General features: G+C 60.7%; 81 protein-coding genes. 38 read left to right on the forward strand and 43 right to left on the reverse strand.

Annotated elements, in window-relative coordinates; translation table 11 throughout:
* Positions 1-73 precede the first annotated feature (73 nt).
* Positions 74-1,117 carry a porin gene (locus AC1DVV_RS22120; RefSeq protein ID WP_477702697.1) on the reverse strand — a complete coding sequence of 348 codons (1,044 nt, stop codon included), beginning with the start codon at positions 1,115-1,117 and terminating at the stop codon, positions 74-76.
* 463 nt (positions 1,118-1,580) lie between these two features.
* Between AC1DVV_RS22120 and AC1DVV_RS22125 the strand changes: the two genes are divergently transcribed.
* The 6 genes from AC1DVV_RS22125 (at position 1,581) to AC1DVV_RS22150 (ending at position 7,226) form a co-directional block, all read left to right on the forward strand.
* Positions 1,581-2,552, forward strand: a complete 972-nt coding sequence (locus AC1DVV_RS22125; RefSeq protein WP_477667688.1) for an ABC transporter permease — start codon at positions 1,581-1,583, stop codon at positions 2,550-2,552.
* Between the two features lie 15 nt (positions 2,553-2,567).
* A complete protein-coding gene (locus tag AC1DVV_RS22130) occupies positions 2,568-3,509 on the forward strand; it encodes an ABC transporter permease (protein WP_477667689.1) in 942 nt (313 codons plus the stop codon).
* Positions 3,506-4,480 (forward strand): ABC transporter ATP-binding protein, encoded by a 975-nt coding sequence (locus tag AC1DVV_RS22135; RefSeq protein ID WP_477689763.1) that lies wholly within the window; start codon positions 3,506-3,508, stop codon positions 4,478-4,480. Before AC1DVV_RS22130 ends, AC1DVV_RS22135 begins: the two co-directional genes overlap by 4 nt.
* A complete protein-coding gene (locus AC1DVV_RS22140) occupies positions 4,477-5,481 on the forward strand; it encodes an ABC transporter ATP-binding protein (protein ID WP_477702699.1) in 1,005 nt (334 codons plus the stop codon). Before AC1DVV_RS22135 ends, AC1DVV_RS22140 begins: the two co-directional genes overlap by 4 nt.
* Positions 5,482-5,544: 63 nt before the next feature.
* Positions 5,545-6,447 (forward strand): AraC family ligand binding domain-containing protein, encoded by a 903-nt coding sequence (locus AC1DVV_RS22145; RefSeq protein WP_477702700.1) that lies wholly within the window; start codon positions 5,545-5,547, stop codon positions 6,445-6,447.
* Between the two features lie 71 nt (positions 6,448-6,518).
* The gene (locus AC1DVV_RS22150; RefSeq protein ID WP_477702701.1) at positions 6,519-7,226 is read left to right on the forward strand and encodes a B3/B4 domain-containing protein; all 708 of its coding nucleotides are present in this window, start codon (positions 6,519-6,521) and stop codon (positions 7,224-7,226) included.
* A 198-nt stretch (positions 7,227-7,424) separates the two neighbouring features.
* Here AC1DVV_RS22150 and AC1DVV_RS22155 read toward each other — a convergent pair whose 3' ends face one another.
* From AC1DVV_RS22155 to AC1DVV_RS22165, 3 genes are read right to left on the reverse strand one after another with little or no spacing between them, the layout of a single operon-like run.
* Complete coding sequence (locus tag AC1DVV_RS22155; RefSeq protein ID WP_477702702.1) at positions 7,425-8,693, reverse strand: sensor histidine kinase; 1,269 nt, start codon at positions 8,691-8,693, stop codon at positions 7,425-7,427.
* 7 nt (positions 8,694-8,700) lie between these two features.
* On the reverse strand, positions 8,701-9,408 hold the full coding sequence (locus tag AC1DVV_RS22160) for a response regulator transcription factor (RefSeq protein WP_477702703.1): 708 nt from the start codon (positions 9,406-9,408) through the stop codon (positions 8,701-8,703).
* 40 nt (positions 9,409-9,448) lie between these two features.
* The gene (locus AC1DVV_RS22165) at positions 9,449-10,261 is read right to left on the reverse strand and encodes a MipA/OmpV family protein (protein WP_477702704.1); all 813 of its coding nucleotides are present in this window, start codon (positions 10,259-10,261) and stop codon (positions 9,449-9,451) included.
* Between the two features lie 202 nt (positions 10,262-10,463).
* On the opposite strand from AC1DVV_RS22165, the gene AC1DVV_RS22170 reads away from it, so the two are divergent.
* Positions 10,464-10,652 carry a hypothetical protein gene (locus tag AC1DVV_RS22170; RefSeq protein WP_457282012.1) on the forward strand — a complete coding sequence of 63 codons (189 nt, stop codon included), beginning with the start codon at positions 10,464-10,466 and terminating at the stop codon, positions 10,650-10,652.
* Between the two features lie 164 nt (positions 10,653-10,816).
* Here AC1DVV_RS22170 and AC1DVV_RS22175 read toward each other — a convergent pair whose 3' ends face one another.
* The 10 genes from AC1DVV_RS22175 to AC1DVV_RS22220 all read right to left on the reverse strand — a co-directional run bounded on the left by AC1DVV_RS22175 (position 10,817) and on the right by AC1DVV_RS22220 (position 23,642).
* Positions 10,817-11,737 (reverse strand): hypothetical protein, encoded by a 921-nt coding sequence (locus AC1DVV_RS22175; protein WP_477702705.1) that lies wholly within the window; start codon positions 11,735-11,737, stop codon positions 10,817-10,819.
* Positions 11,738-11,965: 228 nt separating this feature from the next.
* Complete coding sequence (locus tag AC1DVV_RS22180) at positions 11,966-12,868, reverse strand: hypothetical protein (RefSeq protein WP_477702706.1); 903 nt, start codon at positions 12,866-12,868, stop codon at positions 11,966-11,968.
* 108 nt (positions 12,869-12,976) lie between these two features.
* Positions 12,977-13,345 (reverse strand): hypothetical protein, encoded by a 369-nt coding sequence (locus AC1DVV_RS22185; protein ID WP_477702707.1) that lies wholly within the window; start codon positions 13,343-13,345, stop codon positions 12,977-12,979.
* A gap of 138 nt (positions 13,346-13,483) precedes the next feature.
* Positions 13,484-14,239 (reverse strand): tRNA-uridine aminocarboxypropyltransferase, encoded by a 756-nt coding sequence (locus tag AC1DVV_RS22190; protein WP_477702708.1) that lies wholly within the window; start codon positions 14,237-14,239, stop codon positions 13,484-13,486.
* Between the two features lie 58 nt (positions 14,240-14,297).
* Positions 14,298-17,027, reverse strand: a complete 2,730-nt coding sequence (locus AC1DVV_RS22195) for a polysaccharide deacetylase family protein (protein ID WP_477707253.1) — start codon at positions 17,025-17,027, stop codon at positions 14,298-14,300.
* 228 nt (positions 17,028-17,255) lie between these two features.
* Complete coding sequence (locus AC1DVV_RS22200) at positions 17,256-20,066, reverse strand: DEAD/DEAH box helicase (RefSeq protein ID WP_477707254.1); 2,811 nt, start codon at positions 20,064-20,066, stop codon at positions 17,256-17,258.
* On the reverse strand, positions 20,063-20,791 hold the full coding sequence (locus AC1DVV_RS22205) for a hypothetical protein (RefSeq protein WP_477707255.1): 729 nt from the start codon (positions 20,789-20,791) through the stop codon (positions 20,063-20,065). Before AC1DVV_RS22205 ends, AC1DVV_RS22200 begins: the two co-directional genes overlap by 4 nt.
* 96 nt (positions 20,792-20,887) lie before the next feature.
* Positions 20,888-22,024, reverse strand: coding sequence for a uracil-DNA glycosylase (locus tag AC1DVV_RS22210; RefSeq protein ID WP_477707256.1), 1,137 nt, complete (start codon positions 22,022-22,024; stop codon positions 20,888-20,890).
* Between the two features lie 2 nt (positions 22,025-22,026).
* A complete protein-coding gene (locus tag AC1DVV_RS22215; RefSeq protein WP_477702888.1) occupies positions 22,027-22,734 on the reverse strand; it encodes a thymidylate synthase family protein in 708 nt (235 codons plus the stop codon).
* Positions 22,731-23,642 (reverse strand): MazG nucleotide pyrophosphohydrolase domain-containing protein, encoded by a 912-nt coding sequence (locus tag AC1DVV_RS22220; protein ID WP_477707257.1) that lies wholly within the window; start codon positions 23,640-23,642, stop codon positions 22,731-22,733. Before AC1DVV_RS22220 ends, AC1DVV_RS22215 begins: the two co-directional genes overlap by 4 nt.
* Positions 23,643-23,915: 273 nt before the next feature.
* Here AC1DVV_RS22220 and AC1DVV_RS22225 point away from each other — a divergent pair, with 273 nt between their 5' ends.
* Together AC1DVV_RS22225 and AC1DVV_RS22230 are read left to right on the forward strand one after the other, a co-directional pair.
* Complete coding sequence (locus tag AC1DVV_RS22225) at positions 23,916-24,341, forward strand: YybH family protein (protein WP_477702328.1); 426 nt, start codon at positions 23,916-23,918, stop codon at positions 24,339-24,341.
* A gap of 198 nt (positions 24,342-24,539) precedes the next feature.
* Positions 24,540-24,917, forward strand: a complete 378-nt coding sequence (locus tag AC1DVV_RS22230) for a nuclear transport factor 2 family protein (protein ID WP_457282023.1) — start codon at positions 24,540-24,542, stop codon at positions 24,915-24,917.
* 30 nt (positions 24,918-24,947) lie between these two features.
* On the opposite strand, the gene AC1DVV_RS22235 is transcribed toward AC1DVV_RS22230, so the two are convergent.
* The 4 genes from AC1DVV_RS22235 to AC1DVV_RS22250 all read right to left on the reverse strand — a co-directional run bounded on the left by AC1DVV_RS22235 (position 24,948) and on the right by AC1DVV_RS22250 (position 27,072).
* Positions 24,948-25,334, reverse strand: coding sequence for an Hsp20/alpha crystallin family protein (locus tag AC1DVV_RS22235; RefSeq protein WP_477702345.1), 387 nt, complete (start codon positions 25,332-25,334; stop codon positions 24,948-24,950).
* A gap of 112 nt (positions 25,335-25,446) precedes the next feature.
* A complete protein-coding gene (locus AC1DVV_RS22240; protein ID WP_477648754.1) occupies positions 25,447-25,884 on the reverse strand; it encodes an Hsp20/alpha crystallin family protein in 438 nt (145 codons plus the stop codon).
* Between the two features lie 285 nt (positions 25,885-26,169).
* The gene (locus tag AC1DVV_RS22245; protein ID WP_457282025.1) at positions 26,170-26,415 is read right to left on the reverse strand and encodes a GlsB/YeaQ/YmgE family stress response membrane protein; all 246 of its coding nucleotides are present in this window, start codon (positions 26,413-26,415) and stop codon (positions 26,170-26,172) included.
* Positions 26,416-26,487: 72 nt separating this feature from the next.
* Positions 26,488-27,072: a DUF4142 domain-containing protein gene (locus AC1DVV_RS22250; RefSeq protein ID WP_477702329.1), complete on the reverse strand. Its 585-nt coding sequence runs from the start codon at positions 27,070-27,072 to the stop codon at positions 26,488-26,490.
* Between the two features lie 306 nt (positions 27,073-27,378).
* Between AC1DVV_RS22250 and AC1DVV_RS22255 the strand changes: the two genes are divergently transcribed.
* From AC1DVV_RS22255 to AC1DVV_RS22280, 6 genes are all read left to right on the forward strand, one after another.
* Complete coding sequence (locus tag AC1DVV_RS22255; protein WP_477707258.1) at positions 27,379-28,011, forward strand: helix-turn-helix transcriptional regulator; 633 nt, start codon at positions 27,379-27,381, stop codon at positions 28,009-28,011.
* A 206-nt stretch (positions 28,012-28,217) separates the two neighbouring features.
* Complete coding sequence (locus tag AC1DVV_RS22260; RefSeq protein ID WP_477702331.1) at positions 28,218-28,916, forward strand: zinc ribbon domain-containing protein; 699 nt, start codon at positions 28,218-28,220, stop codon at positions 28,914-28,916.
* 48 nt (positions 28,917-28,964) lie between these two features.
* A complete protein-coding gene (locus tag AC1DVV_RS22265) occupies positions 28,965-30,011 on the forward strand; it encodes a hypothetical protein (RefSeq protein WP_477707259.1) in 1,047 nt (348 codons plus the stop codon).
* 48 nt (positions 30,012-30,059) lie between these two features.
* Entirely contained in the window at positions 30,060-31,205 is a 1,146-nt protein-coding gene (locus AC1DVV_RS22270; RefSeq protein ID WP_477702333.1) for a transporter substrate-binding and LysM peptidoglycan-binding domain-containing protein, read from the forward strand.
* 298 nt (positions 31,206-31,503) lie between these two features.
* Positions 31,504-33,603, forward strand: coding sequence for a D-(-)-3-hydroxybutyrate oligomer hydrolase (locus AC1DVV_RS22275; protein WP_477702334.1), 2,100 nt, complete (start codon positions 31,504-31,506; stop codon positions 33,601-33,603).
* A 198-nt stretch (positions 33,604-33,801) separates the two neighbouring features.
* Positions 33,802-33,996: a CsbD family protein gene (locus AC1DVV_RS22280; RefSeq protein ID WP_477648761.1), complete on the forward strand. Its 195-nt coding sequence runs from the start codon at positions 33,802-33,804 to the stop codon at positions 33,994-33,996.
* A gap of 119 nt (positions 33,997-34,115) precedes the next feature.
* Here AC1DVV_RS22280 and AC1DVV_RS22285 read toward each other — a convergent pair whose 3' ends face one another.
* From AC1DVV_RS22285 to AC1DVV_RS22310, 6 genes are all read right to left on the reverse strand, one after another.
* Positions 34,116-35,327, reverse strand: coding sequence for an NnrS family protein (locus tag AC1DVV_RS22285; RefSeq protein WP_477702335.1), 1,212 nt, complete (start codon positions 35,325-35,327; stop codon positions 34,116-34,118).
* Positions 35,328-35,400: 73 nt separating this feature from the next.
* Positions 35,401-35,868 (reverse strand): RrF2 family transcriptional regulator, encoded by a 468-nt coding sequence (locus AC1DVV_RS22290; protein ID WP_477702336.1) that lies wholly within the window; start codon positions 35,866-35,868, stop codon positions 35,401-35,403.
* A gap of 14 nt (positions 35,869-35,882) precedes the next feature.
* Positions 35,883-38,159 carry a nitric-oxide reductase large subunit gene (locus AC1DVV_RS22295; protein ID WP_477702337.1) on the reverse strand — a complete coding sequence of 759 codons (2,277 nt, stop codon included), beginning with the start codon at positions 38,157-38,159 and terminating at the stop codon, positions 35,883-35,885.
* 40 nt (positions 38,160-38,199) lie between these two features.
* Positions 38,200-38,487, reverse strand: coding sequence for a DUF2249 domain-containing protein (locus AC1DVV_RS22300; protein WP_457282036.1), 288 nt, complete (start codon positions 38,485-38,487; stop codon positions 38,200-38,202).
* Between the two features lie 300 nt (positions 38,488-38,787).
* On the reverse strand, positions 38,788-39,192 hold the full coding sequence (locus AC1DVV_RS22305) for a response regulator (RefSeq protein ID WP_477667711.1): 405 nt from the start codon (positions 39,190-39,192) through the stop codon (positions 38,788-38,790).
* A gap of 170 nt (positions 39,193-39,362) precedes the next feature.
* The gene (locus tag AC1DVV_RS22310) at positions 39,363-39,839 is read right to left on the reverse strand and encodes an FKBP-type peptidyl-prolyl cis-trans isomerase (RefSeq protein WP_457282038.1); all 477 of its coding nucleotides are present in this window, start codon (positions 39,837-39,839) and stop codon (positions 39,363-39,365) included.
* A gap of 201 nt (positions 39,840-40,040) precedes the next feature.
* Between AC1DVV_RS22310 and ypfH the strand changes: the two genes are divergently transcribed.
* Positions 40,041-40,688, forward strand: coding sequence for an esterase (gene ypfH, locus AC1DVV_RS22315; RefSeq protein WP_457282039.1), 648 nt, complete (start codon positions 40,041-40,043; stop codon positions 40,686-40,688).
* 458 nt (positions 40,689-41,146) lie between these two features.
* Here the strand turns inward: ypfH and AC1DVV_RS22320 are convergent, their stop codons facing one another.
* The 3 genes from AC1DVV_RS22320 to AC1DVV_RS22330 are packed head-to-tail and all read right to left on the reverse strand — an operon-like array spanning position 41,147 to position 43,463.
* On the reverse strand, positions 41,147-41,806 hold the full coding sequence (locus tag AC1DVV_RS22320) for an SPOR domain-containing protein (protein ID WP_457282040.1): 660 nt from the start codon (positions 41,804-41,806) through the stop codon (positions 41,147-41,149).
* The gene (locus AC1DVV_RS22325; protein WP_457282041.1) at positions 41,800-42,717 is read right to left on the reverse strand and encodes a biotin--[acetyl-CoA-carboxylase] ligase; all 918 of its coding nucleotides are present in this window, start codon (positions 42,715-42,717) and stop codon (positions 41,800-41,802) included. The genes AC1DVV_RS22320 and AC1DVV_RS22325 overlap by 7 nt, the downstream gene beginning before the upstream one ends.
* A gap of 59 nt (positions 42,718-42,776) precedes the next feature.
* Positions 42,777-43,463 (reverse strand): SET domain-containing protein, encoded by a 687-nt coding sequence (locus AC1DVV_RS22330; RefSeq protein ID WP_477667712.1) that lies wholly within the window; start codon positions 43,461-43,463, stop codon positions 42,777-42,779.
* Positions 43,464-43,547: 84 nt separating this feature from the next.
* Between AC1DVV_RS22330 and AC1DVV_RS22335 the strand changes: the two genes are divergently transcribed.
* Together AC1DVV_RS22335 and AC1DVV_RS22340 are read left to right on the forward strand one after the other, a co-directional pair.
* The gene (locus AC1DVV_RS22335; protein WP_457282043.1) at positions 43,548-44,081 is read left to right on the forward strand and encodes a TlpA family protein disulfide reductase; all 534 of its coding nucleotides are present in this window, start codon (positions 43,548-43,550) and stop codon (positions 44,079-44,081) included.
* Positions 44,078-47,032 carry a DNA topoisomerase III gene (locus tag AC1DVV_RS22340; protein WP_477689787.1) on the forward strand — a complete coding sequence of 985 codons (2,955 nt, stop codon included), beginning with the start codon at positions 44,078-44,080 and terminating at the stop codon, positions 47,030-47,032. The genes AC1DVV_RS22335 and AC1DVV_RS22340 overlap by 4 nt, the downstream gene beginning before the upstream one ends.
* Before the next feature lie 139 nt (positions 47,033-47,171).
* Here the strand turns inward: AC1DVV_RS22340 and AC1DVV_RS22345 are convergent, their stop codons facing one another.
* The 7 genes from AC1DVV_RS22345 to AC1DVV_RS22375 all read right to left on the reverse strand — a co-directional run bounded on the left by AC1DVV_RS22345 (position 47,172) and on the right by AC1DVV_RS22375 (position 54,771).
* A complete protein-coding gene (locus tag AC1DVV_RS22345) occupies positions 47,172-47,831 on the reverse strand; it encodes an HAD family hydrolase (RefSeq protein WP_457282045.1) in 660 nt (219 codons plus the stop codon).
* A 2-nt stretch (positions 47,832-47,833) separates the two neighbouring features.
* On the reverse strand, positions 47,834-49,207 hold the full coding sequence (locus tag AC1DVV_RS22350) for an aldehyde dehydrogenase family protein (protein WP_477667714.1): 1,374 nt from the start codon (positions 49,205-49,207) through the stop codon (positions 47,834-47,836).
* Entirely contained in the window at positions 49,185-50,003 is an 819-nt protein-coding gene (locus AC1DVV_RS22355; RefSeq protein WP_457282047.1) for a gamma-glutamyl-gamma-aminobutyrate hydrolase family protein, read from the reverse strand. The genes AC1DVV_RS22350 and AC1DVV_RS22355 overlap by 23 nt, the downstream gene beginning before the upstream one ends.
* Before the next feature lie 232 nt (positions 50,004-50,235).
* Positions 50,236-51,369 carry an iron-containing alcohol dehydrogenase gene (locus AC1DVV_RS22360; protein WP_477689788.1) on the reverse strand — a complete coding sequence of 378 codons (1,134 nt, stop codon included), beginning with the start codon at positions 51,367-51,369 and terminating at the stop codon, positions 50,236-50,238.
* A complete protein-coding gene (locus tag AC1DVV_RS22365) occupies positions 51,366-51,887 on the reverse strand; it encodes an N-acetyltransferase family protein (RefSeq protein ID WP_477689789.1) in 522 nt (173 codons plus the stop codon). The genes AC1DVV_RS22360 and AC1DVV_RS22365 overlap by 4 nt, the downstream gene beginning before the upstream one ends.
* Positions 51,874-53,271, reverse strand: a complete 1,398-nt coding sequence (locus tag AC1DVV_RS22370; RefSeq protein ID WP_477667717.1) for a glutamine synthetase family protein — start codon at positions 53,269-53,271, stop codon at positions 51,874-51,876. The genes AC1DVV_RS22365 and AC1DVV_RS22370 overlap by 14 nt, the downstream gene beginning before the upstream one ends.
* Positions 53,272-53,280: 9 nt before the next feature.
* On the reverse strand, positions 53,281-54,771 hold the full coding sequence (locus AC1DVV_RS22375) for an amino acid permease (protein WP_457282051.1): 1,491 nt from the start codon (positions 54,769-54,771) through the stop codon (positions 53,281-53,283).
* Between the two features lie 189 nt (positions 54,772-54,960).
* On the opposite strand from AC1DVV_RS22375, the gene AC1DVV_RS22380 reads away from it, so the two are divergent.
* Positions 54,961-55,917: a helix-turn-helix domain-containing protein gene (locus AC1DVV_RS22380; protein WP_457282052.1), complete on the forward strand. Its 957-nt coding sequence runs from the start codon at positions 54,961-54,963 to the stop codon at positions 55,915-55,917.
* A 113-nt stretch (positions 55,918-56,030) separates the two neighbouring features.
* Here AC1DVV_RS22380 and AC1DVV_RS22385 read toward each other — a convergent pair whose 3' ends face one another.
* The 5 genes from AC1DVV_RS22385 to AC1DVV_RS22405 form a co-directional block, all read right to left on the reverse strand.
* Positions 56,031-57,164 (reverse strand): 2-aminoethylphosphonate--pyruvate transaminase, encoded by a 1,134-nt coding sequence (locus AC1DVV_RS22385; RefSeq protein WP_477702339.1) that lies wholly within the window; start codon positions 57,162-57,164, stop codon positions 56,031-56,033.
* 32 nt (positions 57,165-57,196) lie between these two features.
* Positions 57,197-57,709, reverse strand: coding sequence for a DinB family protein (locus AC1DVV_RS22390; protein ID WP_457282054.1), 513 nt, complete (start codon positions 57,707-57,709; stop codon positions 57,197-57,199).
* 7 nt (positions 57,710-57,716) lie between these two features.
* Complete coding sequence (locus AC1DVV_RS22395) at positions 57,717-59,432, reverse strand: putative 2-aminoethylphosphonate ABC transporter permease subunit (RefSeq protein ID WP_457282055.1); 1,716 nt, start codon at positions 59,430-59,432, stop codon at positions 57,717-57,719.
* Positions 59,432-60,484, reverse strand: a complete 1,053-nt coding sequence (locus AC1DVV_RS22400) for a putative 2-aminoethylphosphonate ABC transporter ATP-binding protein (RefSeq protein WP_457282056.1) — start codon at positions 60,482-60,484, stop codon at positions 59,432-59,434. Before AC1DVV_RS22400 ends, AC1DVV_RS22395 begins: the two co-directional genes overlap by 1 nt.
* Before the next feature lie 135 nt (positions 60,485-60,619).
* Positions 60,620-61,678, reverse strand: a complete 1,059-nt coding sequence (locus tag AC1DVV_RS22405; protein WP_477702340.1) for a putative 2-aminoethylphosphonate ABC transporter substrate-binding protein — start codon at positions 61,676-61,678, stop codon at positions 60,620-60,622.
* Positions 61,679-61,867: 189 nt separating this feature from the next.
* Here AC1DVV_RS22405 and AC1DVV_RS22410 point away from each other — a divergent pair, with 189 nt between their 5' ends.
* From AC1DVV_RS22410 to AC1DVV_RS22435, 6 genes are all read left to right on the forward strand, one after another.
* The gene (locus tag AC1DVV_RS22410) at positions 61,868-62,674 is read left to right on the forward strand and encodes a phosphonate utilization associated transcriptional regulator (protein WP_457282058.1); all 807 of its coding nucleotides are present in this window, start codon (positions 61,868-61,870) and stop codon (positions 62,672-62,674) included.
* Entirely contained in the window at positions 62,661-63,899 is a 1,239-nt protein-coding gene (gene phnA, locus AC1DVV_RS22415) for a phosphonoacetate hydrolase (protein ID WP_477667723.1), read from the forward strand. Before AC1DVV_RS22410 ends, phnA begins: the two co-directional genes overlap by 14 nt.
* A 98-nt stretch (positions 63,900-63,997) precedes the next feature.
* Complete coding sequence (gene phnY, locus AC1DVV_RS22420; protein ID WP_457282092.1) at positions 63,998-65,419, forward strand: phosphonoacetaldehyde dehydrogenase; 1,422 nt, start codon at positions 63,998-64,000, stop codon at positions 65,417-65,419.
* Positions 65,420-65,620: 201 nt separating this feature from the next.
* Positions 65,621-66,190: a phosphonate degradation HD-domain oxygenase gene (locus AC1DVV_RS22425; protein ID WP_457282060.1), complete on the forward strand. Its 570-nt coding sequence runs from the start codon at positions 65,621-65,623 to the stop codon at positions 66,188-66,190.
* Complete coding sequence (locus AC1DVV_RS22430; RefSeq protein WP_477665449.1) at positions 66,180-67,037, forward strand: EamA family transporter; 858 nt, start codon at positions 66,180-66,182, stop codon at positions 67,035-67,037. Before AC1DVV_RS22425 ends, AC1DVV_RS22430 begins: the two co-directional genes overlap by 11 nt.
* A gap of 117 nt (positions 67,038-67,154) precedes the next feature.
* Entirely contained in the window at positions 67,155-69,569 is a 2,415-nt protein-coding gene (locus AC1DVV_RS22435) for a GcvT family protein (RefSeq protein ID WP_477702341.1), read from the forward strand.
* Positions 69,570-69,671: 102 nt separating this feature from the next.
* On the opposite strand, the gene AC1DVV_RS22440 is transcribed toward AC1DVV_RS22435, so the two are convergent.
* The 3 genes from AC1DVV_RS22440 to AC1DVV_RS22450 form a co-directional block, all read right to left on the reverse strand.
* Positions 69,672-71,129, reverse strand: a complete 1,458-nt coding sequence (locus AC1DVV_RS22440; protein WP_457282063.1) for a sensor histidine kinase — start codon at positions 71,127-71,129, stop codon at positions 69,672-69,674.
* A 188-nt stretch (positions 71,130-71,317) separates the two neighbouring features.
* Positions 71,318-71,992, reverse strand: coding sequence for a response regulator (locus tag AC1DVV_RS22445; RefSeq protein ID WP_007870259.1), 675 nt, complete (start codon positions 71,990-71,992; stop codon positions 71,318-71,320).
* A 127-nt stretch (positions 71,993-72,119) separates the two neighbouring features.
* Positions 72,120-72,626 carry a MarR family winged helix-turn-helix transcriptional regulator gene (locus AC1DVV_RS22450; protein WP_477702342.1) on the reverse strand — a complete coding sequence of 169 codons (507 nt, stop codon included), beginning with the start codon at positions 72,624-72,626 and terminating at the stop codon, positions 72,120-72,122.
* Positions 72,627-72,791: 165 nt separating this feature from the next.
* Between AC1DVV_RS22450 and recA the strand changes: the two genes are divergently transcribed.
* The 3 genes from recA to AC1DVV_RS22465 all read left to right on the forward strand — a co-directional run bounded on the left by recA (position 72,792) and on the right by AC1DVV_RS22465 (position 76,541).
* The gene (gene recA / locus AC1DVV_RS22455; RefSeq protein ID WP_457282065.1) at positions 72,792-73,928 is read left to right on the forward strand and encodes a recombinase RecA; all 1,137 of its coding nucleotides are present in this window, start codon (positions 72,792-72,794) and stop codon (positions 73,926-73,928) included.
* A gap of 74 nt (positions 73,929-74,002) precedes the next feature.
* On the forward strand, positions 74,003-74,530 hold the full coding sequence (recX, locus tag AC1DVV_RS22460) for a recombination regulator RecX (protein ID WP_457282066.1): 528 nt from the start codon (positions 74,003-74,005) through the stop codon (positions 74,528-74,530).
* Positions 74,439-76,541 (forward strand): tetratricopeptide repeat protein, encoded by a 2,103-nt coding sequence (locus AC1DVV_RS22465; protein WP_477707260.1) that lies wholly within the window; start codon positions 74,439-74,441, stop codon positions 76,539-76,541. The genes recX and AC1DVV_RS22465 overlap by 92 nt, the downstream gene beginning before the upstream one ends.
* Before the next feature lie 41 nt (positions 76,542-76,582).
* Here AC1DVV_RS22465 and argC read toward each other — a convergent pair whose 3' ends face one another.
* Positions 76,583-77,494, reverse strand: coding sequence for an N-acetyl-gamma-glutamyl-phosphate reductase (gene argC / locus AC1DVV_RS22470; RefSeq protein ID WP_457282068.1), 912 nt, complete (start codon positions 77,492-77,494; stop codon positions 76,583-76,585).
* A gap of 239 nt (positions 77,495-77,733) precedes the next feature.
* Here argC and sucC point away from each other — a divergent pair, with 239 nt between their 5' ends.
* The 10 genes from sucC to AC1DVV_RS22520 all read left to right on the forward strand — a co-directional run.
* Positions 77,734-78,894 carry an ADP-forming succinate--CoA ligase subunit beta gene (gene sucC / locus AC1DVV_RS22475; protein WP_457282069.1) on the forward strand — a complete coding sequence of 387 codons (1,161 nt, stop codon included), beginning with the start codon at positions 77,734-77,736 and terminating at the stop codon, positions 78,892-78,894.
* 16 nt (positions 78,895-78,910) lie between these two features.
* Positions 78,911-79,804, forward strand: a complete 894-nt coding sequence (gene sucD / locus AC1DVV_RS22480) for a succinate--CoA ligase subunit alpha (RefSeq protein ID WP_457282070.1) — start codon at positions 78,911-78,913, stop codon at positions 79,802-79,804.
* A 146-nt stretch (positions 79,805-79,950) separates the two neighbouring features.
* Positions 79,951-80,652, forward strand: coding sequence for a TerC family protein (locus AC1DVV_RS22485; RefSeq protein ID WP_457282071.1), 702 nt, complete (start codon positions 79,951-79,953; stop codon positions 80,650-80,652).
* A 387-nt stretch (positions 80,653-81,039) separates the two neighbouring features.
* Positions 81,040-83,703, forward strand: coding sequence for a CHASE2 domain-containing serine/threonine-protein kinase (locus AC1DVV_RS22490; RefSeq protein ID WP_477702346.1), 2,664 nt, complete (start codon positions 81,040-81,042; stop codon positions 83,701-83,703).
* Between the two features lie 13 nt (positions 83,704-83,716).
* On the forward strand, positions 83,717-84,502 hold the full coding sequence (locus tag AC1DVV_RS22495) for a Stp1/IreP family PP2C-type Ser/Thr phosphatase (protein WP_457282073.1): 786 nt from the start codon (positions 83,717-83,719) through the stop codon (positions 84,500-84,502).
* Positions 84,503-84,539: 37 nt separating this feature from the next.
* Positions 84,540-85,196 carry an FHA domain-containing protein gene (locus AC1DVV_RS22500; RefSeq protein ID WP_457282074.1) on the forward strand — a complete coding sequence of 219 codons (657 nt, stop codon included), beginning with the start codon at positions 84,540-84,542 and terminating at the stop codon, positions 85,194-85,196.
* 59 nt (positions 85,197-85,255) lie between these two features.
* Entirely contained in the window at positions 85,256-87,505 is a 2,250-nt protein-coding gene (locus AC1DVV_RS22505; protein WP_457282075.1) for a CHASE2 domain-containing protein, read from the forward strand.
* Between the two features lie 36 nt (positions 87,506-87,541).
* Entirely contained in the window at positions 87,542-88,333 is a 792-nt protein-coding gene (locus tag AC1DVV_RS22510) for a 3',5'-cyclic-nucleotide phosphodiesterase (RefSeq protein WP_457282076.1), read from the forward strand.
* Positions 88,330-90,735: a GspE/PulE family protein gene (locus AC1DVV_RS22515; protein WP_477689791.1), complete on the forward strand. Its 2,406-nt coding sequence runs from the start codon at positions 88,330-88,332 to the stop codon at positions 90,733-90,735. Before AC1DVV_RS22510 ends, AC1DVV_RS22515 begins: the two co-directional genes overlap by 4 nt.
* 185 nt (positions 90,736-90,920) lie before the next feature.
* Positions 90,921-91,152: pilin (locus tag AC1DVV_RS22520; protein WP_477707261.1), on the forward strand; the 232-nt coding region annotated here is incomplete at its 3' end.

Genomic DNA, 91,152 nt, shown 5'->3' on the forward strand with positions numbered 1-91,152 from the left:
ATGACAAAAGCCATGACAAAAGCCCGCCGGAGGCGGGCTTTGCGTATCAGCTAGTTACGCCAGCTCCTGGCGCTCAGAAGTTGTGCTGAATGCCCACGCCGTAAACGCGGATCACGTCATTGGCGACGCGGTTGTTCGGGTCCGAGCGGTCATAAAAGCCGTACAGCGACGTGCGGTTGCTCATCTTGTAGGAGTAACCCGCCTGGAAGCGCTTGAGCTTGCCCGCCGGATCGCTCTGGACATCCTTGCGGATGTAGTTGGCCATGACCTTGCTGCTCGGCGTGATGTCCCAGGAGGCGCCGATCATCTGCGCCGCCACCTTGCTGCGCGACAGCGCATTGCCCTGAAAGTTGTCACGGTTGTAGACCGCCCAGGCCCGGATATCCCCGAAGTCGTAGGAGCCCACCAGCATCCACTTGTTCCTGAAATCGTTGAGCAGGGCACCACCGCGTTTGCTGTCCCTTCCGTAGCCGACGCCCAGGCCCAGCGGGCCGCCGCCTTCGCCGTAGCTCAGCGAGACATCGGTCTGCTTGTAGTCGCTCTCAAAGCGGACCGGGCCGGCCGCGGTTTCCGGCAGGCCTTCACCGTTGAAGTAATGGCCGGCGCGGAAGACGAAGTTGCTGATCACCGGGCTGGCGTAGCCGATGGCATTGGACACTCGGGTGCGCGCGTTGAAGATGGAGGTGCCAATCGCGGTGGCGCCGGCATCGTGGATGACGTACTCCACGTTGCGGCCCAGGATCGCATAGATCGGCGTGCGGCTGGGCGCGGCCGAGTCGATGCGGCCGATATTGACCACACCGAAGTCGCCGCTGATGCCGACGTAAGAGTTGCGGTAGACGGGCGAACTTGACGCTCCGGTGTCCGAAGAGATTCCCATCTCCAGGCCAAAGAGCGCTTTCAGCCCTCCCCCCAGGTCCTCGGTTCCCTTGGCTCCGAACCGGGACGCGTTGCCCGTGATCAAAGTCTGAGTGACAGAGCCGGTCTTTGAGTTCTCAAAGCTCGTGTCCATCCTCCCGTAAATCGTCACCGTGCTTTGCGCCAGCGCGGCGACGGGGGCTATTGCGGTTATTGCGCCGGCGCCAATCGCAGCCAGGCAGGCTATCTTCAATTTCATTTCTCACTCCTGAAAGTTTTGTAAATGGCGGCGAACCATTCGCCGCCGCATGGGTGCTCACGGGCGCAGTTCGCCCAGGTCTTTCCTGCTTCCCTCCTCGCCGACCGTCATAAATCCTGAAAACTCGCTTGCTTTTTTGTATTGACTAGCGATACACTGTATCAAACAGCGTTACAACTAGATCATGAAGCGGTGATGACTGTCAAGAAATTTCGTGGCGCTGTTGCCGCGAATGCACAAGGTGAAAGCTGGCAAGGGCACTGGTTGGCCTCTAAATTGCGAGCAGTTGTGCGAACGTGACGTATCGGCGGGAGGCCTCCCGCTGACTGGAGTTTTTGATGAAAGTGACGTGCAATAGGGGGCCTGTTGCGGCTTCCCCGGGTGGAGGCCGCGGGCTCGAGCGAAGCGGCGCGCGATATGAGGGGTTGGCCCTTGTCGCGGCCAGTGATAAGGACGCAATCTGATGTTTGGCCCCATATTCCAGCGAATGCGCGACAGCCTGGTCGTTGTTGCGCTGATGTCTGCCATCGCGTTTACGGGCATTCACCTCATTGGCGACCCCATACACCTGCTCGTCAGCCCGAATGCTTCTACCGAAGAAGTAGAGGTGGCGGCGCGCAGCCTGGGGCTGGACCGGCCGATTTACGAGCAGTACGCGCTGTTTGTGAAACACGCGGTCGAGGGAGACCTTGGTAAATCATTTGTCTTCAACCGGCCGGCACTGGGAATTGTTCTGGAGCGCATGCCCGCAACCCTGGAGATGGCGTTTGTCGCGCTGATACTGGCGCTGGCCATCGGTATCCCTCTCGGACTCGTCGCGGGCTTGATGCCGGACTCCTGGGTTCACAAGCTCATTGCCGGATTTTCAATCGCGGGGGTGACCATTCCCACGTTCTGGAAGGGGCTCATCCTCATCCTCATCTTTTCGGTGAACCTCGGATGGCTTCCGTCAGGCGGGCGAGGCGACACCGAACAGCTCTTCGGCATCGCCTTCAGCTTCCTGACATGGGACGGCCTCAAGCACATGATCCTTCCGGCGACGACGCTTGCGATATTCCAGATTGCCATGGTGATCCGCCTGACGGAGACCGGAACCCGCGATGTGGTGCAACAGGAATACGTGCGGTTTGCGCGCGCCAAAGGCGTGTCCGGGTTAAGGCTCCTGGCGAGACACATCGCCCCGAATGTGATGATCCCCGTTGTCACCGCCGTCGGGCTCGAGTTCGGTCACCTCATTGCCTTCTCCGTGGTGACCGAATCGGTCTTTGCGTGGCCAGGCATGGGCAAACTCATCATTGACTCGATCCTTCATCTCGACAGGCCGGTTGTCGTGGCCTACCTGATGGTCACCGTTCTTCTGGTGGTCTCCATCAACCTTCTGGTGGATCTCCTGTATGTGATTCTTGATCCCCGGCTCAGAGCCCGCAGCAAATAAAAATGAGGTGACCCCATGATCCAGACCGAATCATTGAATCCGGAAGAAAAACTGGCGGACCTGCCAGTGGCGCAGCCGGCACAAACCCCGTGGAGCCGGATCCGGCGGCAATTCCTGCTCAGCAAAATTGCGTTGGTGGCGCTTGTCGTCTTTGGGCTGCTGCTCATCGTGGCACTGGGCGCACCGCTTTTCTCACCGCAAAATCCGTACGACCTGGCCGCCGTATCGATAGTGGACGCGGAACTCATCCCAGGTGCGCGCAGCGAAGCGACCGGAATGCTGCATGTCCTCGGCACCGATGGCGCCGGACGGGATCTGATCAGCGCAATCTTCTACGGGCTTCGCATCAGCATGGCTGTCGGCCTTCTCAGTGCATTGGCCGCACTTTGTATCGGAACAACAGTGGGCCTGACGGCCGCCTACTTTGGCGGACGTGTTGATTCGTTTTTCATGCGGATCGTTGACTTGCAACTGAGCCTGCCGGCCATCCTGATCGCGCTGGTACTTTTGGCATCGCTGGGCCAGGGCGTAGACAAGACCCTGCTGGCCCTGATCATTGTTCAATGGGCGTACTACGCCCGCAACGTGCGCGGGGCCGCGCTGGTGGAGCAACAAAAAGAGTATGTGGAGGCAGCGATGGGGCAAGGCCTGCCCCCCAGGCGAATCATGTTCAGGCACGTGCTGCCAAACTGCATGGGAACGCTCATCGTCACGGGCACCCTGCAGACGGCACACGCCATCAGCCTGGAGGCAACGATGAGCTTCCTGGGCATAGGGCTCCCCCAGACAGAACCTTCGCTGGGGTTGCTGATTGCCAATGGATTCGAGTACATGCTCACGAACAAATACTGGATCTCGGTCTATCCGGGGTTGGCATTGGTGCTCCTGGTGGGGTCGATCAACCTGATCGGTGATCGTCTGCGTGTTGTTTTCAATCCCAAGCTGGATCAGGTATGAGCACAAGTGCGTTAAAGGTCAATGGGCTCACCACCCATTTCGAGACCAAGGCCGGCGTCGCCAGGGCGGTGAACGACGTTTCCTTCTCGGTCGGGCAAGGGCAAATCGTTGCCTTGGTGGGCGAGTCGGGATCGGGAAAGTCCGTGACGGCCATGTCCCTGATGAACCTGGTGGATCCTCCCGGTCGAATCGTTGCCGGTGAAATTCTCCTTCGGGGAAATAACCTGCGTTCCGTCTCCGCCCGCGAATGGAACAGGATTCGGGGTAAAGAGATGGCGATGGTTTTCCAGGACCCCATGATGTCGCTCAACCCTGTCATCCGGGTGGGAGACCAGTTGACGGAAACCATCCGGATTCACGCCAAAGTATCCCGGTCAGATGCCACGGAGCGCGCATGCGCCGCGTTGGCCGCGGTGGGAATTCCGGCGCCGGCCGAAAGGATGCGCGCCTATCCGCATGAACTCTCGGGTGGCATGCGCCAGCGAATAGCCATCGCAAACGCCATCGTCAACGAGCCGGCCGTGATCATTGCCGACGAGCCGACGACCGCCCTCGACGTCACGATCCAGGCGCAGATCCTTTACCAGATCCGCAAGCTGACAAAAGAGCGTGGAACGGGACTGGTATGGATAACGCACGATCTGAGCGTGGTGAAAGACCTCGCCGACTACGTGTGCGTGATGTACGCCGGCCGGATCGTCGAGAAAGGCGCGGTCGCAGACGTGATCAGGTCGCCGAGACATCCTTACACACGCGGCTTGATCGACTCATTGCCCAAGTCACAGGATCGCGGTTCCCTGCTCAAGCCCATTCCAGGAAGTACGCCGCCCCTGCTCAATCTGCCGTCCGGTTGCGCGTTCGCACCCCGCTGCAGCCGGGCAACGCAAGCGTGCACAAAGATGCCCGGCCTGACCCGGACAGATGACCGGGAGTTTCTTTGCTTTCATCCCTATACCACCCACAACTCATGACCACGATACTTGAAGCGGCCAATGTCTCGAAACGGTTTGGCGCCGCGCAAACCTGGAGCGGGCAACTGGCGCACAAATTGAAGCTGGCTCGCAAGACGCCCAAACAGGTGTCCGCAGTGAGTGACGTCAGCCTGCAGATCGAGGCGGGAGAGGTGGTCGGCCTGGTGGGCGAGTCGGGCTGCGGCAAATCAACCTTCGGGCGGATTGTGGCGGGCATTCTGGAACCGTCCAGCGGTGACGTTGTGGTCCACCAGGTGCCGGGCAAGCCCTATCTTTCGGATGTTCATCGAAACGTCCAGATGGTCTTTCAAAACCCCTATGGCTCGCTCAATCCGCGGCTGCGTGTTGATCAGCTGCTCAGCGAGGCGGCCATCTATCACGGGTTGATTTCTGCCAAAGACAAAGCCCCCTTCGTGCGGGGTCTCCTGGAACAGGTGGGTCTTGACGCCAGTTACGGCGAACGCTATCCGCACCAGTTCTCGGGTGGGCAGCGGCAGCGAATTGCGATCGCAAGGGCGCTGGCCCTGAAGCCATCGCTGGTCGTCTGCGATGAGGCCGTTTCCGCGCTTGATGTGTCCATCCAGGCGCAGGTTCTCAATCTTTTCCAGAAGCTCAGGCGAGAGCAGAACCTTGCCTACCTGTTCATCAGCCATAACCTGGCCGTGGTGGAATACCTGGCCGACCGGGTCGCGATCATGTACCTCGGCCGCATCGTGGAGCTGGCCAAAACAGAGACGCTCTTCAGCCAACCCAACCACCCCTACACAAAGGCGCTCATTGCCGACGCGCCGCGCATGGACGCGAAACCGCTGACGTACAGGCCGATTGCGGGCGAGATGCCGAGCCCGATGAACGTGCCCAGTGGCTGCGCGTTTCACCCCCGGTGTCCGCATGTCATGCCCATTTGCCGGGAAGTCCGGCCGGCCCTGATTGAGGTCGCGCCGTCGCAAATATCGGCCTGCCATCTGAATACCACCACTTCAAAAGCTGCGGAGCCCTGACACCAGGGTGCCGCCTTGAGAGTGCGCCAGGAGGGCTGGCGCGCCGCGCATTCCCGATGCATCATGACGCCCATGCCCTCCGCATCCGCATCCGCATCATCCGCCCACCAGGGCCGTGTCTTCGGCTCGCCGTGGGCGGGCATCTACGCCACGCAGATGGAAAGCGCGCGCCACTTCGGCCGCCACTGGCACTCCGTCTATGGCGTAGGGCTGATGGAGCAGGGCGCGCAAAGCTCGGCCAGTGGCCGCGGCCCGGTTGATGCTTATGCAGGTGACGTCATCATGTGCAACCCCGGTGAAGTGCATGACGGCCGGCCGTTGGGCGGCCCTTCGCGGCGCTGGCGCATGCTGTACTTTGAGCCTGCGGTCATCGCGTCCCTTGTGGCTGATGCGGAAGACACCTCGCGGGCCACTGACATCGAACTCACGCGCCCCGTCGCGCGGGACGTGCGCCTGCGCACAGCATTGCAACACCTGCTCGGCCACCTGCAGCAGTGGGACGCCGGTGCGGGGCGCCGCGGTGCAGATCCCCTCGCGTGTGAAGAGGCGCTGGTCCGCGCCTGTGCCTTGCTGCTGCACCGTCATGCCGTTTCACCTGTCACGCGATCGCAAGTCTCATCGTCCACCTCACCTTCTTCGCCTGAGCTGCACCGCGCCCGCGACCACCTGGCTGCTGATCTGCTCGCCCCGCCCACATTGACGGAGCTGGCCCGCACGGCCGGCCTCAGCAAGTTTCAGCTGCTGCGCCGTTTTGAAAGGGCCTTCGGCCTCACGCCCCACGCCTGGTTGCTGCAGCAGCGTGCCGAGCGAGCGCGCGACCTCATCCGCAGCGGCGCCGGGCTGGCGCAGGCAGCTGCGGCCTGCGGCTTTGCCGACCAGAGCCATATGACGCGGCTGTTCGCCCGCCAGTTCGGCTTCACGCCCGGCGCCTGGCAGCAGGCCATGGCCAAAAGCTCGCTGCAATAACGTTCAAGACGGCTGGTGCGCGCGGCGGCATGCTGGCCGCTGTTTCACTTTTTAAAAAAAGGCCGTCGCGCATGTTCTTCCGCCATTCCCCGGCCATCTGGGCCGACTACCCTGAGCTGGTGCCCGGCGTGCTGGCCGCCACTGGCATCACGGCCGATGCAGACGTCTCAGCCCAGGTTGCCCGCTTCAACGCCATCGCTGCCACCCGTCTGGCCACCAACGCTGAAGGCGAGCTGCCCGAAGTGCAGGCCTGGCGTCGTACCTTTTCAAAAATGGGCCTCAAGCCCACGCAATACCGCTGCGCATCTGAATCACTGCTGCGCCGCTTCCGCAAGGAAGGGTCGCTGCCGCAGCTGCACCCGCTGGTTGACCTGTGCAACGCCGTGTCGATTGCGTTCGCCATTCCCGTCGCCGTGTTTGACGTGGCCCGGGTGGCGCAGCAGCTGGAGGTGCGCTACGCCACCGGCGCTGAAAGCTACCAGGCCTTCAGCGGCGAAACAGAAAGCCCCGAGCCGCACGAAGTCATCTTTGCCGACGCCGCCCAGCCGCCCGCAGCCCACGCCCGCCGCTGGACTAATCGGCAAAGCGGCCTCTCGGCGGTCAGCGCCGCCACGCACAGCGTGCTCATCGTGGCCGAGGCCCTGCACGCCGCGGCGGCAGATGACGTGCGCCGCCTCATCAGCACACTTGCCACCGAGCTGGCCGCCGCCTGGCCGGCCGCGCCCGTCACCGCGGTGCTCAGCAGCACCGCGCCGCAGTTTGATTTTCCGGGTGGATAAAGGTCGCAGGGTCTGATTGAGGTCTTTTCAAGGCATTTTCAGGCATAAAAAGTGGCTGCAACCCAATAAGAATGTGCGCAAGCAGCTATTAATTTGGTAGCAACATGGGGCCGTCCTCCCCGCCCGGCGTTGCTGCCGCCCTGCGTTACCCCGCGTCTTTTCCGGGCACGGTGAATGCCTGAAACCAGAAGCTGGAAACTAGAAGCGAATGTCCACCACCGAGCCTTTGCTCACCGCTGACGAAATGGCCAGCGACCATTTGAAGCGCTCGCAGATCCGCTTCGTCAAAAACAGCCCCAGCCCCCGGCCGCCGCCGGGCTTCATGGACGTCTGCAAGGCCGCGCTGTAGCTGCGCGCGGCCTCCACCGCGTCGAAGCCTTCGCCGGAGTCGCTCACCCGCAGCCTTTGCGGCGTGAGGCTGACCGTGACGTCCCCCTTCTGCGTGTTCTCGGCCGCATTCCTCAGGAGGTTGGCAATGACGATCCTGACCATCGCTTCCGGCGCATTGACAGAAAGGCTCACGCACTCCACCAGCACATAGCGCGCGGGCTTGAAGGCCAGCAGGTGCTCATGGTCCTGCATCAGCTCCTGCAAAATCAGGTCGACCCGGGTGGTCTCCACCCTTGCGTTGCCATCCGGCTCGCGCGACAGGTAAAGCAGGGCGCCCATGGTTTCGGTCAGGTTGTCGACCGTGCCGCGAATCCGGTCCAGCGGGCCTTTGGCCTGCGTGGGCAACGCCTGTTTGGCCAGCACGTCCACCGCGCCGCTGATCACCGCGACCGGGGTGCGGAACTCATGGCTGGCCTGGTCCAGCAGGCTGCGTTCCCGCTCGATGAAGCGCTCCACCCTTTCAAGGTGGCGGTTGACCTGTACCGCGATGTCGTGCAGCTCCGCCTGCGGGTAGTCAACCGACAGCCGCTGCGACGGCTGTTCCGGGTCCAGCGCTTCCATGTGCTGCGCCAGGGCCCTGGCCGGCTTGCGCAGGCTGCCGTGAAGCCACAGCAGCGTGGCGCCCACCAGCGCTAGGTTGACCAGCACAAAGATCAAGCCCCCGATGCCGACCTTGTTCTGCAGCTGCTCGATGTCGGTCATGTCAATGACCGTGACCACGCGGCCGTCCGCGACCGGCGTGACCAGGGCCGCGTAGTCGTGCTCGTCAAACCGGTCCAGGTCCTGTTCGCTGTAGAACCCGGCGGGCAGCGTGGCCAGGTAGGGCGGCATGTCGGCGGGCAAGGCCGTGCCGCTCTTGAGGTGCCATCCCTTGTAGGCGCCCTGTGTCGGCAAAGGCACGGGCTGCTTGCCCGTGCTGCCGGCAATGTAATGCTGGGTGGTCGAGCGCAGTATCTGCTCCCACACCGGGTGCGTGATCATCACCTGGCCGAAGCCGACCGAGACAGTGACGCCCAAAGCCAGCAACACCCCGAAAGCGACGAACAGGGCGCTGATGCGCCAATGCAGGTCGAACATGCGCCGTTTATTCGCCATCCTGCACCCGCAAGCTGTAGCCCTGCCCGAGCACGGTGTGCAGGATTTTCGGGGCGCCCTCGCCATCGACCTCTTTGCGCAGCAGGTGCATGTGCGACCTCAGGATGTCCTTGTCCAGTGTGCGCTCGCCCCAGATCTGCGACTCCAGGTGTTCGCGGCTCACGACGTGCGGCGAGCGTCGCATCAAGACCTCCAGTATCTGCCGCTTGATCGGCGACAGCGACAGCTCGCGGTCCCCCCGGGTCACGACCAGCGACTGCAGGTTGAAGCGCAGGTCGCCGACTTCCAGCACCTGCCCCGGGGCCTGCGCCGCATGGCTGCGCGTCACCAGCACCCGCAGCCGCATTTCAAGTTCCGGCAACGCGATGGGTTTGACGAGGTAGTCGTCGGCCCCGGCTTCAAAGCCCTGCAGCTTGTTGTCCAGCTGGTCTTTGGCCGTCAGCATGATCACCGGCGTCCTGGACTTGAGTTCGCCCCGAAGCTGCGTGAGCATCGTCAGGCCGTCCATGCGCGGCATCATCCAATCCAGCACGATCGCGTCGTAGTGATTCGCCTGCACCATGCCCAGCCCCGATTTGCCATCGGGCGCGGCGTCGGGCTTGTGGCCGCAGGCTTCCAGGTAGTCGTAGATATTCGCCGCCATGGGCGCGTTGTCCTCGACGATCAGGATGCTCAAGGGGCCTTCAATCATGTTCATCTCGGTCCTCTATCTCGGTCGCGTGGTGGCGCGGCGGGTGTCAGAATTTCCTCGAAACCCCGACAAAAACAGAAGTTACTCCATTAGCGTCCCTGTCCACCAAGGGGCTGTTGCGGATCTTGTTTGGCAGCGCGCTGTAAGACAGGCCGCCCGCCAGAATCCACTTGTCGGCAAAGGGCCGCATCACCTCAATACCGACACGCGGAATCACCGCGCTGCCCGGCTTGTAGTTCACCACACCGCGGGCGACTTCCGTGTCCAGTGTTCCGTAGTAATAGTTGGCCAGCTTGGCCGAGTAATGGCTGACCGCAATGTTGGGCGTGATCGTGGTTGACCCCCACTGCAGCGGATAGCCGTATTTGGCCGAGGCCTCGTAACCCTTGCTCGTGCCCGACACATCGGCCTTCAGCGCCAGCTCCACCACGCCCATCTGGCCCTTGAAGGACCCGGCAATCCCCAGGTCCAGGCCGCCGTCGCGGTCTTCCAGCAGGTTGCGGTTGATGCCCCGGGCCGCAAGCTCGGCTACGCCGAAATCATCTTTCTTGATGCCGCCCAGCCGGGCGCCCAGGGTGGCATCGAATGTGAAACCGTCGCGGCTGAGCAAGTGGTAGCCACCGCTGATGCCGCGCCAGAAGAACTTCTCGCCCTGGTAGCTGATCAGCGGCACCGCGCGCAGCTTCGTGCTTTCGCCCGCGTAAATGTCGGTTCGGGCCGCCACGCCCACACCCAGGCCCCAAGGTGAAGCCCCGGGCTCGGGCCTGGGCTGCGCATAGGCGCCCGTAATGCCCGTAGCGCCCGTGAGCGCCGACAGCAACACCACACCGGCGGGAACAACAACAGATTTGCGCTTCATAGGGAGATTTCCTCTTGGACGGTTTTTGGAAAAAGGCCGCCGGCGGATCGCCAGGCTGGACGCACTGTGCCGCCCCCCTGTCGCGGAGATGTCGCGGCCGGATGCGGTGTGGAAGCACGCATCGCGACATCCCGGCGACAGCCAGCGCCGACCATCACCGCCTTTGCTTTCCTTTTCCCTTTTTGAAACCGGACCTCTCAGGATGACAAAACGCCAAGCCCGCCCTTACGCCGCACCTTCCCCGGCCGCCAAGCCCGCAGCCCGCGCCGAAACAAACCCGCACCCGCTCAAGCGCGACCCTTCCGCCACGGCCGCGCTGCCGCTTTTTTCGATGTTTTTTTTGGGCGCATGGACTGGCAAGCCCGGCGCGTTGCGCGGGCGCAAGCGATGAGGAGGTGATGCCGGGAAAGGTGGTGCGCGGGCTGCGGGTCCGCCAACCTCAATGCGCAATCGCAATTTTAAGTGGCTACAGCCCAATAAGGCTGTGCGCGAGCAGCTATTAATTCAGGAGCAAATCGCGGCCGCCCACGGTAACCAGCCGTGGCCTGCTTTGAGTTACTTCTCCGTGCCGGGAAAGTACGGCGCGCCCTGCATCGCCGTCAGCGGCAGATAGAAAGTTTTCACCGGCGCCAGCGGCGCATTGCGCACCACCACCTTACCCAAGGCTGCGGCGGCTTTGTCCTGGGCCTCTTCTTCGCTGCCCTCTTCGGCCGGGCGTTTGGCGCCCGGCACCAGCGCCGGCCGTATGCAGGCCGCGCGTATGCCTTCAAGGATTTCGCCCGGCAGCTCGTCGCGTGTGCCAAAGCGGCTGCCGTCTACATGCAGCACGCTGCCTTTCAGCGTGGCAGACAGGTTCAGCGGCGGGTTGCCAAACGACTGGTCGTAGCCCACGGCCAGCGTGTTCGCATCGCCGCGCCGGTACTGCACCACGCGCAGCCGTTTGGGCTGGCGGTTGGCGTCCACCTCCACGTCGCCTATATAAAAGTAGCGCACCTGTGCCGCCGGCAGGGGCGGCAGCTTGTAGCTGTCAGACCAGTTGCTCTGGTCTTCCTTGAACAGCGGGCGCAGCGTGGTGGGCAGCGCGTCGTTGCCGGAAGTGGCAAACACGGCAGACGTTGCGTTCGAAAGCGAATAGCCGTGAAAGTCAAACGCCACAGTCTCCTTCTGCTCAGGCACCTGCTTGCCAAAGGCGGGGAAGATCGCGCCGTTCTGCCGAACCTCCTGCAGGCGCACGCCGTTGCCTTCGGCCTTCCAGCGCCCGCCGGCCAGCATGTCGAGCGAGCCGCCCATGAAGGTAAAGCAAAAAGTGTTGTCGTCCAGCAGCATCAGCTGCGCACGCGAATCGACCGAGCCCTGCGTGTAGCCGCCCACATAAGGCTTTTCAGCCGCAGTCAGCGCGTGCGCGCCGGCCATCGGCAGCAAGGTGAGGGCGAAGGCGGCAAGCGTGGTGCCAAGAGGCTGGGAGATGGAGCGCATGGGCAGTGAGTCCGGTGGGGGTTGAAGCCAATGAATGTATTACAGCGGGTGCCCTGGCTGCGCCGGTATCAATAACAGCGCTGCGGTGCGCGGCAGTGGCCCCGGGGCGAAGGAGGCAGCCCTGTTGGGCTTCTTCAAGCATAAAAAGTGCCTGTAGTCCAATAGGAGTCTGCGCGAACAGCTATTAATTTGGTAGCAAATTGCGCCCGCCGCAGCGACACATCCAGCCTACTTGTCTTCAGAAAAATACGCCGCGCCCTGCAGGGCCGTCAGCGGCAGATAGAAGGTTTTCACAGGCACCAGCGGTGGCTGTTTCACGGACGTCGCGCGTCCGGCCGCTATTTCTGCGGCTTCTTCTTCGCTGGGGCGCTTGGCCTCAGCCAGCGCGGGCCGTATGCAGGCCGAGCGTATTCTTTCCAGTGCTTTTTCCGGCAGCTCCTTGCGCGGGCCAAAGCGGCTGCCGTCTACATGCAGCACTTCACCATCTTTCAGCGTGGCAAGCTGGTTCAGCGGCGGGTTGCCAAACGCCGGGTTGTAGCCCACGCGCAGCGTGTTCGCGTCGCCGCGCCGGTACTGCACCACGCGCAACTGTTTGGGCTGGCCGTTGGCGTCCACTTCCGCGTCGGCGATATAAAAGTAGCGCACCTGCGCCACCGGCATGGGCGGCAGCTTGTAGCTGGAAGACCAGCCGTTGTGGCCGTCCTTGAAGAGCCGGCGCAGGCTGGTCGGCAAGGTCTCGTCGGTGCCCGTGGCAAACGCGACCGACACCGCGCGAGACAGCGAATGGCCGTGAAAGTCAAACTCCACGGTCTGTTTCTGCTCAAGCACCTGCTTGCCAAAGACGGGGAAGACGGAGCCGTTTTGCCGTACCTCTTGCAGGCGCACGCCGTTGCCCTCGGCCTTCCAGCGCCCGCCGGCCAGCATGTCGAGCGAGCCGCCCATGAAACTAAAACAAAACGTGTTGTCGTCCAGCAGCATCAGCTGCGCACGCGAATCGACCGAGCCCTGGGTGTAGCCACCGACATACGGCTGTTCAGCCGGGGTAACAGCCAGCGCGCCGGCCAGCGGCAGCACGGTGAGGGCGAAGGTGGCAAGTGTGGTGCCAAAAAGAGGCCGGGAGCTTGGGCGCATGGGTATCCAGGTGATGTGAAAGGGTGAGGAAGGCAGTGAATGTATTACAGCGGTTGCCCAGCGGCGCCGGGCTCAATGCAAGCAGATGTCAGCGCGCGGACTAAGGCACTAAGGCACTAAGCGCGAAGCCACAAACGCCAGCCCCGCCAGCCCGCTCCACAGCAGCGCCGTTACCAGGCGGTTGCGTTCGTTTTCATGGTGCGTCATGAAGAGATGGCCCAGCAGCCAGGTGATGCCGTTAAAGCCAAACAGCAAACCCACCAGCGCGGCCGTGCCGGCGTACACGCCATGCATCCACAAGGGGATGGCCATGAAAAGGTAGCTCAGGCTGCGCGGCGAAAGAATCAGGTACAGGCCCAGGTAAAGCGAGATCTCAAAAATCGGAATCGCCACCAGCGCAGCCACCAGCCGCCAAAGAAGGCCTTCGCTCTCGTCCGACGGGGAAGGCCGTTTGCGCAGGTAAGGGGGTCTAGCCATGGGGTGGGACTATAACTGCGTGGCGTGGCTTCACCAGCAGGGGCCGCGGTCCGGCTTCGCCGGCCGCAAGGCGCCCGTCCCCTGCAAGGGGAGAGGGGGCTACACGCAGTGAGCCCCAACAGGGGTGTGTCAGTCCCTTCAGGGGTGAGCCAATTTGCGGAGCTGAAGATGCGCCGCATCTTCCAGATCCAAAGGCTGCTGCTGCTTGGCTTTTAAATAGCGGTTGGTAAACACATCCAGGTAAGCCTCCAGCGTTTGCGCCGCATGCGTTTCACCGGCCAGCTCCAGGCACAGGGCGGCCACTTCAGATGTGCAAAAGTGCGTGTCGCGCTGCGAGCGGCGCAGCTTGTAGCGAGAGAGCTGCTCGCTCTGCAAACTCAGCACCGGCAAGTGGTTGAGGTAGGGGCTCTTGCGAAACATCTTTCGCGCCTCGGGCCAGGTCGCGTCGAGCAGCACAAACAGCGGGCGTTTGGCATTCTGGCTATCTGTTGAGTCGGCAGGCAACACATCCGCCACCACCCGCTCAGCCGCCACAAACTCGCCCGGAAACACCAGGTAGGGCTGCCACTGCGGATCCGCCAGCAGGGCCAGCAGCGCAGGGTCAACCTCGGTGCGCGCCCACTCAAACGCAAACGTGTCCGCCACCACGTCGGCAATCAGCCAGCCCGTGTTGCTGGGTTTCAGCGCCTCGATGTCGGCCATGACCAGGCACACACCCGCGCGCGTGGGCACGCTGGGGCGCAGGGCGCACATGCAGTGGCTGGGCATCAGGCGACAACCGGCGCAGCGCACATTGCGCGGGCCGCCGCGGGCCAGAAAAGGTTTGGAGGCGCGCGCCAGCCGCGCGGTGCGCAGGCGCGAAACTGCGTGAGCGGCTGGGGAGGTGGAAGTCATAGGCAGAGTATCGCCAAATCGCCCCAGGCCACTTCAACTCCAGCCTGCTTCAGCAGCATCAGGCCTTCTCAAGCTCCTGTTTCGCATGGGTTGCGCCCGGCCCGTTCGGTGCCAGCTCCAGGTAGTTGCGAAAGGCCTTCTTCGCCTTGTCGCCATCGCCTGCGCGGGCATGGGCGTCGCCCAGGTTCAGGTAGGCAATCGCACGTGATGGGTCCATCTTCACGGTGTTCTCAAACCAGCGCGCCGCTTCCTTGAACTTGTCTTGTTTGAAATACACAAACCCCAGGTTGTTGGCGGCCAGTGCAAAGTCGGGGCGCAGCTTCAGCGCCTCGGTGAACTGGGCTTCGGCTTCGGCATACAGCTTTTCTTTATAGAGCTGCAGGCCGCGGTCATTGGCGCGCTGGGCCAGTTGCCGAGCCGAGCTGGGCACCGCCAGCGGCGTGGTGATCTTTTGTTCACCACCCTGCAGGTCTTTCACCACCACGGTTGCCGTGGGCGGCGCCGTCACCGGCGCATCGCTGCCGGCTGTGGGCGCCGCAGCGGGCGGGCGTGTGGCGTCCAGCTTGCTGTTCAGCGCAATCGCATCGCCAGACAGCTGGCTTGTCTGCGCGCTTAAAAACTCGGCCTCTGCCGGCAGCGCAAACACAAAGTCGCCGCCTTCCGAGCCCGGCAGGCTGCCAAAGGCCGGCGTTTGCCGCGACACCGACGCTACGGCCGGCGCCACATACGCGGCCAGCTCGGTGGCCGTGATCAGGCCGTCGCCGTTCAGGTCGGCCTTGCCGCCCATCGCCTGCAGCAGCGTCCAGGTAAACACCGAATGCCCGTTCGGCCCGCCGTCGGCTACCAGCTGGTCGGCGCCGCCGGCCGTCAGCATCTGCCGGCCCAGGCGCTTCGCGTTGTCGCGCAGAAAGTTGCCAGAGCCCGCGCCGCGCGTCAGGCCCAGCCCGCTGTAGCAGGCGTCCATCACAAACAGCACATGCTTGGCCGTCAGGCTTTCCGCAATGTTCTGCAGCTCTGTCATCGGCACCGCGTCCGTCGCGATCTTGTTCGGGTCTGAATCTGCCGGAATGATGTAGCCCAGGTCGCGGCCAGAGCTCAGCTGCCGCGTGGCGCCGTGCCCGGCAAAGAACACGAACAACCGGTCGTTTTTCTTCATGCCGCTGTGCGCCAGCTTGTCGTGAAAGGCGGCCAATATGCCGGTGCGCGTGGCCTCGCGGTTTTCCAAAGAAATCACATGGTCGGCCGCAAAGCCAAAGCGCTGAATCAACGTTTCGCGAATGGCACGCGCATCACGCACCGCGTATTGCAGCTTGGGCCAGCTGGCGTAGTCGTCAATGCCAATCACAATGGCCCACGAGTCGCTGTAGCCCGGGTTGGCCGCCTGCGGGGCGGGCGCCACGCCCGAGCCCTTGGCCACGGTAAAGCCGCTGCCGTCCCAGCTGGCAAACTGGTAACCGTCGGCCACCAGGCGCTCCAGAATGGCCGGCAGCGCCTTCACCGTGCGCTCATGAATGTCATGAAACAGCACAATGCCGCGGCCTTCTTTTTCGACCGACTTCAGCACGCGCTCCACAATCGAGCTGGGCACCGGGTCGGCCCAGTCGAGCGAGTCAATGTTCCACATGACAGAGCGCAGGTGCGCGGCCGACAACACGTCCAGCCCTTCGTCGTTGCGTGCGCCATACGGAAAGCGAAAGAGCGGCGAGCGCCGCGCATCCACCGCTTTCAGCAATTCATCAGTGCCCAGCATTTCAGACTTGAGGCCCGCGCCATTGAGCCTGGAAAGCTGCGCATGCGTCATGCTGTGGTTGGCCAGCGTGTGGCCCGCTTCCAGCAGCTTGCGGCTGATGTCTGCGCGCGGCCCCAGCTTGGTTTTGCCGTCGGCGGCCACCGTGCCCAGGTTGCTGCCCACCTGAAAGAAGATGCCCGGCGCGCCGTACTGCTTCAGGATGGCCGCAATCTCATTGGTGTAAACACCGTGCGGGCCGTCGTCAAACGTCAGCACGATGGTCTTGGGCGGCAGGCTGTAGCCAAACACCTCGCCCTCTTCCTCGTCTTTGCTTTTGCGCGTGGTGGGCTTGGGCAGTGCGTAAGGCATCACCACGCCAAAGTCTTTCAAGATCTGCTCACGCGTGTAGCGCTTCTTCAGGCTGGCAACGTAGTCTTCCCAGCGCTCACGCTTCAGCTCAATCGCACGCGGCTCAAAGCGGCCGAATATCAGGCGAATTTCTTTTTCGTAGTTGCGCTCAATCTCCACCAGCGCATCCAGGTCTTCACCAATGCGCTTGTGCAGCTTGATGGCCGGCAATGACGAGTCTGCCGCCACACTGGCCTGCAGGCTGCGCAGCAGTTCCCGAAAAGCCAGCCGGTCTGCGTCAAAGAGGCCTTTGTCGCTTTCCACGTAATCCAGAATGCCGGCAATCGCATCAAAGCGTTGCGCACTGCCAGAAGCCACCAGCGCCGCCAGCTGCGCCTCAATCTCGGCCACCCGCGCACGGTTGTCATGAAACAGTCCCTGCCCCACCTGGTTGGCCATGGCCCGCTCACCCGCACCCAGTTTCTTCTCATCAGCAAACAGCACAATGATTTTTCGGTAGCTGGCCAGCAGGTCTTGCATGCCCGTCAGGATCTTGCTGGTGTCGAGTGGCGAGGCAGCCAGAGCGGTGGCAGGCGGTGGTGCGTCTTTCTTGCTACGGTCAGAGTCAAGGGTAATGACGATGGCGGTGGCCACGACCAGTAACAGGGTTCCTCCGGCTGCGGCGAGGGCGATCTTGGTTTTATTGTTCATGGGTTTGTTTTTATTGAGCCCGGGGCTGGGCTTTTTCCGAATCTACCATTCGGTGTGGCGCTACTAGCTCGTATTGCTGGGTGTCAGAGGCTCAATGTCGACCAAGACCAGACACACATCTGCACGCGTGGCCACAGTGGGGCGCAAGGCCAAATGCGGTTGCCGGGGATCAGTCGGCAATCGACGCAGAGTGCGCTGTGTGGCATCCGGAAAATTGGAAGCGCCGTTTTATTCAAAAAAATCAACGGAAGAGTTATCTTCTCGACTTTCCAGCTTTTCAGCCAAACCACGCCAATCGAAACTTTGAGCTTCTTCAGTTCCGAATGCTTTCAATGCATCCATTGATCGCATTAACCAGGGTGCGAATGATTGCATGACGGAATCGACAAAACCAACGAAATTCTCAAACTGAGCCTCTATAGATTCGGGTTTACTTTTTGTCTTAATAAAAGTCGGTAGCGACTCGAAAATTTCGCGTGTCGACCTACCAGAGAGCCAGAAGCTCACTACGCTCGCTAAGTCTGCGCATTTCAAGAATTGTCGATGACTGTCGCTTTCGCAAATCTTGATGAGATAGTGATTGCTCTGCTCTGGTACGCCGGCAAATTGCTTAAGCGCATTCGCCACCAGCTGGATTGGATTTGAAGACAACGTCTCTTCATTTAAGAATTCGACAAGCTTGCGTACGGTCCCGGGAGAAAAACCACTACGATTGGCGGCAACACCAAGTTCAGTTAGAGAAACTGGGCTATTTCGTACGGCGAATGCTCCTCCCACTGCTGACGAGTCCAGCATTTCGTTAAGCGCATTGGTAAATAGCAGTGCCAATTTATCCAGGCTACCGCTATTTGCAGCGTAAGAGGCACCAGCTAGCCTGGAAACAATATCCTCAGAATGAGGGTTCTCAGGAATTGCGGCCATCAGTTGTGAGGAGAACGCCGCCTTCACCGCCTGCGTTTCTCGTTCTTCCATGTTTTCGTCAACGTTGGCGATGGAAGAATTTAACGGTGAATTGTCAGTCAGAATTTTGCTAATCGCAGCTACGCGCTCGTTTGGATTACTTAATACAGCGCCGTTTGGCCCAAGCAAGCTCTCGAAAAGTACGGTATCCCCCTCTGAATATGATCCCGCGCGTCCACTTCGGCCCGCGATGTTTCGGAAGGTAAGAGGGTTGATTGGCGGCGCACCAGCGTAGACGCCGCGAAGCCAGTGGGACACGAGTGTCCATCGGAATGGCAAGTCGGCTCCTTCCGCTAGGGTGGTAGTGGAGGCGACGAAAGTTAGGTCACCATCTCGAACCGATTGCTCGACCCATCTGCGCACTTCAAATGGAAGAGTTGAGTTGTGATAGGCCACACCGGCCCGAATCATGCTTGCCAGTCCAGAGAGCCAAGGATGATTTAACTCCACTCGAGCCGCAATCTCTGTCAACCGGATCTTGCTGGTATCTGAAGCAACCACCGTCTCTGCTAATGCGGCAGCAATTCTTCGAGTATCGATTCGACGGGGACATACGATGAGACCTGGGCCATGCAATCGTGTGGCGAGGTCTTCTGCGATTGCGGCGATATTGCGACTTGCAGCAATAGAGTCTTTGTCAGGGACGTACTCGCCTCTAAACGGGACAACCATCTCAGGTAAATTAATTTTGATCGACCCGCTACTAGGAGTACCAAATTGAGCCCCCGCGGGCCGCAACGCGTCGGTGGCATACATCCAAGTCATAGTTCCATCGGAGCGACACAAAGCCAATCGACGCGCAGTTGGTCGCCACCCTTCTCTATGAAAATCGGAAACAGATACGGCTAGCCAATCTCGAAGCCCTCGTGCTTCCGCGAGAACAGCCGATAAACATACTAGCCGGAAGGCAGCCCCGGCATCCTGCAGAAGACGCAGCCTGGTAATGGTGCCCTCCATGCGCGCACCTCGAGATCCATTTTCTATGCAATGCAGTTCATCTAGAACTATGATCTTCAGTCGAGCTTTATCAGTTGTAGTTCGCAACCAACCGTCAAACCGTTCAGGCGTTGCGACGAGTATTTGTTTGGTATCCGGATCTGCGGAAGGAAACTCGCTCTTAAAGCCTCCAAACATTGCCACAACCTCAATATCCTCTGCCATGTGACTTTTGAGGGCTGTAAGTACTTGATCTCCAATGGCAATGTACGGAGCAACGTACACAGCAATGCCAGTGGATTCGGCCAACGCAGCGGCAAGGCACGCTTCCGCAAGCAAAGTTTTTCCTGTGCTGGTCGGTAGATTTAACAACGTATTTGTTTTTGACTGTGCCAAACCTTTGTCAGCAAGAAGCTTTCTCTGTGGTGGTAACAACGTCCAGCGCCCGGCATCGATTAATCTGGCAATGAATGAGCTTGGGAGTTGAGGTACCGTATTTTTCAGATTCGCTATCGCTAACCGAAATCCTTGACGAAACGCAACTGCTGTAGAAAACATTAGTGCCGCATCACTCGCATTTGGACTTACAGCGAAACTCCTTAGTAATTGCTCTGATGTGCCCTTAGCGTTTTCAACGACAGTTAGAAGTGCTCGCTTCCACGATCTGTAGAAAAGCACTTCATCTGTGTTGTTGTCTGCGAATTTGATGATGTCTTCGATAGCGGCGGGATCGCAGACCGCCCAAGCCAAGCGACGAGCTGCTGTTAATGTTCTGTAGACCTGATTCGCGGCCAGTACAGAGGTTCGGGCACTGGGAAAGTTCCCATGCATAGCGAAGGCAATACCTGCGTGCATAGCTAAGCCGTCTGCACTTTCAAGAAACGACGCATCGCTACTACGAAGTTCGTCCGACACCGCCAAGAGCGTTCTTGCGGCTGCGATTAGAGGAGCTGCTATTTCCTCCAGCTCAAGCGAGGCTAACTCATCTTCATTTGCATACCCATCGAATGAACCTACGCAATACAAGGCAACTGAGACGTCTCCTCCTGCAGTAGTTTCGCCAGTCGGTTTCGCTCCTCTAGCACGAGCCGCTGCAGCCGCGGCATTCATGCGGAAATTAATGTCTGAGGGAATCGTGCTCATGGCTCAAAAGACTTGTTCTGAGCTAGGTGTAAGAAGCCGTCGTTAAGTCTAGTTAGGCCGATGCTGATTGGAAATATGAGTGAAACACTCCATCCTTGGGCACCGATTTTTTTCTTAACAGTTGATAGCCTGAGTGCAGGGTCAGAGTTTTTCAGCTCGTGAACAAGGGTGGGTAAGAAATACACCTTGCTGCATTTCGATGGGTCCGGGTGAGCCAGAAGCTGTACGCGCTCAAGAATTAATCTATCGGTGATTCCGTACGTGTCGCGCATCCGCGCTTTTAACGCTCTCACCCTGGCTTGTAAGTTCAATGACGGATCTACAGATTTCAGTTTGTCGTAGTCGGTAACTAGTGCGTCAGCATAAGTAAGTGCAGATGAGCCAGTAGTTTTTATTTCCTGAATCATTAATTTGTCTGCTGCACCTGTGAGGTCGGTGCCGAGGAACAAGTAACAGATGTCTAGGCCGGCTCCAGAAATTCTAGAGAGAGGAGTATCGGTGTTGGAGTAAAAAATATACCAACCAGATCCAACATCTTTTTTTGTTACGTGAAAGGCTACGAACTCCCCAATGTTTCCCTTAATTCGATCATTGAAGTCTTCCGCTTTTGGCAACCAAGCCGCAGTTGTATCTCGCAGAAGATCCAATATCCACTCATACGCGGCTGCACAGCTTGGATCACCAACATAATTTCGCACTTCGCCAGTTTGGATGGATTTGAACATTGGTGCACTATGTCGATGTCGCGATATCAAGGAGCACTAGGACCTCGACGATGAGCGCGTAAGTAGGTGTGCTGGGACGATAGGTGAATAAGGTGGTCATTGTTTGGGGTCGGCTTTTGCCTGATATGGAAGTACTGCCGCATTGAAAAGATTCGCGCGGAGATTCTGCTCTTTACGGAGGAGTGCTCGCATGGGTTTGCTTAGATAGGTGACACGTTTGAGTTCGGCCTCGGTAAGGTCGCCGTAGCGGGCAACAACCCCATCTATGGACTGCAATTCGACGGCGGACAAGTGAGAGCCTGTACCGAATGTGTCCAAGTTACGTTGAGAATTAAGCCGTAACCACACAACTCCTTTAATCCGTTCTATTACTAGGCCGGGAATAAGGTTGGGCAACTTTGCTATGTGCAAGTCTACGCAATAAGGCCCGTCTTTCTGTCTGACAACATATGAATTGGTGATTCGTTCACTGGTGGCCTCCATGTGTGCGATTTCGGCCAGAAAGTACAACTTATGAAGCGCGAAGTAGCTCATTCCCTCTGGCTGTTTCTCTAATAGTCTGTTTGTTACCAGCGCCAGTTTCTCAGTGCCGCTTCGTGCTCCAGAGCGCGAGCTCTTCGCGGATCTTTTGGCACCGCCTACTCTTCGCATCGATTCGGCTATAAATTGGTAGTCGGCAAGTTGATTGGCAAAACTCCTATGCATCATGGCCCGTTGTCCAGGGTGATATATCGGCAGCAACCTCTTGCCAAACCAGTTGTTACTCGTTCGAACGTTCCCTCTTAATGTTAGCGAATGCTGCTCAATCATTGAGCAGGCTTTCAAAGCAGTGGCTCCAAGTGTTACGACGATCTCTGGTTCTAAGATTTCTAGTTGCTCCTTTAAGAAGCTGGCGCAATTTGAAATCTCCGTTTGTGTCGGGGTCGAATTATTTCCTTGCTCATCTTTGGGATTACAAAGTACCGCATTGGTAACGAACACCTGATATCGACTGATTCCTACTTGCTCTATAAGTGACTCAAAGTTATGTCCAGACTTATCGCCGTGAAACGGAAGATGAGAGCCGTCCGCACCGAGCCGTCCCGGAGCTTCTCCGATAAAAACAACCTTGGCATTGATAGGTCCACATCCCAAGCCAAGTACACGAGCGCTACCGTTCATGCGTGGACATCTTTGACAAGCCTGGACGCGTTCCACTAGGTTTAGGAATTCGGACTCTTTGATGTTTTTCATTTTTAAGCCGCCAGCGACCTAAGAGTCTGTTGCGTGCTGTCGTGATAGGCATGAACGGAATGGCAGATCAGCTTGCCGGGATGCTTCCCTGATTGATCGCAGATAAATTGAAGCAACCGACCAAGGCCGATGAAGTTCCCCAGTACCTTATTAAAGAAGTCGTGATTTCGATACACAACGACCAGGTCGATTACGTTGTCTGCGCCCCAAAGCAACTCTCCGTAGTGCCAGCATGGCCCTCCTCGGGTTCTTGGCGCATCTACAACCGGAGAAGAGAGATGAAACACTAGCCCAGTTGTACTGCGGGTGGGCCAAGTACGGAGCTTTTCAATGACGCGTTCTAGTTGGTTTACCTCTGTAGGGGGAAAGCGGATGAGCCGCTCGAAATAGGTTCCCCAGGCGTGTCTTCCTCCTACCCAGTGGTGACTCCGGTCGTGCCGCGTTAGATACATTGCGTAGAGGGCTGCTCTGTCCGCTGCGCGGATAGCTAGCTTGTCAGGGAAGATAGTATTCGCGACATTACGAATGTCATCTCCCAACTCTTTAAAGCGATGTGGCGAATGATTAACAAGCCACGATGAATCGATCACACACGGTTGTTCTATGGTCGTCAGGAGATTGTTGATCTCTCCTCCATTCGCTAGCAACGCTGCTGTTCCCGCACGCCAGGCCTCCAAAGCGGTAGCGCCGTCAATGGTCGGAGCACTCATGATGCGTTCCCCTTAGAGGTGGACGGTCGCACATGTATCGTTTGAAGATCGAGATCAACCACCACGTCGCCGCCATTGCTTTCTTTCAATGCCGAGAAAGCGGCATACCCCTGATTGATAGCCTTCTGCCACTGTTTGGCCGTACATGCTTTCACCTCAAGCCCATTAACCATGCGCCGGATAGTTTTCAACAGGGCAATGTCTATTGACGACGTGTCTGTGTAGAACCCTCGCTCCTGTGCTTGGTTGAATATCAGAATGGAGACGGCTTCTTCGATGATGGCTGCACGGGCGCCGTCCTCTACTTCATCAATTTTGGAGTTGGACTTGCGTTTGTGCTTTAGCAGTGACCGGGTAACTGGTGACCAACCTAAGATGGCGGCATACGCTAAATGGAAGACATCATGGTATCGGTAGCCGTCGTCTTCGTGCGCGTTGTCTGTTAGGGCATCTCCGATCACAACATCATTCACTGAAATTTTTACGTACACACCGCGATCAAGTGGTTTTTCATAAAAATTGACAACAAACTTCCTGGGAAGTCGTTCATCTGTTGGATAGCCTTCGTCGAAGACAATTACTCCACCAGCCGTATAGAGAGACTCTGCTTTCTCGGCATTTGCCTCAGCGATTTCTTGGAGTGGAATTTTGTACAGCGATGCCAGGCTCGTTAGATACCAGAGCACATCCCCAAATTCTTCTCGAAGTTCGGTTCGAAATGAAGGATTATCTTTTTGAAGCAGGAGCTTTTTCATCATGCTGTGCAGATCGCCGATTTCTCCCACAAGGCCCATCAATGCCACGGTGCGCTGCCTGCGCTCATCGGTTCGCTCCACCATTTTTTGATATGCGGAAAATGTCGCCATTTTTGCTGGCGTTGAACTTCCGTTCCCATTTGCTTTAGGCATATCGCGATTCCTATAAGAGTGCGGGGCAGCGTTAATCCAGGGAGTCACAAATTCGCTAACACTTTGTGACAACCATGATGAACGCGAATACGAGGCGAAGCTAGTGTGCTTCTACGGCAAGTCAGCCAGAACGTATGTGTTTAAGTGAATTTCATAGGTGAATATTGCCCAAAAACTCCGCTACGGTGCGATTTCTCCGCTTTCCCCCCAATCCCTTGTCCTACGCCGCAGGTCACACGTCGGGCTTAGCGTGTCCTTTTAAGGAGAGGCAAGATGAGCAAACAGCAGCAGGATTTCAAAACCTTGATGAAAGAGCGGCAGCACGTCGCAGCCGCGTATGTCAGTGGTGACGCGGCGCCTCTGGGGCGTGTTGTGGCGCAGGAATCACCGGCCACCTTTCTGAGCCCGGGCGGCGGGGTGGTGCGGGGCACGCAGGAAGTGTGGTCGCGCTATCAGCAGGATGCCGGCAGGTTTGAGCCAGGCAGCACGACCCAGCTGGAAATTCTGGACATGGCGGCGGGCGATACCGTTGCCTTCTGGACGGGCATTCAAAAAGCGCAGGCCCGCATGAAGGGTGAGCTAGAGCCCGTGGCGAACAAGCTGCGGGTGACGGAAGTGTTCAGGCGCGAAGGTGATGCCTGGAAGCTGGTGCACAGGCATGCGGACCCGCTGGTTGAAGCTGCCAAGCGCCCAAGTTAGCGCTGGGTTTTCTTTTTTCTTCCTCTGAAACTTGAATGATCCTGGTCCTGAGTCAGGATGGCCGTTGCTGTCTGCAGCAAATGGCGCGGCATGCAACACTTGCGCTTTGCCGTTGAACTGTGGCTGCGATGAAGCGGCCATGAGAGCAACGCGCATCAACAGCCATCAACCAAACAGACAAGCAAAGGAAATCGCCGCATGCCCACGCCTGAAACCGTTGAACGCTTTGTCGCCCGCGTTGAACAAAACGCGCACACCGAAGCAATTGAAGAGTTCTACACGCCTGACGCCACCATGCAAGAGAACCAGCAGCCGCCGCGCCGCGGGCGCGACAAGCTGGTGGAGGGTGAAGCCAAAGTCATGGCGCGGGTGAAGTCAGTTACATCGACCTGCGTGCGGCCGGTGTTTATCAGCGGTGACAAGGTCGTCATCCGCTGGGTGTTCAATTTTGTGTGGGCCGACGGCAGCGCCATGCGCATGGAAGAGCTGGCTTACCAGCGCTGGGAAGGCGAGCGCATTGCCGAAGAAACGTTTTTCTACGACCCGGCCCAGCGCACGCCGGTGCCGGCCAAGTAAGCAGGCCGGCGCGGCCGTGCGGGGGTGCGATCAAGCTGCCTTGATCTCGATGCGTCGGGGTTGTGCGTGTTGCGCCTTGGGTATGCGCAGCTTCAGCACACCGTTCGCCAGTTCGGCGCTGACTTTCTCGGTGTCTAGCTCCTTGCTGAGCGTGAACACGCGGTGAAAGCGGCCCAGCCCCACTTCGGTGTGGGTTGACTGCAAACCTTCGGGCGCAGACAGGGCCGACTCGGCGTCAATCGTCAGCGTGTCGGCCTCTACCTGCAGGTGCAGCTTGTCGCGCGGCACGCCGGGCAGGTCGGCGTACAGGGTGATGCCGGTGCTGTCTTCCACCACATCGACGGGCGGCGTCAGCGCGCCATTGGCGTAGCGCGATGTGTCTTTCTGCGCCACCTCGCCGGTCTGGCTGGTTTGCATGCTGCGGCCGGAGGTGCTGCCGTTGTTGGCGCTTCCATTACCGCTGCTGCGTGCGGCGCCACTGCTGCCGCCGGTTTGTTGGGTGTTTGCGTAGTTCATGGTTTGCCTCCTTTCACTGGATGGTGATGCGGCGCGGCTGGGCCGATGCGCGCCGCTGGATGGTGATGTGCACCAGGCCGTCCTTGAAGCTGGCGTTCACGGCGTCGGGGTCGGCGTCGTCGGGCAGCGTGAGCACGCGGCGGAAGCTGCCGGCAAAGCGCTCGTTGATGTGCAGGGTCGACTGCGCGCCCGCTTCGGGCAGCCCGGTTTTGCGCTCACCGGCAATGGTGAGCAGGCCGCGCTCCAGGCTGACGTCGAGCGACTTCGGGTCAATGCCGGGGGCGAAGGCATACACCTCTACGGTTTGCGGCGTGCCGCCAATGTTCAGGGCAGGAAAGCTGCTGCGGCCAAAGCCGCGAATGCTGGGAGACAGATCGAAGGCCTGCTGCACGTCGCGCTGCAGGCGATCGAGTTCGGCGAACATGTCGCGCGGAAATAACGATCGGTACATGGCGAAAACCTCCATTCGGGTTGAACATCAGTGCGCCGGAAAATCCTCTAAAAAGCGGCTTCCGGCGCCCGGGAAGAGGATGTAGGAATTGCTCAAAAAATTTCAAGGGGGGAATTTCGCAAGCCAACGGCAAGCGCTGCGGGCCCGCAAAAGACGGCCCCGGCGGCGGCGCTGCGGTCAGGTTTAAAACTTTTTTCGCAAGTCACCCAAGCGTGAGCCGCACAGCACAACGCCCCGGTGCACGTGAATGCACCGGGGCGTCTGGCTGGCGTTTTTACGGCCTGCTCAGCGCTTGGCGATCAGGCGGTAGCCCAGCAGCAGCACGATGGAGCCAAGCACGGCGGCGATGAAGCCGGCCGTTTCTCCTTGCTGGTACCAGCCCATGGCCGCGCCCAGGTAGGTGGCAAGGAAGGAGCCCGCAATACCGATGAGCACGGTAATGATGAAGCCGCCGGGGTCGCGGCCGGGCATCAGGAACTTGGCGACAAACCCAATGATGAAGCCAATGATGATGGTCCAGATAATTGACATAGCGTCTTCCTAAAAAAATGAGGGAACCCAGGGCGCGGGCAACAGCCCGCGATGACTGGCTTACTTGGCGGCTTACTTGGTCGGTACTACAGCCTTGGCCATTTCCAGGTGGCCTTCCACCTTGGGCAGCATCTTGCCGGCCAGCGCCTTCAGGTCGGCGTCTTTGGCGTCCTTCTGGATCTTGTTCAGCAGCTTGATGGTGGCTTCATGGTCGCCCACGCCGGCGCGCTTGGCATATTCCGTGTCAAACAGGTTGCCTGACAGGGCCTTGAGTGCGGTGGCCTTGGTTTTGGCCATCACGCCGGGGCCGTCGGGCAGGGTCGCGCCTTTGGCGCGGGCCAGTGCCTGCACTTCGGCCAGCGCGCTGTTGTGGTCTTCAATCATTTGCTGCGCAAATTTTTTGATCTCGGCGTTCTGCGATTTTTCCAGCGCCATCTTGCCGCTTTCGATCTCGGCGATGTTGGCCTGGGCCAAATCGTCCAGCATGCCCTTGTCGGCGCGGGCCAGCTTGCCGGCGTCGGCCGCTGTTGACGTGCCTGCGGTGGTGCTGGTCTGGGCCGCGACGGGCAAAGCCGCCAGTGCCAGGGCAGAAGCGGCCACGCCGGCCAGTGCCACGCTGCTGAGCTTGAATTTCGATCGGTTCAATCGGTTCAACATGAGGGCCTCCTTTGAAGGGGTAGTTGTTGATTGGTTGATTTGGTATGGGGGAACAGACGCCGCGAAGATAGGACTTAGCAAGCCAGCAAGCCGCGGCAGATAGCGTTGTACTTTCGCTGCTGTAGCGGCCGTGCGTTGCAGGAGGCTGGGCAGGCTCTGTGTAGGAATTTGCTTGCGCGTGGTGTCCGGCTGCCGCGCACCGGTGCGGGCCTTTTGTTCAACAAATGCCGCGTGGTGCGATACGATGGCCATCTGGACAATTTGTCTGAAATTTGAATCGCCCTGACTTGCCGGAGGCCGCGCACCATGAAAAAAACCAGCAACACGCCCAGCAACAAGCATTTGCTCGTCGAGCTGAAAAACATTGCCGAAGGCCTGGGCAAAACGTTTGCGCCGTTCTGTGAAGTGGTGGTGCATGACATGACGCACCCGAAGAACGCGATCCTGGCGATTGAAAACAACCTGAGCGGCCGACGCCTGGGCCAGCCCGCCACCGAGCTGGGCCTGGCGCGCATCCAGGACCCGGATTACCCGGCGGTGATTGCCAACTACGCCAACCAGTTTGCCGACGGCCGCAAGGTCAAGAGCACGTCGGTGGGCATTCGCAATGAAGAAGGTGAATACGTGGCGGCGATCTGCCTGAACGTAGACCTGACGCTGTTCAACGGTTTCCAGGCGGCGATGTCGCAGTTCACTGCGATTGAAAGCAGCGCCGTCACCGAAACGCTGGACGCCGCCAATGCCGACCGCATACAGCAGTGCATTGACGAATTTGCCGCGGCCCGCGCCACGACATCACGCTCGCTCAAGCCTGCCGACCGCAAGCAGCTGGTGCAAGACCTCAAGAAAGCCGGCTACCTGGAGATTCGCCGCGGCGCCGAGATTGCCGCAGCGCACATGGGCGTTTCGCGCGCCACGGTGTACAGCGACGCGAAGTAAGTAAAAAGTAAAGCAGGGAAGGTGGGCGGGGTGTCTGGGAAATCAGACATTGTGTCCGGCTGAAAGGGGCTCGTACCCTTGGTTTTTGGGGAAGAAACCGGGTGCTGCTATATAGTCATCAACGACTATATGGCCGCGAGATGCGCCTGCGCCTGGAAAACAGCCGCAGTGAGCCGGAAAAATTGTTACCGAGGAGTGAGGGAACCATGACAGACAACACAACGCCACCCGAGGGCGGATCCGGCTTTTTTGGAAAACTCCGGGACGTCTTGTTTGAGCCTGAACCCACGCCCGGCGCGCCTGCCTCTGCGGACAAATCGGCCATCACGGCACCAGCTCCCTTGCCATCGGCCGCTGCCAATGTGGCGGCTGCCAAAGCCAAAAATCCGATGGTGGACCGCATGATGGAAGTCGTGATGGAAAAAACCACGGCCTATACGGCGCTGGTAGAGGCCGTCACGCCGCTGGAGGCCTTCATTCCTGACGAGGCGTCGCGCTACAAGGCCGCATTCGGCATTGTGGGCAAGACGCGGACGGTGGACCAGATCGTCCAGTCCATCGACATGCAGCATCTTCCCGCGCTTGAAGCGGAATCCCAGCGCTTTCATGGCCAGGCCAAAAACCAGCAGGACCTGCAGATCAATGCGCGAATCCGGGAGATAGATTCCCTGCGTGCTTCGGTCGCCAAGGTAGACGAAGAGCGCGCTCGCCTGCAGGAAAGGCTGGGGCAGATCCAGCAGGAAGTGGAGACCGCCCACAAAAAAATTGCCGGGTTCGAAAGAGAAATCGCGGCCAAGCGCGCGGAGATCGTTGAAGTCAACATCCGGTTTGAAAGCGCTCTGGCCGTGGTCAAGGCCCAGCTGGTGGAAGCCAGGGCAAAAGTCGTGCGCTACCTCGGCACCTGAAGCGCTGAACATTCCCGATCCGTACACGCAGAATCAAAGGACAGAACTGTGAACCTCATTCCACAGAATTTCAAACCCAAATCGTTCTGGGAGCGCCCGGAAGGCGTGACCGGCCAGATCGTGGGCGTCAGCCTGATCGCCGGCGCCGGTTTCCTGCTTTACAAGGCGCTGCCCTACATCATCACGCTGCTGCAAAACACCATCTATGCCGCATTGCTGGGCGTTGTGGTGGTGGTGCTCGGCTTCATCATTACCGACAAGCGTTTCTGGCGCCTCGGCAAGTACATGTACATGAGCCTGATGCGCAAGATCACGCAAGTGTTCGTGGAAATCGATCCCATCGGCATCATGAAAAATTATGTGGAAGAGCTGCAGGACAAGCTCGCCAACATGAACACCCGCATCGCCAAGCTTTCCGGGATGATTCGCCAGTGCAAGGAAGAGATCGCCAACAACAACAAGTCGCGCGACGGATCCCTGCGGCTGATGAGCGAGGCGAAAAAACAGAACAAGACGATGGACGCAGCGCTGGCTTCGCGTGAAGTGGGCCGCATGAACGACGCCAACCTGACCTATCAGGACCTGCTGGCGAAACTGGAACTGCTGTACCGCGTGCTCGCCAAGTACCAGGAGGTGTCGAACTTCCTCATTAAAGACATGCAAAGCGAGATCAAGGTCAAGGAGCGCAAGAAGGAAATGATGGACAACGCCCATTCGGCCATCAAGTCTGCGCAAGCCATCATCAACGGCGACCCTGACACACGCGCCATGTTCGACATGGCCAACGAATACCTGGCGGCCGACTATGCGATGAAGATCGGCGAGATCGAGGATTTCGCCCGCATGTCCGATAGTTTCATGCGCTCCGTCGACCTGCAAAATGGTGTGTACGAAGGCGATGCGATGCAGATGCTGGCCGAGTGGGAAAAGAATGCCGAGTCGCTGGTGCTGGGTGACTCCAAGCGCCTCCTGATCGAGAACAACCCGTCGCCCGGCCTGCCGGTGAGTATCGTCAGCAGCCCGCAGGGCGTACCCGTGGAAGCGCGCGCCGACGGGGTGGACTGGTTCCAGAAAAACGCAGCAGACAAAAAATAAGCTTCAACAAGACTTCCGAAACCAGAAAACGCAAAGCGGACTAAAGCCATGGCCCTCAAACCTATTCCCCGATTGATCCTGATTGTTGCCGTCGTCGGCGGCGCCGTGTATGGCGGCATGAAATACCTCGATTCGCGCGCTCCTGCCAGCATGAGCGGCAACCCCGGCGCAGGGGCCAATCCGGCCCCGCCCGCCGACGCGCCCGCGCCCAAGGCGGCGGCTGTCGCTCCGGCCGCGGGCGGCGGGGCAACCTTCCAGAGCATCGTGGACAAGGGCACTGTGCGCGTCAGCGTGCAGTCGCCGGCCAAGCCCTTTTATTACGTTGAAAACGGCAAGCCGCAGGGGTTTAACTACGAATTCCTGAAGGTGCTTTTCGCCCAAAGCGAGTTCACGCCCAAGGGCGGGCAAATCAACATCGACACCGACCATATCGTGGACACCTACCCCGATGTGCCGGCTGCGCTGCTCAAGAACGACAACCGGGGCAATTCAACGGTGGACATTGCCATCGACGGCCTCACCTTTACCGACGAAGACCTGCCGGGCGTGGTGTATTCCATTCCGTATGTCGAGGACTTCGGCTACGCCCTCATTACACCGAAGGTGTCCTCTATCCGGAGCGTTGAAGACCTCAACGGCCTGACCGTCGGCATCCTCAAGGGTGACCCGGACGTCAAGGCGTATGTGTCGCGCCAGTTCCCGAAGGCGCGTCTGATCGAGCTGAGCGACGAATCTGTCAATGGCGAGCGCAACTGGATCAACAACTTCATCAAAAAGGGCCAGGTAGACGCGGTGATTTACGACTACCCCTTCGGAGTGGCCGAAATCCGCGGGACGGACCTGCAGTTCGCGGTGTCCAAGCTCCCGGGTTCCAACATCAAGTACAAGATAGGTGTGCGCAAGGCAGACAGCCAGCTGCTTGAAAACATCAACATCGCCATTCGCAAGGCCAAAGTGCTGCCCGAGTACGGCGAACTGGTGAAGAAATACTTCACGAGCACCAATCTGGCCAAGGTCAAGAACGCCGACAAGACCGAAACGGTCTACGTGGTGAAAGCGGGCGACACACTCTCGAAAATCGCCGCCGCCACGTTGGGAAGCAACATGCGCTTTGGCGAGATTGAGTCGCGCAACAACCTGCCCAACCCGAACCTGATTCACGTCGGCCAGAAGCTGGTGATTCCCAAGGGCTGAAGCACACGTTGAATCCCAATGCTGCAACCGGTTTGGCTTGTGGCTGGGTAACGCGGCTGTTCGTTCACCGGGCAGCCTGAATCGCGGCGCATGGCGCCGCTTTTTTTTGGCCGTACGCTTTTCGCTGCGTCTATACGCTGTGGCAGCAGAGGCGACCAGGCCTTTGAGGCGGTCCAGGGCCAACGCGAGGTTGAGGCAAAACCCTTACAAGAAAAACCTTACAAATCCGACAATCCAAAACGCCCATACAGACGGCATTGCGCTGATGATGTTGTACGAATAACCCGAGGAGGACGACATGAAATTCACCCTGATCAAAACAACCACGGCCCTGGCGGCAGTGGCCGCGCTGGGCGGCTGCGCAAGCGGTGTGGGCGTGCAGCCCAACATCAAACCGGTCTGGCTGGGCGGCATCACCACCGGCGTCTACGACGGCGGCAACGACGACTTGCTGACTGCCGGCCTGGGCAAGAGCGGCCTGGCCGCAACGGCGCCGCTGCCCGTCGACCCTTTGAACCCAAGCGCGGCCGAACTGCGCCGGATTGCGATTTACAACAACTACCGCGCCATCCTCGATATTTCCCCTGGCGGCGGCTATGGCACGCTGTACGGCCCCAATGTGGATGCCAAGGGCAACATCACGGCCAGTGAAGGCAAGATCGCCGGCACGGAATACATCGCCTATTCAGACGACGGCAGCGGCCGGCAGAACGTCACGATGATGGTGCAGGTGCCGGCCAGCTTCAACCCGGCAAGCCCGTGCATCGTCACCGGCACCTCGAGCGGTTCGCGTGGTATCTACGGCGCCATTGGGTCGTCGGGTGAATGGGGCCTGAAAAACGGCTGCGCCGTGGCCTATACCGACAAGGGCACCGGTAGCGGCATGCACGACTTGCAGAACAACACGGTGCACCTGCAAAACGGCCTGCGCGCCGATGCAGTGGCGGCAGGCATGGCCTCCAACTTCACCGCCAACCTGGCGCAGGCTGAACGCACAGCCTTCAACGCGGCCACGCCCAACCGCTTTGCCGTCAAGCATGCGCATTCGCAGCAGAACTCTGAAAAGGACTGGGGCCGCTACACGCTGCAGGCGGTGGAGTTTGCCTACTTCGTATTGAACGAGCGCTATGGCAAGCCTTCGCCGAACGGCGGCGGCCGCCTGAAGACGCTGAACCCGTCGAACACCATCGTGATCGCGTCCAGCGTGTCCAACGGTGCCGGTGCGGCACTTGCCGCGGCCGAGCAGGACACGCAGGGACTCATCAGCGGCGTGGCCGTGGGCGAGCCGCAGGTGCAACTGGTGCCCGATGCGCGGCTGAGCGTGCGGCGCGGCAGCAGCACGCTAGCCGGCACCGGCAAGCCGCTGTATGACTACACCACGCTGGCCAACCTGCTGCAGCCTTGTGCTGCGCTGGCTTCGCCAGGCACCAACGTCTTCAACACCATCAACCCGGTCATCGCCGCGAGCCGCTGCAGTGCGCTCAAGGCCAACGGCATGGTCGCCGGCAACACCACCGCCGAGCAGGCGGGCAGCGCCATGGCCACGCTGGTGCAGGCAGGCTGGCAGCCCGAGGGCAACGACCTGCAGGCGTCGCACTATTCGTTTGCCACCCTGCCGGTGGCGCTGACCTACGCCAATGCCTACGGCCGTGCCGGCGTGCAGGACAACCTCTGCGGCTACAGCTTTGCCGCCACGGCGCCTGCCGCTTCGCCCACACCCAACCTGCCGGTGCCTGCACCGGCGGGCCCGCTGGCCACGTCATTCGGCACCGGCAATGGCATACCGCCCACGGTAGGCGTGAACATCGTCAACAACGCCAGCCTGGGTGGCCCGATGCTGGACGCGGCTTCCATCTCTGCCGGCAACGTGCAGGACTACAACAGCGCCGGTGCCCTGTGCCTGCGCAACCTGGCCACGGGAAACACCCCCGACGCACTGCGCGTGCGCGAAGGCATCCAGCAGGTGCTGCGCACGGCCAACCTGCAGGGCAAGCCTGCGCTGATCGTGCATGGCCGCTCTGACACGCTGGTGCCGGTGGCGTTTACCTCGCGCCCCTACTTTGGACTGAACAAGATGGTGGAGGGTTCGCGCAGCAAGCTCTCGTACATCGAAGTCACCAACGCCCAGCACTTTGACGCCTTCCTGGGGTTCCCGGGTTACGGCCAGCGGCTGGTGCCGCTGCACCGCTATTTCATCCAGGCCATGGACTTGATGTATGCCCACCTCAAAACCGGCGCGCCGCTGCCGGGCAGCCAGGTGGTGCGCACCGTGCCGCGCGGCCTGAACGGCACCACGCCCAACCCGATCACGCCGGCCAACGTGCCGCCCATCAAGCTGCAGGCGGACGCGCCGGACCGGATCACGTTCTCCAGCAATGTGGTGACGGTGGCTGATTGAATGATGAAGGCGTACGGGCAAACAGGCACCGACATGCGTTTGGGTGCTTGGCCTACGCTGCGTTCCCGGCAGCCCGGTATCTTGGTAACTGGCTGACGTGACACGACGAACGTTGGCCCGGGATACCCCTCGCGATGGCCTCGCAAGGGTCTCGCCAGGGTTTCCTGGACCTTCCCGTCGAATTCATCAGGAGTCATCATGAACAAGGATCAAGTCAAAGGCGCAGCCAAAGACGCAGCTGGCAAGGCACAGGAAGCTGCCGGCAAGCTCGTGGGCAGCAAGGACCAGCAAGCCAAGGGCCTGGCCAAGCAGGTGGAAGGCTCTGTGCAGAAGAACTATGGCGATGCCAAGGAAGTCGTGAAAGACGCGACCAAGGGCAACAAAGGCTTCTGAAGCGTTTGAGCCAGCATGCCCGGCTTGCCGGGCAGCATGAAAAGCGGCGCATTGGCGCCGTTTTTTTATGGGCGTTTGTTTTTAGCCCTGCGGTGGCGCAGGCAGACCCGGCCAGTCACCTAGCCGGGATGCCCGTCCGCACGCGCACGGGTCAGGATGGGCCAGTAGCCCACGGCATACAGCGCGAAGCCGGCGGACCACAGTGCGGCCGAAACCAGCACGGCGTGCAGCGTTTCGGCCGGCGCGATGATCGGCACGAACACGCGCACCAGCGCCGAAGCGAGGACAAGCACATAGCAGGTGACTTCGGTGCGGCCCGCCTGGAGCGGCCGGCCGGTATGGCCGAGCGCGGTGCGGGTCATCATGCCGATGATGAGCCCGCCGATGGCGCCTACCGTCAGTGCGTGGGTTGCCGCTGAGGGCGTGACCCAGCCAGCTGCGGCCAGGACGCGCAGCACCAGGTACACCGGAATCCAGAAGTAGGCGGCATGCAGCACCCAGACCAGCGGTGTGTGCGTGGTCTTCCACGGTTGCCACAGTGCCCAGCGCGCAAGGTGTGCGGCCGCACAAACACCGGCCAGCGCCCCCAGCTGCGCGCCCTGCAGCTGCAGCGCATCGCCCAGCAGCAGCGCCAGCACCGAGCCCAGCGCGGTTTTCTCGAGCCAGGGGCGGCGGGTGGCGTTGGCGCCCGGCACACCGTTGTTGGTGAACATGGGGATCACGCGGCCACCCATCACGACCATGATGAAGAGCATGACGTCAAGGGCGGCCTGAATGCCGACCCAGCCGGGCAACCGCATGAGCCCGAGCTGTGCAAGGTGCACCGCGAGCACGGCCACCGCCATCAGCAACAGCAAGCCGATGAAAAAGTAGTTGCGGCGATTGCGCGCGGCGATGAAGGGTATGGCCAGCGCGACGGCAGCGGCCAGCGGAAACGCGACATTGGCCGCCGCCGCAGCCCAGCCGAAGGGCGTGAGCACAAGCACCCGCCCGGCCACCCAGAGCGCTGCCAGCGCGGCCAGGGGCAGGCCGGTGGGCGTGGGGCGGTTGGACCAGTTGCGCCCGGCCGTGAACAGGAAGCCCACCACCACAGCCAGCGTGAAGCCGAACAGCATTTCGTGCGCATGCCACATCGGCCCCTGCAGGTAGGGCTGGCCCAGCCAGCCGGCGAACTGCAGCGCCCACAGGCTAATCGACAGCGCAGCGAACACGCTCGCCAGCAGGTAGAAGGGCCGAAAGCCGGTTTGCCAGAGCGCGATGCCCTGCGTTTCCGCCGATGGAACAGGAGCGCTTTTGGGCGGGCTTTTGAACTGGATGGGCTGTGTTGTCATGCAGGAATATCCGTAGGTAGCGTGGTGTGCGGCGAACTGTTGCTGATGCACTCTGCGACAACAGGGGTTGCGCTCATGAGGCGCGCCCGGCTGGCGAGGCCGATGCCGTCTGGCCGGTGAAGAAGCTGGCGAGCGACTGCCGGTTGCGGACGAGGTCTGCCAGCGTGTAGCGGTCGAGCACGCCGTAAAAGGCATCGACCGCCTCGCCAAGCACGCCGCGCAGGCGGCAGATGCGGGTGATGGCGCAATGGCCGCCCGCCGCTTCAAAGCATTCGGCGGGCACGTCCGTTCCTTCGGTTGCGCGCACCACCTCGCCCACAACGATCAGCTCCGGCGCTTTCGCCAGTGCCAGCCCGCCGCCCTTGCCGCGCACGTTGGCCAGCCAGCCGCTCTTGCCGAGGAAGTGCACAACCTTGGTCAGATGGTGTTCGGACACGTCAAATGCATCTGCAATCCCGGCGATGGTGGCGCGCCGCTCTGGCTGCGCCGCCAGGTAGATCAGCACACGCAGGCTGTAGTCGGTGAAAGCCGTGAGTTTCATGGCGGCTTGCCGGGTCAGGGCCCCGCCGTTGCGGGCACCGCGGTCATGCCGGCCGGCTGTACGGCCGGGCGGCGCAGCAGGCGCGCGGCATACCAGGCCAGGAAGCACGCGCCGATGGCGAACAGGATGTCGCCGGGCACGCGCATCCAGACCAGGGTTTCCATCACCCCCGAGTGGATGATCTCGGGCGAGCGGGCGTACCACAGGCCCTTGGTGACGCTGGCCCAGGCCTGGTAGATGCCGGCAGGCAGCAGCGACAGGAAGACCATCATCGCCAGGCCGATGTTCAGGCTCCAGAAGGCGGGCTTGAGCAGGTTGTCGGCATGCAGATGGCGCGCATACAGGCCGCGCAGGCAAAACAGCATCAGGCCGATGCCCAGCATGCCGTAGACACCGAACAGCGCGGCATGGCCGTGGGCCGCCGTCATGTTCAGCCCTTGCACGTAGTACAGCGAGGCCGGCGGATTGATGGCAAAGCCCAGCAGGCCCGCGCCCACGGTGTTCCAGAAACCGACGGCCACAAAACACATCACGGGCCATTGGTAGGTGGCAAGCCACGGCATGGCTTTGGAGCGCCGGTAAGTCTGCAGGGCTTCCAGGCCGATCAGGGTCAGCGGCACCACTTCGAGCGCGGAGAACACCGCGCCGACGGCGATAACCGAGATCGGCGTGCCGGTGAAATACAGGTGGTGCAGGGTGCCCAGGATGCCGCCGAACAGGAAGATGATGGTCTCGGCGATGATGGCGCGGTTGGCGCTTTCGGCGCGCACCAGGCCCAGCTTGGTGAAGATCAGCGCGACGACGGCAGTGGCAAACACTTCAAAGAAGCCTTCGACCCAGAGGTGGACCAGCCACCAGCGCCAGTACTCGATCATCGAATAGTGGGTGTGCTGGCCCCAGGTGAGCGACGAGGCATAGAAGCCGCCTATGCACATGGCCGACAGGAACACCATGGCGATCATGCCGCGCGTCTCCGAAGGTTTGACCAGTGCCGGCCACAGCGCGCGGCCCAGCAGGAATACCCAGAACAGCAGGCCCACGAACAGCAGCAGCTGCCAGACACGGCCCATGCTGGTGAACTCCAGGCCCTGGTTGCCGATCCAGAAACTGAAGTCGACACCGCGATGCTGCAGCGTGCCCAGCCAGCCGGTGGCGGTAGAGCCGACCACGATGGCGATCAACGCCCAGAACAGCACGTCGACACCGAGCTTTTGCAGTTTGGGCTCGCGGCCCGACAGCAGCGGCGCGATGTAAAGGCCCGTGGCCAGCCAGGCGGTGGCGATCCAGAAGATGCCGACTTGCGTGTGCACCGTGCGGCTGACCACATAGGGCAGCACCTGCGCAAGCGGCAGGCCGAAGAAGGATGACCCCTCAACTGCGTAATGCGCGGTGACCACGCCCATGCCGATCTGCAGCAGCATCAGGCCGATCACGGCAAAGAAGTACTTGCGCGTGGCCTTCATCGAAGGCGTGGCAACGGCGCCCAGCAAAGGGTCGGCCTGGGGCGGCTGCGCCTCGGGCCCATGCCGCTGGCTTCCGTGCAGCCACAGCATGGCGGCTATGCAGGCCAGCAGCAGGACGATGCTGACCATCGACCAGATGGCGGCCGAGTTGGTCATGGTGTTGCCTACCAGCGGCTCGTGCGGCCAGTTGCTGGTGTAGGAAAGGTTTTCTTCTCCCGGGCGGTCGGTGACGGCGGCCCAGGAAGTCCAGAAGAAGAATGCCGCGAGCGCCTGGCGGTCGGCCGCGTCGGGCAGCGCGCCTTCGCTCATGGCGTATTGCTCGCGCAAGGCATCCAGGCTGGCGTCGTGGCCGAACAGGCCTTCGTAGTGGCGCGCCACCTCACGGATGGCTTGCGCCCGCGCGGGCGTGACGGTGACGGCGCCGCTGGCCGCGTCGTAGGTGTTGCGGCGCATTTCTTCTTTGAGCGCCGCTGCGATTGCGCCGTGGTCTGAGGCAGTGAGCGCGGCGGGTGCCTTGCGGAGCTCCTGCGTGCGCAGGGCCTGCAGGGCCAGCGCTTCCCGATGCAGCCAGTCGGCAGACCAGTCCGGCGCCACATAAGCGCCGTGTCCCCAGACACTGCCTTGCTGCTGGCCACCGCTGGCCAGCCAGGCGCGCTGCCCTCTTTGCACCTGCTCGCCCGTGAAAAGCACGTCGCCTGTGGTGCTGACGACGGCTGTGGGGATGGGTGGTGCGGTCAGGTAGATCTGCCAGCCGAGGTAGCCGAGCGCCCCGAAGGACAGGACGAATACGAAGCCGAGCCAGCGCCACAGCATGTTGTTGTTTTTCATCGGGTTTCCTTGGGAAGTCGTGAGTGGGGATGCGTGGAAGTCAGCCGCCACCGCAGGCGCCGCAGCACTGCTTGCTGCCCTGCGCAGGCGCAAGCCGGGTGATGGCGACGCGCCAGGTGTCGGGCCCCTGCTCCAGGTAGTCCCAGGAGAATCGGCCGGGCAGGTCCATCATGAACCGGGCATGCAAGGGCTTCGGGTTGTGGTCGTTGATCAACTCCATGGCCTGGCCGGTGCCGAGTTGGTCGAATGTCGAGAAGACCAGCGGATGGCGTTCGCTGGGCGCGAGCTCGCGGAGATCGACCCTGGTGTGGGAAACGGTGTGTGTCATGGGGACTCTTTCAAAGGAATCGCGAATGGTCTTCATAAGATGCATTCGAGATACACCTATGGTTAGCCATCGGTCCCTGGGCGCTGTTGATCCAGATCAAACGGAGCCGCTGCAGGCAGCACTTTTCTGGTTTTGGCGCGGAAGCCGGCGCGGAGTGCGGGCGCGGCGATGCAGCGCGCCCAGGCGGGCGTTCACATCAGGGCCTGCCGGGCAGCGAGAGTCGCGGCATGGCGCCGCTTTTGTGTGTGGGCTTGTTTTAGCGGGCGCCTGAGCAGAACGCCTGCCGCTTGAACGTGGGGATTACTGGGGCAGCAGCGGGGCCGTGCCGCCCAGGCTGGCTGCATGGGCCTGGCAATAGAGCACCAGCTTTTCCACGTCTTCCGACTTGTTGAACACCTCGTCGGCGCCGAGCTCGCGGCAGTAGTGCAGGATGTTTTCCTGGTTGTGGCTGGTCAGCACCACGACCTTCTGGCGGGAGCTGCGGTGCTGGCAGTCTTTCAGCACGCCAAAGCCGGAGCCTTCGGCGAGAAAGAGGTCGACGATTGCAAGGTCCCAGTCATCATGGTGGGAACCCAGCCACTGGCGGGCGCTGGACTCGGAATCGGCGTGGCCAACGAAACGCAGGGGTGCGATTTCTTCCATGGCCTCAACCAGTGTTTTGCGTATGTCCGGCTTGTCTTCGACAAGAAACGCGTTGATGACCATGGGTACCTCTGAAGTTAATCCATGAAGTTAGCGATCATCCTGCGCCGGGGCTGTGGTCGTGCATCACCGGGGGATGTAGGCTCAATCCCACTGTAATTCAGCGGGTCCCCCGGAGCGGTAACGGTACGTAACGCTAACGGCTTAATCGCCGAACGGTCACGCAGCGCAGATTAATGGTGATGGCCGTGTTCGCCGTGCACATGGCGGTGGGCAATTTCTTCCTCCGAAGCGGCGCGCACGTCGGTCACTTTCAGGGTGAAACGCAGGGCCTTGCCGGCCAGCGGGTGGTTGCCGTCCAGCAGGACGGTGTCGCCCTTGATCTTGGTGACGTTGAAGACATGCTCGCGGCCGTCGTCGCCCCGGCCTTCGAGCTGGCCGCCCACTTTGACCCCGGGCGGAAACTGTGTGCGGGGGATGGTGCGCACCAGGCTTTCGTCGCGCAGGCCGAAGGCGTCCGCCGGCTCCAGCGCCAGCACGGTCTGGAAGCCCTTTTCCTGGCCGTCCAGCGCTTCTTCGATCTTGGGCAGGGTGTTGCCGTAGCCGCCGTGCAGGTAAACCATGGGGGCGCTGCTTTGCTCGACCAGCTTGCCCTGGGCGTCTGCCACCTTGTAGCTAAGGGTAACGGCGGTGTTTTTTCCGATTTTCATGGTGTTTTTCCAGATCTCTGGTGCGTGAAAAACGCTGATTCTCGCCGACTCGGGCCAAAATTGTCCGGACGGCCGGAACAGGGAGGCTGTTGTCGCGGGGCCGGCCGGCTGATGTTGAAAGCGGGCGTGGAGGCCCCAGATGCGGTTTTCTCCGTCCTTTCCGCCAGCTTTTGCCTGTTTTTTTGATCACGACGCTCAGCCATGAACCCCATCGACACCGAAACCATTGAACTGCTTCCAGCCACCGCTGTACCGCGGCAGCTGTTTGTGCTGCTGCACGACGCGGGCGGCACGGCCGCCGACATGCTGGAGCTGGGCAACCTGCTGGGCGGCGCGTTTCCCGAGGCGGCGGTGCTGATCCCGGAAGGCCTTTCGGGCCCGCATGCCGATGCGGCAGGCGCTACCGCGGCGGGCAAAGACGACGCCGCTGCGCTGGCGGCGCGCGTGGAGGTTCTGGCGGCCTTTGTGCGTGCGCAGCAGCAGCGCTTTGAGATCCTGCAGTCGGACACCGCGCTGGCCGGCTTTGGCGCCGGTGCGAGCCTGGCGCTGGCCCTGAGTGATGCGCACGACGGCCTGGCCGGCCGCCTGCTGGCTTTCGGCGGCGGCTACCAGATCTGGCCGGCGAAAGCACCCGCGCTGACCACCCTGCACCTGCTGCACGGGCAAAACGACGATGTGGTGCCGCTGGCACGCACGCGTGGCGACTTCGACCACCTGATGGAACTGGGCGCCGACGCCACCCTGGACGTGGCCGCCAGGCTGGGCCACGAACTGCACCCCGCGCTGATGGACCAGGCCGTGACGCGCCTGCAGACCTGTGTGCCGCTGCGGCACTGGAAAGCAGTTTAGCGAATCACCCCTGTCCAAGCTCACAGCGTGTAGCTTGTTCCCCCCTCGAGGGGGCGGCGCCTGCGGCCCGGCAAAGCCGGTTCCGCGGCCCCTGCTGGCTTGGTAGTGGGTGCGACGGCTCAGGCGGAATTTGTCAAGAAAATAGTGTTGAGAGCCAAGCGGAACGAGCGCAAGCAGCTCCTAAATCAATAGCAACTGGGTGCGCACCGGATACGGAACCTTCGACAGGCTCGGGATGATCGGATATGAAGCGTGTAACCGCGGCGAGCTCTTAAGCCAGCATGAGCCGCGGAACCGGCTTTGCCGGGCCGCAGGCGGGCGGCCCCCGAGGGGCTGGAGCCCGCGGCTCCAAGCCTGCCTGCGCAGGCTTGGACGGGCGACAGAGGCGAAGCGTCTCGCGAGCCGCGGCCTGTAAGGCCTCGGGAGCTACACGAAGTGAGCGACCGTGGGGGTCTTATCTAGCAAGCCCGTAAGGGCTTGCCCGCCAACTGCGGCTTGAGCAACTCCAGTTTGGCCATGAGCGGCGCATCGACGGCCGGGAGTCTGAGCAGCTGGCCGCGTATTTCAGGCTGCTCCTGCACCACCTTGGCGGTGCGTACGCCGCGCGTGGCGACCTTGGCCAGTTCACGCTCGGCATCGGCCTGGGAGCTGAAGTGGCCGAGCGAGAGGCCCGGTCCCAGCGAGGAGTTGACGAGGGGCTCAAACGACACGCCCATGCCGCGCAGCTCGCTGCGCTTTTTGGCCAGCGCGTCCTCGTTGGTGTATTTGCCCATGTAGACGATCCAGCGGCCCGGCTCCGAGCTGTTCTCGAGCGACCAGCTGCCGATGGGCAGGCCGGCCTCCAGTCCGAAGCGCAGGGCGATGGTCTGCTCGGGGGTGAAAAGGCCGGCCTGCAGGCATTCAGGGGCGGGCGGCGGCGCTGCAGCGGTGGTGCTTTCCAGCTGGCCGGCATCGGTGGCGCTCAGAAGGCGCATCGCCTTGGGCCGGATCTGCTGCGCCAGGCGCTGGGGTTCGGCCTGCACGACGGGTGCAAAACCGTAGTCGGCCAACAGGCCTTGCGTCCAGGCGAAGTAGCCTGCGTTGGCCAGGACCAGCGCCAGCACCAGCAGCCTCAGCATGGGCGCGCATCCTTGGGAGGTTGCGCCGCCACAGGCCGTACGCTGACTTCGGAGCTGGTGATTTGTTTCATGCCAGCCGCAGTATGCACCAGCAGCGCGCCGTTTTCGCCCACGCCGTGGGCTGTGCCTTCCAGGCCGTTCTGGCCGTCGGACAGCTGCACGGCCCGGCCTGCCAGAACGTCGCGTGCCGCAAAACGCGCCTGGAAAGGCGCAAAGCCAAAGCGCTCAAATGCCTGCATCGCCTGCACCAGCGGCGGCACGATGCGCAGCAAGGTGGCGGGTGCGTCCAGCGCCGGCAGCAGCGTCTGCAAGCCGCCCGGCGGAATGCCGGGCATGGCGGGTGCGTTAGCCGCAACGGGGACTTCCACCGCGCGGATGTTGATGCCGATGCCGACCACCACGTAACGGATGCCTTCCCAGCTGGCGGTTTCCACCAGGATGCCGGCCAGCTTGCGGTCGCCTTCGGGGGTGGACAGCCAGAGGTCGTTGGGCCATTTCAGGCCGATGCGGGGTTTGGCGGCTTGGCCGGAGGCGCTGCCGGCGAGCGGCTCGAGACTTTCGGCCACGCTGATGCCGGCCACCAGGGAGAGGCCGGACCAGTCGACGGGCGCAAGCGGCAGGCCCAGCGAAAACGTGAGGCTGTCGCCGCGGCGGCTTTGCCACTGGCGGCCCAGCCGGCCGCGCCCGGCGGTTTGCTGTTCGGCCACCAGCAGCAGGGGCTCGGGCCGGGGGGCGATGCCGGGGCTGCCGCCGTTACCGGAGGGGCTGCCGCGAAAACGCCGCATCAGCTCGGTGTTGCTCGAATCAATCTCGGGCAGGACTTCCACCGTGAACCCCGGCAAGGACGGCGCCAGGGCCTCCCAGAGAGCTTCGGCGGGCCAGCGGATGGGGGATGTAAGGGGAGTGCTCATGAGAAGGTTGCAGCCGATTGCGCCGGCGGCATGGCCTGTGAAGCGGGTTGAGCGCCTGCTCAGTCCTTCTTCTTCTTTTTGGGTTTCTTGCCGGCCTTTTTATCGCCTGCCTTTTTGTCAGCCTTGGCTTCAGCCTTTTTGTCGGCTTTTTTGGCGGACTTCTTTTTGTCCTTGTTCTTATTCTTGTTCTTTTTCTTGCCTTCGTCGTCCTTGGGCGCCAGCAGGGTGCCTCGGCAGTTTTTGGCGCCGCACCAGCAGGGGTATTCGGCCAGCAGCTTCTTGGTGTAAGGCGCGTCGATGATCAGGCCGTAGTCATAGAACAGCTCTTCGCCGGCCTTGATGTTGCGTAGCGCCTTGATGAAGACGCGGCCGCCTTCTTCGTCGGCTTCGCAGTTGGGCTTGCAGCTGTGGTTGATCCAGCGTGAGGAATTGCCGCCGTGCTTGGCGTCGATCACATGCTCTTCGTCGATGTGGAAGTAGAACGTGTGGTTGGGGTCTTTGGGGTCGTGCGGGTGACGGCGCAGCGCCTCTTTCCAGTTGATGATTTCGCCGACGTATTCGATCAGCGTTTCACCTTCGGCCAGGTCCTGCACGGCGAACACACCCTTGCCGTGGACGCCGGAACGCCGCGTCTGGATGCGGCGTCCGTCGGCAGCCGGAGCCGCGGGTTTGGAAGGAGATGCGGGGACCGCGGAAGCCTGGGTTTTTGACACGACGTATTTTTTTGGTATGGTTAATTCATGCATGTGCGCGTGCGTGCGCATGCGTGCGCACCCGCGCGCGTACATGCGCGAGAGCCGCTATTGTAGTGATGCGCCCAAGGAGTCCCCGTGTTCAACCGCAGAAACCTGATGCAGACCGCCGCTGCCCTTGCCTTGCCGACCGCGGCGGGGCTGGGCCTGCCGGCGTGGGCCAAAGGCGGGGAAAGCCCCTTGCCGAAGGCCGGCAGCACCCTGCCTTTGCCGGCCGTCACGCTGCTGGACGGCAGCGCCTGGAAGCCTGCCGAGGTGGGTGGAAAGACGCTTGTGGTGTACTGGTGGGCCAGCTGGTGCCCTTTTTGTGCGGTGCAGTCGCCCCATATAGAAGCTTTGTGGCGGGCCCAGAAGGCCAGCGGGCTGGAGGTGCTGGCCCTGTCGATTGACAAGCAGCCGGCGGCCGCAGCTGCCTATATGAAGACCAAGGGCTACAGCTTTCCCGCCGGGATGCTGACCCCCGAGGTTGCCAAATTCCTGCCCAAGCCGGTGGGCCTGCCCGTGGTGGTGGTGCTCAAGGTGGCGGCGAACGGACGTGAAGGCAAAGTCGTATTTGCCGAAAGCGGGGAAATGTTCCCCGAAGATGTAGAAGGTTTGAAGAAGTACTTATGAAAACTCTGGTGATTGCAGAAAAACCCTCGGTCGCACAAGACATTGTGCGGGCGATCACGCCTACGGCCGGCAAGTTCGAAAAGCACGACGAGTACTTTGAAAGCGACGAGTGGCTGGTCACCTCGGCCGTGGGCCACCTGGTCGAGATCCAGGCGCCGGAAGAGTTTGACGTCAAGCGCGGCAAGTGGAGCTTTGCCAACCTGCCCGTCATTCCGCCCTACTTTGACCTCAAGCCCATGGACAAGACGAAGACGCGGCTCAACGCGATCGTCAAGCTGACCAAACGCAAGGATGTGAACGCCCTCGTCAATGCCTGTGACGCGGGCCGCGAAGGCGAGCTGATCTTCCGGCTGATCCAGCAATACGCCAACAGCAAGCACCCGGTGAAGCGGCTGTGGCTGCAGTCCATGACACCGGCAGCCATCCGCGACGGCTTTGAGAGCCTGCGCACTGAAAAGCAGATGCAGGGCCTGGCCGATGCGGCGCGCTCACGTTCGGAAGCCGACTGGATGGTCGGCATCAACGGCACGCGCGCCATGACGGCCTTCAACTCGCGTGACGGAGGTTTCTTTTTGACCACCGTGGGCCGCGTGCAGACGCCGACGCTGTCGGTGGTGGTGGAGCGCGAGGAAAAAATCCGCAAGTTCGTGAGCCGCGACTACTGGGAAATCCACGCGACTTTTCTGGCCGAGGCCGGCGAATACCCCGCCAAGTGGTTTGACCCGAAGTGGAAAAAAGCCGCGGCCAATGCCGACAACACGGAGCCCGACGCCGAACTGAAAGCTGACCGGGTCTGGTCCGAGCGCGAAGCCATGGCGATTGCAGAAGCCGTGCGCGGCAAGTCCGCCACGGTGACGGAAGAAAGCAAGCCCACCACGCAGGCCGCCGGCCTGCTGTTTGATTTGACCTCCTTGCAGCGCGAGGCCAACGGCAAGTTCGGCTTTTCAGCCAAGACGACGCTGTCGATTGCGCAAAGCCTTTATGAACGCCACAAGGCCCTGACCTATCCGCGTACCGACTCGCGCGCGCTGCCGGAAGACTATTTGCCGGTGGTCAAAAAGACCTTTGAAATGCTGGAAAGCAGCGGCATGAAGCACTTGGCGCCGCATGCGGCCACGGCCATCAAGGGCAATTACATCAAGCCCAGCAAGCGCATTTTCGACAATGCCAAGGTGAGCGACCACTTCGCCATTATCCCAACACTGCAGGCGCCCAGTGGCCTGAGCGAAGCCGAGCAAAAGCTGTATGACCTGGTGGTGCGCCGCTTCATGGCGGTGTTTTTCCCGAGCGCCGAATACCTGGTCACCACGCGTATTTCCCAGTCGGTCGGCCACAGCTTCAAGACCGAGGGCAAGGTACTGGTCAAGCCGGGCTGGCTGGCGATTTACGGCAAGGAAGCCGCCGATGAAGTGGCCGACGCCAAGGACGGCGACAAGGGCCAGAGCCTGGTGCCGGTCAAGCCGGGTGAAATGGTGCGCGCCGAAGTGGTCGAAGCCAAGGGCCTGAAGACCCGCCCGCCCGCCCGCTATTCAGAAGCCACCCTGCTGGGCGCGATGGAAGGCGCCGGCAAGACGATTGACGACGACGAGTTGCGCGAAGCCATGCAGGAAAAAGGCCTGGGCACGCCGGCGACGCGCGCCGCCACGATTGAAGGGCTGATTGCCGAAAAATACATGCTGCGCGAAGGCCGCGAGCTGATCCCCACGGCCAAGGCCTTCCAGCTCATGACGCTGCTGCGCGGACTGGACGTGCAGGAGCTTTCAAAGGCCGAGCTCACCGGCGAGTGGGAGTTCAAGCTGGCGCAGATGGAGCACGGCAAGTTGAGCCGCGAAACCTTCATGGCCGAGATCGCCACCATGACCGAGCGCATGGTGGCCAAGGCCAAGGGCTACGACAAGGACACGATTCCCGGCGACTACGCCACGCTCTCGGCGCCCTGCCCCAACTGCGGCGGTGTCATGAAGGAAAACTACCGGCGCTACACCTGCACCGGCAAGAACGGCGACGACGGCTGTGGTTTCAGCTTCGGCAAAACGCCGGCGGGCCGCACCTTTGAAGTGGCAGAGGTTGAACAGTTCCTGCGCGACAAGAAGATCGGCCCGCTGGACGGCTTCCGTTCCAAGGCCGGATGGCCTTTCACCGCCGAGATGGTGATCAAGTTCGACGAGGAAACCAAGAACTACAAGCTGGAGTTTGATTTCGGCGACGACAAGAATGCCGAGACCGGCGAGATCGTCGACTTTGGCGACCAGCAGTCGCTGGGCCCCTGCCCGCGCTGCGCCGCGCGGGTGTTCGAACTCGGTAAAAACTACGTTTGCGAAAAGTCGGTGCCCACGCTGGCCCAGCCCACGCCCAGCTGCACCTTCAAGACCGGCCAGGTGATCCTGCAGCAGCCGATTGAGCGCGAGCAGATGCACAAGCTGCTGGAAACCGGCAAGACCGATCTGCTCGACAAGTTCGTTTCGATGCGCACGCGCCGCCCCTTCAAGGCCATGCTGGCCTGGGACAAGGAGGCCGACAAGGTGAACTTCGAGTTTGCCCCGTCCAAGTTTCCGCCGCGCAAACCGGCGGCCGCCAAGACCGGGACGGTGAAGACGCCTTTCGGAAAAACCGTCGCCGCGAAAACGGCAAAAGCACCGGCGGCCAAAAAAGTCGCCGCCAAGAAAACGCCCGCCGCCAAAACCGCCAAGCCCAAGACGCCCCGCGTCGCCAAGCCGGGTGCAGGCCTCAAGCCCAGCGACGCACTGGCTGCGGTGATTGGCGCCGAACCGGTGGCACGCACCCAGGTCATCAAAAAGCTCTGGGACTACATCAAGGCCGAAGGCCTGCAGGACGCGGCCAACAAGCGCGCCATCAACGCCGACGCGAAGCTGCTGCCCGTGTTCGGCAAGCCGCAGGTGACGATGTTTGAGCTGGCCGGGATTGTCGGCAAGCACCTGAGCGCGGAATAAGCAGGCAGGTGCGGGCGTAACCGCTATTGTTTTAATAGCTGCCAGCGCTCGTCCTGATTGCCTTGCAGGCCATTTTTATACTCAAATGAGGCGGATGCAGCCCTCTCCGGGGCTGTTTCAGCTGCGCAGGTCGGGTTGCTCAGTGCAACTGCAGCGCGGGCCAGCCGCGCTCAGTCCCAATCGCTGCCAGCGTCGCATCGGCATTCACAGTCACCGGGTGTTTCACGGCTTCCAGCAGCGGCAGGTCGTTGATGGAATCGCTGTAGGCGGTGGTTTTGCAATCCTTGAAGCGCAGGCCGCGTGCGGTGAGCCAGGCATGCAGGCGCTCGACCTTGCCTTCGCGCATGTTCAGCACGCCGGTGGTGCTGCCGGTGAAACGGCTGCCCTGCATCTCGGGCTCGGTGGCAATCAGGTGCTCGATGTCGAAGTAGATGGCCGTGAGCTCGGTGATGAAGCGGTTGGTGGCCGTCGTCATGACCACCAGGTCGCCGGCTTCCAGGTGCTTGTCGACCAGCGCGATCGCGGCTGGCGTGATGCGCGGCACGACCCATTTGGCCAAAAACTCCTGCCGCATGGGCTCCCACTCCTGGGCGGTGCGACCTGCCAGGGTGCCCACATAAAAATCGGCAAACTCCTTCAGGCCCACGGTGCCCGCCTTGTAGCGCGCTGCCATGTCGGCGTTGCGTGCGGTGAATTCCGTCCTGCCCAGGTAACCCTTCTCGATCAGGAAATCGCACCACAGCACATCGCTGTCACCGTTGAGCACGGTGTGGTCCAGGTCGAAGAGGGTGAGCTTCATGCTCAGGATTGACGGAGATGCCAAGCCTTTGGCCGGGTGAATGTCTGGATGCCGTAGGTGGACAAGGTCAGGCCGACACCGGAATCACCGTAGCCGCTCCAGGGGAGGCGCGGGCTGACGCGGTCGCAGCAGTTCCAGTAAACACTGCCGGCGTTGACCTGGGACAGCAGCGTCCTGGCGCGCTTTTCGTCGGGCGTGAAGACGCCGGCGGTCAGGCCGTAGCGTGTGTCGTTCATGAGTTTGACGGCCTCTGCGTCGCCCGATACCTTCTGGATGCCGATAACCGGCCCAAAGCTTTCCTCGCGCATCAGCTCCATGCTGTGGTTGACGTTGCTGAACACCGTGGGTTCATACCAGGTGCCAGGTCCAGCGCCGCGCTTGCCACCTGCCAGCAGGGTCGCCCCTTTGGCTTTGGCATCGGCGACCTGGGCATCCAGAACCTCCAGCTGCGGCGCGCGGGTGATGGCGCCGATGTAGGTGTCTTCGCTCATCGGGTCGCCGGTCTTGAAAGTCTTCACGGTGTCCACAAAGGCGGTAACGAACGCGTCGTAAATTTTTTCATGCACGTAGATGCGCTCAACCGAGCAGCAGCTCTGGCCGGTGTTGTACATCGCGCCATCGGCCAGTGATTCGGCGGCGTTCTTCACGTTGGCGTCTTCGGTCACGTAAGTAGGGTCCTTGCCGCCCAGCTCCAGCTGCAGCTTGACCATGCGCGGGCCGATGGCTTTTGCGATCTTTGCACCGGTGGCGTAGGAGCCGGTGAAAAAGAGGCCGTCCACCGGCTGCTCCATCAACGCCGCACCGACTGCGCCGCCACCGATCAGCAGCACAAACACGTCTTGCGGAACACCGGCCGCATGCAGCAGGCGCGCGATGGCCTGGCCCGTCATGGCCGCATATTCGGAAGGCTTGTAAAGCACGGCATTGCCTGTCAGGAGCGCGGGAATGAACACATTGCCGCCGACAAACCAGGGGTAGTTCCAGGCCGAAATATTGGCGACCACGCCCAGCGGTGTGTGCTCGATCTGCTCGGTCATGCCGCCATCGGAAAACACGGTCTGCGTGGCCGTGGAGGCATCAAGCTCTGCCAGGAAAAAATCAATACGGCCAAGCAGGCCGTTGAGTTCATTGCGTGACATCTTGATCGGCTTGCCGGTTTCTCGCGTCATGACGGCCGCCAGGGTGTCGAGCTCTGCAACGATGCCGGCACGAAAGCGCGTGATGCAGGCCTTGCGCTCGGCCACAGGCACGGTGGCCCACGTAGCCTGCGCGGTGCGCGCCTGCTTTGCCTTGGCAGCAACGGAAGCCGCGTCGTCCGCAGGCAGTTCGGTGATCATCTCACCTGTGGCGGGGTTATGAATGGCGAGTTTGGTCATGTTTATTGGCTTTGCTTTTGGCCGTCGCTACGGCGGTGAGGAAATCATCGAGTACGGCGGCGTCGTCAATCGTGTCGGAGCCGGGTTTATGGAATTCGGGATGCCACTGGGTGGCGGCGATGTAGCTCTTGGTTTTGTCTTTGCGGCGTATCGCCTCCACGATGCCGTCGTCCACGCTGAAAGCCTCGGCTTCAAACTCGGGCGACAAGTCCTTGATGCCCTGGTGGTGGATGCTGTTGACGCGCACGCGCTCCACGCCGGGGTACATGGCGGAAAGCCTGGAGCCCTGCACGATGTTCACGCTGTGAAAGTTCTGGTCGTAAGTGACGGCGTCGCGGTGAACGAAGGAGTCAGGCACCTGCGTATTGATGTCCTGGTAGAGCGTGCCGCCGAATGCAACATTAAGCAATTGCAGGCCGCGGCAAACGCCAAACACCGGTTTGCCGGCTCTTTCAAACGCGGCTACCAGTGCCTTGTCGTATTCGTCACGCACACGGTCGCCCGACCATTTTTCTTCCAGCGGCTCCTCGCCGTAACTGCCCGGCCAGACATCGGCGCCGCCGTGCAGCACCAGGCCGTCCAGCCACTGCGCGTAATGTTCATAGGTCACGTCGCCGCGCTGCGTGCTGCCCGTCGGGCAAGGCACCATGACGACCATGGCGCCGGAAGACATCACCCAGTGGGCAATCGACTGTTCGACATACTGCAGCGTCTTGCCGGTGAAGAAAGAGCGGGTTGGGTCGGCATGCGAGAAACACGCTGACAACCCAATCTTGAGACGACTAGCGGCGATCATGCGAGTACCCTTCTCAAAAGTGATCGTTCTGTTCTGCCCAAGCCGGGGCCGCGGAACCGGCTTTGCCGGGCCGCAGGCGCAGCGGCCCCCGAGGGGCTGGAGTCCGCGGCTCCGAGCCTGCCTGCGCAGGCTTGGACGGGCGACAGAGGCGAAGCGTCCCGCGAGCCGCGGCCTGCAAGGCCTCGCGCATTACACGAAGTCGAAGACGCAGTGAAAAGCGTGGGGGCCACATTCATAAGGCGGCCTCGAACAATCGCTGGAAGTCCTCAGCCTTGCAGGGCCGTGGATTCGTCTGGTGGCAGATGTCGGCGGTGGCGATCTCGACCAGGCGCGGCAGGTGTTCACGCTTGACACCGTGGGCCGACAGCGGGCCGGTGATGCCGACGCTCTCCTTGAGCTGCTTGAGCCAGGCTACAAAAGCTTTGCCACCGCCGGCCACGCCACATACGTGGGCCAGCTCGTCAAATTTGGCGGGCGCCGATTCGTAGTTCCATGCCAGCACCGTGTCGATCATCAGCGCATTGGCCAGGCCGTGGTGCAAGTCGCAGACAGCGCCCAGCGCGTGGGCACATGAATGCACGGCGCCCAGGTCTTTCTGGAAGGCGATGGCGCCCATCATGGAGGCCATCATCATGTCGCTGCGAGCCTGCAGGTTGGAAGGTTCCTTCACGGCCTTGAGCAGCGCATGCGCCGCGATGCGCGTGCCTTCGAGTGCAATGCCGTCGCACAGCGGGTGATAGGCCGGCGAGAGGTAACTTTCGATGTTATGGGTGAGGGCGTCCATGCCGGTGGCGGCCGTGACGGCGGGCGGCAGGCCCAACGTGAGTTCGGGATCGGCAAACACCACTTTCGCCAGAATTTTTGGGCTGAACACCACGCGCTTCAGGTGCGTGTCGTTTTCGCTGACCACACTGGAACGGCCGACTTCGGAGCCGGTGCCCGAGGTGGTGGGCAGGGCCACGAAGTAAGGCAACTCATTGACGATGGGCCGTACCTGCGGATGGTCCCAGACATATTCAAGGATGTCGCCTTCATGGGTGGCGGCGATACCGACCACCTTGGCGACGTCAAGTGCTGCGCCGCCGCCAAATCCAATCACGCAGTCGGCCTTGTGCGCCTTGTAGGCTGCGGCACCGTCCATGACCTGGCTGCAGGTCGGGTTGCCAAACACGCCCGAGAACACCGCCACGTCCAGGCCGGCCATGTGGGTCCTGAATTCGGCCAGAACGGGCAAGGCGCCCAGCGCTTTGTCGGTCACGATGAGCGGGCGTTTACAGCCCGCTTCTTTCAGGGTGTCGGCGACGAGCTTGCGCGCGCCTGCGCCGAACTTGATGGTGGTGGGGAAGGAAAAACCGGTGATGCTCATAGTGGTGCGACCTGGAAGTACATGTGTTGTTTGCCGTAAGAGACATTGTTGACCCGAATCGCGTCGGGCTCTATGCCGAAGGATTTAAACCCGCATTTCTCGTAGAGTGCCGTCGCCTCGCGGTTGCCGGCGGTGACCGTCAGCACCACGAGCTCCACGCCGCCGGCGCGTGCCTCCTCCAGCACCTTGCCGACCAGCGCCCGGCCTATGCCATGCCCCTGGTATTCGGGCGCGACGTACATCGCAACCAGCGTGGCCTTGTGACGGTTCTTCAGCCGCGTCTCCCGGTTCAGCCCTGCCACGCCGGCCATCGCGCCGTCCAAAAAGGCGGCCCACATGACGGTGTCGCCGGCGGGTGAAAGGCGCTTTTCGGTGTCGGCCAGCACGCGCAGGTTTTCTTCCTCAAAGCTGGAGGTGAACGCGTCCGCGTGCTCGCGCAGGCCGCGCAGGCGGAATTCGCGGTAAGCGGCGGCGTCGGGCACGGTCAGCCTGCGGATCAGGAGGTCAGATGATTTCAAAATAGCGTTTCATTTCCCAGTCGGTGACGGCGTCCAGCCATTGGCGCCATTCCCACTCGCGCGTTGCCGCGAAGTGATCCACGAAAGTATCGCCCAGCCAGTCGCGCGCGATGTCCGATTTCTGGAAAATACGTGTGGTTTCGATCAGGGTGCGCGGTGCGCGGGCAATGTGTTCGGCTCCCTGGTTGGTGCCGGTGATCGGCGCGCCCAGCTTGAGGCCTTTTTCGACGCCGTCCAGTCCCGCAGCGATGACGGCAGCCATCGCCAGGTAAGGGTTCACGTCGGCGCCAGGGCAACGGGTTTCCAGCCGGGTGGCTTTGGCGCTGCCCGCGATCACGCGGAAACTTGCAGTGCGGTTGTCCATGCCCCAGGTCGGCTTCACAGGCGCCCAGAAGCCGTCGACCAGGCGCTTGTAGCTGTTGATGGTGGGCCAGATCATGGGGCCGAACTCCATCATGCAGGCGACCTGGCCGGCGACGTAGCTCTCGAACAGCTTGCTCATCTTGCGCGGGTGCTTTGCGTCGAAGAACAGATTGGTCTTGCCGTCCGACAAACTCTGGTGGATGTGGCCGCTGCAGCCCGGCAGCTGCTGGTGGGGCTTGGCCATGAAGCTGGGCATGATGCCAAAACGCGAGCCGATCTCTTTGGCGCCGGTCTTGAACAGGATGGCGCGGTCGGCCTGCTCCAGTGCCTCGCTGAAGCCAATGGCTACTTCATACACGCCCGGCCCGGTTTCGGTGTGCAGGCCTTCGATCGGGATGCCGAAGGCCAGCATCTCGTCCATGATGGCGTTGAAGAAATCCTGGTTCTCGTTCATGCGCAGCAGCGAATAGCCGAACATGCCGGGCGTGAGTTTTTCGGCCCCCACGCCGTTTTTCGCGGCCCAGCTGTGCGGCGTTTCCAGGAAGTTGAACCATTCGAACTCCATGCCCGTCATGGGCATGAAGCCCATTTTTTCGGCGCGCTTGAGCACGCGCTTGAGCGTCTGGCGTGGGCAGACGGCGTGTGGCGTGCCGTCGGCATTCACGAATTCACCCAGCACAAAGGGCACGTTGTTGTCCCAGGGAACATGGCGTGTGGTGGCCAGGTCCAGCCGTGCCAGCGCATCCGGAAAGCCGTGCTGCCACCCTGTCACCGAGGTATTGTCGTAGCAGTTGTCCATCATGTCCCAGCCCAGCACCACGTCGCAAAACCCAAAGCCCCCGGCGGGGTAGGGTTCGGCCGCACCGAAGAATTTGTCTTTGTGCAGGTACTTGCCGCGCAGCACGCCGTCGATGTCGCTGACGGCAACCTTCATCTTGTTGGCGCCCGACTTGCGCAGCATCTCCAGGGCTGGATGGGGTGCGGAGGATTTGGTGGCTTTTTTGGGCATGGTCGTGGGCACCTTGTGGTTTTAGGGGTGGGCGCTTGCCCGGCCTTTTTCGGCCAGGCCAATCGCAAATTCTTCTTCCGGCGAGAGGATGAGCCGGTGCCGGCCCATTACTGCGAAGTAGCTGATGCCGATGGCAAACCACAGCGCCACCCACAGCACGCCCACGCGGTAGATCGGGTCGCTGAGCTGGAAGTAAATCGTGACCAGCGCGATGACCAAAGTCAGCACCGCACCCGCAACGCCCAGCGGGCTGCGGTAGGGGCGCTCCATATTCGGCAGCTTGCTGCGCAGCCGAATGAACGACAGCGCCTGCATCACATAGGAGAACATGGCGCCGAACACCGCCATGTTGAGCAAGGTGCCGCCGATGACGGCCGAGCCTTTGTCAACGCCCAGCGAAAACCACAGCACAAACATGACCACCAGCGCCACCACCGAGCCGACGATCATGGCGATGTGCGGAGTCTTGCGGCTGCCGTGCGTGACGGACAGTGCCGAAGGAAAGTACCCGGCGCGGCTTAGCGAATAGATCTGCCGGCCCTTGGCAAAGATGATGGTGTGAAAACTCGCCACCAGGCCCAGCACGGCCACCAGCGCCAGTATCTTGGCGATGCCGTTGCCGTAAATTGCCTTGAAGCCGTCGAGCAGCGGCTCACCCGAGGTGCTCAGCGCGTGCGAGCCTATGCCTGCGACCGAGGGGTTGAGCCAGAGGATCATGAAGGCCGAGAGGATGAGCGTGAAGATGCCGGCAATGATGCCGCGTGGCATGTCACGGCGCGGGTCCACCGACTCTTCAGCCGCCAGCGGTAGCTGCTCGATTGCCAGGAACAGCCACACCGCAAATGGCAGCGACGCCAGCACGCCGGCGAAGCCCAGCGGCAGGAAGGGGCCGCGGCCCTCGGGCAGCACGGCGCCGCCGGCGCCGACATTCATGGCCCAGCGTGCGAAGTCGATCTTGGGAAAGGCGCTGATCCAGAACGCCACCAGGCAGGCAAGCGCCAGCAGCGTGACGGCCAGTGTGATCTTGAACGACAGCTCGACGCCGATGATGTTCAGCCCGATGAAGACGATGTAAAAACCTATCCACCACAAAGGCTGCCAGGCCGGTGGTGTGCCGAAAATGCTGCCCATGTAACTGCCGATGAAGAACACGATGACGGCCGGCGTCAGCACGTATTCCACGTTTTCGGCCAGCCCCGTCAGGAAGCCGCCCCAGGGCCCCATGGCGGTGCGTGCAAAAGAGTACGCGCCACCAGTGTGGGGCAATGCGGGTGACATCTCGGCCAGCGAAAAGGTCAGGCCAAGATACATCACGGAGATGATGATGGTGGCCAGCAACATGCTGCCCCAGCCGTTGGCCAGCCCGAGGTTCCAGCCGGCAAAGTGGCCGGAGATCACGGCGCCAACGCCGAGTGCCCAGAGCGACCAGACGCCGGCATAGCGGCGCAGCCCCCTCTTTTCAAAATAGCTGCCGTCGACTTTCGCGTATTGCACGCTGGAACGTTCTGACATGGTGGCTCCCTATAGGTTGCAAGGTTGAGGGCCCGGTGGGGCTGTCTTGCATCGTAGGGCGAGCGTAGGTGCGCTGAAATCCCATTTCGGCAAGTAACGCAGCGAGATTGAGCTTAAAGAGATGGCGAGTAAGTCGAAGTGTTTCAAAGCGTTGCTTGCACACGGCACGAATCCTGCAAGAATGCGGCCATGGTCCACACGCCTGACACTCTCCAGCCAGCCCTGCTGTCCCACGCGTCGTTCGCCGACGCAGACGAGCAGGCGGCGGCACTTACGGGCTGGAACCAGAGCTACCTCCAGCTGTCTCGCGGCGCCTTTGGCGGCGAGGTGCGCCAGCTGGAATTCGCGGGCCTTCGCCTCTTTGTGGAAAGCCTGCGGGAGTCGGTGTACCAGACCGGACGGATACGCGATGGTGCCCTGGCCTTGGGGCTGCCGCTCCAGGTCGAAGGCCCCAGCGTTTTTTGCGGCGCGCCCAGCGACGCAGGTGCATTGCATGTGTTTTCGGGGGCGTCGGGTTTTGAGTTCCGCTCTTCCCGGCGTCATGTGATGCTGGGGCTGGAGCTTGACGAAGCGGCCTGGCGCCGCTGCGGCGAGCATGACCCGGCGCTGCAGGCCCGGCTCGGTGCGCAGGCAGGGTTGCGCCGGCTGGATGGCGCGGCGCAGGCGGGGCTCAGGCAGTGCCTCACCGGTGTGCTGGATACGGTGGAGGCGGCCCCTGCGCTGCTGCAGTCGCCCGCCGTGCAGGCTGCGATGCTCGACAGCGTGGTGGAGCAGCTCGGCCGCGTTCTTGCGCCCGCGGGTAGCGCGGACGCTGTCGGCACTCATGGGCATTGGACGCTGACGCGACGTGCCCGCGAACTGGTGCACGCGCAGCTCGATCAGCCGCCCACGGTGCTGGCGCTGTGCGAGCAGCTCGGCGTGAGCCGGCGGACCTTGCAAAACGGCTTCCAGACAGCGCTGGGCATCAGCCCATTGGCTTATCTGCGCGCCGTGCGCTTGAACGCGGCCAGGCAGGCATTGAAGACCGCTACGTCCGTGACGGCGGCTGCAACGCACCTGGGGTTTTGGCATTTTGGTCATTTCGCGCACGACTACCAGCAAATGTTTGGCGAACTTCCTTCTGAGGCGTTTCGCCGAAGTCACTAGGCCCCCACGGTCGCTCACTTCGTGTAGCTCCCTGCCCCCCGAGGGGGCCGCCCGCCTGTGGCCCGGCAAAGCCGGTTCCACGGCTCATGCTTGTAAAGAGACGTTCTCAGGGCCTACGCTCCGTGCGCGTGGGTTGCCGGTGCGGCGGATGTGATGCCCATGTCCTGCAAGGCGCCCGCCACAGCCAGCACGGCCTGTTCGATCTCATTCGGGCCGATCGCACCGATGCAGCCCACCCGGAAAGTTTCCACCTGCGTGAGCTTGCCGGGATATAGGACAAAACCGCGATCTCGTGCAGCGGCATAGAACTTCTTGAACTCGTAGCGGGTGTCGGCTGGCGCGTGGAAGGTCACGATGATGGGTGCCTGGATGGCCGGGTCCAGGAAGGGCTTGAAACCGAGTTTCGCCATGCCCGCAATCAGCGTGCGGTAGTTGCTTTCGTAGCGCGCCAGGCGCGCGGGCTGGCCGCCTTCTTCCTCGAATTGCGCAATCGCCTCGGCCAGCGCCACCACCACATGGGTGGGCGGCGTGAAGCGCCACTGCGTGGTTTTTTCCATGTAGGCGTACTGGTCGTGCAGGTCCATGGCCAGCGACTGGCTGCGGCCGGTACAGCCGTCCAGTACGGCCTTGCGGATGAAGACAAAACCCATGCCGGGCACACCTTCAAGGCATTTTCCGCTGGCCGCCACCAGTGCGTCGAAATGCACCTTGCGCGCATCGATTTCTATCGCGGCGAAGGAGCTCATGGCGTCCACCAACAGGCCCTTGCCATGGGTTTTGCAGACGTCGGCCACTTCCTTCAGCGGGTTGAGCACGCCCGCGCCTGTCTCGCAGTGGATCAGCATGACGTGGGTGATGCTGGTGTCGGCTTCCAGCATGGCGTCCAGTGCGGCGGGAGAGACCTGTGCCGCTTCGTCGAAGGGCATGATGGTGCAGCGCCGTCCCATCAGCGTGGTGAGCCTTGCCGCGCGTTTGCAGTAGGCGCCGTTGTCCATCACCAGCACGTGACCGTCCCGCGGCACCACGGTGGCCACTGCCGCTTCCACGCTGAAAGTACCGCTTCCCTGAAGCGGAACGACGACATGCGAATCCTGCCCGTGGATGACGGCCAGCAGGCTTTTGCGCACACTCGCCGTGACGGCGTTGAAATCGCTGTCCCAGGAGCCCCAGTCTTTCAGCATCGCGAGCTTGGTGCGCAGGGTGGTGGTCAGCGGCCCGGGGGTGAGGAGGATTTTGTCTCTGTCCATTTGTTATGCCTGTGGTCTTCGTTGCGGGCGATTCAATTCAGTCGGGCCGGGTATCCCTGCAGGAATATGGGCAAATCCATGCCTGGGGGGCGCGCCGGAACCTGGTAAATCATGTCGGCCACGTAGCCCCGGTGGTAGGTTTTGTGGTTGACGACATGCAGCAGCATGTCTCCCCGTGTCATGGCACTCGCGTCGCCATCGATGAACGTGAAATGCACGATTTCGTCGAGTGCCTCGACGCTCAGGGTGTCCGCGTATTCGATGTACCAGGTGTCGATTTGCCCCTGAGCTGCCCACAGCGCTTCCAGTGTGGGAGTAGCCTCTGTGTTGCGGGAGCTGAAGCCATGCGGCCGCCCCTGCAGGTGCGCCTGCCAGATGAGATCCACCACATAGGCGTGGTTCAGCGTACGAAGCATGTTGCCAAAGCCTGTCGCGCGCGGTGCCAGGAGTTCAGCTGCAGGAAGTTGCTTTAATGCGCCGAACAGGCGGTCGTTGGCCCACGCGTTGTAACGTGTGAGCATGCGGATGTTGCGCTGGGCTGTCATGAAGCTCCTAGCGCGAGCTGGTTCGCCATGCCTGCGTACGGCGGTTTACCCACCAGGCCAGCGCCATGAAAAGCAGGGTTGCAATCGTTGATGCCATACCGATCAGGACGGCCATGGCTGCGGCGGCGCCCATTTCGCCGGCTTCATCCAGGTTCAGGATGGCGATCGACGCAACTTTGGTTTCGGGCGAATAGAGAAACACCACGGCAGAGATGGTGGTCATGGCGTTGATGAAGAAGTAGCGCGCGATGTCGACCAGCGCCGGCGTGCAGATGGGCAGGGTGACGCGCCAGAAGGTCTTGAAGAAGGGTACCTTGAGCGAGGCGCTCACGGCTTCAAATTCGCCATCAAGGCTCTTGAGTGCGGTTACGGCCGTCAGGTGGCCGGTGGTGTAGAAGTGCACGATGGTGCACAGCGTAAGCAGGGTCAGCGTGTGGTACAGGCCGTTCAGCGGATTGCCGGGCGCATTGAAAAAGAAGATGTAGCCCAGTCCCAGCACCAGGCCGGGCACGGCCATGGGCAACATGGCCAGCATGCGCACAAAGCCGCGCAGGCCGTCCATGCCTTTGGTTTTTTCGAGCAGGTAGGCGCTGCAAAACACCAGAGCGGTGCCGAAGAAGGCCGTGCCCGCCGCCATCTTCAGGCTGTTGAGAAAACCGACGCCGACTTCCGCGTCGATCAGGCCCATGGTGTAGTGGCGCAGGCTGGGCGTGAGGTTGTAGGGCCAGAAGCTGGCGAAGGATGCGAACACCGCCATGCCCAGCATGGCCAGCACCAGGAAGGCGATGGCGCAGCAATACAGCGTCATGACCCGGTCGTAGCCGCGCGAAGGCGTGGGCCGGTAGGGCACGGCACGCGCCGTCAGCATCGCGGTCTGGCGCTTGCTGACGTAGCTGTCTACCGCGAATGTCAGGACGGCGGGCGCCAGCAGCAAGATAGCGACCACTGCGCCCTTGGCGAAATCCTGCTGGCCGATCACCAGCTTGAAGACGTCGGTGGCCAGCACATTGAAGTTGCCGCCTATCACCTTGGGAATGCCGAAGTCCGTCATGACCAGCGTGAAGGTGACGAGCGCCGCGGAAATAAGGCCGTACTTGGCACCGGGCAGCGTGATGGTGAAGAACTTGCGCCTGGCGCTGGTGCCCATGGCATTAGCCGCCTCGTACAGCCGAGCGTCGGACAGGCTGAGCGCGGTGACCAGAATCATCAGCGCATGCGGAAACACCGCAAAACATTCGGCCACCACAATGCCGGGCGCACCATAAATCTGGTCGATGCCGATACCCTGCATCCAGCCTTTGAGCACCCCCTGGTTGCCAAACCAGTAAATCAGCGAAATGGCCGACAGGAGGGAGGGGGCCAGCAGGGGAACCAGCGTGATGCCGCGAAACAGCGCCTTGTATTGCATGCACGAACGGGTCAGCGCATAGGCAAAACCAAACGCCAGGGGTACCGCAATCAGGGTGACGGCGCCTGAAATCCAGAGGCTGTTCCACAGGCTTTCGAGCAGTGCCGGCGTTTTGGCGTACTCGATGAAATTGTCAAGCCAGATGAAATCCCCGGCCTTGTCCTGCACGGCCTGCTGCAGGATGGCCAGCAACGGGGCTGCCAGAAACGCTATCAAAATAATAGCTGCCAGCGCAAGGGCAGCATAGGCCAGGTGGTCAATCCAGTGCACACGCTGCCGCACCAGGGGCAAAGCAGGAGGTGTATAGACGGGCATCAGAACACCTTGATGCGCTCTGGCAGCAATTTGAGGGGAAGGGTCGAGCCGACCTGCAAGGATTGCTCCGACAGGAAATTGAGCGAGAGGTAAACCGTGAGCTTGTGGGTGCCCAGTGCAGGAGAGGCCACGTGAACGTGGCAGAAGGAGCCGAGGAATTCGATCTTTTCGATGGTGGCGTCGAACACATGGGCGTCATCCGCTGCAATGGGCCGGGCCAGCACATCTTCAGGGCGCAGGTAAACCTTGACCTCGCGGTCGGCTCCGTCGCAAGGCAGGCACATGGTGCCGAACCTCATCTGGCTGCCGCTGACATTCGCCGGCATGACATTGACCTTGCCGACAAAATCCGCCACGAACGGCGAAGCCGGCTCGCGGTAAATTTCCATCGGTGTTCCCACCTGTTCGATCAGGCCGTGGTTCATCACCACAATGCGATCGGCGACGCTTAAAGCTTCTTCCTGGTCGTGCGTCACCATGATGGTGGTCACGCCCAGTTTTTGCTGCAACGCGCGGATTTCCTGGCGCAGGCGCACGCGCTCCAGCGCATCGAGCGCCGACAGGGGTTCGTCCAGCAGCAGCAAGCCTGGCGAGGTGGCCAGCGCGCGTGCCAGCGCAATGCGCTGCTGCTGACCGCCTGAGAGCTGGCTGGGATATTTCGCCTCGCTGCCCGGCAGGCCCACCAGCTTGACCAGCTCGCTCACGCGTTGGGCCGCTTCAGCCTTGGGTGTCTTGCGGTTGACCAGCCCATACGCCACGTTGTCGGCCACACTGAGGTTGGGAAACAGCGCATAACTCTGGAAAACGATGCCGTAGTCGCGCAGCGCCGGCGGCAGCCGCGAGATGTCGCGCCCGCCCTGATGCACTTCACCCGAGGTCTGCACTTCCAGCCCGGCAATGATGCGCAACAACGTCGTCTTGCCGCAACCCGAAGGCCCCAGAAAGCAAACGAACTCGCCCTTGCGGATGTCCAGGTTGATGTCTTGCAGCGCGGTGAAGGCGCCGAATTCCTTGCGGATATGGCGCAGGTTCAGAAAGGTGTCGTTGTTCATTCGTGGGTCATACGTGTATTACCTGAACGGTCGCGCCAGCGCAAAGGGCAAGCGGCGGCGTGGAACCGGCTCCGCCGGGCCACAGCGGCCGTCCCCCTGAGGGGGAGACGGCGGCCAAAGGCCGCCGACAGGGGGCTACTTCTTCTCTGTTTTGGAGTTATAGCGCTTCGTCCACTCATTCAAAATGCGCTCGCGGTTGTCTGCTGCCCAGCTGAAATCCATCTTGACGAGGCGGGCCTCATAGTCTTTTGGCACATTGGCCAGCGGCGGCGCCAGTCCGGGCTGCGCGGTGATCGCGAAGTTCTTGCCGTACAGCATCATGGCGTCCTTGCTCGAAGCCCAGTCAGCCAGTTTCTTGGCGGCGTCCAGTTTCTTGGTGCCTTTGTGAATGGCAAAGGCTTCCAGGTCCCAGCCCAGCCCCTCCTTGGGGAACACCAGATCGATCGGCGCACCCTTGGCCTTGTTGGTGTTGCCGCGGTATTCAAACGAAATGCCCGCCAGAAATTCTCCGGAGGCGGCCATGTTGCAGGGCTTGGAACCCGAATGGGTGTACTGCGCGATGTTTTCGTGCAGCGCGTCCATGTACTTCCAGCCGCCGCCCTTGCCGTCCTTGTCGCCAAAGAGCGTGAGCCAGGCGGTCACGTCGAAGTAGCCGGTGCCGCTGGAGGCGGGGTTGGGCATGACGATCTGACCCTTGTAGATGGGTTTGGTCAGGTCCTGCCAGGTCTCGGGTGTAGGGATGTTTTTCTTCTTGGCTTCGACGGTGTTGAAGCACACGGTGGCACCCCACACGTCCATGCCGAACCAGGCGGGAACTTTCTTCTTGTCACGGTACTGGCTCATGATGCCGTCAAGGTTGATCGGTGCGTAGGGTTCGAGCATGCCCTGCTTGTCGAGCAGGGCCAGGCTGGAGGCAGCCACACCCATGATGGTGTCGGCCTGGGGATTGGATTTTTCGGCGAGCAGCTTGGCGGTGATCACACCGGTCGAGTCGCGGACCCACTTGATTTCGATATCGGGGTAGACCTTGTTGAAGCCCTCTTGATAGGCCTTGATCTGGTCTGTTTCCAGCGCGGTGTAGACCAGCAACTGGGTCTTCTGGGCGAATGCGCCGGTGGAGGCGGTGAGCAGGCCAAAAAAGCCGATAAGAGCGATCGCCTTTGACAGGGATTTGAGATGGGTAGCCAGCTGCATAAAAAGTCCTTTGTGGAAAACCTGCAATGTTGTGACCTGTTCGTGTCGGGGCAGTGACACTGCGATGACCAACCTGTGTTCAGGTCATATCAACCCAGCTCAATATTTATTTAACGCTGCCCCTTTTATCTTGTCAATTGTTTTTTGCAGATTGTTGACAATCCTGTGTTTTGTGCTTCAATGCAGGGCATGAATGCCGTGTTTCATCCCACTATCGCGCTGTTGCAGACCAGTTCCCTCACCACGGTGGTGCAGCAGGAAATCGAGCGCGCCATTCTTGTTGGCGAATACGAACCGGGCAGCAAACTCATTGAGGCAGCGCTGGCTGAAAAGATGGGCGTCTCCCGCGGGCCGGTGCGTGAAGCCTTCCGAATGCTGGAGGAAGCTGGCCTGGTGCGCAACGAAAAAAATCGCGGCGTCTTCGTGCGTGACATTCCCATCGAGGAAGCCGTCGAGATTTTCGACCTGCGCGCCGCGATGGACGAACTCGTCGGCCGCCAGCTCGCCAGGAACATCACGCCGGCCCAACTCAAGGAAATCCGGGGCCTCGTCGACTCGATGGAAAAGGCCGTCAAGGCAGAAGACGCCTACAACTACCACCTGCTTAACCTGAAATTCCACGACCGGCTGGTGGAAATGGCAGGCAACAGCAAGCTCACGGCCATCTATCGCAAGCTCATCAAGGAGCTGTCGCTGTTCCGGCGCCTGAACCTGGCCGACGGCTGGCTCATGCCGATTTCGGCCAATGAGCACAGGCAGATCGTCAAGGCCATCGCCTCCGGTGACGCGGACGTCGCAGGCCGGGCCATGTACGACCACGTGATCGAAAGCAAGGAACGCACGATTGAAAACGACCTGCGGCGTCAGGCGCGCCTGCAGGCCAGCCCGGCTGCCCGTGCGGCACAGGCCAGGGCGTCGCACCTGGTCGATGACGACATCGCAAAAGGCCCAGAGAAAAACATGGACAAGGGAAGGCTCCAACGTGGCAGTCGCTGATAAAAAGACCGAAGTGAAAGTCAATGGCCGGGCATACAGGCTGCCGACCCAGCCCGTCGTGGTGGTGTGCGTTGACGGCTGCGAGCCCGATTACCTGGCGCAAGCCGTGGCCGCCGGCCACATGCCGTGGCTCAAGCGCACCCTGGCGCTGGGTTCTGGCCTGACGGGTGATTGCGTGGTGCCCAGCTTTACCAACCCCAACAACCTGTCCATCGTGACGGGCGCACCGCCCAGCGTGCACGGCATCTGCGGCAACTACCTGTTCGATACCGCCACCGACACCGAGGTCATGATGAATGACCCCAAGTGGCTGCGCGCGCCCACCCTGCTGGCGGCCCTTGCGGACGCGGGCAAGTCCCTGGCGGTGGTCACAGCCAAAGACAAGTTGCGCAAGTTGCTGGGCCACAAGATGAGAGGAATCTGCTTTTCGTCCGAGAAGGCCGACCAGGTCACGCTGGAAGAAAACGGCATTGAAGATGTGCTGGGCCTGGTGGGTCAGCCGCTACCCAGTGTCTACAGCGCAGACTTGTCGGAGTTCGTGTTTGCGGCCGGCGTGAAGATCATGCAGAAATACAAACCCGATGTGATGTACTTGTCGACCACCGACTACGTGCAGCACAAGCACGCGCCCGGCACCGACGGCGCCAATTCCTTCTACCGCATGATGGACGGCTATATGCAGCAGCTCGACGATCTGGGCTGCGTGATCGTGCTCACGGCCGACCATGGCATGAACGCCAAGGTCGCCATGGACGGCACGCCCGACGTGATCTACCTGCAGGACTGGTTTGACAGCTGGCTGGGCGCGGGCGTTGCGCGTGTGATTCTTCCGATCACCGACCCCTATGTGGTGCATCACGGCGCGCTGGGATCCTTCGCCACGATCTACCTGCCCGAGGGCACGAACATCGAGGCCGCCCGCAAACGGCTGGCGGCGCTCAAGGGCATGGAGCTGGTGCTTTCACGTGAGCAGGCCGCCGAGCGCTTTGAACTCCCTGCCGACAGGATCGGCGACATTGTGGCGGTGTCTGAACGCTTCACCGTGATCGGCACCTCAGCCTCGCGCCACGATCTCTCTGCGCTCGAAGTTCCGCTGCGCTCGCACGGCGGCATGAGCGAGCAGCGTGTCCCGCTGATCGTGAACCGGGACTTGCCGGGCCTGAACCGTAACCGGCGTTTTCGTAACTTCGATGCCTTCGACCTGGCGCTCAATTACGCCCAATAGATATCCGGCAACAAACGCCAGAAACATGTCCGCACATAACCTGTCCTGAAAGCCGCAGAGTGATTGACCAGTACATCCGCGACCACCAGCTCAACGCCATGCGACTGGCCGGCCGCAAGGTTGGTGCCGGCCGGACCGGTGACCGCGCGATCGAGGTGTTCGATCCGTACACGGCGAAGCTGCTGGGCAGCGTGCCCAAGGCTACGCTTGAGGAAGTCCGTGAGACTTTCGCCAAGGCGCACGCCTGCAAGCCCCAGCTGAGCCGTTATGAACGCGCAGCCATCCTCAACCGCGCGGCGGCCATCGTCCAGTCGCGGTTGATGGAGGTCGCGAATCTCATCACGGCGGAGGCAGGGCTGTGCCTGAAGGATTCCATCTACGAAGCAGGCCGTGTCAGTGACGTGCTGCTCTTCGGCGCAACCGAAGTGCTCAAGGACGACGGCCAGATCTTCAGCTGCGACCTCACGCCGCACGGCAAGAAGCGTCGCGTCTACACGCACCGCTCCCCGCTCCTGGGCGTGATCACCGCCATCACGCCTTTCAACCACCCGATGAACCAGGTGGCGCACAAGGTGGTGCCCAGCATTGCAACCAATAACCGCATGGTGCTCAAGCCGTCCGAGAAAGTGCCTTTCTCTGCCCTCCTGTTCGCCGACATCCTTTATGAGGCGGGTTTGCCGCCCGAAATGCTCAGCGTGATAACGGGCGACCCGCGCGAGATTGCGGACGAATTGATCACCAACCCATTGGTGGACCTGGTGACATTTACGGGTGGCGTGGCCATCGGAAAGTACATTGCCGGCAAGGCCGGCTACCGGCGCGTGGTGCTGGAGCTGGGCGGCAACGACCCCATCATCGTGATGGAGGATGCCGATCTCAACGAGGCCTCCACGCTGGCCGTGCAGGGTTCCTATAAGAATTCGGGCCAGCGTTGCACGGCCATCAAGCGGCTCATGGTGCATGAGGCGGTGGCGGGCGAATTTGTGGAGCAGGTGCTGGCCAAGACCCTGGCCTGGAAATACGGCGACCCGGCCGACAAGGCCAATGACATGGGCACGGTGATTGATGAGCCGGCAGCCATGCTGTTTGAGTCGCGTGTGAATGAGGCGGTGGCGCAGGGCGCGAAATTGCTGGCGGGCAACCATAGGCGCGGCGCGCTTTATTCGCCTACGCTGCTGGACCATGTGTTACCGCAGATGACGGTGGCGCGCGAGGAAACCTTCGGGCCCGTCTCTCCGGTCATACGTTTCAAAAACATCGACGAAGCTATCCAGATTTCGAACGGCACGGCCTACGGCCTTTCAAGCGCCGTCTGCACCAACCGCCTGGACTATATCAACCGGTTTGTCAGCGAGCTGCATGTCGGTACCGTCAATGTGCGGGAGGTGCCGGGCTATCGCCTGGAGCTCACGCCTTTCGGTGGTATCAAGGATTCGGGCCTGGGCTATAAAGAGGGTGTGCAGGAAGCGATTAAAAGCTTTACCAACCTGAAAACTTATTCGCTCCCCTGGAATGGCTAAAGTTCTCCCCGAAGCGCCTTCGGCGCCCCGTGCAACGGCCAGAGGCCGAAGCTCTTCGAGGCCGTCCAAGCCTGCGAAGGCAGGCTTGGAGCCGCGGCTCTCAGCCCCAGGGGCGGCCACCAGCGGCCCGGCAAAGCCGGTTCCGCGGCGGCCACTGGCGAAAGCGTTCTTCTTTTCGAGTTCACTTTTCTAGGAATTCACGTGCTGAACTTTGACGACATCGAACACCTTTTCAAAGAGCGCGGCGGCGAACAATACAGCGGCGAGCCCGTAACGCAGCTGCAGCACGCGCTGCAGACTGCGGCACTCGGCGAAGCCGAAGGCGCGAGCGATGCCCTGGTGACCGCGGCGCTGTTGCATGACCTTGGGCATCTTCTGCACGACCTGGGCGAAACACCGTCGCTGCGTGGTGTGGATGATGTGCATCAGTACCGAGCACTGCCTTTTTTGCGGGGTCTTTTCCCCGACGAGGTGTTGGACGCCATCAAGCTGCATGTGGACGCCAAGCGCTATCTGTGCGCGGCGCGGCGTGGTTACCATTCCAGCCTTTCAGCGGATTCCAAACGCAGCTTGCAGTTGCAAGGCGGCATTTTTTCCGCTGAAGAAGCGGCGCGCTTCATCGCGCAGCCCGGTGCCGGGGATGCGGTGAAGCTGCGCCTCTGGGACGATCTTGCGAAAGATGCGCACAAGGCCACGCCGCCACTGGCGCACTACCTGGCACGGGCCAGGCGCTGCACCCTTCCCGCCGCAGAGCCCTCGCTTGCCGCCTGAAATTCTGGCACTGACGTGGCCGGTGCTGGGCGCTGTGCTGTTTGGCGCGCTGCTGCACGCAGGCTGGAATGCCCTGGTGAAGTCCAGTGCCGACAAGGCGCTGGACATGGCGGTCATTCACCTGATCGGCTCTGTGCTGGCGTTGCCGCTGGTGCTGGTGGTGGGCCTGCCGCGTATCGAGGCCTGGCCGTTTATCGGCGCTTCGGTGCTGATCCACATCGGCTATTTCATCGCGACCACACAGGCCTACAAGCACGGCGACCTGGGGTTGACCTATCCACTGATGCGCGGTGTGGCGCCGCTGCTGGTGGCGCTGTCGGCAACCTTCACGTTGGGCGAAACTTTGAGCCCGCTGGCGTGGGCCGGCATCCTGGGCATCTCCGGCGGCGTGCTGGTGCTGGGCTTGAGCCGCCATGCCCTGCATGCCCCCAAGGCGGTTGGCTTTGCGCTGGCCAACGCGCTCATCATTGCCATATATACGGTGGTGGATGGACTGGGCGTTCGCGCCTCCGGCAATGCCCTGCAATACGTCGCCACGCTGTTCCTGCTCGACGGCTGGCCCTTCGGCCTCTTGATGATGGCGCGGCGCGGGCGTGCCATGGCCGACTACGCCCGCCATCGCTGGCCTGTGGCTACCGGCGGCGCGCTGGCGTCGCTGGGCTCCTACGGAATCGCGCTGTGGGCCATGACACGCGCGCCGGTGGCTACGGTGGCGGCGCTGCGCGAAACCTCGGTGCTGTTCGCCGTTTTGCTGGGCACCTGGATGTTGAAAGAAACATTTACCGTGCGCCGTTTTGTGGGCACCTGCGCGATTGTGGGCGGCGTGATGGCGATACGGTTGGCCTAGATATGAGTTCCCCCCCGAAGCGCCTTCGGCGCCTCCCCCTCAAGGGGGCGCGGCCTGCGGCCCGGCAAAGCCGGTTCCGCGGCAGCCGCTGATTTCATACCGTAGAGGACTGCACGCATGAATATCCCGACTCAAGCGCAGATCGTCATTGTGGGTGGCGGCATCGCCGGGTGCTCCGTGGCCTATCACCTGGCCAAAATGGGCAAGACAGACGTACTGCTGCTCGAGCAGGGCAAGCTCACCAGCGGAACCACCTGGCATGCGGCCGGCCTGGTCGGCCAGATGCGGCCCAACCGCAACATGACGCAGATGAGCAAGTACGGCATCGAGTTGTATGCCTCGCTTGAGGCTGAAACGGGCCTGGCCACCGGGTGGAAACAATGCGGCAGCGTCAACGTGGCGCGCACGCCGGAGCGCATGAAGGTGCTCAAAAAGCAGGTCGCCATGGCCAACAGCTTTGGCGTGGAATGCCATGAGATCTCGCCGCAGGAAGCCGGCGACAAATATCCCATCATGCGCACCGACGACCTGCAGGGCGCGATCTGGCTGCCGGGCGACGGCAAGGCCAATCCGGCGGACCTTTGCATGTCGCTGGCCAAGGGCGCGCGCAACCGCGGCGTGAAGATGGTTGAAGGCATCGAGGTGACCGGTGTCATCATTGAAAACGGCAGGGCTGTGGGCGTGAAGACCGCGCAGGGTGACGTGCGCTGCGAAGTCGTCGTCAATTGCGCCGGCCAATGGGCGCGGCAGTTCGGCAAGCTCGCGGGCGTGAATGTGCCGCTGTATTCGGCCGAGCATTTCTACATCGTCACCGGCAAGATTCCGGGTGTGCACCCCATGCTGCCGGTCATGCGCGACCCGGACGGCTACATCTACTACAAGGAAGAAGTCGGCGGCCTGGTGATGGGCGGCTTTGAACCCCAGGCCAAACCCTGGAAGATGGACCCGATTCCGGCTACCTTCCAGTTCGAATTGCTGGACGAAGACTGGGACCAGTTCGAACCGCTGATGACCGCCGCGCTGCACCGCACGCCGTGCCTGGAGACGGCCGAAATCAAGATGCTGCTCAACGGGCCGGAGAGTTTTACGCCCGACGGCAACTTCATCCTGGGTGAGGCGCCTGAACTGCGCAACTACTTTGTCTGCGCGGGTTTCAACTCCGCCGGCATTGCCAACAGCGGCGGCGCGGGCCGGCTCATGGCCGAATGGATTGTGGGTGGCGAGCCCAGCACCGATTTGTGGGACGTGGACATACGCCGTTTCGGCAGCTTCACCGGCAACCGCAGGGCCCTGGCCGAGCGCACCGGTGAGACACTGGGCCTGCACTATGCGATGCGCTGGCCGAGGCAGGAACTGGAAACGGCGCGGCCGTTGCGTACCTCACCGCTGTACGACATCCTGGCCGCCAGAGGCGCGGAGTTCGGCAGCAAGAATGGCTGGGAGCGTGCAAGCTATTTCAGGCCGGAGGGGCAGGCGCGCCCGGAATACTCCCTCGATAAACCGGTCTGGCTACCCTGGATGATTGAAGAGCAAAAGGCCACGCGCGAAACCGTTGCCCTTTACGACCAGACCTCGTTCTCCAAATACCTGTTGCAGGGCCGCGATGCACTGGCCGTGTTGCAGCGCCTGTGCGCCAACGAGATGGGCGTGCATGTCGGCAAGATGGTCTACACCGCCATGCTCAATGAGCGCGGCGGTTTTGAAAGTGACTTGACCGTGATGAGGCAAGCCGTGAACCAATTCCTCATCATCACCGGCTCCGCGCAAACGGTAAGGGACTTCGACTGGATCGCTCGGCATATCGGCGAGGCGGAGCATGCGGTGCTCACCGATGTGTCTGCGATGTACTCGGTGCTGTCGGTGATGGGGCCGAAGGCGCGTGAGCTGCTGGCGCTCGTTAGCCCGGACGACCTGTCGCCCGAGGCGCTGAAGTTCTCATGGACGAAGGACATCGATGTCGGCTTTGCCCGCGTGCGCGCCGCCCGCATGAGTTATGTGGGCGGGCCGGGCTTTGAGCTCTACACGCCGATCGAAATGGCGCGCCATGTGTACCTGGCACTGATGGAGGCCGGTAAGGCACTGGGCATTCGCGATGCGGGCTACTACGCGCTGGATGCGCTTCGCATCGAACAGGGCCGGCGCGCCTGGGGCGCAGAGCTTGGCCCGGACGAAACGCCGTGGGAGGCCGGGCTGGCCTTCAGTGTGAGGCTCGACAAGCCCGCTGACTTCATCGGCAAGGCCGCGTTGCTCAATTCACAGGGACTGGCCCTGCGCAAAAAGCTGGTCACGCTGGTGTTTGACACGCCGGACGCCTTTGCCTGGGGCGGGGAAGCGATTGTGATGGGCGGGCAAACGGTGGGCGAAATCTCATCGGTCGGCTGGAGCCCGCTGGCCGGCGCCTGCGTGGCCCTGGGTTATGTGCGCGGCGGCAGCGCCAATCAGCCGCACGCCGGCACGCCCGCGCAAATCGAGCTGTGGGGCGAGCGCATCGGCGTGAAGCTTTACGACAAGTGGCCGCTTGCCAAATCCTGATTCGCTATCATTTCAGGAGCTGCTCGCGCAAGTACTGCATGGCCTTCAAGCGATTTTCTTAAAAACTTCCGGGCCCCAAGGGCATGGGTGCAGGTGCGGCCGCTACTGACCGTCAGGTAAATCCATGCCGACAAAACGCACGGTGACGCGCGTGCCCGGCGTTTGCGGGTGGCCCGGCAGGGCCGCATCTTCAATCGTGATGGTGGCGCCGTGTTGCTTGGCGATTTCCAGGACGATGGCCAGGCCCAGGCCGGAGCCGTCGACGTTGGTGCCCAGCGTGCGGTAAAACGGCTGGAACACCAGCTCGCGCTCGGACTCAAGGATGCCCGGCCCGGAGTCTTCTACCAGCAGCACCAGCACGCCGCTGAAGCGGTCGGTCATGAGCCGCAGCGTGACCTGTCCTTTTTCGGGCGTGTAGTTGATGGCGTTGTCCAGCAGGTTGCGCACCAGCTCCTTGAGCAGGGTCGGGTTGCCTTCCAGCTGAGTCGCCTGCTCGCCGGCGGCGGGCCCGTCGTAGCCGAGGTCGATCTGTTTTTCAAGGGCGCGAGGCACCGAGTCGGCCATCACTTCCGACACGATATGCACCAGGTCGATGTGCAGCTTGGCGAGGCTGCGGCCCGTGGTCTCGGCGCGCGCCAGCGCCAGCAGCTGGTTGACGGTGTGGGTGGCGCGTATGCTGGCACGGCCGATGTGCTTGAGCGATTTTTTGAGTTCATCGGCATCGGTTTCGCGCTGCGCCAGGTCGGCCTGCATGCGCAGGCCCGCCAGCGGTGTCTTCAACTGATGCGCGGCATCGGCGAGAAAGCGTTTCTGCGTGGTCAGCGACACCTTGAGCCGGCTCAGCAAATCGTTGATGGAGGACACCAGCGGTGCTACCTCTTCCGGCACCGCGGTTTCATCGAGCGGGCTCATGTCGTCGGACTTGCGTGCGCGGATGCGCTTTTCAAGCTGGGCCAGCGGCTTGATGCCGCGCACCAGTGCCAGCCACACCAGCAGTACGGCCAGCGGTAGCGTTACGAACTGCGGCACCATGGTGCCCTTGACGATTTCAGTGGCCAGGGTCTTGCGCTTTTCCAGTGTCTCGGCCACTTGCACCAGCACCATCTGGGCGGACACGGCTTCGGGTGCGCCAGCGCCCTTGTCGCTGCGCGGTGCAGCCGCCTTGCCTGTCGGCGCCGGGGCTTTGACCTCGACCTTGAGCCAGGTATAGGCCACGCGGACATCTTCGCCCTGGATCAGGTCTTCGCGCAGCCGCACCTCGCCGTTGGTAGGCTTGTCTTCATCGGGCGGCAGGGGCAGGTCGTGCTCGCCGCTGAGCAGTTCGCCTTGCGTGCCCACGACCTGGTAATAGACCAGGTCGGTGTCATCGGCACGCAGGATCTCGCGCGCAGGCGCCGTCAGGTTGAACTGGACCTGGTTGTTTTTGACCGCCACCAGCTTGGCCAGTGCCTGCACGTTGTATTCAAGCGCACGGTCAAACGGCTTGCCGGCAATGTTCTGCGCCACCAGCCAGGTCAGCGCCAGGCTGATCGGCCAGAGCAACAACAGTGGCGTGAGCATCCAGTCGAGGATTTCGCCGAAAAGGCTTCGGCGCTCACGCTGGAAGAGCCTTAATGCCACAGCCTAGAGCGCGGTGGCGTTATCTTCAAGCCAGCATGAGCCGCGGAACTGGCTTTGCCAGGCCGCAGGCGGGCGGCCCCCTCGGGGGGCAGGAAGCTACACGGAGTGAGCGACCGTGGGGGCATTGTTCAACCTGGTATTTTTTCGAGGCAGTAACCCAGGCCTCGAACTGTTGCAATCCGCACCGGGCCTTTTTCAATTTTCTTGCGCAGCCGGTGGATGTACACCTCGATCGCGTTGTTGCTGACCTCTTCGCCCCATTCGCAGAGGCGTTCCACCAGCTGGTCCTTGCTGACGAGGCGGCCGGCGCGTTGCAGCAGCACTTCGAGCAAGCCGAGTTCGCGCGCCGACAGCTCCAGCATCTGGCCATCAATGGTGGCCACGCGTCCGGCCTGGTCGTACACCAGCGGGCCGTGCTTGATGGTGCTGCTGGCGCCGCCCATGCCTCGGCGGATCAGCGCACGCACGCGGGCTTCCAGCTCCTGCAGCGAAAACGGTTTGGCCATGTAGTCGTCGGCGCCGTAGTCCAGGCCCTTGACGCGTTCTTCCACGCTGTCGGCGGCGGTCAGGATCAGCACCGGCATGGCCGAGCCGCGTGCACGCAGGCGCTTGAGCACTTCCAGCCCGTGCATGCGCGGCAAGCCCAGATCCAGGATCAGCAGATCGAATTCTGTGTTGGTGAGCAGCGCGGCATCGGCTTCGGTGCCGCTGGCCACGTGGTCGGCTGCCGCACCGGAGGCGCGCAAAGTGCGCAGCAGGCCGTCTGCCAGGACCTGGTCATCTTCGGCAATCAGGATACGCATGGTTGTCTCCGGGTGGGGCGGCAGCGCCTGCTGCGCCGCAAGTTAGTGTGTTTGCCTGAATTTTAGGCGCTTGCGTCTGTCCCAGGTGCAGGGAGTTACGCGCGGTGAGCGACCGTGGGTGCCACATTCAGCCTGCATATGCTTCCAGTCCCAGCGCCACCACTGTGGCCACATCATGCCCCACTGCCTGGCGAAACTCATCTTCGGCTTGGCGCACTGCGCTGTGGAAAGCTTCCAGCCAGAGCAGGCCTGATTCGGTGAACACCACCTGGCGGGCGCGTTTGTCGTGCGGGTCGGGCTGGCGCGTCACCAAACCCCAGGCTTCGCATTGGTCGACGAGGTCGCCCATGGCCTGCTTGCTCATGCCGGCGCTTTGCGCGAGGTCCGTCAGGCGCGAGCCGCCCACGGCCAGGTGGCGTGTGATGTGGATATGCGCAGCGCCGACCTGGTCGCGCGCCGCGAGGTTGGACAGCGCCAGCGGTACCTCAATGCTGCTGGCCATCAGTGACAGCACGCGCTCGTCAAAGCGGCGCAGCGCGTGGCCCATCAGCCGGCCCAGGTGGGTCTGCCGCCAGCCGGCTTCGGTGGCGCCAAAGGGGCTGGAAATGTGAGGTGGATTGACTGCTTCGGGCATGAAATCATGGTATCTCAATTGATCAGGCAAACTGACTAAAAATAGGGTTTACTTATTTCAATGACGCCCATAAAGTACTGATCATGCATCCAGCGCTGTGATTAAAAGCAGAGACTGGAAATTAGAGCAAAAAGTTTTACATCATTGATTTTCAAGGAGTTTTTCATGGAACTGACCAGCAAACTGAACCCCGCTCAAAACCCTGTGCAAAGCGCCGCCCTGAACACCGAGAAGGCCAAGGCCCTGCAGGCCGCGCTGGCCCAGATCGAAAAGCAGTTCGGCAAAGGCACCATCATGAAGCTGGGCGACGGCGAGGTGATCGAGGACATCCAGGTCGTTTCCACCGGCTCCCTGGGCCTGGACATCGCCTTGGGCGTCGGCGGCCTGCCGCGCGGCCGTGTGGTTGAAATCTACGGCCCTGAATCGTCGGGCAAAACCACGCTGACCCTGCAGGTCATCGCCGAAATGCAAAAACTGGGCGGCACCTGCGCCTTTGTGGATGCCGAGCACGCGCTGGACATCCAGTACGCGCAAAAGCTGGGCGTGAACCTGCAAGACCTCCTGATCAGCCAGCCCGACACCGGCGAGCAGGCGCTTGAAATCGTTGATTCGCTGACCCGCTCCGGCGCGGTCGATTTGATCGTGGTGGACTCGGTGGCGGCACTCACGCCCAAGGCCGAGCTTGAAGGCGAAATGGGCGACTCGCTGCCCGGCCTGCAGGCCCGCCTGATGAGCCAGGCGCTGCGCAAGCTCACCGCCACCATCAAGAAGGCCAATTGCATGGTCATCTTCATCAACCAGATCCGCATGAAGATCGGCGTGATGTTCGGCTCGCCCGAAACCACCACCGGTGGCAATGCACTGAAGTTCTACGCCTCGGTGCGCCTGGACATCCGCCGCATCGGCTCCATCAAGAAGGGCGAAGAGGTGATCGGCAACGAAACCCGGGTCAAGGTGGTCAAGAACAAGGTGGCCTCGCCGTTCAAGACGGCAGAGTTCGACATCCTCTACGGCGAGGGCATCAGCCGCCTGGGCGAGGTGCTGGATCTGGGCGTCGCCGGCCACATCGTTGAAAAAGCCGGTGCGTGGTACGCCTTCAACGGCGAAAAAATCGGCCAGGGGCGCGACAACTCGCGTGAGTTCCTGAAAGAAAACCCCGAACTCGCCATCGAGATCGAAAACAAGGTGCGCGAATCGCTGGGTATTCCGCTGGTGCAAGCCGCGGCCGGCACCGAGCCAGCACCGGCTGAAAAGGCGCCCAAGGCCGAGAAAGCCGAAAAACCCGCCAAAGTAGCCGCCTGAGCCTGTCTTTTGAATGCCAAATAAGGCGACAGACCAATCAGAATGGGCGCAAGCAGCTATCAAAAGAGTAGCGCTTGCATTTCAATCTGGCTGGGTCCTTTGACATGGAAAACCCGGCAGACAGCTCCCCCGCCAAACCCGCCCGCCGCGCGGGTTTTGGCCTTTCCCTCAAGGGCCGTGCATTGCGTTACCTGGCCGCGCGCGAACATTCACGCGCCGAACTTGAACGCAAGCTGGCTCCGCATGAAGAAACGCCGGGCCAGCTGAAGGCGGTGCTCGACGACCTTGAGCTCAAGGATTTCATCAGCGAAGAGCGTGTCATCGATTCGGTCATCAACCGGCGTTCCCGCAAGCTGGGCGCCTCGCGTATCCAGCAGGAGCTGCAGGCCAAAGGACTGGACGTGACGGCCATACGGGAAGCGGTTGGGCAGCTTAAGGCCACCGAGCGCGAACGGGCGCGAGACATCTGGCAGCGAAAGTTTGGCACAGCCCCGGCCAACCCCGCAGAACATGCCCGGCAAATCCGATTTCTGGCGGGAAGAGGTTTTACACTGGAGGTTGCATCGTGGGTGCTCAAAAATCCTGATAACGAAGGAGCTTGAGATCCAGGCTGCAGTGGCCCTTCCTCCCAAAGTCTGGCCTGGGAATGTGAAAAGCTTTCAGGAGTCAGCCATTTTCCAGAGTATCCGCACCCTTCTGGCACGCAATAAAAGCGCTGTATCTGCCGGACCGATTGTCCCGGACGAAGATGCCCAGTCATTGCGCTCACGTGGCAACGAATTGTTGGCACAAGGCAGGATTTCCGAGGCCACCGACTGCTATCGCCGGGTGGTTGCCATGACACCGAACGATGGCTTGGCCCATGTCAACCTGGGTTATGGCCTGATGGAACTGGGCCAGTTGCGGGAAGCTGTTGATAGTTTTCACCATGCGATCCGACTGGACGCAACACTGCTTGATGCGCATTTTCTGCTGGGCCAGGTGCAGATGCAGTTGCACTTGACGGAGGAGGGCATCCACAGCTTCAGGGCGGCGCTGGCGCTCAAGCCGGACTTTGATTTCGCCTGGTTCGAGCTGGGCCGCGCCTTCGAGGACCTGGGCCAGCCGGTGCCGGCACTGGATGCGTATGCCCAGGCGCTACGCATCAACCCGGGTTTTACCGACGCAGGCTATCGTCGCATCAGCCTTTTGCTTGCGCATGAGCGCTGGCAGGAGGCCATTGATTTTGCTGACCAGCAATCCGTTGCTGCGGCCCATCCGGTTTTCCCCATGGAGAAAGCTTGCGCACTGAACGGCCTGGAGCGCCACGAAGAGGCCTTGACCATCATCGACAGATCCTTGGCAGCAGATCCGGACGACGTGCCTGCCCTGAGTGGAAAAGCCGCGGTCCTGGCAGCAATGGTCCGGCATGAGGAAGCCCTGGAGATTTATGAAAAGATCATTGCCCTCCAGCCTGGAAATGTGGATGCCCTGTCCAACGCTGGCGCGGCCTGCGACCGGCTCAGGCGGTTCGAGCAGGCGATGGATTTTCACCGTCGCGCGCAACACCTCCAGCCAAAGAACCCTGATGTTCTCTATAACCTGGGTTGCACCCTGCTGAGCTTGAGGCAATGCGATGAAGTGGTGGCCATTTGCGAAATCGGGCTGGCTGTGGATGCCCGGCATGCCAACCTGCACTGGAACAAGGCATTTGCACAACTGCTGCTCGGCCAATGGGAAGAGGGGTGGAAGGAGTATGAGTGGCGCTGGTATGCCCATGCGCTGGGGCCGCGCACGCTCAAGCCCGTGTTGTCCCAGCCGATGTGGTCAGGGGAGCCCCTGAAGGGAAAGACCATCTTTCTGTATGCGGAACAGGGCTTGGGCGACTCTATCCAGCTGCTGCGCTATATCCCGGTGATTCTGGCCATGGGTGCACGGATTTTCCTGCATCTGCCAGCGCCATTGCGGCCCCTTTGTGCGGATTGGAAGAGTGGCTGTACTCTGGTGGAAAGCAGGGACGGCAGAGATATTGCGGCATCTTTCGACTTTCAATGCCCGATGTTCAGTCTGCCACTGGCCTTTGGCACGCGCGTCACCAATGTTCCCGGTGCGCCCTATTTGCGAAGCGACCCGGTTCTCAAGCAGGCGTGGGAGGCCAGATTGCCCGCGCGTGACGGCCCGCGCGTAGGTTTGGTCTGGTCCGGCAATGTGGCACTCAAGACTGCGCTGAACCGCTCGATGTCGATGGCCATGCTGCATGAAGCGATGCCACCCGGCTATCAGTTCATCAGCCTGCAGAAGGATGTGAACGAGCCGGATCTGGCCGCGCTGGAGGCATCGGGTATCTTCCACGCCGGGCAGGAATTGCGGACCTTTGCCGATACCCTGGCTCTCGCCGATTGCGTTGATATGGTGATCAGCATTGATACCAGCGTCGCCCATCTGGTAGGAGCCCTGGGCAAGCCGTTGTGGGTCATGCTGCCCTTTCGTCCGGACTGGCGTTGGCTGCTCGACAGGGAGGACTCTCCCTGGTACCCCAGTGCGCGGCTTTTTCGCCAAGGCGAGAATCGCAGCTGGCAGGACGTGGTCAACCAGGTTGGCCGGGAATTGCCGCGCGCGCTACCGTTGTCCTGAGCTCTGCCCGAGGCCCTCGGTTGCCGGGCTTGGCGCGGCGCCTACAGCTTCAGCATCAACTTGAGGTTTTGTACTGCAGCGCCGGATGCGCCCTTGCCCAGGTTGTCCAGCCGCGCTACCAGCACCGCATGGCGGTACTCTTCATTGGCAAACACGCGCAACTCCATCTTGTTGGTGTTGTTGAGCGCCAGCGCATCCAGCTTTCCCGACTCGGGCGCAGCTTCGGCGGTGACCCATTCGCTGCCGGCATAGTGTCTGGCCAGTATGTCCTGCAACTGCGCCCCGGTTGGTTTGCCGGGCAGCAAGTCAAGGTGCAGCGGCAATTGCACCAGCATGCCCTGCTTGAAGTTGCCTACCGACGGAATGAACACCGGCCGGCGTGTGAGCCCTGTGTATTTCATGATTTCGGGCAGGTGCTTGTGTTTCAGGCCCAGGCCGTAAAGTTCAAACAGGGGAGCGGTGCCGGCTTCGTAGTCTTCAATCATCTGCCGGCCGCCGCCGGAGTAACCACTCACGGCGGGAAGGCTCAGCGGGAAGTCGGCAGGCACTACGCCAGCATCCACCAGCGGGCGGATCAGCGCGATCGCACCGGTGGCGTAGCAGCCGGGGTTGCCCACGCGGTCGGCAGCGGCCACGGCGGTGCGCTGGGTCTGGGTCAGTTCGGGAAAGCCGTAAACCCAGCCGGACACGGTGCGGTGAGCCGTGGAGGCGTCAATGATTTTGGGTTTTTTGCCGGTCAAGCTGTCAATCATGGCAACCGACTCGCGTGCCGCGTCGTCGTGCAGGCACAGGATCACCATATCCACCTGCGCCATCAGGGCGCGCTTGGCGGCCGCGTCCTTGCGCAGCTCGGGCGCGATGCTGACGAGTTCGATCTGCGGCATGGCTTGCAGCCGCTCGCGGATTTGCAGGCCCGTGGTGCCGGCTTCGCCGTCAATAAATACTTTAGGCATGAACTTCCAGGTACAAAACAAAATGGGCGGCTGGCCGCCCTAGAGGTCAATTTCGGCCCATTTCGGGGTGTAAGGCGGGCACAAGAGTTGTGCGTCGCACCATGATACAGTTCTGCGTTGCTGCCTGCAGTGACCGCCGACGTGGTTTTTTGGGCCGGTGTGGCCTGTTTCCGACACCCCATTCCTCTGCCCAAATCCCTGTTGCACCCCCCTCTTTTACTGAATTCTGAAGGTCTTTCATGAAAATTCACGAGTACCAGGGCAAGGAAATCTTGCGCAATTTTGGTGTGCCAGTGCCGCGCGGCATCCCGGCCTTCACGGTGCAGGAAGCGGTGGAAGCCGCCCAGAAGCTAGGCGGCCCGGTGTGGGTGGTCAAGGCCCAGATCCACGCGGGCGGCCGCGGCAAGGGCGGCGGCGTGAAGGTTGCCAAAACCATCGACGACGTCAAGCGCATTGCCGGCGAAATCCTCGGCATGCAGCTGAAAACGCACCAGACCGGCCCAGAAGGCCAGAAAGTCCGCCGCCTCTATATTGAAGACGGTGCCGACATCCAGAAGGAATATTACGTTTCGGCCGTGACCGACCGTGAGTCGCAAAAGGTAGCCTTCATCGCTTCCAGCGAAGGCGGCATGGACATCGAAGAGGTGGCTCACTCCAACCCTGAAAAAATCATCAAGGTGTTTGTCGATCCGCTGGTCGGTATGACGGACGCCCAGGCGAGGGAAGTCGCCGCCGGCATCGGCATGCCTGCCGACTCTGTGGCGCAAACCGTCGATATCCTGCAAAAGCTCTACAAGTGCTACATGGACACCGATGCGTCGCTGGTTGAAATCAACCCCCTGAACCGCAACGGCAAGGGTGAAGTCATGGCCCTGGACGCGAAGTTCAACTTCGATGCCAACGCGCTGTTCCGCCACCCCGAAATCGTGGCCTATCGCGATCTGGACGAAGAAGACCCGGCCGAAGTCGAAGCCAGCAAGTTCGACCTGGCTTACATCAGCCTGGACGGCAACATCGGCTGCCTGGTCAACGGCGCAGGCCTGGCCATGGCGACCATGGACACCATCAAGCTGTTCGGTGGTGAGCCGGCCAACTTCCTGGACGTGGGCGGCGGCGCAACGGCTGAAAAAGTCACCGAAGCCTTCAAGATCATGCTGAAGAACCCTGATGTCAAAGGCATCCTCGTCAACATCTTCGGCGGCATCATGAAGTGCGACACCATCGCCGACGGCGTGATCACCGCCTGCAAGGCCGTGAACCTTTCGGTTCCACTGGTCGTGCGCATGAAGGGCACCAACGAAGACCTGGGCAAGAAGATGCTGGCCGATTCTGGCCTTCCCATCATCGCCGCAGACACCATGGCCGAAGCCGCGACCAAAATCGTCGCCGCTGTCAAATAAGCCCGGAGCCAAGAACATGTCCATCTACATCAACAAAAACACCAAAGTCATCACCCAGGGCATCACCGGCAAAACCGGTCAATTCCACACCCGCATGTGCCGCGACTACGCGAACGGCAAAGAAGCTTTTGTGGCCGGTGTGAATCCCAAGAAAGCCGGCGAAGACTTCGAAGGCATCCCGATTTTTGCCAACGTGACCGAAGCCGCCAAGGCGACCGGCGCAACCGTGTCGGTCATCTATGTGCCCCCTGCGGGCGCTGCCGCCGCCATCTGGGAAGCTGTTGAAGCCAACCTGGACTTGGCGATCTGCATCACCGAAGGCATTCCGGTCAAGGACATGCTGGAAGTGCGCAACCGCATGAAAGCCAAGGAAGCTGCCGGCGGCAAGAAAACCCTGCTGCTGGGCCCCAATTGCCCCGGCCTGATCACACCTGAAGAAATCAAGATCGGCATCATGCCCGGCCATATCCACCGCAAGGGCCGTATCGGCGTAGTCAGCCGCTCCGGCACGCTGACCTATGAAGCTGTGGCGCAATTGACCGAAATCGGCCTGGGCCAATCGAGTGCAGTCGGTATCGGCGGCGACCCGATCAATGGCCTCAAGCACATTGACGTGATGAAAGCCTTCAATGACGATCCGGACACTGACGCCGTCATCATGATCGGCGAAATCGGCGGTCCCGATGAAGCCGAAGCCGCCCAGTGGTGCAAGGCCAATATGAAAAAACCGATCGTTGGCTTCATTGCTGGTGTGACTGCCCCTGCCGGCAAGCGTATGGGTCACGCGGGTGCGCTGATCTCCGGTGGCGCCGACACGGCGGATGCCAAGCTGGCCATCATGGAGGCTTGCGGCTTCACCGTGACGCGCAACCCGTCGGAAATGGCCAAATTGCTCAAGGCGCTGCTGTAAGCCACCAACGAAAAAGTGATTTAAAAACTTGACCGCGGTCAAGCAGGTAAGCAGTAATACCAATCGGGATTGGCCTATTGCGGCTTAGACTCTCCAAAACAAAAAAGCGCTTCCCGGCGCTTTTTTAATTCATAACAGGAGCTGCCATGTTTTTCGGACTGGACCTCGCGTCCCCCCTCTTCTGGAGTGCTTTCGGCTCCATCCTTCTTGCCAACATCGTGCTGTCTGGCGATAACGCCGTGGTAATTGCCATGGCTGCGCGCACACTCAAACCCGAGCAGCGCGGCAAGGCGATCTTCTGGGGCAGCGCCGCCGCGATCGTGATGCGTATCGTGCTGACCATCGTGGCCATTCAGCTGTTGAGCTTGCCGTACCTGAAGATGATAGGTGCGGTTCTGCTGGTCTACATTGGCGTGGACCTGCTCAAGGGCGAAGAAGATGAAGACGGCGAGGGACACGAGATCAATGGCATGGCTGCAGCCATCCGCACCATCCTGATTGCCGATCTGGTGATGAGCCTGGACAACGTTCTGGCAGTCGCAGCAGCCGCCAAGGGCAACCTCCCGTTGCTGGTACTGGGTCTTCTGGTGAGCATCCCGCTGATTATTTTCGGCGCCACCTTGTTGACAAAGGTGATGGAGCGCTTCCCCATCATCATTACCATCGGCGCAGCTCTTTTGGGCTTTCTGGCGGGTGAGATGCTGCTGACGGATCCTGCGGTAGTGAGCTATTTTGGTGCCGTTAGCGACCATACGGTGACTGCCGGTGGGATTGTGGGTGCCGTGCTTGTGGTGGCTCTGGGCACCTACCTGACCAAACGGCAGCAGACAAAGGCGCCTTCAGCCTGAACTGGCGTACGGCCCAGCCGCCGCAGCCCCCTTTGGCGGTTAGGGTCGTTTCTTAGCGTTCGCCACCTGCTGCGGACCGGATGCGCACCGCGCATACCAGAAAACCACTTATTTGCAACAGTCGGCACGCTTGCGGTGCAGAAGTCGCTTGTCCAGCCGCACCCCGTCTGTTAATGTCCATTGTCAGGAGACTTGTAACCTGCCGAAACAGTCGGCGGGTGGTACCCGGCGCACGAAATTTGTTGCCGGGGGACCGATAGTACAAAGCAATTACAAAAATGGCTGGGGCTATGCATAGCGAATCAGGACAAGGGACGGGAAGTGGCCAAAACATCTAGGAAATTGAGTCAGTTCTGGCGGGCCGACTGGTTTGTGGGCGTTCTAGTGGTGCTGGCCGTCCTTTTTTTGCATGGCCTGACTGATTTTTTCGGCACACTTGAGCGCCGTTACTATGACTATGCCAGCACCAGCACTTCGCGGCAGCCCTCAGACCGCATAGCCATCATTGCGATCGACGACCAGAGTATCGCCAACATAGGTCGTTGGCCTTGGCCGCGCGACGTGCATGCGCAGCTGATTGACCAGCTTTCGGCCGCCAAGGCCAAAACCATTGCGCATACAGCCTTCTTTTTTGAACCGCAAACCGATAGAGGCTTGGTGTTCATCCGCAAAATCAAGGAGGCTCTTGGTCCAGTATCCGATCCAGCGGCCGCTCCAAGCGGTGGTCTGCCTGAACAATTGGGCAAAGTCATCGCTGAGGCTGAAATAGCCCTGGACACTGACGCCAAGCTCGCGGCCAGCATGACCAAGGCCGGCAATGTTTTGGTACCTTCGGTTTTTTCGCTGGGAGTGCCGCAAGGGCGTCCGGACAATCCGCTCCCGGCTTACGCACTGAAGAGTGCTGTAGACGAGCTTAACGGGTTTTCCCTTCCGGCCATCCGCGGTCAACAACCGATTGAGTTGATAGGTGCAGCGGCGGCGGGTATTGCTCACCTCAACCAGCTGCCCGACGTGGATGGTGCCGTGCGGCAAGAACCGTTGCTTATCAATTATTACGGGAAAGCCGTGCCTTCCATGAGCCTGCTCGCCGCGGCCAGGAGCCTGAACCTGGGGCCTGCCGACATCAAACTCAATGTGGGTGAGTCTGTGCAGATCGGCAAGCTGATGGTCAAAACCGACGAATCAGCCTTGATGCTTCCACAGTTTTACAAGGGCAAGGACGGTCGGCCAGCTTTTGCCGTTGATTCATTCTATGACGTGATTTCCGGCAAGATTCCGGCTACCAAGTATGCCGACAAGATCGTGATCATTGGCGCCACTGCGGCGGGGGTAGGCACCCAATTCCCGACGCCGGCGGGTCCGGGGCTTTCGCCAGCAGAAACCATCGCGCACATTACCTCCAGTATCCTGAGTGAGCATTTCATCGTGCAGCCTGGTTGGGGTGTCTGGGTCACTCTGGGTGTGCTGCTGGTGGTTGTGGCTTATCTGGTTGCCGGCCTGCCACGGCTGTCGGCTGGCAAGGCCGCGATCATCACACTGCTGTTATTCGTGGTGTTGCTGGTGGTTGAGTTCGGCTTGCTGTCGGCGGCCGCGACCTGGCTCAAGTTTGTCTTTCCCGCAGCCCTGCTGGTGATCGGCCACCTGGCGTTGACGACCAAGCGCTTCCTCATGACCGAGGCTGGCAAGCTCAAGTCCGACGAGGAATCGGCCGAGACCAATCGCATGATGGGTCTGGCGCTGCAAGGCCAAGGCCAGCTCGATATGGCGTTTGATCGTTTTCGCCGCGTACCTTTCACCGATGCGCTGATGGACAACATGAACAACCTGGCGCTGGATTTCGAGCGCAAGCGCCAGTTCAACAAAGCTCAGGCCGTGTACGAGTACATGGCCACCTACAACAAGAACCACAAAGACCTGCAGTCCAAGCTCAATCGGGCCAAAAACCTGTCGGAAACCGTCATTTTGGGCGGTGGCGGCGCGCACCCGGGCGGGACCATGCTCCTTGACGGTGGGGGTGTTGAAAAGCCCATGTTGGGTCGCTATCAAGTTGAAAAGGAATTGGGCAAGGGCGCCATGGGCGTGGTGTACCTCGGCAAGGACCCAAAGATTGGCCGTGTCGTCGCCATCAAGACCATGGCCTTGAGCCAGGAGTTCGAGGGCGAGGAGCTTGACGATGCGCGGGAGCGCTTCTTCAGGGAAGCCGAGACCGCTGGTCGGCTGCAGCACCAGAACATCGTCACGATTTTTGATGCAGGTGAAGAACACGACCTGGCATTCATTGCCATGGAGTTTCTGAAGGGCAAGGACCTGGCAGATGTCACCAAGGACGGTCATTTGTTGCCGGTCCCGAAGGTCCTGTCCATCGTGGCACGGGTGGCTGAAGCCCTGGCTTACGCGCACAAGCAGAATGTGGTGCACCGGGACATCAAGCCGGCCAACATCATGTATGAAATCGAAAGCGATACGGTGAAGGTGACCGACTTCGGCATCGCCCGCATTACGGATTCAAGCAAAACAAAGACCGGCCTTGTACTGGGGACGCCCAGCTTCATGTCGCCGGAGCAGATTGCCGGTAAAAAAGTCGACGGGCGCTCGGACTTGTACTCGCTGGGTGTCATGCTGTTTCAGATGCTGGCTGGAGTGTTGCCATTCCGTGGCGATTCCATGGCCGAACTGATGTACAAGATCGCGAACGAAGAAGCCCCCGATATCCGTATCATCCGTAAAGAGCTGCCGGCGCGGCTGGCCGAGATTGTTGCGCTGTCTCTGGCCAAGAAGCCGGAGTTGCGGTATCAGGATGGTGATCGATTGGCGACAGATCTGCGCGCTGTCATTGCCGCAATGGAAGGTACTGCACCGGCCCCATCGTTTGCGCCTCAACAGGGTGCGCCAGCAGCCCAATTTGACGCCACAGTCGTGCAATCAGCGGCTGTACCAGCTGCCGGCCCGAAGACCTATGATGCGACCCAGGCCGTGAATGTCGACGGCACGCAGACGTTTGAGAAAACCGTGGTTTCCAGAGCACCTGCTGCCGATACCGACACCCAGTGATCACACGAACAAGATGAACTACGAGATTTGTACACATACCGACCCGGGGTTGACGAGGGACAACAATGAGGATGCAGTTGCTTTTGATGCTGCGACGCGGCTTTGCATCCTGGCGGACGGAATGGGTGGCTATAACGCAGGCGAAATTGCAAGCGGCATGGCTGCCGCTTTCATCAAGTCGGAAATGGGCCGTTGGCTTTCCCAGGCGGGCAGGCATGCCAATGCCAAGGAAGTGCGCCGGGCTTTAGAAATCTGCGTGGAAAATGCCAATCATTCGATCTTCAACGCAGCGAACTCCAACCCCCAGTACGCGGGTATGGGCACCACGCTGGTGGTAGGGGTGTTCCAGGACGGGCGACTGATGCTGGGTCATATTGGTGATTCCCGTTGCTATCGCCTGCGCGGCCAGGAGCTGCAGCAAATCACCAAAGACCACTCGCTGTTGCAAGAACAGATTGACGCTGGGCTGATAACTCCCGAGCAGGCGCTGACTTCCCTGAACAAGAACTTGGTCACACGCGCCTTGGGCGTCGAAGACACGGTGCTGGTTGAGGTCAATGAGCATCGTGTGGACGCGGGGGACCTTTATCTGATGTGTTCGGATGGGCTCTCGGACATGGTTGCGGATCCGGGCATTGCGGCTATCCTTACAGGCGCAGGGACCTTGGAGCAAAAAGCGAAACAGCTGATTGTTGCGGCGAATGAGGCTGGTGGACGCGATAATATTTCCGTACTGTTGGCATACGCGAAAGAAGACTCGACCAAGCGCGGCCTTTTGTCCAGAATGCTGGGAAAATAGCGATGACTGAAATATTACAAACAGACAGGAGTCGGCCATGCCGAAAATGATCGTCTCTATTGACGGCGTTGTGATCAAGGAAGTCCAGTTGACGAAAGACCGGACTTCTTTGGGGCGCAGGCCCTACAACGACATCGTCATCGACAACCTAGCTGTCAGTGGGGAGCATGCCGTTTTGCAAATGACCGGCAACGAGGTCTATCTAGAGGATCTCAACAGCACCAATGGCACCTATGTCAACGGGAAGGCCGTTAAAAAGCTGCTGCTGCAGAACAGCGATACCGTTGAAATTGGCAAGTACAAAATCAAGTACGTCAACGAAGCTGCACCCGCAGGCTTTGAGAAGACCATGATTATAAAAGCCGGCTCTGCCGGTCTTGTGCCCCCGGCGCCGACAGGTTCGCCAGTGGCATCGACGGAAGCCGGTACGGGCCTCACGGCGGCTATCAAAGTGATGTCGGGCGCTGCGGCTGGTCGTGAAGTGGCATTGGTGAAGGTAGTCACAACCATCGGAAAGCCCGGGGTCGCAGTTGCCGCCATTACCAAGAGGCCTCAGGGTTTTGTCGTTGCCCATGTCGAGGGCACTGGCAAGCCGACGCTTAACGGAGCCCCCATCGGTGCGGAGCCGGTTGTCCTGAAAAATGGGGACATGCTTGAGCTGGCCGGAACGCAAATGCAGTTCGTCCAACACTGACATTGGTGTTAAGAGGTCTCGCGCCAAGCGGACCGCAAGCACCCTTCAAACGAGGTCGCATGAGACTCCTCTTCCGGCACTGGCCTCGTATCGCCGTCACGTTGATTCCGCTGGTATTTGCATTGATGCATGCCAGCGGGGTCGCTCGCATTGGTGTTCTGCAGAGGTTGGACGACATCATCTACGATGCACGCCTGCGCGCGACCATGCCGCATACGCTGGACGAACGCATTGTTATCGTTGACATCGATGAGAAGAGCCTTGCGGAGGTGGGGCGATGGCCTTGGGGCCGTAACAGGTTGGCGGAGCTGGTCGAAGAGCTGCAGGATCGTCAAAAAACGGCACTGCTGGGGTTTGACGTCGTATTTGCCGAAGCCGACGAAAGCTCGGGTCTAAAGCGGCTCAAGCAGCTTGCACAGGCGGAGCTGAAAGATCAACCGGGTTTCTCGGAAAAACTCAGCCAGCTGCAGACCAGCCTGGATTACGACGCGGTTTTCGCGAAAGCGATCGAAAAACGCCCCGTCGTGATGGGCTATTACTTCACCAGCGACAGAGATGGCCGGGTCAATGGAGTTTTGCCGCCGCCAGTTATGGGCAGCGATGCGCTTGGTGGCCGTCCTATCAAATTCACCAGCTGGAATGGATACGGGGCCAACATTGAGTTGTTGGCCAAAGCTGCCCCTTTGGGAGGTTTCTTCAACTCCATTACCGAGGGCGATGGTGTGGTGCGCTCTATTCCCTTGCTGGCGGAGTTCAAGGGGCAGTACTACGAGTCATTGGCGCTCGCCATGTTTCGCATGCTTGCGGGTTTGCCCAAGGTCGAGCCTGGTTTTCCGCAGGAAAAATTCCTGACCCGGAACTATCAAGGGCTGGAAAGCATTCTGCTCAAGCAAGGCAACAAAACCCTGGCGATTCCGGTCGATGATCGCGTAGCCACTTTGGTGCCCTTCAGGGGTAATGGTGGTGCGAACGGCGGCTCGTTTCGGTATATCTCCGCGGCGGATGTCCTGGCCAAACGCCTTGCGCCTGGCACGCTCAAGGATAAGATCATCCTGGTCGGCACCACCGCGCCCGGCCTGCTCGATTTGAGAGTGACTCCGGTGGGGGAAACCTATCCGGGGGTGGAAACGCACGCCAATGTCATCTCTGGTTTTCTTGACGGGAAGGTATTCGTCAAGCCCGACTACGCCATCGGATTCGAGGTGGTCATCCTGCTTTTTTCGGGGCTGACGCTGGCTTTTGCACTGCCCCTGCTTTCAGCTTCCCGTGCGGTGCTGGTCAGCCTGGCGGTGATTGCCGCCATAGCCGGCTTGAATTTCTGGCTTTACTCTGGTTACGGTCTTGTGCTGCCGTTGGCCAGTGCGCTGGTTATGGCTTTGACCGCATTTGCGTTGAATATGAGTTATGGATATTTCGTGGAAAGCCGATCCAAGCGGGAGTTGGCCCATCTGTTCGGCACCTATGTACCCCCCGAACTGGTTGACGAGATGGTGAAAGATCCCGACAGCTACAGCATGAAGGCAACGACCAAGGAGCTGACGGTCATGTTTTGCGACATGCGCGGGTTCACCAAAATGTCGGAGTCGATGGAGCCTACCCAACTACAGGCTTTGCTAAACAGTGTTTTCAGCCGGCTGACAGACCTGATTCGCAGCAATCGAGGCACCATTGACAAATACATGGGTGACTGCGTGATGGCTTTTTGGGGTGCCCCTGTCGACACGCCTGATCATGCTGGTCTTGCAGTAAAAACGGCACTCGAGATGTCGAATGCAGTCAAGAAGATCAACGAGGAACACAAGATCAAGGGTTTACCCGAGATTGGCATAGGTATCGGTGTCAATACGGGCACGATGTGTGTGGGTGATATGGGTTCGGATATCCGCCGCAGTTACACCGTGATTGGCGATTCCGTGAATCTGGGTTCGCGTCTGGAGGGGCTGTCAAAAACCTACGGGGTGGATATCGTGGTCAGCGAGTCAACCCGAAAGCAGGCGAATGATTTTGCATGGCAGGAACTCGACAAGGTTCGCGTGAAAGGCAAAGATCAGGCGGTTTCCATTTTTTGGCCGTTGGTGCCGGGAGACCAGATCGACAAGGACATTGCGGCTGAGCTGAAAACCTGGGGAATGGCGTTAAAAGCTTACCGCGCGCAGGATTGGGATCAATGCGATGTGCAATTGCTCAATTTACATCGGATAAATGGCAAAAAGTTCCTTTACCGGCTGTATGCGGAGCGTGTAGCCTCTATGAGGCTGTTGCCTTTTGATCCGGAATGGGATGGCGCAACCAATTTTGAAACCAAATAGCACAACCCTCCAAGTCAAGGCCAACCGGAAAATCTCATGAAAGTACGTGTACTCGGCTGCTCGGGAGCCATTGCCAAAGACTGCCGGACCACGTCTTTTTTGCTTGACCATGACTTGTTGGTTGATGCCGGTACGGGAGTGGGAGATCTCACGCTGGATGAGATGGCTGGTGTTGACCATGTTCTGCTGACGCATTCGCACCTCGATCACGTGGCCGCGTTACCGTTGATGGTGGACGCCATTGCCGCCCGGCGAACAACACCTATCCAGATTCATGCGCTGCAGGGCACGATTGACGCACTGAAGGCGCATATTTTCAACAACACCATTTGGCCCGACTTTTCCCGCATTCCCAGCCCCGAGGCCCCGTTTGTCAGTTTTCACCCTCTGGAAATCGGACAAACCTTGTTATTGGCTGGTAAGCAAATAGAGGTTCTACCTGCCGTGCATACCGTCCCGGCTGCAGGCTACGCGGTGGCCACGGGCAAGGGGTATTGGGTGTTCACGGGCGACACGGAACAGAATCCGGCTCTGTGGGCCCGAATTAATCAGATAAGGGTTGCCATGCTGGTCATCGAAACGGCATTTAGCAATCGCGAGCGCGACCTTGCCAAGCGGAGCCTTCATCTTTCTCCTCATGCGCTTGCCAATGAACTCGATTGCATCGAGCGAGGAAACAGTTATCCCATCTACATTACCCATACCAAACCGGCCGAGACCGACCTGATCATGGCCGAGATACAGCGTTTTGACCAAACCCGCCCGTTTGGCCCGAATGTATCGCACGACATCCGGTGGTTGAGGGCAGGCCAGGAGTTTGAGCTATGAGCGCCGTATTGCAACGTGACCCCGAGGACGAGTTTTTTGACTCGCAGATGTTGCCTCCCCAGGAGCGGGGCGTTACTTTTGAAGCCCTGTATTTCCGGCAGCTTCAGCTGGTTACCAACCGGATTCACGAAACGGAAAATGTCGAGCAGATCATGCTCGAAGCCAGCCAGGACATCTGCAAGCTTTTTAATGCGGACCGGTTAACACTTTATGCAGTCAACGAAGACCGCAGTTCCATTGTTTCCAAGGTCAAAACGGGGCTCAATACCAGCCGCGACCTGAAGCTCCCGGTCAGCGCGCAGAGCATTGCGGGCTACGTTGCCATGGCTCGCCAGATGGTGAATATTGCGGACGTCTACGATGAGGAGGCGCTGAAGAAAATTCATCCTGCGTTGAGCTTTCTCCAGGAAGTTGACAAGCGATCCGGGTACAGAACCAAGCAGATGCTGGTGGCTCCCGTCATGGACGGAGAGACGTTGTATGGCGTGCTGCAGGTTATCAACAACCGGAGCGATCAGCCTTTTGGGAAGCTTGAGGAAGACGGTGCGCTGCAGCTGTGCAAGACTTTGGGCATTGCCATACGCCAGCGAATGCAAAAAGCGGGCGACAGCCAAAGGCGCAAAGCTACCAAGTACGACGGCTTGGTGACGGAAGGTGTGCTGTCCCAAGAAGAATTACAGCAATGCATCCGCCAGGCCCGGGAAGAAGGTCAGTCCGTCGAGCATATGCTCATGGCCAACTTCCACATCCGGCCCACTCAGATTGGTGCTTCGCTTGCCAAGTTTTTCGGTGTGGCCTACGAAGCATTCAATGCTGGACGGATTCGCTCGGAGATGTTGCATGGTGCGTTAAAACGGGACTTTATTGAACAGCAAGGCTGGATTCCGCTGGAGGAAACTACCGAAGGCCTCGTGATCATGTGTGTGGATCCGGAGGCTGTGCGAGGGGCACGCGTGGTTCCACAGGTGTTTCCCCGCGTCTCCAAATTTTCTTACCGCGTTACAACCCAGACCGAATTTGAAGAAACCCTGGGGCAGCTCTTTGGCGTGGCTGCAGACAGTAGCACCATCGACCAATTGCTTGCAGACATGGACTCACCACTGGAGAGTGAGTCAAATGACGACTCTTCGCTGGAGTCTGCCGCAGCGGACAACGAGCTGGTCAAGTTTGTCAACAAGGTCATCATTGACGCCTACAACCAGAAGGTTTCGGACATTCACATCGAGCCCATGCCCGGGAAAGCCAAAACCGGTATCCGGTTTCGCATTGACGGCACCTTGCAGCCCTATATTGAAGTGCCGGCACAGTTTCGCCAAGCCATGGTCACGCGGCTCAAGATCATGTGCGACCTGGATATCTCTGAAAAACGTAAACCGCAAGACGGGAAGATCAAGTTCAAAAAATACGGCCCACTCGACATCGAATTGCGTGTAGCCACGATCCCCTCCGCCGGTGGCGTGGAAGACGTGGTCATGCGGATTCTTGCCGCAGGTGAGCCGATCCCGCTTGAAAAACTCGGATTGACGGCGCACAACAAGGAGCGACTGGAAAAAACGATCTCCAAGCCGTATGGTCTTTTTTATGTATGTGGCCCCACAGGCTCCGGCAAGACCACGACGCTGCATTCCATCCTTAAGTTTCTCAACACCCCGGACACCAAAATTTGGACCGCTGAAGACCCCGTGGAAATTACCCAGAAGGGTTTGCGTCAGGTGCAAATTAACCGGAAGGCGGGCATTGACTTCGCACTGGTCATGCGTGCTTTCCTGCGAGCCGATCCGGACATCATCATGGTCGGTGAGTCCCGCGACAAAGAAACCGTGGCGATGGGCGTGGAGGCTTCATTGACAGGGCACATGGTTTTCTCGACGCTGCACACCAATTCGGCCCCCGAGTCCATCACCCGCCTGCTGGACATGGGCATGGACCCCTTTAATTTTGCGGACGCATTGTTGGGTATCCTGGCTCAGCGTCTGGCCAAAAAACTCTGCGACTGCAAAGAGGCTTATCAGCCCAGTGCTCAGGAAGTCAAAGATTTCATCAAGGAATACGCTGAAGAGCTGCGCCATACCGAAGCCTGGAAAGCCGATCCTGGTGGCGAGTCACAAAAACTCTATGAAGACTGGATGGCGCGCTATGGGAAGGACGATAAATTGACCTTGTATCGTGCGGTCGGCTGCGACAAGTGCAACAAGACCGGCTACAAGGGTCGTATTGGCCTGCATGAACTGATGATTGCCGATGATGCTGCCAAAAAATTGATCCAGGAGCGGGCCCGCGTCGCGGAGCTGTTTTCAAGCGCCGTCAATAGCGGCATGCGGACTCTCAAGATGGACGGCATGGAAAAGGTACTCATGGGCATGACAGATTTAAAGATGGTCCGATCCGTCTGCATCAAATGACAGAAATGTCGTGAAATTTAAAGACATACGTCAAAAAAGTAATTTTTCGGTTTTTTGTAGCTTCAAAATCATAAAAAAGAAAACTCTTTAATATGGTTCAAAAATTGCTGTAAATATCTAAATTGGCATCAAACTGCCATAACTGTTTAAATTACTACAGCCGGTTTTTAACCAAGGAGTTTTTTATGAAGCGTTCCATCCAACGGGGTTTTACCCTGATCGAATTGATGATCGTCGTGGCGATTATCGGTATCCTGGCTGCGGTGGCTCTGCCTGCCTATCAGGACTACACCATTCGTGCGAAAGTGTCTGAAGTGATTCTGGCTGCATCACAGTGCCGTACCAGCATCACGGAAACTGTTCAATCTGCTGCCAGTACGGTTCTGCCGATCGCCAATAACTGGGGCTGTGAAAAGA

The sequence above is a fragment of the Polaromonas sp. P3_B4 genome (assembly GCF_056402835.1).

Coding starts and splice junctions, on each gene's coding strand:
- AC1DVV_RS22120 (WP_477702697.1), bottom strand. CDS start 1,117: ATGAAATTGAAGATAGCCTGCCTGGCTGCGATTGGCGCCGGCGCAATA.
- AC1DVV_RS22125 (WP_477667688.1), top strand. CDS start 1,581: ATGTTTGGCCCCATATTCCAGCGAATGCGCGACAGCCTGGTCGTTGTT.
- AC1DVV_RS22130 (WP_477667689.1), top strand. CDS start 2,568: ATGATCCAGACCGAATCATTGAATCCGGAAGAAAAACTGGCGGACCTG.
- AC1DVV_RS22135 (WP_477689763.1), top strand. CDS start 3,506: ATGAGCACAAGTGCGTTAAAGGTCAATGGGCTCACCACCCATTTCGAG.
- AC1DVV_RS22140 (WP_477702699.1), top strand. CDS start 4,477: ATGACCACGATACTTGAAGCGGCCAATGTCTCGAAACGGTTTGGCGCC.
- AC1DVV_RS22145 (WP_477702700.1), top strand. CDS start 5,545: ATGACGCCCATGCCCTCCGCATCCGCATCCGCATCATCCGCCCACCAG.
- AC1DVV_RS22150 (WP_477702701.1), top strand. CDS start 6,519: ATGTTCTTCCGCCATTCCCCGGCCATCTGGGCCGACTACCCTGAGCTG.
- AC1DVV_RS22155 (WP_477702702.1), bottom strand. CDS start 8,693: ATGTTCGACCTGCATTGGCGCATCAGCGCCCTGTTCGTCGCTTTCGGG.
- AC1DVV_RS22160 (WP_477702703.1), bottom strand. CDS start 9,408: ATGAACATGATTGAAGGCCCCTTGAGCATCCTGATCGTCGAGGACAAC.
- AC1DVV_RS22165 (WP_477702704.1), bottom strand. CDS start 10,261: ATGAAGCGCAAATCTGTTGTTGTTCCCGCCGGTGTGGTGTTGCTGTCG.
- AC1DVV_RS22170 (WP_457282012.1), top strand. CDS start 10,464: ATGACAAAACGCCAAGCCCGCCCTTACGCCGCACCTTCCCCGGCCGCC.
- AC1DVV_RS22175 (WP_477702705.1), bottom strand. CDS start 11,737: ATGCGCTCCATCTCCCAGCCTCTTGGCACCACGCTTGCCGCCTTCGCC.
- AC1DVV_RS22180 (WP_477702706.1), bottom strand. CDS start 12,868: ATGCGCCCAAGCTCCCGGCCTCTTTTTGGCACCACACTTGCCACCTTC.
- AC1DVV_RS22185 (WP_477702707.1), bottom strand. CDS start 13,345: ATGGCTAGACCCCCTTACCTGCGCAAACGGCCTTCCCCGTCGGACGAG.
- AC1DVV_RS22190 (WP_477702708.1), bottom strand. CDS start 14,239: ATGACTTCCACCTCCCCAGCCGCTCACGCAGTTTCGCGCCTGCGCACC.
- AC1DVV_RS22195 (WP_477707253.1), bottom strand. CDS start 17,027: ATGAACAATAAAACCAAGATCGCCCTCGCCGCAGCCGGAGGAACCCTG.
- AC1DVV_RS22200 (WP_477707254.1), bottom strand. CDS start 20,066: ATGAGCACGATTCCCTCAGACATTAATTTCCGCATGAATGCCGCGGCT.
- AC1DVV_RS22205 (WP_477707255.1), bottom strand. CDS start 20,791: ATGTTCAAATCCATCCAAACTGGCGAAGTGCGAAATTATGTTGGTGAT.
- AC1DVV_RS22210 (WP_477707256.1), bottom strand. CDS start 22,024: ATGAAAAACATCAAAGAGTCCGAATTCCTAAACCTAGTGGAACGCGTC.
- AC1DVV_RS22215 (WP_477702888.1), bottom strand. CDS start 22,734: ATGAGTGCTCCGACCATTGACGGCGCTACCGCTTTGGAGGCCTGGCGT.
- AC1DVV_RS22220 (WP_477707257.1), bottom strand. CDS start 23,642: ATGCCTAAAGCAAATGGGAACGGAAGTTCAACGCCAGCAAAAATGGCG.
- AC1DVV_RS22225 (WP_477702328.1), top strand. CDS start 23,916: ATGAGCAAACAGCAGCAGGATTTCAAAACCTTGATGAAAGAGCGGCAG.
- AC1DVV_RS22230 (WP_457282023.1), top strand. CDS start 24,540: ATGCCCACGCCTGAAACCGTTGAACGCTTTGTCGCCCGCGTTGAACAA.
- AC1DVV_RS22235 (WP_477702345.1), bottom strand. CDS start 25,334: ATGCAAACCAGCCAGACCGGCGAGGTGGCGCAGAAAGACACATCGCGC.
- AC1DVV_RS22240 (WP_477648754.1), bottom strand. CDS start 25,884: ATGTACCGATCGTTATTTCCGCGCGACATGTTCGCCGAACTCGATCGC.
- AC1DVV_RS22245 (WP_457282025.1), bottom strand. CDS start 26,415: ATGTCAATTATCTGGACCATCATCATTGGCTTCATCATTGGGTTTGTC.
- AC1DVV_RS22250 (WP_477702329.1), bottom strand. CDS start 27,072: ATGTTGAACCGATTGAACCGATCGAAATTCAAGCTCAGCAGCGTGGCA.
- AC1DVV_RS22255 (WP_477707258.1), top strand. CDS start 27,379: ATGAAAAAAACCAGCAACACGCCCAGCAACAAGCATTTGCTCGTCGAG.
- AC1DVV_RS22260 (WP_477702331.1), top strand. CDS start 28,218: ATGACAGACAACACAACGCCACCCGAGGGCGGATCCGGCTTTTTTGGA.
- AC1DVV_RS22270 (WP_477702333.1), top strand. CDS start 30,060: ATGGCCCTCAAACCTATTCCCCGATTGATCCTGATTGTTGCCGTCGTC.
- AC1DVV_RS22275 (WP_477702334.1), top strand. CDS start 31,504: ATGAAATTCACCCTGATCAAAACAACCACGGCCCTGGCGGCAGTGGCC.
- AC1DVV_RS22280 (WP_477648761.1), top strand. CDS start 33,802: ATGAACAAGGATCAAGTCAAAGGCGCAGCCAAAGACGCAGCTGGCAAG.
- AC1DVV_RS22285 (WP_477702335.1), bottom strand. CDS start 35,327: ATGACAACACAGCCCATCCAGTTCAAAAGCCCGCCCAAAAGCGCTCCT.
- AC1DVV_RS22290 (WP_477702336.1), bottom strand. CDS start 35,868: ATGAAACTCACGGCTTTCACCGACTACAGCCTGCGTGTGCTGATCTAC.
- AC1DVV_RS22295 (WP_477702337.1), bottom strand. CDS start 38,159: ATGAAAAACAACAACATGCTGTGGCGCTGGCTCGGCTTCGTATTCGTC.
- AC1DVV_RS22300 (WP_457282036.1), bottom strand. CDS start 38,487: ATGACACACACCGTTTCCCACACCAGGGTCGATCTCCGCGAGCTCGCG.
- AC1DVV_RS22305 (WP_477667711.1), bottom strand. CDS start 39,192: ATGGTCATCAACGCGTTTCTTGTCGAAGACAAGCCGGACATACGCAAA.
- AC1DVV_RS22310 (WP_457282038.1), bottom strand. CDS start 39,839: ATGAAAATCGGAAAAAACACCGCCGTTACCCTTAGCTACAAGGTGGCA.
- ypfH (WP_457282039.1), top strand. CDS start 40,041: ATGAACCCCATCGACACCGAAACCATTGAACTGCTTCCAGCCACCGCT.
- AC1DVV_RS22320 (WP_457282040.1), bottom strand. CDS start 41,806: ATGCTGAGGCTGCTGGTGCTGGCGCTGGTCCTGGCCAACGCAGGCTAC.
- AC1DVV_RS22325 (WP_457282041.1), bottom strand. CDS start 42,717: ATGAGCACTCCCCTTACATCCCCCATCCGCTGGCCCGCCGAAGCTCTC.
- AC1DVV_RS22330 (WP_477667712.1), bottom strand. CDS start 43,463: ATGCATGAATTAACCATACCAAAAAAATACGTCGTGTCAAAAACCCAG.
- AC1DVV_RS22340 (WP_477689787.1), top strand. CDS start 44,078: ATGAAAACTCTGGTGATTGCAGAAAAACCCTCGGTCGCACAAGACATT.
- AC1DVV_RS22345 (WP_457282045.1), bottom strand. CDS start 47,831: ATGAAGCTCACCCTCTTCGACCTGGACCACACCGTGCTCAACGGTGAC.
- AC1DVV_RS22350 (WP_477667714.1), bottom strand. CDS start 49,207: ATGACCAAACTCGCCATTCATAACCCCGCCACAGGTGAGATGATCACC.
- AC1DVV_RS22355 (WP_457282047.1), bottom strand. CDS start 50,003: ATGATCGCCGCTAGTCGTCTCAAGATTGGGTTGTCAGCGTGTTTCTCG.
- AC1DVV_RS22360 (WP_477689788.1), bottom strand. CDS start 51,369: ATGAGCATCACCGGTTTTTCCTTCCCCACCACCATCAAGTTCGGCGCA.
- AC1DVV_RS22375 (WP_457282051.1), bottom strand. CDS start 54,771: ATGTCAGAACGTTCCAGCGTGCAATACGCGAAAGTCGACGGCAGCTAT.
- AC1DVV_RS22380 (WP_457282052.1), top strand. CDS start 54,961: ATGGTCCACACGCCTGACACTCTCCAGCCAGCCCTGCTGTCCCACGCG.
- AC1DVV_RS22385 (WP_477702339.1), bottom strand. CDS start 57,164: ATGGACAGAGACAAAATCCTCCTCACCCCCGGGCCGCTGACCACCACC.
- AC1DVV_RS22390 (WP_457282054.1), bottom strand. CDS start 57,709: ATGACAGCCCAGCGCAACATCCGCATGCTCACACGTTACAACGCGTGG.
- AC1DVV_RS22395 (WP_457282055.1), bottom strand. CDS start 59,432: ATGCCCGTCTATACACCTCCTGCTTTGCCCCTGGTGCGGCAGCGTGTG.
- AC1DVV_RS22400 (WP_457282056.1), bottom strand. CDS start 60,484: ATGAACAACGACACCTTTCTGAACCTGCGCCATATCCGCAAGGAATTC.
- AC1DVV_RS22405 (WP_477702340.1), bottom strand. CDS start 61,678: ATGCAGCTGGCTACCCATCTCAAATCCCTGTCAAAGGCGATCGCTCTT.
- AC1DVV_RS22410 (WP_457282058.1), top strand. CDS start 61,868: ATGAATGCCGTGTTTCATCCCACTATCGCGCTGTTGCAGACCAGTTCC.
- phnY (WP_457282092.1), top strand. CDS start 63,998: ATGCGACTGGCCGGCCGCAAGGTTGGTGCCGGCCGGACCGGTGACCGC.
- AC1DVV_RS22435 (WP_477702341.1), top strand. CDS start 67,155: ATGAATATCCCGACTCAAGCGCAGATCGTCATTGTGGGTGGCGGCATC.
- AC1DVV_RS22440 (WP_457282063.1), bottom strand. CDS start 71,129: ATGCTCACGCCACTGTTGTTGCTCTGGCCGATCAGCCTGGCGCTGACC.
- AC1DVV_RS22445 (WP_007870259.1), bottom strand. CDS start 71,992: ATGCGTATCCTGATTGCCGAAGATGACCAGGTCCTGGCAGACGGCCTG.
- AC1DVV_RS22450 (WP_477702342.1), bottom strand. CDS start 72,626: ATGCCCGAAGCAGTCAATCCACCTCACATTTCCAGCCCCTTTGGCGCC.
- recA (WP_457282065.1), top strand. CDS start 72,792: ATGGAACTGACCAGCAAACTGAACCCCGCTCAAAACCCTGTGCAAAGC.
- AC1DVV_RS22465 (WP_477707260.1), top strand. CDS start 74,439: ATGCCCGGCAAATCCGATTTCTGGCGGGAAGAGGTTTTACACTGGAGG.
- argC (WP_457282068.1), bottom strand. CDS start 77,494: ATGCCTAAAGTATTTATTGACGGCGAAGCCGGCACCACGGGCCTGCAA.
- sucC (WP_457282069.1), top strand. CDS start 77,734: ATGAAAATTCACGAGTACCAGGGCAAGGAAATCTTGCGCAATTTTGGT.
- sucD (WP_457282070.1), top strand. CDS start 78,911: ATGTCCATCTACATCAACAAAAACACCAAAGTCATCACCCAGGGCATC.
- AC1DVV_RS22485 (WP_457282071.1), top strand. CDS start 79,951: ATGTTTTTCGGACTGGACCTCGCGTCCCCCCTCTTCTGGAGTGCTTTC.
- AC1DVV_RS22495 (WP_457282073.1), top strand. CDS start 83,717: ATGAACTACGAGATTTGTACACATACCGACCCGGGGTTGACGAGGGAC.
- AC1DVV_RS22500 (WP_457282074.1), top strand. CDS start 84,540: ATGCCGAAAATGATCGTCTCTATTGACGGCGTTGTGATCAAGGAAGTC.
- AC1DVV_RS22505 (WP_457282075.1), top strand. CDS start 85,256: ATGAGACTCCTCTTCCGGCACTGGCCTCGTATCGCCGTCACGTTGATT.
- AC1DVV_RS22510 (WP_457282076.1), top strand. CDS start 87,542: ATGAAAGTACGTGTACTCGGCTGCTCGGGAGCCATTGCCAAAGACTGC.
- AC1DVV_RS22515 (WP_477689791.1), top strand. CDS start 88,330: ATGAGCGCCGTATTGCAACGTGACCCCGAGGACGAGTTTTTTGACTCG.